Source organism: Rhizobium leguminosarum bv. trifolii WSM2297, from assembly GCF_000271845.1.
In genome coordinates this window covers 559,900-673,816 of the sequence record NZ_JH719393.1, presented here as the reverse complement: position 1 = coordinate 673,816, position 113,917 = coordinate 559,900, and the positions used below count along the sequence as shown (strand labels likewise).

Genomic DNA, 113,917 nt, shown 5'->3' with positions numbered 1-113,917 from the left:
CCATTCTCAAAAGACGAACGCCATGGAACAGCCCCAACAACACGGTTGGTGAGGCGCCCTACAGGCGCGCCTGGAAGTGCGAGGCCGGAGCACCGACGACGAAGAATACAACAGGCGGCGTTGGGGCGTGTCCTTCAAGCTTCCGCCCTGTGCACCTCACCAGGATGATGACTGATCGTTGTCCGCGCCGCCTAAGCTTCAGCCCTCATAGGTGGGGCAAGCCTTGAATTGGAAACCAGGCACAACCTCACCCTCCGTCATTCCTGTGCTCGTCACAGGAATCCAGCAGCCGCGTGTGCACGCGGCGGAAGATTTGGAGCCGTCTCGCCGACTAGTAGGTGCGTTGCTGTAGCCACGTCACTAGACCCACTCTTGTTGCTCAAGAGTTCCTTCGGCCTGCAGACGCAAGCCGGCTGGATTCCTGTGACAAGCACAGGAATGACGGAGGAGAGGTTATGCCGCGCGCTAACGGCCAGCGACGACGTGCAAAGAGTAGGCAGAGAGAACGGAATTGCTAGCAGTTGTCCGCGGACAACAGGCAACCATTCCAGAGCCGCAGCCGAAGTTGTCCGCGGACAACGCCACGCACAATCCGCCAGCGCCCATCAGAAGCAGCGGCTATTTCGATCCTCCTCCGGCGTCACCGTCACGCCGCCCAGCAGCCAAGCTTGAATTCGCCGCATCGCAGCACTACCTCATGGCGGACCGAAGCGCTTAACCCCTCCGAGCCGCTTCGGTCCGACGGACAGCATTCCTCCCCCCAAGGCTGTCGGTCACTATCGAAGCCCGGCGCTCCACTCCCGCGCCGGGCTTTCGTTATTTGGCGACCCCTGCCGTTTCCATACCCGTCGATCCGCTCCTCGAATAAATCCGAGGTCTGCGGAGCCAGCCCAACAAAGTGCCTGCATCGTCTATCGCGACGCGGCCGTCGCGTTGCCGCCGGCAGAGGAACCGATTGTCGCCGTCATCCCATGCGCAGGTTGCGAGCGACGCACCAGAAATGCAGCCGATCGAGTCGCTGGTCACTGATCTTCACTTCGGGTTTGGCCGCCTGTTCCGAGAGAACACCTCAGATGCCGCCGCCAGGTCGCGCCAGGGGGGAGGCATTAGTGAGCCTGCGTCAAGCTTCGATAGACCGACCCTCGCCGAATGAAGGCTTCAGGCCTCGTCGTAGCAGAGCGCCCATTGGTCGCCGATATACCAGCAGCGTCCTATCCGCGGCTCCGTCTTCCAGAGCAGGCTTTTGATGAACTCGATGCCGCCGCGCTTGAAGGCGGTCGTCAGCTTCTCCACCTCTTGCTCGTCGGTCGTCAATCCGCCATTGGCGCAGACGAAATAGGCATTGCCGATCCAACGCGCCGCATATCCGGTCGCGCCGCGATCGATACGAAGCGCGGCGCCATGGGACGCATGACGACCGCCATTCGCCGGCCGGCCCTGGCGCGGCACGCCGAGTGGCAACACCAGGCGCCCTCCAGGTCGCAGCCTTTCGATCCAGGGCGCCGCAGGACGCCCGACGGCGAAATTCACGTAGATCGCATCCACCTCCTGCTGCGGCCATTGATTGCCGTCGGCGGTGATGACGCTGACATTGGCCCGATCGGCAAGTGCCGCCTGCGCGTGGCCGGCCAGATCGGGATCCATCTCGACGGCATGGACGTGGCCGGTGGCGCCCACCAACTCCGCGAGAATGGCGCTATAATAACCGGTGCCGGCACCGATATGAGCGATGTGATCGCCGATCTGGACGTCCAGCTCCGCCAGGAGGCGGGCGTGCAGCGACGGACTGCCATTGTTGACGCCCTTGTCGGGCTGCAAGGCGAACAGCGCATCCTGATAGGCCAGAACCACGTCCGAGGAAAGCAACGGGCGATATCCGCCACCTAGATTGGCGATCTGCCATGGCGGCGGACCGAGGAATTTTTCACGAGGGACAGCGGCAAAGGCAGCCTCGATGCGCGGGTTCGTCGTTGCCGCGGTTGCCACCACCTGATGGGCGTAAGCGCGGCGGATCAAGGCAAGTTCCTCGGCGGTGAACAAGGCATCGGGCATGACTAATCTCCGGTTATGGCTTCGATCCCTCCCGCCTCCTGGGTCTTTTGGGTCTGCGGATCCGCCAATCGGACCGATCACGATCAATGGGCGTGGCGAGACTCTCAAACCGTCGGGACTTGTGGCGGAAGTTAAATACGATTTCGCTTCCCTTGCAAAAAACTACGTTGCTTCGTCATAGGCTTAATATGCCGGGCTAGAAGACTCGAATCCGTCACCGCATATCACTGACCGCGACCAGGCAGCACGCGCCCTGCCGCATCAAAATCCTCGGGTAATGCCATCGGCTCCTCAGGCGTGAGGCGCCGTGTGATCCCCGGCGCCTACGCGGAAACGCTTCTTGATCCTGTCGACCGGCGTCCCATCCTGTAGTGGCACCTGGACCAGCCTGTCATAGGTCTCAAAGCCCATCTTCGCGTAGTAGCCAAGTCCGCTGACATTGTCGGCGCGGATGGTTGCATTGATGAATTCGAGCCCGAGCTCTTTCGCTGCGTCCCTTGTCGCGGGAAAAAGCGCGCTGCCGACGCCTGGGGTCTTCGAGTTCACTCGGGCGAAGGTGGCGATGTCGGCGACCCCTTTTGGCGGATCGCCGTATACGCTCAGCGATTGAAAGCCGACCAGCGATTGATTGTGCTCTGCAACATGGCAGACAAGAGGAAACTCGCCATCGATAAACCAGTCGGCGAACTCGGCGGCCGAAAGTGGGGTCTCCAGTGCTGTGGTTCCGCCGGCTCGGATGATCTCGTTCAGCAAAGCACTCAATTCCTCGGCATCGGAGCGTGCGGCTTTTCGAACGTGCATGTCTTGGCTACCTCATCGTCGGCCGACAACCTATCGGCGAGATTTGGAGATTACAAGTCGCCATGCTCGCAGCGATGCCTGTAGCCAAACTTTGCGGAAGGGCTCAGCATTGCCGTCCTTGTCAGCCAGACCCGGTGTAGATCATTGAGCTAACCATTATGGTGCTGGTGAATGAATTTCGCCATCGCCGGGGTGATGGCAGCCGAGGCGGCGCCGGGCGAGCTTCAGCCCGGCGATGAAATGCCGTCCGAACGGGTGCTGATGGAGCGCTTCGGCGTCGGCCGGCCGACCATCCGCGAGGCCATGCAGTCGCTGGCCAACAAAGGTCTCGTCAGCATTTCGGACGGCGAACGGCGAAGGTCCTGAGGCTGACGGCAAAGTCGATCTTCCGCCAGGTCGACCTCACCGCCAAGATCATGCCGTCGCAATCGGCCGATTCACTCGAGCATCTGAAAAGCGCCCGCATCTTCTTCGAGCGCGGCATGGCCCGCGAGCGACCTCAGGGACATCATCGAGCGCCAGCGCTTGTCGCTCGGTCGGGCCGAAGAGTTCATCGATGCCGATATGGAGTTCCACACCCGCATCGCCCAGATCTCAGGCAACCCGATTTACGTCGCCGTCAGCGAAGCCATGCTGGCTTGGCTGAAGGAATATCATACCGAGATGCTGATCTGGACCGGCAAGGAAAAGTTCACGCTCGCCGAACACGACGAAATCGTCGACCGCCCCGAAGCCAATGACGTCGACGGCTCGGAAATGGCGCTCCTCAAACACCTCGAACGATCGCGCGCGCTTTACGCAAAATAAGCTCAACGCTGTATGTGCGCATTTATAAGCATCCGCGGAACAATGCTGTGCCGGCGAGGTTGTGGATAGGCCAAGCACGCAAAGTTCCCAAGGAGGACATCCAGATGCGTATGAAACTCGTAGCAGCTTCGCTTTTCGCCCTCGGCATGGCCACGTCGGCTTTCGCCCAGTCCAATCCGGCTCCGGCCGGCGCCACGATCGACAAGAACCAGGCCGATCAGGGTGGCGGCGCAACGACCGACACGAAGGCCAAGAAGCCGATGGCGATGGATAGCACCACGACTGGCTCCACGACCGGCGGCGCAATGAAGATGGACAAGACCAAGTGCCCCGACCCGGTCAACAACTCCGCGAAGCTCCAGACGCAGGGCGGCACGAGCAACGCCACGCCAATGGATGAGGCCTGCGCAGCCCACAACAATTGATAGCGTCTCCGCACAAAGAACCCCGCTTCGGCGGGGTTTTTTGTGGGCCGGTCAAGCGACAGCATACGCGCATCCGTCCCTTCGGCAGATTTCAGGCTTGACTCGACGGAACGCGATTGGTATCGGATTGGGTAATCGATAACCCAAGCGAACCCATGACTGCTTCACTCAACGACATAGCCGCCCGCGCGGGCGTTTCCGTCAAGACGGTGTCAGGTGCGCTGCATGGCGGCTCGGCCCGCATGTCGGATGAAACCCGGCTGCGGATCAAGGAGATCGCCGAGGAGCTTGGCTACGTCACCAATTTCGCCGCCCGCAGCATGCGGCAGGGCTGGATGCCACTGGTCGGTCTGGTCGCGGATGACCTGATCACCTCGCCTTTCGCAACGGAGATCATCCGGGGGCTCGACGGCGCCGTGCGCGCTGCCGACATGGCTGTCTTCGCGATGACGCTAGGGGGCCATCGGAGCCTTGCATCGATCCTCGACGAGATGCGCCAGTTTCGCCCTCGCGCGATTGCTTACGCGGCCATGTATCATAAGAAAGTCGACCTGCCGCCCGAATTTGCCGCGGCGGTGGGAGTGATGATCAACTGCCGAGATACCAGCGATCGCGTCACCTCCCTGGTGCCCGACGAAACGGGAGCGGGGGTCGAGATTACCAACTACCTGCTCGATGCCGGCCGACGCAATGTCGCCTTCATCAATCTGCCGGGACTGCTCGCCGGCGAACTGCGCGAACAGGGCTTTCGGCAGGCACTTGATCATGCGGGCGTCGACGGGGCAGGGGCCATCGTATTGCCCGCGGTCAGCAAAGCGATTTACAGCGATCGCGCCCCTAGTCTCGTCCATGCGCATGTGCATGATCTGATGAATGGCCCCCGGCGCCCCGATGCTATCCTGTGCGGCAATGACCGTGTGGCGATGGAGGTCTACGCCGCGTTGCGCCGGACTGGTGCAACCATTCCCGACGACGTCGCTGTTGCGAGTTTCGACAACCAGGTCGAGATCGCCTCGCGTCTCGACCCGCCGCTGACCACCATGGCGTTGCCGCACCGCGCCATGGGCCGTCAGGCCGCGCAAATCCTGCTTGCCGAAGACCGGCTTCCGGTCGGGGTGCAGAAACTACCGTTCCAGCTGGTGGAGCGGGCATCCGTATAAATTGAGAGAGGCCCATTCAATTGAGGAGGAATTCCAATGGGTAATCGTTTACTTTGGTCGCTTATCCTGTCTTCGGCCCTATCTGCCCCATGGGCTGATGCAGCCGAGAAGACCACAATCCAGGTCATGCATCAGGGCGATCCCGGCTTTGTCGCCGCCTATGGCAAGGTCGCCGAACGGTTCGAGGCGGCCAATCCCGATGTCGACGTGCAGTTCATCTACGCGCCGCACGATGCCTATAACGAGAAGTTCAGCGCCGCCGTGATGGCCAAGCAACTACCCGATGTCATGGAACTCGATGCGCCGTTCCTCGCCAATTACGTCTGGTCGGGCTATCTTCAGCCGATCAAGCCGCTGATCGACAAAGACCTCCTCGACGACATGACGGCGTCTAACATCGCCCAGGGCACATACCCGATCGACAAGGACCTTTATGCAATCGGCCTGACCGACTCGTCGGTGGTTCTTTACGGCAACAAGAAATATCTCGAAGCGATCGGCGCCCGCATCCCGAAATCCGTCGACGATGCCTGGACCCGGGAGGAGTTCGAAACCTATCTCGAGAAGCTGTCGAAGCTCGACGGCGTAAAGTGGCCGATCGACACCTTCCGCGGCTACGGCATCAAGACGGAGTGGATCACCTATGCCTATAGTCCGATCCTGCAATCGGCCGGCTGCGATCTGATCGATCGCAAGGCCTGGAAATCCGAGGGCACGCTCGACAGCGACTCCTGCGTCGATGCTCTCACCATGATGCAGAAATGGGTCAAGAACGGCTGGGTCGTCCCGCAGTCGGCCGGAACCAACCAGTTCTTCGCCGAAGGCAATCCCGCAGCGCTGGCCCTCGGCGGCCACTGGGTCTATGCCGAGGCCGCCGCGACCATGAAGGACAACATCGTCGTGCTGCCGCTTCCGAAGTTCGGCGCCAGGGCCGCGAGCCCCAATGGCACCTGGATCTGGGCGATGACCAAGACGTCGAAACATCCCGATATCGCGGCCAAATTCATCAGCTTCCTGCTGAAGGACAAGGAGTATCGGGCTTATGTCGCGAGCCAGTCGGGATATCCCGGCCTGAAGAGTTTCGCGGCCGAATCTCCGCTCTATGCAAATGGCGGCCCGATGGCGATCGCCTTCGAACAGGCGTCGAAGACGGCCGTCTCGCGCCCGCCGCATCCAGCCTATCCGACAATCACCTCGGCCTTCATGCAGGCCGTCGACGAGGCTTTCAACGGTGGCGATCCCAAGGAGGCGCTGACGTCAGCCGCCAAGAAGATCGATGAGGATATCGAGGACAATGACGGATATCCGCCGTTCGGCGACGAGCAATAAGCGCATCGCTGCCGACAGGTCGAACCCCTGCGATGTCTCCGGCAGACATCGCAGGGCGGGACCGGCATCCGCGCTTGGAAAGGAGGAACTGCATGGTCATGCAACAATCGACATCTTCGACATCCGTCCGAAAGGCTCCGGCGCGCCGGCATGACAAGGGGCGGCTGATGCAGGAAGCGGCCATGCTCGCGCCGGCCGTGATCCTGTTGACCCTCTTTCTCATCCTGCCGTTTCTCTTGTCCTTCTGGACGGCGATGACCAACCAGCCTCTGGTGCCGCGGCCGACGCCCGTCCGCTTCGTTTGGTTTAACAATTTCATTCGCATCTTCCAGGACGATCTTTTCTGGACCGCCCTTTGGAACGTCTCGCGCTTCACCTTCTGGATCATTCCGGCGCAGTGCGGCCTGGCTTTCGCAACAGCGCTCCTGCTGCATCAGAAGCTGCCGTTCCGCAATCTGCTGCGCGGCATGTTCTTCCTGCCGGCGATCACCTCGATGGTCGTGGTCTGCGTCATCTGGGGCACCCTGTTCCAGTATCCGACGGGACCGTTCAACCAGATCCTCGGCTTTCTCTCCGGCGGAGCGATCCAGCCGATCGATTGGCTCGGCGATCCGCAATGGGCGATGTTCTCGCTCGTCCTGCTCTCGGCCTGGCAGGCCTACGGTTTTCAGATGATCGTCTACCTCGCCGGCCTTCAGGGCATTCCGGACGAACTATACGATGCCGCCAAGATCGACGGTGCAAACGCTTTCCGCCGCTTCTGGCATGTGACCATGCCCGGCCTGCGGCCGACCCATGTCTTCGTGCTGGTGATCACGACCATCCAGGCGTTCAAGCTCTATACCCAGCTCGCCATCCTCACGCAGGGCGGCCCGAAGAGCAGCACCGAAACGGTGGTGCACTACATGGTCCGTTCCGGCTTCGAAGAGCAGAAGATGGGCTATGCCTCCGCCGTTTCGGTCATCCTGTTCGTGATCGTTCTCGTCATCGCGCTGATCCAGCGCCAGCTCCTGAGGCGTTTCGATGTCTGATATCGCACTCTCGATCCCGCAGGCCCGCACGGCGCGGCCCCGTTCCGCCGCAACGGTTCTCCGCATCATCCAGACGATATGCATTTTCATCATCGCATTGGTGATCGTCTCTCCATTGCTGCTCCTGGTCGTGGCAAGCCTCAAGGATGACCGGTTCCAGATTCTGGCCGATATGGGCAGCTTCCGGGCCTTCTGGGTGTCGAACCCGACGCTTTCCAACTATGCCGAGGTCGGCCACCTCTCAGGCGAACTCGCCTTCGGACGCTACCTCATCAACTCGCTGATCATCCTGGTCACAACGGTTTGTTCCGGCCTGATTGTGAATTCGATGGCCGCGTTTGTCCTGGCCTGGGGATCGTTCAAGGGCCGTGCCGTCATCCTGTCGATCGTAATCGCGCTCTATGTGATCCCGCAGGAAAGCATCATCATGCCGCTGGTGATCATGGTTTCCCGGGCGGGAATAACCGACACCTTCGCGGTGCAGATCGTGCCCTGGGTCGCCAGCCCCCTCTATATCTTCCTGTTCTACCAGTTCTTCGCGCAGCTGCCGAAAGAATTGCTGGAGGCGGCCGAGATCGATGGCGCATCCTTTTTCCGGGTCTATCGCTCCATCTTCCTGCCGCTCAGCCTGCCCGCGCTCGCCACCGTGTCGATCCTCATGGGTATCGAGACCTGGAACCAGTATCTCTGGCCGATCCTCGTCACGCAGACCGATTATGCCCGGCCGATCGCGGTGGCCATCGCCACCTTCTTCGGACAGGACAGCATCTACTGGGATCGTGCGATGGCAGCCTCCGTTTTGATGATGATCCCGATCCTGGGACTCTACCTCGCATTCCAGCGCTGGTTCGTGAGTTCCTTTATCGGCTCTGCCGTGAAAGGTTGAATTGATGACAAGCCAAGCGATTTCTCCGTCCGATGAAGGCGGGCTGGAGACGATCAGCGCCGTCCTGCCCGAGGGGTCGACGATCCATGCCTGGATCAAGGCGTCGCACGGCGCCGCGGGAAGGCTGACGGCACATGTCGACGGCGACCCAGCCGGTGCTGTCGAAACTTCTAATCCGCATGAATTCGAATTTCGGTTGCTGACGCTGGAAAAAGGCGGAGAGGCTGCCTTCTCCTACGATCCCGTTACGACCGAAATATCGGTCCTTTATGCCTTTCTCCCGCCCCGCGTTCTCGAGGAAGGCATCCGGCTGCTTTATGTCCGCCCTTCCAATGCTACCCCCGAAGTTCCGGGCGGTTATCACTTCCGCCCACCTTTCGGCTGGATGAACGATCCCAACGGGTTCGGGCGTTTCGGCGGCAAGCTGCACCTCTTCTACCAGCATTATCCCCATAGCCTTCGCTGGAACAACATGCATTGGGGTCATGCAGTCTCGGACGATTATCTTCGCTGGACGCATCTCCCGATCTTTCTTCCGCCTTCGGATGAACTCGCCGCGCGGGCCGATGGACGCGGCGGGGCATTTTCCGGCTCGGCGATCGCGCTCGATGATACCGGAATTCGCATCTTTTTCACCGAGCATATGAAGGACCGGGAACCGGAGGAGCAGGTTCAGTTCACGGCCACCAGCCGCGATCTTGTCAATGTCGAGCCGGCAAGCCTGATCCTGCCGGCGCGTCCCGAAGGGCTCGGCCTGACGACCGACTTCCGCGACCCTTACGTCTTTTCAGGCCCTGACGGCAAATGGAAGATGTTGCTGGGCACGCGGGACCGCGAGGGTGGAGTCATCCTGCTCTACGAAACGGATGACCCGATTGCAGCGACGGGATGGACGTTCCTCGGCATACTTCACCGCGAAAACCGCTTCGGGATGACGGCGGCGGAGTGCCCCTGCATGGTGCCGCTCGACGGTCCGGCAGCTGACCCGGCGACGCGCTGGGCCCTGATCTTCGGTCTTCTCACAAGCCGCGACCCGGCAACCGGCCGGCGCAACATGACGCTTGCGACAGTCGGACGTTTCGATGGCCAAAAGTTCTCCGTAGAATTTGAACAGGAACTGGATTTCGGCACGGATGCCTACGCGTTCCAGGCCTTCGTCGACGATACCGGCCCGGTCGGCATCGCATGGCTTGCGAACTGGACGGATATTTCCAGAGAGATCGACATGCCGACGGCGATGACCCTGCCGCGCCGGCTGGCATTGCAAAGCGGGGCACTGATCACCCCGCCGGTCGCCGCTGCGGAAAGCCTGCGGCGGCACCGACTGGATGTCGGAGGCCTTCTGGAAGGCCAAGCTGTCTCTCTCGCCAACGGCTCCGTCGAAATCCTGCTGACGCTGAAGGAAGCCGGCAACGCGTTCCGTTTGGAATTCGAACATTCCGAAGCAACTGTTGCGGTTCAGTTGGACGATGATGGGCTGAGCATTCCCTTTTCGGTGGCGAATGCCAAGACATCCCCCCGCTATATCGCCGCCGGCGCACGCCCCTCGACCATCCGGATATTCCTCGATGCGGGCTCGATCGAAGTCTTCGCCGACGATGGCCGCTGGACGGGAACCAAGCGGCTGCCCGGCTTCAAGGGCGTAAGCTCGGTGCGACTGACCGCGCCCGAGGGCAATATGCTCGCCGCCGAAATCTGGCAGCTCGGTCTTTAATTTCTGGAGGATGAAACGACATGGCATCGGTGACGATAGACAAAGCCCGCAAGCATTATGGTGCCGTTCCGGTGATCCACGGCGTCTCCGTCGATATCGAGGACGGCGAATTCGTCACGCTCGTCGGCCCCTCGGGCTGCGGCAAGTCTACGCTGCTCAGAATGCTCGCAGGGCTGGAGGAGATCAGCGACGGCGAAATCCGCATTGGCGGCCGGGTCATGAACGACGTGGCGCCGGAGGAGCGGGATATCGCCATGGTCTTCCAGAGCTACGCGCTCTATCCGCACATGACCGTTGCGGAGAATATGGGCTTCGCTCTGAAGCTCCAGGGGCGGAACAAGTCGACGATCGAAAAGCAGGTGAGGGAGGCGGCCGACATCCTGGCGCTCGGACCTCTCCTCGACAGATTGCCCAAACAGCTGTCGGGCGGCCAGCGCCAGCGCGTCGCCATGGGCCGCGCAATCGTCCGTCACCCGCAGGTCTTTCTCTTCGACGAGCCGCTCTCGAATCTCGACGCCAAGCTGCGTGTAACGATGCGGGCGGAAATCAAGGAGCTTCATCAGCGGCTGAAGACCACCACCGTCTATGTCACCCATGATCAGATCGAAGCCATGACCATGGCCGACAAAATCGTCGTGATGCGCAGCGGCCGCGTCGAGCAGATCGGCAAGCCGCTCGAGCTCTTCGACCGGCCGGCAAACACCTTCGTCGCCTCTTTCATCGGCTCGCCCGCCATGAACCTGTTCGAAGGCAAGGTCAGCGGCGGCAGCTTCGTTTTGGACGGAACCAACCTGCCTCTGCCGCCCGGTCAGCAAAAGGCGGACGCCGTCACCTATGGCATCCGCCCCGAGCATATGGTGATCCGCGAGGACGGCGTGCCGGCTACCATCGTCGTTGTCGAGCCGACCGGATCGGAAACCCACATCAACGCCAGGCTCGGGAACGCTGATATCAGCCTGCTTCTGCGGGAACGGGTCGAATTGGAACCGGGACAACAAATCTCGATCGCCCCTGACCTGTCGAAGGTGCATTTGTTTGGAACAGGCGGCAACCGCCTAAATTAAGATCGATGCCCTATGAATCGATGCCCTATGATCGCCTTGAGTGGCGTGCCGATTGTGAGTGTCGCAGAGGTCCCTCGCAAAATGCCCGACTTTTGCGAGGGACGTCTTCCACACAGATTGTTCTGGACGATTAAAGTGGGTGGTTTCGCGGGGAGTTGTGCAGCAACAGGCTCTCAAATTACGCTGGAGACTTGAGGTCCCTCACGCCATTTATGGATGGACCTTCTGAAAATCCGGGGTTTCCGATGTCTCGATCGACAGATTGGGGCCGAGCGCGTCCAGGAAACTCGCGGCATGGAAGATGGCAGCCGGTGGCTTTGCCCCGGTATCGCGGATGTCACCGGACAGGATACGCTGGACCGCTTCGCAAATGATCGGCGCGGTAACGGCATAGATGTCCTGCCCCTGGGCGAGACTCCGGCGGCGCAGGTTGCCTTGCGTGACGATCACCTCAACGGCGAAGCGCTGCGCCGAACGTCCGGTTTCATCGATGGCTTGGGGCGGGGGCGTCGATGGATCCCGAACATCCCGTAGGGCTATCGCGCTGAGAAAGCTGTGCAGCTCCTTGGTCCTGACATGGCGGGCGATCAGCGGCACTTCTGAAAATGGGAGCTCGACGAATGTCTGCCGGCCGAACGGGGCCGGCAAAACGGAAACTTTCTCGGCCGGCGGCTGGTGCACGGGCCCAAGCTGGCCGCCGCTGACCGCCAGGCGCTTTGCGGTGTTCTTTTCCCCGGTCACGCGCGTGCCTTTCGTGGGCAGCCAACTGTCGAGCGCAATTCGGATTTCGACAGTGTCGGCGTGTTGCCATTCGTCCATCAGGGCAGCCACCAGCAGGTCGGCCAGTCCGCCGTAAAATCCCATGGCCGGGATGACGGCTACGCCGGCTTTCCGAGCCGCAGCCTCGTGCCGCTCGAACGTCGCCTGTACGCTTGGCTGTTCGGCCGTTACGTCGAGATAATGGATGCCGGCCCGCAACGCCGCACGCACGACCGCGTCGGCCGTGTCCATGAACGGGCCGGCGCAGTTGATGACCGCTGCCGCACCAGTGAGTGCCCGGTCCAGCGCCGCGTCATCCTCTATCGCTGCTTCCCGGCATTCGACGCCGCGTTCCGCAAAGCCCGCCTCCGCCAAACGTTCGGCACTCCGTCCGATCGCAATCGGCTTCAGCCCGCGCCGCAACAGTTCAGCGACGACAAAACGGCCGGTATGGCCATTCACGCCAAGCACCGCCACGGACGCGGGTGGTGTTCTGATAGTGTCGGCTTGTTGGGTGGTGGTCATTGCTCTCTCCATCGATACAGACCTGTCTGTACTCAATAAAACATACAGGTCTGTAGCGTGTCAACCAACTTTCTGCTAGGATGACTGAATTGGAGATACACAAATGACGAAAAGCACAGCGAACGCACCCGCGCCGGCCGTGAACGAGGTGCGGGACAGAATTCTCGAGACGGCGTCGGAGCTCTTCTACCGGCGCGGCGTGCGTGCCGTCGGCGTCGATCTGGTGGTTGAAAAATCCGGCGTCGCCAAAACCAGCCTTTACCGGCATTTCGGCACAAAGGACGATTTGATCGCGGCCTTCCTGAAGCGCGAGGACCTGGACTTCTGGAGCACCTGGGACCAGGTAACCGAACAGCACGCGGACGACGCCGGGGCCGAACTCGACGCCCATTTCGAGTGGATCGGCGAGCGGGTCGGGCGGGATAATTACCGTGGCTGCCCGCAGATCAACACGGCTGCCGAGTTTCCCGAAGCCGGTCACCCCGCCCGCAAAGTCGCCGAAGCCCACATGCGCGAAATGCGGCGGCGTCTGCAGATCATCGCCGGGAGACTGGCGGTTGCAGCGCCCGACCGGCTTGCCGGCCAACTCGCGGTGCTGATCAACGGCGCCTTTGTCAGCATGCAGGTCTTCGAACCCGGCGAAGCAACGGGTTTGCTCCGCGATGCCGCTCACGCCCTGATCGCCGCCAGCCGCAATTGATTCACTTGAGGCACAGTTCCCAGAGTTGGGAAATGGATCAATGGAACTGGCCACGCATCGGGATCGAGAGTTTCCGACATTCGTCGATTTGTGCTCAGCCAAAATTTGTACCGCAATATTTCCTGTCGGCGCTTTTGCGAGCACAAGGCTTTCGCAACAACGGGCCGCGGGTTCGGATCCCTTCAAGGCGATCAAGCGAGGTCAACTTTGTCAAAGACGCGACGAACTCTCGCGTGAGCCGGGCTACAAGGTGCGCGTTCGCCCGAATGACCGCAACAACAGATTAAGAGAGACGGCAACCTTGTCGATGTCGCGAATATCCCGCGAATATTGACCGGTGTAGAGTTTGACAATCATGCTGTCGCGAGCAGCGCCGCTGAGTTCGAAATACAGATGCAGGTAATAGGCTTGCTTGTCGCCGCTGCGACTTACGCTCCTTCCTCGCTGAGTGACCTGTCCGAGCTCCGCTTTGAACGGGGCGAAGCCGGGGAGTTTCAGCATGACCGATTTGGATTGAAATCGGGCCATGGTGGGGACTGCAACGACGGCCTTGTCCAGTGCCAGGCTGACGATTTGGCCGGAGACATCGTCGACGACGGCGGGCTCATCGAGCTTGAACGCATGAAACAGGCGCCGGGGTTTCTCAAAGCAGATGAGCGACGCGATGAGCAGGACGACGATATTGATACCTGACCACCAGGCCGCGACCGGCGAAAACTGGCCTTGTACATGCGACGTTTCCGGTACGACGTTGACCAGCAGACCAAGGACGGTGATCGTGACTACGCTTGCGATCCAGGTAAAGCTGTAGCGGTCGAACTGGTTCGACTCATTGCCGCTGCCCTTTGGCGTCACCCTGAACGCCTTGCCGAATGGCCTCACCAGGCTGGAGACCACGGTCGGCAACATGCGGAATGTCGCAAAGGTCCCGACGGCGCTGGAAATCACAGGCAAATAGCGGGTCGGCGTGATCCACAGCATCAGTAGAAAATACGCCGCCAGCAACGGCACCTGATGAGAGACATAATCGGCTATATCAGTGAAATAGAGCGGGAGCAGGCCGAACCAAAGATAGACGATGGGGACGAGCAATATCGTGAAGCGGACCAGGTACTGCACCAGCCATGATGCCGGCAGGAACATGATCCGTTGAAAGAGCGTCAATCCCGGGCCGCGCAGCGGGCCATTATACAGGTAAAGGGTTTGAATACCCCCCTGACACCACCGTTCACGCTGCACAAAATATCCGGTCAGGTTTTCGGCGGCCAGTCCCATCGATAGCCGCTCGTTCAGATAGCGCGTCTTGTAGCCTTTGTTGAGCATCGAAAGAGTTGTCAGCAGGTCTTCTGTGATCGACTCCGTCGGAAACCCGCCGATCGCGTCGACGGCCTTGCGGCGGGCAATCGAGCATGACCCGCAGCAGAAACTGACGTCCCAGGCATCCCGGCTGGGCGCGATCTCGTCGAAGAACAAGCGCTGCTCGTCCGGCCAGATATTCTCCAGGCCAAGGTTTGATTGCACCGGATCGACATTGAAGAAATGTTGAGGCGTCTGGACGATGCCGATGCTGTCATCGCCAAAGAAGGGCAGCGTCCGGCGAAGGAAATGTCGATAGGGAACAAAATCGGCGTCGAAGATCGCAATAAACTCGCCCGAGCTGACTTTCAGCCCATTGTTCATATTGCCTGCTTTGGCATGGCTGTTGTCGCCGCGCGTGACGTGGATGACGTTCTTTTCCTCGCAATAGGCCTTCAGCCAATCTCGGCGTTGATCGTCAAGCACATACACATTCAATTTGTCGGCAGGATAATCCAGCGCGCGGGCGCCGATGATGGTTCGCTCGAGCACGTCGAGCGGCTCATTATAGGTGGGAATGAAAACATCGACAGTCGGCAGCTCACGCTGCTCCCGCGCAAAGAAAACGCGCGCCAGCCTGTCCGCTTCTGCGCTGCGGTCGACGTAGCGGCTCATCAATACCAGAAAAAGGATGACTTCGACGCACGCCAGAATCTCGACGATGAAGAGGATCCAGACCCAGTAGAAACTCGCACCGCCGTCGGGATAGGGAAGCACTGTCTCGGTCAAACGCCAGAACATGTATCGCAGTGCGACTGCTGCGACAAACGCGCAGGTCACCGCCCGTGTCCAGGTGTGAAGGCGCGACCAATTGAACGGCCCCAGGAAGAAGAAGGCCAAAACGACAAAGGTCGGAACCAGCGCTACAAGATACTGAACCACAGGCTTTTGACCCAGTTGGATACGTTGATGCCGTGTTTGGAAAACCGTACCTGCACTGTACGTCCGACCTGGCAGGAGTTCGCAAAGTCGTCGTTCATGAAGGATGGATCGAGGCGAACCCGAATGCGGGCATTGCGTTGTGTCGACGGCGGCAAACTGGCGGCAAAGGAATCGGCCTCGACCGAAGCCGAACTGCCTCTGACGGCCACGACCGTACCTTGGAAGACATCGCTGCGGCCGAACAAGCGCACCTGAGCGACGAGTCCTGGATAAATCTCGTCATAGTTGACCTCAGGGACCAGGATATCCACGAACAGCTCTCGACAGTCGAGAAGGCGCATCAGTTCGTCGTTCAGCACGACGTTGGAACCGTTGACGATACTCCTGGTCCAAACAACGCCGTCGAACGGCGCCATTGCAGTTGCGGATTCAAGGCTGCTGACGCGGCCTGCCTCTTTGACCAGCTGCTTTTGAACTTCGGTCGCTCGTGTCTCGTTTTCCGCGATGCGCGAGTTCAAGTCATTGATGCGAACGACCACCTCGTCTTCACGCTGTCGCGAATAAGGCACGTCATTCTGTCCGTCGCCGAAAACAAAGATACCCTGGCGGACCGCATTGAGCCTTTGTTGCAATTGATCGACAGTCAGATTGCTGATTTCGACCTCGCCGCCGGTCGCAGCGCCGGCAGCACGCGCGGCCTCAACCAGCTTCTGCGTCAGAATGCCTTTTGACTCGAGCTGCATCCGGCGGCTCAGGTCGACCTGGGCGACCAGATCCTGCGCTTGCGACACTTCGACTTTTTTCCGCAGGATTTCGACTTCGCTTTCGAGATTGGCAATGGTGGTCTGCCTGTAGACTTCCAATCTGGCAGACAATTCCTCGCGAAGCGTGGAGAGCTCCTCCCGTTCTTTTTTCAGCGCCGCGACGCGGTCGAGCGCCGTATTGCGATCCGCCTCGAGCGAAGCGAGGATTGCGTGGTTGACGCGGGTATTTCTGATTTGAGCCAGCGATTGTCCCGCTTTGACCGGGCTGCCGACCTTGAGGGGGTCTTCCGCAATCGTGCCGTCAATCGGCGCATTAACGACGGCAAACCGCGCATTGACCGTGCCATCAAGGCTCGTAAAGCCGGTGATCGTCGGCAATGAGATGACAGTCACGAGTGCCAGCAGCAGCAAGCCGACAACGATGCGCGTGATGCGGTGGTTCCAGATCATGTTGGCATCCGACGATATCGCTTCTGCAGCCATCCGTCCCTATCGAGCCGGCACAAACGGATGCAACTCATTCTGGTAATTTAGCGCATCGAAAATTAGTAGACAAGTGATGGTCGTAAAGCTGAGGCAGAAACAAAGTTCGGATGTGGAGGAACCGCCGCGGACGGGAGGCTTGGCATCGTATCGATGCGGCGCAGGGAATATGGTCAAGCCATCTCCGGCGCGGCGCCTGAGGTGATGGGTGATGGGTGATGGGGGTGATGATGGCGTGGGAAATCACTGCGCCGCGCCCGACAGTGCTGCCATCTCATTCAGTCAGAAATGGCATAATTCCACGCGATCTTTTTTCTAGAGCGGTTCAGGTTTTCACGGAAGCGCCGAACCGCTCTAACTTTGTTTTTTCGCAATCCCGGACGGAAAACCGCTTCGCACTTTTCCTGGAATTGCTCTAATGCGGTCGAAGCCTTTTGGTCGCGATCAGCATGACGAGATCTTCGGAGGCATCTGCGAGCTCCAATGCCAGTTCCGCAGCCGTCCATCCACGTTTCTGCAAACTGACGAGCATTTCCACCATCGCGACTTCGACCTCTCGTCTGCAGATCGAAATCGGCTTCAATTCGTTATGTTTCTCATCACATGCGGTGGTCATCGTAGCCTCCGTTCTGCCATAGCAATGGGCAGCGTCAATTCGCCAATGGGTGGATATGGTAAGGGTTGCGTGCAAGCCTCGGCCTTATTACGCATCGACACAGGCGGCCTTAGCCTGCGCGCAACCCCTTCGCGTCCTTATTTGCCGATGTCCGGCCTCAGGAGCGTCTCGCATGAAGTTGAGCAGAGGAAACCCGCCGAATTCCTGTCGTAAGCCGACGCTCGCACAAAGCGCGCACGAATATTGCTCCGATAGTTCACGACCTATCCTCCTCTGCTTGCATATTTTGTTGTGATTATTGTCGTTTCACGTTGAGAGTGCTTTGAAACTGCCTGGCACTGGCAAGTGAGTATTTGGGCTTTCCGAACGTCCTTCGGGGAACTAACCCGTGCTCATTTAGATACAGGAACAGGACGCTATTGTCGTTATCGCCGCATCCCGAAAATTATCGGTCCGTCCATTTCTGCTCGTAATGGAATATGATAAGTAACTTATGCACGTAAGGCTTCAGTCGATTCGGTGTTATCGGATGGCTCGCGGACGTTTCAGCCGCGAAGTCGGTTTTTTGCTGTCAACAGCCCGGATCGGCTTATGCGCTGGGGGAATTGGATGGTTACGGAGTCTGGAGATGACCCCGCTGCTGGACGGGAATGGCCGGCCCACCTGGAGCGGCGGCGCTGGCCGCGCGAACCGTCCACGCAGAAAGAACACCGGGTGGACGTTCCGCCTGCATTGGTGCCCTTGCGATTTTCGACGCGAGACCTGCCGCCGAAAGAACAATTCCAGTCCTGGCGATCACACATGGCGCCGCTTATGGATGTCCATCTGCCGGACGGACAATCAGAGGACGACGGTTTTCTCGCAGAACAGACCGGCTGGCATCTCGGCGATATCCTCATCGTCCAGCAGCGCGCGCAGGCATGCAGCTATATCCGCGATCAGGCCATGCTGCGATCGAGCCCAATCGATCACTGGAACGTTGGCGTATTTCGCAGCGGCCGGGCCTGGACCGAGGCCAATCGCCATGTAACGGAGACCGGCCCGGGGGAGATATTTTTCAGGTCTCTAGGTTCTCCGTACCGTGGGCGGATGACCGATTCAGCCGCGGTGCTCGTCTTCCTGCCCTATGAACTGTTGACCCGTGATGCGGGTCTTCTGCAAAACGCCCACAACATCGCCCTCTCAGGCAGCCTCGCCGAATTGCTCGTCAGCTATATCGACGGCCTGGAAGCGAACCTGGGCAATTTGACGGTGGAGGAGGCGCCGCGGATCATACGGACGATCAGCGATATGGTCGTTGCATGCGCTGCATCGTCGGCAAGTTTGGATCGCGGTCAGGAACAGACCACTATGGGGCTCATGGAGCGGGCGCATCGCTATATTCACCTCAATCTTCATTCAGACAGCCTGACGCCTGATGTCATCTGCCGTGCGCTGGGCATCTCGCGAACCCGGCTCTACCAATTGTTTGAAACGAGCGGGGGCGTCTTCAACTACATTCGCAAACGTCGATTGCTGCAGGCATATGCGGATCTTACCAAGCCGACCGACAACAGGCCGATCTCGGAGATTGCCGAGGCCGCTGGCTTCGACGTTGCAGCCAATTTCACGCGCGCGTTCAGCCATGAATTCGGGCTCAGCCCGCGTGAAGTCAGAAAGACCATAGCAATTGAGCGCCCCGCCATCCCCGCAACACGTTCCATGCGGCGTTTTGGGACAACGATCGGCGATTGGCTAACAACGCTCGCACGTTGATGCGGTGGGCTAAGCTTTCTTCAACTCAGTCTGAGATCCACCCCAGGATACACTTCGGTCAGATGATGCATCGCCTTGCAAGGCAGGCGAGGCGGAACTCAAGGCATTCTTGAAGGTGAGTCCAGCCCCAGGAACCAGGCCCGAGGACATGCTGGAGTCATCTGCGCGAGACCCCGCCCGGTATTGGAACGATCGGGCAGCTTGATCATTTCAGCCGGTTCCCATGAACTCCGAGGCGGTCTCTCGGTAGCCGACCGGCGAGGGCGACTCGAGGTGTCGCGAGTCTCGGATTTAGTGGTCCGGCGTAAGGCGGTGAACCAGGGATCGTAGACGCGGCGCTCTTCGACGGAAGGGACGAGATGGAGAACGAGCCGCGATGATAGCAGTTTCTCCGTGGCGCATATCGATTAGTAAGACAGCTAGCCTTTTGAGGAATGCTTGGTGTCGCAATCGCAAACACTCAATGCCGGTTACGTATGCCGCACGAGGGAAAGGGCTCCATCTCCATCGATCTTGCCGGTGTTGAGTTACGCCTTCTGTTGGAGCGCGTCACCGATCACACCTTGCCGCGCGACCTCTCAGGCAAGATACCGATTGACGAACTCGGATTGCAGGATGGGCACGAACATCCGCTTTTCCTGACGGCAAGGCAGCGCGATCATTCCCGTGTCTGGACGTCGCCGATGTTCGTGACAGTCCGGTAGCTGAGACACACTGGTCAACTTGGGTGCGCCCCGCAAATACCAAGGCGATATAGCTAGCATCTTGTGACCTACCTTCTCGGCCGTTATACTGTTTTTGAAAAACAGTATAACACCGAGTCGGGTTTTGAAGTCCATCGACCTCATGTATCAGACGATGCTCGCCGAGCTAGGTCAGCGCTCGCTCGACGCCGCTTGGACGGCCGATTTCTCTCCGGAAGGTCGGTTCACCCCGGCGAAGATTAAAGGGCGCAAATATTGGTACTTCGACATCCCGGATGGACATGGTGGTACGAAGCGTCGTTATGTCGGTTCTGCTGATGATCCGGATATCACGCAGCGCGTAGCTAATCATAAGCGGGACAAGGACGATCTACGCGCTCGCAGACGCTTGGTAAATACCCTGACCCGCGAAGGCGGGATGATCGCCCCTGACGCCATGTCTGGCGACGTCGTCGAGGCACTTGCCGATGGCGGTCTTTTTCGGCTACGGGGTGTTCTGATCGGCACGGTTGCCTTTCAGTGCTATTCAGGACTTCTGGGCGTCCGCCTTCCCATGGCTGCTATCCTGACGGGGGATGCGGACATCGCCCAGGACTATGCCATCAGTCGAGAGGTTGAAGACAGTCTGCCTCCGATCATTGAGCTGCTGCAGGGCGTCGACGCCAGCTTCCGGCCAGTTCCACATCGATCGGGATCCGCGGCCTCGTCGGCGTTTCAGAATGCCGACGGCTACAGGGTTGAATTCCTGACGTCGAACCGTGGTTCGGATGACTACATTGACCAGCCGGCGAAGATGCCCGCCCTTGGTGGTGCCAGCGCCGATCCACTACGCTTTCTCGACTTCCTCATAAGGGAACCCGTCAGGACAATGCTGCTTCACCGAAGCGGTGTCCCAGTCGTCGTCCCTGATCCATCGCGGTATGCGGTCCACAAGCTCATAGTCGCCAGCCGCCGACACACCGACGGGCAGGAGTCCGCGAAGCGAGAGAAGGATGTTCGTCAAGCTGCGCTGCTCTTTGAAGCCTTGCAGCAGACAAGGCGATCTGCCGACTTGGCGCTCGTCTACAAGGAAGCATGGGAGCGCGGACCTGCGTGGCAAGAAGGTATTCGAACCGGGGCGGGAATGCTGCCGGCTCAAGATGCCGAGCGGTTCAACACGGTCCTGATCGAGGGGGCAAAGAAAAACCGTGAAGACATCGAGCTCCCGTTTGAGGAATAGGTATTCTGCTATTCGAAGAGTTGATTTAATTTATAAATGTGAAGACAAATATGGTGCCTGGAGTTCGAGTCCGCGCAAGACCACGCATCCGCTCCCGCGTCCCGCGCTGAAACTTGCTGCGATCTCAACGACAGGTTTGCGCCAATGCGGGACATTGCGGCCGGCGCGAAGCGCCCTAGTCTGCGATGTGCAAAAGTCCGGAAAACAAGTGCGACTTTAATCGTGAGTTTTGCTGCTGCCCCATAGCTAGATTAGGTTAGCCTTGGTGGGATCCATTGGGTATTTTTCTGGAGATGAAGCATGTTCACTCACGTCATGATTGGAAGCAACGATTTGGAGCGAGCCAGAAGCTTCTACGACGCCACATTCGCTGCATTGGGGGGGCAATCTCGGCGAGATGGATGCGCGAGGCAGGCTGATCTATGCCCACGACGGCGGTCGGCTGATGATTACCCAACCGATCGACGGCAAACCTGCAACCGCGGCTAACGGCGGGACTATCGGTATAGCCGTCGCGAGCCGCGACCATGTTCTCGCGTGGCATGCCGCCGGTACAGCGCATGGCGGCACGGCAATCGAGAGCCCGCCCGCAGAGCGTCCGAACGGGTCATTTGTCGCATACCTTCGCGATCCTGACGGAAATAAATTGACCGCGCGGTCTCAGCCGACGAGATGAAACAGCGTCATTCAGTGCTTGGTGGCCATAGTGATCGATGCTCAAGCGGCAAATAGGCTTGGGAATGTCTGCTTCGGGCGGACCTCGTCATGGCGGCATCGGGCTCCTAGCGGTCATCGAGCCACCGGTCGCCGTTGCTGCAAAAGCGGACACGACGCGGTGAAAACATGTCGCGCGTTTCTCGAATCGACCTCGAACGGCCGCGAAGGGCCCGAATGCGGCTTTAGGCCGAGGTCTCTTTCGCGCCCCCAAGCTTGACCTTTGCAGGCTCTCCAGCGAGTTCCGAACGCAAACGTTGCCGCAGACTGGCGCAGTTGAGCAGTATCCCGACGTCCTCGGGTGGTCGACTTGAGCTTCAGGGCTTCACAAACCGATATGCGAAGCGATCGGTCTCGCCCTTGATTAAGGGATCAAAGACCTTGATCGCGTGTGGATCGTTCCTGTTCGCGAGCAGGGTGCTTTCCCCATCCAGTACGAAGCCGGCATCCTCTACCTCCTCGCGCACGGAGGCAGGGTCGATGCGATGCAGTGACTGGGCATCACCTGTGCCGGCTCCGGCGGCGGCGGCGTGATCGACGATGACGTAGAATCCACCGGGCTTCAGCCGCTCGTAGACAGCTCGATTGAAGTCGGCCGCCGTCGCGCCCTTGGCCCGCATCAGCGCGGTGTGGAGATCGTGGTAGAACAGGTGCAGCCACAGGACATCAGCTGGCTGAGTGACGTCCGGCATTGCCACGAGGTCCGCTGAGACGGCTTCGACGTTTTCCAGGCCTGGCTCTTGCGCGAGCGTTCGCATGAGGCCGACCGGATCGTTCTTGAAGTGCGCGACTTCGGCCGGCACGAAGCTGGTGACTTGACCTTCGGGTCCGACGATGTCGGAGAACAGGCGCGTCCAGTCGCCGTCGCCTGGGTAAACGTCGATGACGGTGGCACCCGCATCAATGCGTGCGAACCGGATTAACTCGGATAGTTTGGATTGGTCGTACATCGGATCTCCTTTACGGTTGGGTATTTGACGAGCGCGCGGCACGCGAGACGGCGATCCGCGGCTCATTCACCTTCGGCGAAAGCTGATGGTTGCAGAAGACTTGCGCTACGTGGGCCCGGAAGCGTCCATCTGCGAGGCCCGGGCCAGCGCTTGCGTGTCGACATATTCCCGGATGCTGGCCAGTCTGCCGTCCCGGACCGTGATGGAAAAGATCCAGTCGTCCTCGAACGGCTTGTTCGTGATTTTGACCTTCCCGCTGGCGAAGCCGACGACGAGAACCCGGTCTCCTTGTGCGACAAACTCCCGGGGCTCCGTGGAGGTTTCCATCGACCTGGATGCCGTCTCCAGCAAATCTGCCAGCCCCGCGTGCCCCCGGTAGGTGCCGGCCAGCGGCCAGTCCTTGCCCGGAATGATCCACTCGAAATCTTCCGCGACCAGCGCCAGCAGAGCCTCCTTGTCGCCCCGGCCGATCGCAGTGAAGAAGTCCTTCACGGTCTGGATGTTTTTTTCAATACTCATGGGAACGTCTCCATCCGTACATCGTGGTCCTGTCGGCGGGGCTGTCGTTTTATCCGTCGAACTTGACCAGATTCTTGAAGATCAGATGACCCCAGCTCTTTCCGCGCGCCTGGACCAGCAGGCCGCCCTCCGACAGCCCGCCAAGCTTGATCGGCGCGAAGCCGAGATTTTCCGCGAGCGCGCCAATCTCGTCTGCGGCAGCGTCGTCGTCGCTCGCCAGGAACACAACTCGCCTGCCGCCATGCGCGGCTGGATCTTGGGCAAGGGAGGCGGCGATCAAATGGTTGAAGCCCTTGACCAGCCTTGCGCCAGAAAAGGCTTGCGCGACGGCCTTGGAAGAAGGCTGTTCTCCCAGCTCCTCAGGGGGCACGCCGTAGGCATTGGTCACATCGATGATGATCTTGCCATCCCAGTTGGAGAGCGCCCTTGCGACATCCGGGTGCGCCTCGAAGCGGACAGCCAAAAAGATGACGTCCGCCTTGACGGCCTCCGCCAGGGTTTTGGCTATGACCTTGGGCCCGATCGCGGCCGCATCAGCTGCAAAGCTTTCCGGGTCCCGCCTGGTTGCGACAGATACTTCGATGCCCTTGCGGGAAAACGCTTTGGCCAAAGCTCGGCCGATATTGCCTAAGCCAATAATTGCATAGCTCATAATGCTTCTCCGATCCTGTGTTGGCGCCGGTTCAGACCTGCGCCCAACCACCATCGACGGCGAGATCTATACCGGTGACGTAGGAGCTTTCATCGGAGGCAAGGAACGTGAGTGCAGCTGCGATTTCCTCTGGCTTGCCCCTGCGGCCCATTGGGATCTGTGACGCAAACTGGGCGACCGCCTCCTCGGCTTGCTCAGCGGTGAGGCCGGTCGTTGTCGCCAAGGCGGGAGTCTCGATCGCGCCGGGGCTCATCGTGTTGACGCGGATATTGCGATCCTTCAGCTCCTGGGTCCAGGACCGCGAGAAGCTGCGAACAGCCGCCTTGCTTGCTGCGTAGGCGCTGAACGCTGGCAGCCCCATCACATTCGAGACCGACGAGTTCAGAATGATCGAACCGCCGTCCTTGAAGAGAGGAAGGGCCTTCTGCACCGTAAAGAACAGACCCTTCACGTTCACATCGAAGGTCTGGTCAAAATGGGCCTCAGTCGCTGCCGCGAGCGGCGCGACCGTGCCTGCACCCGCGTTTGCGAAGAGAATGTCGATGTGACCATGTTTCTCCTTCACGGTGGCATAGAGCCGGTCCAGGTCTTCCAGGCGCGAGACGTCGCCCACTACTGTTGTCACGTTTTTCCCGATAAGGGCCGCGGCCTCTTGTAAGACTTTCTCGCGTCGCCCAATGATCACGACCTGCGCACTTTCTTCCACGAAACGCTTGGCTGTGGCCAAGCCAATCCCGCTGCTTCCGCCCGTGATGACGGCGATTTTACCTTCGAGTGGTTTCATAATATTTTGTCCTTCGTTGTGTGTGAGCTAGGCACGGAGCCGTGCCGGGGTCAGAGTTGGGCCAGGCCGCCATCGACGGCGACTTCGCTGGCGGTCATGAAGCTGCTGTCGTCCGACGCGAGGAAGGCGGCAGCCGCCGCGATCTCCGCCGGATCTGCCATGCGCTGGAGCGGAGTCATCGCGCCGTAGGCCTTCTGGCCGTCCTCTCCGAGCGCTTCCTTTGCAAGTTCTGTCGCCGTCGCGCCGGGCGACAGCACGTTGACCCGGATGCCTGTGCCCTTCAGGTCCTCCGCCCAGGTGCGCGCGAGATTGCGCACTGCCGCCTTGCTGGCGCTGTAGGCGGTGAAACCGGCGGCACCCGTGGTGCCGGCGCTCGATCCGGTGAGGATGATCGAACCGCCTGGACCCATCAGCGGCAACGCCTTCTGGACTGTGAAGATCGTGCCCTTCACATTGGTGTCGAAAGTATCTTGGATATGCTTAGCGGTGATCTGGCCGAGAGGAAGCGGGCTCCCGGCCCCGGCATTGGCGAAGATGACGTCAAGCGTTCCGCGCTCGGCATTCACCGCCGCGTAGAGCCGATCAAGGTCGTCCTCATCTGAGACCGAGCCCTTCACCGCGCGGGCGTTGGGGCCGAGCTCGGCCACAGCCGCATCGAGTGCTTGCTGCCGACGGCCGTAGATGAAGACGAAGGCACCCTCCTCGATGAAGCGCCTTGCAGCGGCGAGGCCGATACCGGTGGCGCCGCCCGTGATCACGGCGGTCTTTCCATTCAGTCTGGTCATGTCATGCATTCCTTGTGTCGCGTCTCGGGTCATCGCTTTGCGGAGACACCCTCCGATAGCCTCGATATGGGTTCGCCGGCGCCAGGCGGTGAGTGCGCAATCGCGCGTATCCGTGGTGCGAAAACGATCCACCTACGTGATTGAACGCAGCGACGATCGCGCGCGATCCATGGTAGCCTGGTCTTCGGAAGCCGCCCCATGCGGCGCGGGAATGGACCATGATCGACTGGGATGACGTTCGCTACTTTCTTGCCGCCGCGCGTGGCGGCTCAGTGCGGGCTGCCGCTAAACGTCTGGCCGTGAACCACGCGACCGTGCTGCGGCGCATTGCCCAGCTCGAGGATCGCCTCGGGGCGCAGATGTTCGAAAAGCTACCTTCGGGCTACCGCCTGACGGCCGCGGGCGAGGAGGTTCTGGAGTTCGCGAACCAGATGGAAGCCTCGTCGCACCAACTGGAGACGCGCGTCCTCGGGCGCGATCAGAGCGTACGCGGGCTTCTGCGGGTGACGCTGCCCCCGTTCCTTGCGACACACCTGCTCATGCCGGATATCGCCGATTTTGCCCGTCTGCATCCGGACATCGAGATGGAGATCGTATCGACCGGCGAGGTCGTGAATCTGACCAACCGGGAGGCGGATGTGGCGATCCGGATGGTCTCCAATCGCAAGACCCTGCCGCTCAATCTTCATGGCCTGAAAGGTCCGGATCTGCTTGCGGGTGTTTATATGTCCCGCGATAGACTGGCGGCGTGGCGTGCGGGTGCGCCGGATCCAATCCGGCCCATCGTCATCGGCGGTCAGGCTCTTCCGGACTGGGTCGACCAAGGGGAGGTTCGCGCTACAGGGGTTCCGTTCAGGACGCCGGACGCCGATGCGCAGATCGATGCGGCAAGGCAAGGGATAGGCATGACCAAACTGCCCTGTTTCGTCGGAGATGCCGATCACCTGCTGGCGAAAGTCCCGGGCATCGATTTGAAATCACCTGCGACGATCTGGCTTCTCACGCAGGGGGAGACACGCAAGACGAAGCGCGTGCGGCTTTTCACAGAGTTCATTTCCTACCGGCTCGCCGCGTATGCTCCGCTCCTCGCCGGGCGGTCCATAGACGCGGCTGAACGTCCCGTGCCAACGCCACAAATGGGCTAGAGAAATTGCTGTTGGATTGGCTTCTCAAGGGGACAGGCTGCGGAGCGGCCGCTCTGCGTGAAATCGAAGCGCATTGCGGAGGGAGGATCGAAATAGCAACAACAGGATCATTGGTTCGATTCCCTCCAACAGCACGAAACGGCGGGGCCACGTCGGACTCGTACCGAGTGCTGCGAGTCTTTCTCGCAACACCTGAGCGGGAACTTTGATCTTGCACGGATTTGGTTGGATTAGAGCGTTTCAGTTGCGGTATCCGTAGGACTGCAAAGCGATTTGCATGAGCGGGACAGCGAGAGAAGCACGTCCACATCTCCTAAAGCAGGACCTTGATGAACGCGGATATGATAGCCGCCTGGGCGGTGGAAAACGGATTCCTTGCGATCGATTCCAGGAATTATCGTCGCCATGACAATGAAGGCGTGATCACGATCGAGATAAAGAGGATGTCATTTCTCCTCATCGATGAGAGGCAAGGATTGCGACCGCGCCTCATATCGCGGTTGTTCAAAGACATACCCCTTACGAGCGGAAGCGGCCGCTTTCAGGTTCCTCTTCTTGACCGCTAATACGATCACTGAATCCTGACGCGGTGATCCCGCCGAGCCAATTCATCAAGGCGGGGGATCGTGGCCCGCGCCGATGAGGCCCTGCTCAAACGCTCAAAACTTTCAATATTTCTTCTTGCGAACGATCTTGTTGCCACGGGGCCCGCTTAAGACCGGTGTTCGGTCGCGATTTTCTCGAAGGAGAGCCCGCCAACGTTCCAAGCGATCGGGGACCAGGGCACCGCTTGAGACAGCGGCCTGAACCGCGCACCCGGGTTCGTGGGCATGTGTACAATCGCGAAACCGGCAAAGCGGCGCCAGTTCGGCTATTTCCGCAAAGAGAGTGTCTATACCGTTGGTGACATCACTTAGGTAGAGCGTTCTTATTCCCGGGGTATCTATGACCCAGCCGCCGCCTGAAATAGCATGCAGCGATCGCGCCGTAGTAGTGTGTCGACCCTGCGCGTCGTATTCGCGGATAGTCCCGGTTTTCTGCTTTGTGTCAGATTCAGGCCCAGTCATGGTGTTTACCAGTGTCGATTTTCCGACACCGGAGGATCCCACCAGCGCAACCGTCTGGCCAACACCGCACCAGGGCCTCAACAGGGCAACGGCGTCCGCGGAGCGCCCGTTCACGGCGATGACAGGCAAGTCACGCTGCAGAGTCTCGGCTTGCGCCTGGAACACGCCAGCATCGTCGGCGGTGTCAGCCTTCGTCAGTACGATCACCGGGTTGCTACCGGCTTGGTTGGCCATGATCAGGTAGCGTTCCAGCCGAGCAAGATTGAAATCTGCGTTGCACGAGGTCACAATGAGTAGGGAATCGACGTTGGCGGCAAGAAGTTGATGGCCACGTCCGCCTTCCGAGCGTCGTTGAAAGACGCTTTTTCGCTCGAGACGGCCGACAAGCATGTCGGTAAGCGGATCCACAAGAACCCAGTCGCCCACCGCGTAGTCAGCACTGTTGGAGTTGGCTGGAAGCGTCAGTCCGACGGGCCCCGTGACATCGATCGCCTCGATGCGCGCCCGGTGAACTGATGCGATCCGTCTGGGGACGAGGTGTGCTTCGCCGGTTTGGACCTGATCCGCGAAGAATTCAGACCACCCTAGCAGTTTCAGCGATGAAGAAAGGTTGGAACTGGTCAATTTTCGTTCCGCATTCGGTTAGGCTGCCATAAAGGATTTTAGATCATTTTCCAGGGCTTCTCGCCTACCTGCGTGGATGATCGCGTTTTGGCAACGAGGTTGCGTAAGCCGCAGCCTCGCCGGAATAGGGGAAATCATCTCCGAGCTGACAATCGCCGTTGTAGACCTTGAAGACCGGCCCATCAACTTCAACAATCTTATAACCGTTCACGTATTCAATCTTCGGTGTTTTCCAACCCATCAAGCTCTCCAGTCTGGTCCGAGATTTCTGTACTCTGAAAATGATGCCCGACAGTTCATGCTCAGCGGCCAGTGATCTATCGGGTGTTTAGCCATGGGACTAGCATGCCGGCTGCGGGCAGAGCTAGAGCCCTTTGGGGTTACGGCTATTCCAGCCGTCCTCGGCAAGACCAATCTTTTCCGCTGTGGAGGCGATCCGAAAAGGTGCCCGAGGCGGACTTGTCGTGTCCATCATTGTGCTCCAAGTGCGTTGAACCGAGCACGTAATTCTGCATTCTCTTCTTCCAGTTGCGTCAACCGGTCACGCAAGAGTGTTACCGCCGTCTCGATTTCCGGTTCGGTGTAGCAAGGCGTGATATGCTGCGGGCAATTCCAATCGAAGGCCTCCAGTCTGAGCCGCAAAATCCGCTCCGCCTTTGCTCGATAGCTGGCGTCGAAAACTATGTCCCGATTGAGCGTCTCGCTTCTCGTCGCGCTCGCCGCAGAACTCAAGCTCTCACCAAATCGCACTGCGCGACGCCTTAGCGTCCGGTACTTTTGTGGAAAAGGTCCGGGAGGATTTCATCGGCGGCGTTCGAAGCGGCGTCAATGGTACGCCGACGTTCTTCATCAACGGGGCGCGGCACGACGGCCCCTACGGCGGCGGCGCACTTTTATCGGCGATTAATGAGGCAATCCTCGCCGCCGCTTGAGCGATGCTCGTCGGCTGAGGACGGCGGTCGTCGATGCCTTATCGCTCTAATTGGCATCGCAATCAGATGCCCATCGCAAGGAACCATTCACATGATGTTAGCTGCCAGATTGTCCCAGCAGACTGTCACCTGACCACCGGTGCCGGGCGCCGAATTCATTCTGCTTCCTCTCCCAGTATGGTCACAGGCCGATCCCATTGGATGAGGACGACACAACCGGTGTCGCTCCAGACCGAGTGTTCGGTGCCAGATGCGTTGACCACATAACTGCCGCGGCCGTAGTCGCCCGTTTCGTCGGATTGAACGCCATCAAGGACGAGAATGGTCTCCAGCCCCTCATGCCGATGGCGGGGGACGCCGGCGCCGGCTTCGTATTTCAAGAGCGCGACGCCCGGCTGATCGCCCTCAAACGGTCGGATCCAGTGGATCGTCACCTGATCGCGGAAGGGGCCGAACTCCAGATCCCTCCAGCCACCCGAGGTCAGCAGTTCACGGGTGGTTTCAGGCATGGGCGATGCTTTCCAGGATGTCGTCGACATGGGCCGTCCAGCCGACGATCGCCCCCTGGGCGCGGATCATGGCGATTGCTGCGGCCTTGAACTCCGGAAAATAGCTTTCCGTCGCCTCCTCGGCGAGCAGGCATTCGTAACCGCGGTCGTTGGCCTCACGCATGGTTGTCTGCACGCAGACCTCGGTCGTGACGCCGGCAAAGACGAGCTGCGTGATGCCTTTCTGCTGCAGGATCGCATCGAGCTCGGTCGCGTAGAAGCCGCCCTTGCCGGGTTTTTCTATGACCGTTTCGCCTTTGATCGGAGCAAGCTCCGGCAAAATCCCGGTGCCGGGCTCGCCGGAGATGAGGATACGGCCCATGGGGCCTTTGTCGCCGATGCGAAGCGCGGGATTGCCACGGTTGCGTTTCGCCGACGGCAGATCCGAAAGATCGGGCCTGTGGCATTCCATCGTGTGGATGACCGGCAGCCCGGCATAACGGAAGCCCTGGATGAGCCGTTTGACGTCAGGCACAATCCGGGTGATTCGGCTGACGTCGTTGCCGAGACTGGCGCCAAAGCCGCCGGGCTCGGCAAAATCACGCTGCATGTCGATGACGATAAGCGCGAGCTGATCGTGCTTCACCGCAAAGGCGAAGGGTTCGGCTTTGATCTTCACCATCAGTGATGCCCTGCCATATGCGCGCCGATCACGCCGATATCGGCCGACCGTGCCGGTGTCTCGTAAACCAGCTTGCCTTCGGAAATGACGATGATCCGGTCGGACATTTCGAGCAACTCGTCCAGGTCCTCCGACAGCAGCAGCACGGCGGTGCCGGCATTGCGGGCGCGCATGATGCGGGCGCGAATTTCGGCGACGGCGGAGAAATCAAGGCCGAAGCAGGGATTGGAGACGATCAGCAGATCGACTTCTCCCGTCAGTTCACGGGCGAGCACGGCGCGCTGGACGTTGCCGCCTGATAGCGCCGCTATCGGCGAGGACGAAGACGCGGTCTTCACCTTGAAATCGGAGATCAGCGAGGTGGCGCTCTTCTTCATCCGGCCTTTGTTGAGCCAGATCGCATCCTTGCCATCCTCCTTCAGGTCGAAGGTGCGGAAGGCGAGATTCTCGCTGACGGTCATGCGCGGGGCGCAGGCATTCTGCAGCGGTTCCTCCGGAATGAAGCGGACATTGTTCCGGCGCGTTTCCGGCCGCGTGGCGCCATAGGCTTCGCCGTTCACGCTCACCATGCCCGTGACGGCGGGGCGCTGGCCGGCGAGGATTTCGGTCAGTTCCTTCTGGCCGTTTCCCGAAATGCCGGCAATGCCGACGATCTCGCCGGAGCGGACCGTCAGATTGTCGATCTCGATGGTCTTGAGGCCGGATCGATCCGGCGCCTTGACGCGCTCGACCTTCAGCACCGGTTTGGCCGTATCGCCGACCGCTACGCGGGTGTCGAGTTCGGCAAGCTTGACGTCGCCGATCATCATGGCTGCCATATCCGATGTCGAGAGGTCGCCGACCCTGCCGGACCCGACAAGCTTGCCGCGGCGCAGGATCGACACTGCGTCGGCGAATTTCGTCACCTCGTGAAATTTATGGCTGATCATTAGCACCGTCAGTTCGCCGCGTTCGGTCATGGCGCGAACCAGGCCGAGCATTTCATCGGCCTCGGCAGGCGTGAGCACCGACGTCGGCTCGTCGAGCACGAGGAAGCTGCGGCCGAGGTAGAGCTGTTTGACGATCTCCAGCTTCTGCTTTTCGCCGGCGGCAAGCTCGCTCACCGGCCGGTCGAGCGGAATCTGAAAGGGCATACGCTCCATGAAGGCCGCGAGGTCCTTGCGCTCCTTTGCCCAGTTGATGATGGCGGGCACTTCGGTGCGGCTGATGACAAGGTTTTCGGCGCCGGTCAGCGAAGGCACAAGGGTGAAATGCTGATAGACCATGCCGAGGCCATAGGTCGCCGCATCCTTCGGCGAGGCGACGGCGACTTCGCGGCCGTCGACCGAGAGCGAGCCAAAGGTCTGGTGATAGAAGCCCATGATGCATTTGACGAGGGTCGACTTGCCGGCGCCATTTTCGCCGAGAAGCGCATGGAAGGTGCCGGCCGGAATGTTGATCGAGACGTGGTCGAGCGCGGTGAAGCTGCCGAAACGCATGGTCATATCGAGCGTCTCGATGCCGACGGCCTTGCCAGCTTGCGGGAGAGGCGTATCGCGGACGGTGCTCACTTCATTGCTCCTTTTCGACGATGATGGCGACAGGACCGCCGCCGGGCGGCCCCTGGTGTTCGGCGCCGCCGGACACATAGAGATCGGTAATGCCGAAGATGCCCGCGAGAACGCCGCCGACGAAGGCACGGGCATGGCGGGTGCCGGCGATATCGGAGTCGTCGAGCATCGTGTGACGCCGGCCGCCGACCCTGCCGGACGGGTCCGGCTCGGCCTTGGCGAGAACCGCCGCCAGCCGGCTGTTTTCCGGCAGGCGTTCGCGGGCTTTCGTGACGGAGAGCGCGTCGATCGCATCCCGCATGACGGCGTGGTCGATCGACAACGGACCGGACCATTTTGCGCTCATGCCGAGGACGATGATCTCGTGATCGGTGAGTTCGACGCCGGCTGATGTCGAGGCGCAGCGGGAAAAGAGATCGAAACGTGTGCAGATGTCGGCATCGCCGATCGATGCCGCATCGACCTCGCCGAGTGCTACGGCGACGCCGAGAGCCGAAGCACCGCGCGAGAGGCCCATGGATTTCAGCGTGTCGCGGGTTGCGACCGTCCTGCCTGCGCCCTCGGCCTCGGCAATCCGGCGCGAGGTGAGCAGCGGGCACTTGATCTGCACGAAATGGACATCGGCGGGATCATCGATGCCGGCATCCTTCATCGCGGACCTCACGCCTTCGGCAACGAGCAGGATCTGTTCCCGCCGCCCGAGATGTTCAAAGGGCAGCGCGGGGGTACGCGACACACCAATGGCCAGCGCCCGTTCGCCCGGGACCTCTACGGTTTCACGCGCAAAAACCGTCCAATGCGGCGAGAGCGCACCTTCGGTGCCGCCGGACATGACGATCGAGACACCGTCGACGCCATGCCTGCCGAACAATGTCTCGAAGCTGCGCGTGGCATATCCGCGAGTAAAATCATTGACGCAGCCGTTGCCTTCCGTCTTGCCGAGAACGGCGACGACATTGTTGGCCGGAAGGCCGCCGGCAAAGAGCGCCTCGACGCCGGCGACGTCATCGGGGCCGTCGGCCGGCACGCGAAAGACATGGGCACGCAATGACGGCATCAGGGCAGCGCCTCGACCAGGGCCGCGGAATTGGAGACCGAGCCGAATACCCCGCCCTGCATCTTGACCATCTTGATGGCGGCGAGGTGATTGCCATAGTCGGTGGCGCCGCAGCAATCCTCGAGCAGCAGGCATTCGAAGCCGCGGTCGTTCGCCTCGCGCATGGTGGTGGAGACGCAGACATCGGTGGTGATACCGGTCAGGATGATGTTTTCGATGCGCTTCTGGCTGAGGATCAATTCCAGATCGGTGGCGCAGAAGGAGCCCTTGCCCGGTTTGTCGATGATCACCTCGCCCTCGATCGGGTAGAGCTCCGGGATGATGTCCCAGCCGGGCTCGCCACGGGTCAGGATGCGGCCGCAGGGACCGGGATCGCCGATGCCGGCGCCGATGCGCTGCGAGCGCCAGCGCTTGTTGGCCGGCAGGTCGGCGAGATCGGGGCGATGGCCTTCGCGCGTGTGGATGATGTGATAGCCCTTGGCGCGCATCATGGTCAGTACCTTCTTGATCGGCTCGATCGGCGCCTGGACCAGCGACAGGTCGTAGCCCATGTGATCGACATAGCCGCCCTTGCCGCAGAAATCCGTCTGCATGTCGATGATGATCAGCGCTGTATTCTCCGGCCTCAGATCGCCGTTATAGGGCCAGGGATAGGGGTCGGCGTTGATATAGTGCCCTTTGGTCTCGACCATCGCGTCCATCCTGTCTCTCCTATTCGCCAGCAAGTTTGAATGTCTCGCCATAGCGGCGCACCGGCCTGTCGAAGCCGCAGGACGTGCCGTCCGTCACCTTGACCTCGTCTTCCCAGGGCAGGCGATATCGCCCGGCGACGAGGTCGTGCATGTAGGTGTAGGGCGCGTCGCCGGCGCCGCCGGAAACGGCGACGTAGCCGCGATGGCCAAACTGATAGATGTTGTTCTCGACGCCCCATCCGCGGCGCGCCTCGCGCGCGAGGTCGGGTCGAACCTCGGCGGTAATGATCTCGTTGATGCGGCCCGATGTGCCATGGGCGATGATCGTGCCGTCGAAGTTGCAGATCATGCCTTCGCCCATGCTGTCGAAAGTGCCGTCCGTGCCGCACATGCAGACGCTGGCGGTGACCATAAGATTGCAGAAGGCGTTCGACTGGTTGGTGAACTTCCAGCTCTCGCGGATCGGCGCGGTATAACCGGCGGTGCGGATCATGATTTCGGCACCCTTATAGGCGCACTCGCGCGCCATCTCGGGGAACATGCCGTCATGGCAGATGATCAGCGCCAGCTTGGCGCCCTTCGGACCATCGATAACAGGGATGCCGAGATTACCGGGCTCCCAGGGCTCGACCGGCACCCAGGGGTGCATCTTGCGGTAATAGAGCTTCAACTCGCCGGTATCGTCGATGACGATGCCGGAATTATAGGGCATGCCGCCGGGATTGAGCTCCATGATCGAGAAGCAGCCCCAGATGCGGTTGTCGCGGCAGGCCTTCTTGAAGGCCGCGACCTCCGGGCCGTCGAGCGTGCACATGATTTCGGGATTGATGTCCATCGACAGGCCGTGCAGGGCATATTCCGGGAAGACAACCAGATCCATGCCCGGCTGGTTGCGCCGCGCTTTGCCGACCAGATCGACGATCACCTGGGTCTGCCTGTTGAGATCAGCTTTGGTGACGGTATTCGGCAATTGCAGCTGGACGAGGCCGATGCCGACACCATGCTCCGATTTGTTCAATCCGCCGAGGCCGTTCATGGCGTCTTTCCTTATTTATTTCGTCAGCGACAGCGCGCCCGGCGCGCCTGACAGCGAGCGGGTGGGCGAGGAGGTGGCGATCATGATCACGAGGGTGAGCACGTAAGGTGCGGCGTAGAAGAGGTAATAACCTTGGGTGACGCCGACCGATTGCAGTGCAGGACCAAGCGCACCGGCGCCGCCGAAAAGCAGGGCGGCGAGGAAGCAGCCGATCGGGTTCCAGCGAGCGAAGATGACGAGCGCCACGGCCATCAAGCCCTGGCCGGAGGAGATGCCCTCATTCCAGGAGCCGGGATAGTAGAGCGACAGATAAGCGCCGCCGATCGCCGCCAGCGAACCACCGACGGCGGTTGCGAGAAGGCGGACGAGATCCGGATCGATGCCCATGGCGCGCGCCGCATCGGTGCTGTCGCCGACAACGCGCAGGATCAGGCCGATGCGGGTGTTCTTGAAGGCCCAGCGAAGCACGAAGGCAAGCACCGCGCCGATCACGAAGAGCACGTTGATGTTCAGGGCCGCCTGGATCTGCGGCATATCAGACCAGAAGCCGAGCGGGATCGCCGGCAGATGCGGTGCGGCCGGCTGGATGAAGGACTTCCCGAGAAAGAAGGCAAGGCCGAGGCCGAACTGCATCATGGCGATGCCGATGGCGATGTCGTTGACCTTCGGCCATTTGCAGATCCAGCCGTGGACAAGGCCGAAGACCGCGCCCGTCGCCATGGCGGCAAGGACCCCAAGCCAGGGCGAATTGCTCATCACGGCGACCGCATAGGCTGTCATGGCGCCGAAGACCAATGTGCCTTCGAGGCCGAGATTGATGCGCCCGGAGCGCTCGGTGATCGTCTCGCCGAGGCTGACGAAGATAAAGGGTGTCGAAACGCGGATGGCGCCTGCAAGGATGGCGAGGGGCACGCCCCAGAGGCCGATACCTGTCTCTTCCATCAGAGGCTCCTTTTCCAGAGGTCGGGATTGAAGATCTTGAAGCGCCCGTAGAAGGTCTCGCAGAAGAGGATGACGATGAAGAGCGCGCCCTGAAGCACCAGCACCGTTGCATCCGGCAGACCCATGCGGCGCTGGATGAGGCCACCCGAGGCATCGATACCGCCGAGCAGGATCGCGACCGGGATGATCGCCAGCGGATTGTGCCTGGCGAGGAAGGCGACGAGGATGCCGGTATAACCATAACCTGCCGCGAGCGAGGCATTGGCGCTGCCCTGGACGGCTGCGACCTCGACCATGCCGGCAAGCCCGGCGAAGCTGCCGGCAATCGCCGTAAAGCCAGCGATCAAGCGACCGACGGGCAGGCCCTGGATTTGGGCGGCGCGGACATTGCCGCCGGCGATGCGGGCGGCGAAGCCAAAACTCGTCACCTCGATCAGGATCCAGGAGAGGATGCAGGCAACGATGCCGATGACGAGGCCCCAATGCACGTCCATGCCGGGAATGTTGCCGAGCATGTATTCCGGCGGCAGTGGTTTGGTCGACGGTTTGTTGAGGCTTGCGGGATCGCGCAGCAGCCCCTCGACGAACTGGTTCATTAGCGCAATGGCGATATAGGCAAGCAGCAACGAGGAGATGGTTTCGTTGACGCCGCGGTAATGGCGCAGGAAACCGGCAAGGCCGATCCAGATGCCGCCGATCACCATGGCGGCGATGCCCATCAGCATGAGCGCCACGAGCGGCGGAAGCGTGCCGACGATCGGCAAGGCGATCGCCGCCGCCGCAACGCCGCCCAGCACGACCGCTCCTTCCCCGCCGATGATGACGAGGCCGAGACGGGCGGGCAGGGCGACGCAGAGCGCCGTCAGGAGAAGGGGTGCGGCGCGGCTTAAACTGTTCTGGACGGAAAACCAGCTGCCGAAGCCGCCGGTATACATCAGCTGGAAGAGGGTGGCCGGCGACTTGCCAACCGCCAGGATGAAAAGGGAGAAGAGCGCCAGACCAATCAGGATGGCCGCAAGGCCGATGACAACAGGTTCGGCTCGCCGCGCGATCCATTCGAGAACCGGGCGCAACGAAAAAGCCTTTTCTGAAGCAATTGATATTGCGGGATCATTGGCCTCGACGGTCATGGCGCTTCTCCCTTTCCGGTTCAGGCCGTGGATCCGACGACGCCCTCGACCAGATAATCCATGCTTTCGAGCTCGATCGCACCTTCAGGATAGCTCTTGTCGGCGGTGACGACGGTGTTGCCCTTGTTGTCCTTCAGCGGTCCCTTGAACACCGAGAAGCCGCCCTTCATCATGTCCGCGTGGGTGGCTTCGAAGACCTTGCGCCCCTCCTCGGAAACGCCGGGGCCGAGCGCGCTCATTTTCACGAAGCCGTCCTTTAGGCCGCCGCGGACGAAGTTTCCGAGCTTTTCGCCGGCCTGCGCCTTCTTGACGAAGTCGCTGTAGACATTGCCCCAGGCCCATTCCGCGCCGGTCAGGTATTTCTCGGGCGCAAGCGGGCTCTGGTTGGCGTGGTAGCCGCAGACGAAGGCGCCACGGCCGGCGGCCGTCTCGACCACGACCTTGGGGCTATCGACGTGGCAGGTAATGACGTCGGCCCCCTGATCGGCCAAGGCGTTGGTGGCTTCGGCTTCCTTGACGGCGAGCGACCACTCGCCGGTGAAAATCACCTGGCAGGTGATGGCAGGATCGACCGAGCGGGCACCGAGCAGGAAGGCGTTGATATTCTGCAGCACCTGGGGAATCGGCTTGGCGGCAACGAAGCCGATCTTCTTGGTCTTCGTCGCATGGCCGGCGGCAATGCCGTTCAGATACTGGCCCTGATTGATGTAGCCAAAGTAGGATCCCGTATTGGCGGGATGCTTGCCTTCCTGCCAGAGGCCGCCGCAATGGCGGAACTGGATGTCAGGATATTTGGCGGCCATGGCGAGCATGTGGGGGTCGAAATAACCGAAGGAGGTCGGAAAGACCAACGTCGCCCCGTCGAGATTGATCATCGATTCCATCGTCTTCTGAACGTCCACCGTCTCTGGAACGTTCTCTTCTTCGACGACGGTAATGCCGGGCAACGCCTTGACGGCGGCAGCGCCCTCGGCATGCGCCTGGTTATAGCCATAGTCATCCTTGGGGCCGACATAGATGAAGCCAACGGTGAGAGCGGTCTGCGCAAATGCGGGCGAGGAAAGGAGACCGGGCGCCGTGCCGACGAGAGTGGCGGCGGCGGAAGCCTGGAGGAATTGGCGTCGATTCATAGAAAGGAGTCTGGTCATCGGAATGCTCCCCTGACGGCATTCTTGCCGTTTTCAATTGGTTACGGAAAAGTGTATGCAATGGTCATGCCAAATTTTATTCTATTGAATTTATGAAAGAAATCTTCGGGCACGCCAGCCGGGACGGAGAAGTGCATGCAATTTAATCTTCGGATTAGATCAAAAAATATGCAGCGCCTATAATTTTACCGAATATTTGCTTTGTGAGCTAAAGGGGCCGCGTGATTGAATAGTGAAAAATGCGAGTCTTTCAGCAAAATCAAAGATATATACTGAGGTTTGACTTTGTCTGCTCGAGCAGGCATGTGTATGCAATCGCAACAATGCAGAACCATTCCTTGAAGCAAGTCAGACGCAGAGAAATCATCAGGGCAGGGACGACCGTCGAGCAGATGGTGCGGGCGATCGCCGATATGATCGTCACCGGGCAGATGTTGCCTGGCGAGAAGCTTGATGAAGTCTCGCTGGCTGCCCGTTTCGAAGTATCGCGCACACCGGTGCGCGAGGCGCTCCGTGAACTCGGAGCGATGGGACTCGTCGACCGGGAGCCGAACCGCAGTGCTGTTGTCACCAATGTGAGCGAGACCTATCTGCATTCGATGTTCGAAGCGATGGCGGAACTCGAAGCGATCTGCGCCAGGCTCTCGGCTGAGCGAATGACTGTGGATGAGCGGCGCACGATGGAGCTGGAGCACAAGGCATCGATGAAGCTCGTCCATGCCGGCGCGCAAGAGGAGTATTCGGCGCACAACACGGAATTTCACACCCGCCTTTATCGCGGCGCGCATAATGATCATATCTTCGAGATGGTGACGCAGACGCGGGCACGGCTTGCCCCATTTCGACGGGCGCAATTTCGGCTGCCCGGCCGCTTGGCAAAGTCCTACGAGGAGCACGGCCAGATCGTGATCGCGATCATGCGAGCGAACGGTAGCGCTGCCGCGCGGGCAGCCTATTCCCATGTGGGGATGGTCAGCGATGCGAGCGCGGTGTTTGCAACAACCGGCGAGGCTAGCGCGCGAAGTACCTAGTCATGCGCGCGCGCTCCGTGACAACGAAAGCCACGGCGGCCACAACCACCCCGGCTGCCCTTTGCATCTACTCCGCAGCCTCAATGAAACGGTGGCGTTCGTAAAGGAACTTCAACACGGCTTCGCGGCATTTCAGATATGTCCAGTCGGAGGCGAGTTCGATGCGATGGCGAGGACGGGACATGGTCACATCGAGGACTTCGCCGATGCGGGCGGCCGGGCCGTTGGTCATCATCACGATCCGATCGGACAGCAGCACCGCCTCATCGACATCATGGGTGATCATCACCATCGTGTTGCCAAGCCGGGCATGGATCTCCATCACCGCGTCCTGAAGATGGGCGCGGGTCAGCGCATCGAGCGCGCCGAAGGGCTCGTCGAGCAGCAAGATCTTCGGCTCCATCGAAAGCGCGCGGGCAATGCCGACGCGCTGTTTCATACCCCCGGAAATTTCCGAAGGCCGCTTATCGCTCGCATGCGCCATCTGTACGAGATCGAGATTGGCCATGACCCACTCATGCCGCTCGGCCTTGGTCTTTGTTCTACCGAAGACCTTGGAGACGGCGAGATTGACGTTCTCGTAGACCGTCAGCCAGGGCAGCAGCGAGTGGTTCTGGAAGACGACCGCGCGTTCCGGACCCGGTTCGTTGACCTCGCGGTCCTCAAGCAGCACGGCGCCTGCGGAAACCGGGGTCAGGCCGGCAATCAGATTAAGCAGGGTGGATTTGCCACAGCCCGAATGGCCGATGATCGAGACGAATTCGCCCGCGGAAATCGTCAGGTTGATGTCCTTCAGGACTTCGGCGCGCACGCCGCTGCTATCGAAATGTTTGTCGATATGATCGAGCTTGAGATAGGCATTCATCGGGACGTTCCTTAATTGGCGGTGGCGCCGCGAGTGATAAGTTTGCCGAGTGCTGCCACCAACTTATCGAGGGCAAAGCCGACGATGCCGATATAGGCGAGCGCTACGATGATGTCCGGCAGGCGCGACGAGTTCCACGCGTCCCAGATGAAGAAGCCAATGCCGACGCCGCCGGTCAGCATTTCGGCTGCGACGATGGCGAGCCAGGATAGGCCGACGCCGATCCTGAGCCCCGTGAAGATGTAAGGCGCTGCAGAAGGCAGCATGATCTTCCAGAAAAACTCGAACTGATTGAGCCGCAGTACCTCGGCAACGTTGCGATAGTCCTGTGGGATATTGCGTACGCCGACGGCAGTGTTGATAATCACCGGCCAGATCGAGGTGATGAAGATGACAAAGATCGCCGAGGGGTTGGAATCCTGGAAGGCTGCGAGCGATAGCGGCAACCAGGCGAGCGGCGGAACCGTACGCAGCACCTGGAAGATCGGATCGAGACCGCGCATTGCCCAAACCGATTGGCCGATAATCGCCCCGATGATAACCCCGGTGACGGCGGCAAGGCCAAAGCCATAGAGCACGCGTTGCAGCGAAACGAGCACGCGCCAGCCAAGCCCGATATCCTGGGAGCCGTTGTTGAAGAACGGATAGGCGATCAGGTCGTAGCTATCCTGCCAGACCCGATGCGGCGAGGGCAAAGACGCATCCGGCGATGAACAGAGCACCTGCCAGACGAGCAGGATGAGTGCCATTACGACGGCTGGCGGAACGACGTTGCGAAACGCGGCGATTGCCGCACGACGAAAATCGATCCGTGATCCGTGCTTGGCGGAAAACGGCAGAACCTTTGCCGCCGGCTTGGCAGCGGCGGCAGTGGAGAGATTTTCTTTGTTTGCCAGGGCGGGCATCGACGTGCTCCTCACGGGAATGAAAGGCCGGCCCGCCGCTGGCGCGCCGGAGGCGAGATCACGAGACGGCCTTGATCGAAAGGCTGTCGAGATAGGCGGAGGGATTTTCGGGATCGAAAACCTTGCCGTCGAAGAAGGTCTCCTTGCCACGGGAGGACGATGCGGGGATGTCGGCTGCAGCAACACCGAGATCCTTGGCGGCCTCGCGCCAGATGTCCTCGCGGTTCACCTGGTTGACCAGCGCCTTGGTGTCGGTCGTCGCCGGCAGATTTCCCCAGCGGATATTTTCCGTCATGAACCAGGTGTCGTGGCTCTTGAACGGGTAGGAGGCACCGTCTTTCCAGAACTTCATGTAGAGGTCGGTGGCCTTGGCTTCGCGTCCGTTGCCATAATTGATGTCGCCCTTGAGGCGGCCGAGCACGTCCTTGGTCGGAACGTTGAACCATTGGCGCTTGCCGAGGATATCGGCCATCTCCGCTTTGTTATCCATGCTGTCGCACCACTGCTGAGCCTCCATGACAGCCATCAGCAGGGCCTTGGCAGCAATGGGATTCTTTTCGATCCACTCGGCGCGGAGCCCGAGCGCCTTTTCGGGATGACCCTTCCAGAGCTCGCCGGTGGTCGCCGCGGTGAAGCCGATGCCTTGGTTGACGAGCTGCTCGTTCCACGGCTCGCCCACACAGAAGACGTCCATGTTGCCAACCTTCATATTGGCAACCATCTGCGGCGGCGGCACGACGATGGTCGAAACGTCCTTGTTCGGGTCGATGCCACCGGCAGCGAGCCAGTAACGGATCCAGAGATCGTGGGTGCCGCCCGGGAAGGTCATGGCGGCCTTGATCTCCTTGCCTTCCGCCTTCTTTTTCTCGAAGGCGGCTTTCAGCTTGGAGGCATCGAGCTGCACGCCGGTCTCGGCATATTCCTTGGAGACGGAAATGCCCTGGCTGTCGAGGTTAAGCCGGGCGAGGATCGCCATCGGCACCGGCTTGTTGTTCTGTGTCACCTTGCCGGTATGCATGAGATAGGGGAGTGGCGAAAGAATATGGGCACCGTCGATACCATTGGCGGCACCGCCCAGCACCAGATTGTCGCGGGTCGCGCCCCAGGATGCCTGTTTGGCGACGTCCGTTTCCGGAAGGCCATGTTTGTCGAAAAAACCCTTTTCCTTAGCGATGATCAGCGGCGCGGAATCCGTCAGAGCGATAAAGCCGAGCTTGAGGCCTTTCACTTCAGGGCCCGCACCGGCTGCAAAAGCGCCGGACGGAAAGGCAGTCTTGACGGCGCCGATGAGGGCAGCCGTTGCGGTCGTCTTGAGCATGCTGCGGCGGGTTATGCCGATGGTGGAATTCTTCGTCATGTGCAGGTTCCCTCTGCTGGCCGAATTTGGACACAAAAAAACGCCGCCGGAATGCGTCCTCGGGAATGGAAGTATCCCGGATGGCAATCCTTGCGACGTCGGTGTCTTGTGTAAGCGCTTATGCCGCGCCTATCTGCAGCGGTCGTCGTTGACCGATGCAGACAGGAGGCTTGCAATCCGCGTGCCAAATTTCCAAAAGTCGAATAACCTCATGAACAGAAAGGAGAAATACTGGAAATTTTGAACTGCCCGTTTATTGGGCAGCGACAAAATATGCTAACCATTTATGCGTCTGTGGTTGCGCCTGGGTTTTAAACAGCGTTATATTTATGCACCGCACAAAGTTGCAACGTCGGAGAAGCTTGATTGGTTGGGAGTCGAAAAACCGCTATCAACCCATCCCCGCTCTCGTTTTCCCGCGTCGTGTTCGGCTTGAAGCAGGAGATCCGATGAAGAAGGTTTTCAATCCGCCCTCGGTCCGCCGTCCGTTCGGACATTATAATCATGGGTTACTTGTGCCGCCGGGCGCTTCGCTGCTCGTCACCTCAGGTCAACTCGGCATTGGTCTCGACGACGAGGTTCCGGAGGATATCGGCAAGCAGGCTGAGCTATGTTTCGAAGCGATCAATGCCATTCTTTCCGATGCGGAGATGAGTTTTGCGGACGTCATCCGCATTTCCGGGTTCGTGACGAATAGGGAGGACTTCCCGGCCTATATGGCGGTGCGCGATCGCTATACGCTCGACCCGAAACCCGTCTCGACCTTGATCATCGTCGGCGGGTTCACCCGACCGAATTTCCTCGTCGAAGTCGAGGTCACGGCCGCCAAACTGTTCTGATTTCCGCTGGCGCGATGCGCTTCAGAACCGTTCCATCGACCTCTCCACCTGCGCCAGAAACCTTGCCCGCGTTTCAGGCGTACAGTTGTTCATATCGTAATGAGCAAGAAAGGTGACGGGCCGCAGCGGGTTGATCTGTGCTCTCAGCACACGTTTGACGATCTTCTTCGGCGGGTTGCCGGCGGCAAAGGCGCGGAACGGCGTTGCGCCGTAGGTCAGCACGGCGGCAAGCTTGCTGATGTGGCGCAGCCGCGATTCCACCTTGCCGTCGACAAGTTCGAAGGAGACGCCGGGAAGCCAGACGCGGTCGAAATAACCTTTCAGTATCGCCGGGAAACCGAAATTCCAGATCGGGGTGACCAACACCAGCCCTTCGGCCTGCTTCAGCCGCTCGACATAGGGCTTCACCAGTTCGGTATTGCCGGGATAGTCGTGATAGGCGAGCCGGTCATGGCGGGACAACACGGGATCAAAGTTCTCGGCATAGAGGTCACAGCCATCCACTTCGTGCCCGGCCTGTTGAAGGCTTTCCAGCGTTTGTTTGTAAAGCGCCTTGCCGTAGCTCTCCTCGACCGGATGCGAATGCAGCACCAGAACCCTCATGAGGCTTCCATGACGCTCGCAAGGCCGGGGAAGAGATAGTTCTTGCCGGCATTGAAATCGAAGTCTGGGTTTTCCCAGGCGATCATCTTGCCGGGGTTGAGCAGCCCCTTCGGGTCGGTCTCGTGCTTGAAGGCGAGCTGCACCTTGTCGGTGCGCTTCATCCCGCCTTCCTCCAGTGTGTAACGGTGCGGGTTGAAGATCGGGCAGCCGTGGTCCTGATGGATCTTGATGATCTCCTCGAGACGCTCCTCGGTGGTATAGCGCACCAGCGGCAGGCCGGAGCATTGGATCTGCCCGTCGAACTTGATGAATTCGAGATGGCCCGGCACCTCGTCGCCGAATATCTCCACCATCTTGGCGACTTTTGCGACGTGATCCGGCCCCGGATACTGTACCTGCAGATAGGTGAAGCCAGGATCGACTTTCAGCGCGCGCAGCGTCGTATGATTCCAGGCAAGCTCATAGGCATGCGGAATGCCCTTCATGCTCTCGACCGTGTCTGAGCGGAAGATCACCTCGCCCTTATGGGCGGAGGTGAAGGCGAGGAAGGCATCCATCGAATGCGGGGCGATCATCAGCACCGCCACCGACTGTCCCTTGCGGATATAGGGCTTGTGACGGGTGAAATAGTCGTGCGGGATGGGGGCGGCGATCGGTGCGATCTCCTTGACGAGAATGCCGTTGCACTTGGCGAGCGCATCGCAAAAGCGCACGCAGGTCATGAAGTCGTCATAACCAACGAGCACGTCGACCCAGTCATAGGCGGGCGCCAGCGGCATTTCGATCTCGGTGATGATGCCGTTGGTGCCGTAGGCGTGGCTGACCTTCTGCAGGTCCCAGCCTGTGAGATCGAGCACGCGCGGCTCGGCCTCCATGGTGACGACGCGCAGGCGCAGGATATTGCCGAGATCGCGCAGTCCGCCCCAGGTGATCGAACCGACGCCGCCGGAGCCGCCGGCGATGAAGCCGCCGACGGTCGCCATTTGCGCCGTCGAGGGGTGAAACCGCAACTCCTGGCCGGAATGCGCCTTGGTTTGCTTGTCGAGCTGGGCAATGACGATGCCCGGCTCGCAGATCACCCGGCCAGGATGGATTTCCTTGATCTTGTCCATGGCGGCAAGGTTCAGCACTATGCCGCCGGAAAGCGGCATGGCCTGGCCGTAATTGCCGGTGCCGCCGCCGCGCGGGGTGACCGGCACGCCGTGCGCGAAGGCAACCTTCAGCGTCCGGATCACCTCTTCCTCGTTTTTCGGCGTGACGACGAGATCGGCCGTCACATTGTCGAGCTGCGCTTTCAGGATCGGCGAATACCAGTAGAAATCGCGGCTCTTTTGGCGCACGAGCGCCGGATTGTCTTCGATGGCGATGCCTTCGAGTTCTTGTCTGATCGTCTGATAATCCGGCATGTCAGGCTCCAACGGTGCTGTCGAGTTCACGATAGTCCGGCAGGCTGCGGTCGATCACCTTGCCGCGGCGAAGCACGACGCGGTCGGACTGCGGACGGGAAAGAAATTCGCTCCAGCGCCTGGCGCTGAAGAGCACGAGATCGGCCGCAGCGCCAACGGCAATGCGCCCCATATCCGGCCGGCCGAGAATATCGGCGGGCGAGGTGGTGACGACGCGCGCGGCCCTATCGAGGGGATGATCGAGATGCAGGATGCGCACCGCCTCGCGGAACACCTCGACCGGGTCGAGATCGCCATAGGCATAGAAGGGATCGCGCGTGTTATCAGAGGCAACAGCGGTGGCAACGCCGGCCGCGGCCAGTTCCTTGAACAGGGTGACACCGCGCCAGCGCGGTGTTCGGCCAGGATAGCGGTCCTGCAGATACATGTTGCACATCGGCAGCGAGACGATCGAGAGCCCGGCTTCTGCGACGAGCTCGACGGTGCGTTTTGCCGTCGCCTCGTCCTGGCGGGCGAGCGAGCAGCAATGGCCTGATGTGACCCTGCCGTCGAAGCGGTTGCGCAGCACGGCCCGCGCGATCGCCTTCAGTGTCTCGGCGGCAGGATCGTCGGTTTCGTCAACATGCAGGTCGACGTCGAGCCCGTTGTCGGCCGCCGCTCTGAACAGCGTGTCGAGCTGGCTATCGAGATCGGGGCTCATCCGGGTGACGCCGCCGATCAGCCCGCCCTTGTCTCGGACCACGCTGACGAGATCGGCGAAATAGGCCGTGTCCACCATGTCTTCCGTCGGGAAGAGCGCCACTGCCTGCAGCGCGATCCTGTCCTTCCAGACCTCGCGCAGGTCGGCGAAGACCTCGAAGGAAATGCGGTGTTGCGGCGCCAGCGAATCGAGATGGGTGCGGATCAGGCTGGTGCCGTGCGCATAGGCCGAGCGCAACGAGAATTCCATGCGCTTCCTGACATCGGCGGCCGACCAATGCGCTTCGCGGTCGGTGCGCACCGCCTCCAGCGCGCCCATGAAGGTGCCGTCCATATTGGCGTTGCGCGGCCAGATATGGCCCTTGTCGAGATGGGTATGCATATCGGCGAAGCAGGGCCAGACCATGCCGTCCTTCAGATCGGATCTGGCAAATTCCACCGGCGCTTCGCCCGGCGGCAGCACGGCGGAAACGATGCCGTCGGTGATGACGATATCGGCTTTGACCAGCCCTTCGACAGCGGGCGCGTCATAGCCTGCGACGGCAACGGCCGGCAGCGTTGCGTTGCTCAGCACGAAGCGGCCGGCGTTCGGCGGCGAGATGAAGGAATAAGTCATCAGTTTTCCCGTTTCAGGCTGCTCTCGTGCCAACGGTGCAGGGCGAGCCAGGAAATAAAGGAGGTGACGGCAAAGATTGCGACGCCGAGCAGGGAGAGCATCAAGAGCGCCGCAAAGAGCCGCGGAATGTTCAGCCGGTACTGCGCTTCGAGGAGCCGGAAAGCCAGACCGGAGCCGGCGCCGGCCGAACCCGCTGCAAATTCCGCGACGACGGCGGCAATCAGCGCAAGGCCGCCGCCGATCCGCAGCCCGGTCATGAAATAGGGCTGGGCCGCGGGCAGCTTGAGAAAAAGCAGCGTCTGCCAGCGGGAGGCGCCGTAGAGTTCGAAAAGGTTGATGAGGTTGTGGTCGACGCTCTTCAGCCCCTGGACCATATTCGAAAGGATCGGAAAAAAAGCGACGAGGAAGGCGCAAATCAGCAGCGCCACCTGCGTCGACGGCGCATAGATCAGGATCAGCGGCGAGATCGCCACGATCGGCGTCACCTGCAGGATGACGGCAAGCGGATAGAAGGCGAGTTCGATCCAGCGCGACTGCACGAGGAAGATCGCAAAACCGACGCCGCCGACAAGCGCCAGCATCAGCGACAGGAAGGTGATCTTGGTGGTGACCCAGAGGGCAGGGGCAAGCGTGCCCCAATCGGTCACGAAGGCGCTGGCGACGGCCGCCGGCCCGGGCAGGATATAGGGCGGCACGCCGGATAGTTTCACATAGGCGTACCAGACCAGGATCAGCAGGGCGATGACCAAGAAAGGGATGGAAATGCGCAGGGCCAGATCGCGGCGCGCTGCGCTGGCAGTGCCTTGAAGGGGTGGCGGCTGTGCATTGGTTTCGTCGCTCATTAATGGTCTCCCGCCGAGTTGATCGCCCCGATCAGCGAATACGAGACGGTCTCGCAGGCCTTCCGGTATTCTTCCGAGCTGCGGTAATGCGCGTCGCGTTCGAGGCTGGTGGTCAGCGGAACGTCGGCATGCACGCGGCCCGGCCTTGCCTTCATCACGACGATGCGGCTCGAGAGATAGGCGGACTCGAAGACTGAATGGGTGACGAAGATCACCGTGATGCCGGTTGTCTTCCAGAGCCGCAGCACGTCGTCGTTCAATTTCTGCCGGCTGATCTCGTCGAGTGCCGCGAAGGGCTCGTCCATCAGCAGCAGCTTCGGTTTCGTCACCAGCGCGCGGGCAATCGAGACGCGCATCTTCATGCCGCCGGACAGTTCGCGCGGATAGGCCCTGGCGAAATCCTGAAGGCCGACGGTCGTCAGGACTTCCATGATTTGGTCACGCGCCGCTGCTTTGGAAACGCGCCTGAGCCTCAGCGGCAGGTGGACATTGTCGAAGACGTTTTTCCACGGCATCAGCGTCGGCTCCTGGAAGACGAAGCCGATATCGCCTTCCGGCAGGCCGCTGGAATTGATGCGTGAACTCGGCCAGTCGATCGCGCCGGACGTGACGTCACCGAGACCGGCAATGATGCGTAGCGCCGTCGACTTGCCGCAGCCGGAAGGGCCGAGCAGGCTGACGAACTCGCCGCTTTCGACGGTGAGCGACATATTCGAAAGCGCCACCGTTCCGCTGGAAAAGACCTTCGAGACCTCGCGCATGACGACCAGCGGTCGCTTGCGTGTCTCTTGCGGGGATAGGGCCTGGGCTTCTGCTAAGGGCATTGCCTGTCTCGTTCACCAGGGGAGGATGCGATCCGCCGCATCTGCGGCGGACCTCGGAGGCGTCTGGCCTACTTCTTCAGCGCAACGCCGGTGTTCTTGCAGACGAATTTCGTCGTGAACGCCTTGGTGTAATCCGTCTCCGGCTTGAACACCTTGATACCAACCATTTCGGTGAAGAACGCCTTGTAATGCGCATCGGTGATGCAGCCGATGCCCTTGTCGAGGCTGTCGCCCGATTCGATGATGCCGTATTCCTTCATCTTGGCGATGGAGTAGGCGATCTGGCCATCGGTCATCTCGGGATTGTCCTTCTTGATCAGCGCGTTCGCCTTGCTGTTGTCACCGTAGAGATAGTTGTACCAACCCTCGATCGAGGCATCGACGAAGCGCTGGACGACGTCGGGCTTGCTGTCGATCATCGCCTGCGTGGTGGTGATCATCGTCGAATAGGGGGAATAGCCGTTATCGGCGAGCAGGAAGACTTTCGGCTCGAAGCCGGCCTGCTTCTGGATCTCGTAGGGCTCGGAGGTGAGGTAGCCTTGCTGCGCCGACCCCTTGTCGGCGAGGAACGGCGCCGGGCTGAAATTATAGGGCTTGTACTGCTCGTCCTTGAAGCCCTTGAAGTTTGCCTTCATCCACTCGAAATAGGTGAGATAGCCGTCCTTGCCGAGAAACAGCGTCTTGAGCTTGGCGAGATCTTCGAATTCGTCGATGCCGGCATCGGGGTGGGCGATCAGCACCTGCGGGTCCTTCTGGAAGATCGCCGCGACGTCGACCAGCGGAATGCCCTGTTCGACGGCTGCGATTTCGCCCTGCGGCCCACCCATGTAGAAATCGATTTTTCCGGAGATCAGCAGCGCGCTGTTGGCGGCGTTGGGGCCGCCCTGGACGATGGTAACGTCGAGGCCGTGTTTGGCATAGGTGCCGTCGGCGACCGCCTGGTAGAAGCCGCCATGCTCGGCCTGCGCCAGCCAGTTCGTGCCATAGCTTACCTTGTCTGCCGCCTGCGCCGAGACGGCAGCGCCAAGGCCGATACCAAGGCTGACGACTGCGGAAAAGACCGTATTCTTTTGTGCAATGCGCATGATCAGCGTTCCCCTTCTGAGTTCGCGACGCCTGTGGCAACGTCGGATTTTCTTCATAGGACCGATTGCTTTGCTCTTTGAAAAGCATCAAATTTCGTGCGCAATGATGCCTTTTCGGCATCTCAAGCGAAGCCTGTGCCTAATTTGTGCTTTGTGCTGTATTTTTATGCAAAGAGGTCGCGATGCTGCATTCCAGAAAGCTTCTCTACATCAATGAGATCGCCCGCGCCGGCTCGATCCGCAAGGCGGCGGCGCGGCTGAATGTGGCGTCTTCGGCGATCAACCGCCAGATTTTGGCGCTGGAGGAGGAAATCGGCGCGCCGCTCTTCGAGCGCCTGCCGCGCGGCCTGCGCCTGACGGCGGCGGGTGAACTCTGCATCGAGCATATTCGCGAGGTGCTGAAGAATTACGAGCGGCTGGAGGGCCGCATTCGCAGCCTCAAGACGCAACAGGCCGGCAAGATCCGCCTGGTGACGACGGTGGGCCTGGCCGCCGGTCCGCTACCTGAGATCATCGCCCGGTTCCAGTCGGAGCATCCGCGCGTCTTCATGCAGCTGCGCAATGATGCGGGGACGATGACGGTCAATCCGGTGCTGTCGGGCGAGGTGGATATCGGCTTGGGTTTCAATATTCCGGCAACGCCTGGCATCCGCACGCTCGGCAATTTCGACATCCCGATCGGCGTTGTGCTGCCTCCCGGCCACCCGCTGATTGCTTCGGGTCCGATCAACCTGGCCGATATCGTCCAGGAGCGCCTGGTATTGGCGCAGCAAGGCACCAGCCTGCGCGACGTGATCAATCTGGCGATGGCGCGCCTCGACGTGCACATCGAGCCTGTGCTGGAAACCAATGCAGCGGAGATGCTAAAGAAGCTGGTTAAAGCGGGGGCCGGGGTGACGATGCTGAACCCGCTCGACGTGATCACCGAATGCCGGCAGGGCGAGCTGGTCTTCCGGCCGATCGCCGAGCCGCATGCGCGCCACCAGACGATGAAGCTTTTCGCCCGCGCGCGCACCCCGCTCGATTCCGCCACCAGCCTGTTCGTCGAGTATCTCCTGGCGGAGTTGGCCGGCCTGGTGCAGGAACTGCAGGCAAAGGGGCATATCGCGATGGAAAAGTCCGTCGCGGTCTGAGCCCTTTTGCGGACTGGCCTATTTCGAATAAAGATTGGAAAGCGGATAGCGTTTCAGGTCGTGGAGCAGCTCGACGAAACCCTTGACCTGGTGGCGGCAGATCGCTTCACCCTTTTCGACAGTCCCGAGCGAAGCGTTGCCGACGACGCCGTTCGCATTGAGGTCATGGGCGATCCAGGCGAGCGAATGAGGGGGCAGCGGCTGAATGTATTTTGATTGTTCACGCATCCATTCCGCCTTGGACGTGAAGTTCTCCGCCTTGTCCATCCGCACCAGGTCTGGGCGAAAATAGAGCATCAGCGACGTTTCCACCTCGCCGCCATGGATGCCGTATTTCATCTCATGCTCGCCGATCATGCCTTCGGGATGGCCGAAGCGGCCCCATTGCGTCGACACGACCGCCATCTGGTAACGCACACGCAGCTCACGCGCCACGATGCTCATGATATCGACATTGCCGCCATGCGAATTGACGATCACCATCTTGCGGATGCCGGCTTCGGCAACCTTGGCGCCGATCGCGGTCCAGACCGGAATGAGCAGCTCCGCGGAGAGGGACAGCGTGCCGGGCCCGTAGATATGTTCGTTGGCCTTGCCAATCTCCTGTGTCGGCAGGACCAGAAAATCGAGGTCGACCGGCTTCTGCTTTCGCAACTCGGCCAGCATGCCGTTGGCGATCGCCACGTCGGTGGCGATCGGTAGGTGCGGGCCGTGCTGTTCCGTCGAGGCGATCGGCAGGATGGCGATGGTGGTGTCGGGCGAGAGTCCGGCGAAGTCGGAGCTATTCAGTTCGTTCCAGTAGAATGGCATTGCCATCGCTGCGCCTCGCGTTGCTCATCACGCAGGAGTAGGGAAAATTATTGCGCGCGAAAAGCATCAATTTGCGCCCATACCGATGCCTTTTAGCGTCTGGTAAAGCAGCTGTCGTCCGCTCAAGGCGCGGCTCATCGAAAGCGCAGCAGACACGCCGGTTATCGCGAGTGCTTCCCCGCCCATATCGCGCCGGACCTGGCAATCAGCCCCCTGAGAATGAGCTGCATTGTCATTGGCAAAAGTTTCTGCATCCCATCTCCCTTCAGGCTATCGGACTGCTGGCGCTGATATAGTTGCGCCAGCCACCGAACTCGGTGATCTCTCGCCCACCGGCGACGGCATGACCCTCGCAAAGAAATCCCGTAAGGCAACTCCCATCGTTCAGGGTGATCTTACCCACGCCAAGCGGCGCCGGAATGTTCTGAACGAAACTTGCGAATGCCGTCGGTGGGAGCGCCCAGACTTCGATTTCCACGCCATTGCCCGTAAAGCCCGGATCGCGAACCAACCCCGGTTTGGGCGGGACGGTGCCATGGAGGGCAAAAAGCCGATAGCTGCCATCCGTCCGAGCTGTTTTCAACCTATATCCGCCCGCGCGCGTCAGCTCGTGGTTCAGCGGCATATCCGTCAGATGCGCGCCGACAACCACGATCGGCATGAAGTCATCGGCGGGAGGTTTAACGCGGCTTGCCTCCGGCAAGGCGACCTTGCGGTCCTTACCCATGCCGGCATTCGCCGCCCGGTGCATGGCATCGGCGAAGGGGGCAAGCGCGTCATCGGTGAAGGCGGGACCGATCAGGGTCACGCCGGCCGGGAGATGACCGTTGGCGTCGAAGCCGATCGGAACGGCGATCGCCGCGCAATCGAGCAGATTGACGAAATTGGTGTAGCGGCCGAAATGACCGTTTTTCACAATCGGATCCGCCATCATTTCTTCGACCGTGTAGGTGGTCGGCGAGGTGGGCAGCATCAGGATATCGACCTTTTCCCATTCCTTCCCGGTCTTTTGACGCAGCGCTTCGAGCTTGTACCGGCCTTCGAAAGCGGCGACCGCGTCATAGGCTTTCGCGCCCTCGATGATGATGCGAACCGTCGGGTCGAAGTCGGCGGCATTGGTGGCAAGGAAATCCTTCACCGCCGCCAGCCGTTCGGCGACCCAGGGGCCGTTGTAGAGCAGCTCTGCCGCCTGCCGGAACGGCGCGTAGTCGAAGGGAACGATCGTGGCGCCGAGTGCGCGCGCTCTTTCGATCGCGGCGTCATAGAGAGCCTCGACGTGGCTGTTGCCGAAGAATTCCCGTTCTGCTCCGTCGAGCACACCGATCCGCAAACCTGAGACGGGCAGGCAGGAGGCAACCGCCTTGCGCGAAAACGGATCGGCGGCATCGTAGCCCTCCATCACCTTGCGGATCGCGACGCCGTCACCCACCGTTGCAGCAAAGACGGTGACGACATCAACGCTGCGGCATGCAGGCACGACGCCGACATTCGGCACCAGTCCCGGTGTCGGCTTGATGCCGACGAGATTGTTGAAGGCAGCCGGTACGCGTCCGGAGCCCGCCGTGTCTGTGCCGAGCGCGAAGCTTGCCAGGCCCGAGGCGACGGCAACCGCCGAGCCGGAACTCGAGCCGCCCGACACATAGTTCCTGTCGAAGACCGAGCGCGGCGCGCCATGAGGCGAGCGCGTGCCGTTGAGGCCGGTCGCAAACTGATCGAGGTTGGTCTTCCCGATCACGATCGCGCCTGCAGCCCGCAGTCTTGCAACGACGGTTGCGTCACTCTCGGGATCATAGGCGAAAGCGGGGCACGCGGCCGTGCTCGGCAGCCCCTCCACATCGATATTGTCCTTGACGGCGAAAGGAATGCCCCAGAGCGGCAGGCTGTTCGGCTCAGGTGCCCGCTCCATCAGCGCGCGTGCTTCGGCCCGCAGTGCTTCATCAGGCGTCGGCGTGATGAAGATTGCAGGATCCTCCGAGGCTGCGCGACGGACAATGATGGTCTCGACAAGGTCGAGCGGGGTTTGGCCGGTAGAATAGGCTGCGCGAAGGCTGGTGAGATCAAGAATGGTCGGCAGCATGGTTCAGCATTCCTCCAGAACAACAATGATATCGCCCGCTTTGACATTGCGTCCGGGGCCGGCGCGCAGGTCGCGGACGCGGCCAGCCGCATGTGCGGTGACGTTGATTTCCATCTTCATGGATTCGATAATGGCAAGCGTGTCGCCGGCTGCAACCGGTGCCCCCGGCTCCACCAGCAGTTTCCAGATATTGCCGGGCACGGCGCTGGCAACACCGAAGCAGCCTTCCGGGATATCTCCATCCGGACTTTCGCCCGTGCCCTCGTCGGTAATGAAACTATCGAGACCAGCCTCCTTCCAGCGCTGGCGTTCGGCCTCGAAGGCCGCCTGTTGTCTTGCCTTGAAGGCCCGGATCGAGGCCGAATTAGCCTGTAACTCTCTCTCATAGGCGGCATAAGAGAATTCCGCCTCCTCGATCCGGACGGGATAGCCGCCATGGGGGAAGGCACTGCGGGCTTCCGCCAGTTCCTGGTGGCTGACCGGGAAGAAGCGGATCTGATCGAAGAAATCGAGCAGCCACGGTTTGTCCTTGGCGAAGACCGGCGTCTGCCGCCATGTATTCCATACCTGAATAGTGCGGCCGAAGAGCTGGTAGCCCCCAGGGCCTTCCATGCCGTAGATACACATATAGGCCCCACCGATGCCGACGGCATTTTCAGGCGTCCACGTGCGGGCCGGATTGTACTTCGTCGTTACCAACCGATGGCGCGGATCGACCGGCGTCGCGACCGGTGCGCCGAGATAGACGTCGCCGAGGCCGAGCACGAGGTAGCTCGCATCGAAGACGACGTCCCGCACGGCCTGCTCGTCTGCCAGCCCGTTGATGCGGCGGATGAACTCGATGTTGTCAGGGCACCAGGGCGCGTTCGGCCGCACGAGTTCCTGATATTTGCGCATGGCAAGTTCCGCATCGGGATCGTTCCAGGAAAGCGGCAGGTGCACGATGCGGCTCGGTACCTTGACTTCCTGGGCTGCCGGCAGGTTCGCCTCGATTTCGGCCAGCAGGCCGAGCAGGCGGTTGCGGGTCAAGGCCGTGCCATCGTAGTGAATCTGCAGCGAGCGGATGCCAGGGGTGAGATCGATCACGCCGGGCAGACGCGCCTGCGAGACGGCCTGCATCAAAAGATGCACCCGCAGCCGCAGAGCGATATCGAGCGTCATCGGCCCGTATTCGACCAGCAGATTGTCATCGCCCTGCCGGCGGTAGACGACCGAGACAGGGCCGTCATCGCGCTTGCCGACAATCGGCGACCCCGCTTCTTCCTTCCCCCGATGCACGACCGGGCCGGCCACCGGATCTTCGGGCCGCGCGACGGGACGGAAGCGAATGCGATCACCCGGCTTGAACTGGCCCATCTTCCACTGCTCGTCGCGGGCAATCACCGCTGGGCAGACAAAGCCCCCGAGGCTCGGCCCGTCCGGTCCGAGGATGATCGGCATGTCGCCGGTAAAGTCGATCGCGCCGATCGCATAAGCGTTGTCATGCAGGTTGGAGGGATGAAGACCGGCCTCGCCCCCATCACTTCGCGCCCATTTCGGTGCCGGACCGATGAGACGAACGCCGGTGCGCGCGCTGTTGAAATGCACCTCGTAGTCCGTCGAAAACAGGGCCTCGATATCGCCGTCCTGGAAAAAATCTGGCGCGCCATGCGGACCGTAGACGACGCCGACCTCCCATTCACGCGTCAGTTTCGGCGGCTCTGTCGCCGGCTTCGCCGGTTCTGCGGCGGCATGACGGGCAAGATGCAGCACATGGCCGGTCTTCAGCGTGCCGGTGGCATTGCCGCCGAATTGGCCGAGCCCGAAGGTGGCGCGCGAGCCGAGCACGACGGGGGCGGCAAAACCGCCCGCCACGGCGAGGTAAGCCCGCTGCCCTGGCCCGTCGATGCTACCGATCGACAGGGTCTGGCCGGCGCGGATGGTGACGGGCTCACCGTGAGGCAGCTTCACGCCGTCGGCGCTCATCGCCATGCTGGCGCCGGCAAGCGCAACCACTGTGTCGGTATGGAATTTAAGCAGCGGTCCGGAGACCGTCAGCTCCAGTGCCGCGACCATGTCGCCGTTGCCGACGAGACGGTTGGCATGACGGAACGAGCGCTCGTCCATCGGACCGCTCGGCGGCACGCCGACATGCCAGAGGCCAAGCCTGCCCGGCAATTCCTGAATGCTCGACTGCGCGCCCGGGGCGATCACCTCGATAACGTCCGGCACGAAGGAAAAGTCCCGCAGCGCGGTCGTCGCCACCTTACCGCTGGCAAGAAGTTCGGAGCTGGCGATGGCGCGCAAATAATCGAGATTGGTCTCGATGCCCGATATCAATGTGCCGGAGAGTGCTGCCTTCAGCTTCTCGATTGCCGCCGGACGATCCTCCGCGGAAACGATCAGCTTGGCGAGCATCGGATCGTAGAAAGGCGTTACCTCCGTGCCGGTCTCGATCCAGCCGTCGAGACGGACATCTTCAGGGAAGACAACCTCCGTCAGCAGGCCGGCGCTCGGACGGAAGTCGGCATGCGGCATCTCGGCATAGACGCGCACTTCGATCGCCGCCCCTTTCGGCTGCAGCGCCTCAGTGCCCGAAAGCACGTCCTCGCCGGCGGCCTGGCGGATCATCCACTCGACCAGATCGATCCCGAACACCGCTTCGGTGACGGGATGTTCGACCTGCAGGCGTGTGTTCACCTCGAGGAAGTAGAATTCCTCACGTACGGGATCATAGATGAATTCGACGGTGCCGGCGGATTCGTAGGAGACCGCCGAGCCGAGGTCGACGGCCGCCTTGTGCAGGCGGGCGCGGATTGCGGCTGAAAGACCGGGGGCGGGGGTCTCCTCGACCACCTTCTGGTTCCGCCGCTGCAGTGAGCAGTCGCGCTCGCCGAGCGCGATGACCTTGCCTTTGCCATTGCCAAAGATCTGCACCTCGACATGCCTTGCATCGGCGACAAAACGCTCGATATAAACACGCGCATCGCCGAAGCTTGCCCGCGCGGTGCGCTGCACGCTTTCGAAGCACGCCTTCAGGCCTTCGGCATCGACGCATAGCTGCATGCCGATGCCGCCGCCGCCGGCCGTGCTTTTCAGCATCACGGGATAGCCGATCGTTTCGGCCGCAGCGAGTGCTTCCTCGGCGCTCGACAGCAGGCTCGTGCCGGGCAGCAAAGGCACGCCGCTCGCGTTGGCAAGCTCGCGCGCCGTATGCTTCAGGCCGAAGGCAGATAGGTGCTCAGGCCGCGGCCCGATGAAGGCGATGCCTTCGGCGGCAAGCCGCTCGGCAAAGCCGATATTTTCAGACAGGAAGCCGTAGCCCGGATGTACTGCCTCGGCCCCTGTTGCCCTGCAGGCGGCAATGACCGCATCAACATTGAGATAGCTTTCATTGGCGGGCGCCGGGCCGAGCCGCACCGCTTCATCCGCCATCATCGCAGGTCTCGCGAAACGGTCGGCATCGGAATAGACGGCGATCGAGGAAATGCCCATGCTCTTCAGGGTCTTGATGACCCGGATGGCGATTTCGCCCCGGTTGGCGATCAGGACTTTCTTGAACATGCTCAGTCCTCGCCATCCCAAATCAACACCCGGATCGGCGTCGGATCAAAACCGTTGCACGGGTTGTTGATCTGCGGGCAATTAGAGATGACGCAGAGCACGTCCATCTCGGCGACGAGCTCGACATAGTCGCCCGGCGCGGAGATGCCGTCGACGATGGTCATTTCGCCATTCGGCTTGATCGGAACATTCATGAAGAAGTTGATGTTCGGCACGATGTCGCGTTTGCCCATGCCGTGCTTGCTGATCTCGAGGACGAAGTTGTCGCGGCAGGCATGCAGGTATTTCGTGCCATGGCCGAAACGCACCGTGTTGCTCTCGCAGGAGCAGGCGCCGGCGGAGGTGTCATGGCGGCCGCAGCTGTTGGCCGTCATGGTCAGCATGACATTGCCTTCGTTCGACATGATCTTCGTGCCAATGCCGATATAGGCGGCACCCTGCATGCGCATCGTATCCTGATTGGAATAGCGCTCGGAAAAACCGTCGGCACGGTAGAAGAGCGTGTCGATCGCCTGCTGGCCAAGACTGTCTTCGATGCGGATCGTCTGGCCCTTGCGCACGATACCGGACCACGGGGCTTCGGCCGCGATGAAATGGTCCTGCACGGCATTTTGCAGGTTACGGGCAGGGGAGGTCTGGATGAAATCGGACATCGTCTTTTCCTCAGGCCTGCATCAGGGCGTTGTTCTCGAAACCGCGCACGGCTTCGGCCGTTGCCGTACGGCAAAGATCATCGGCAGCCGCACTTGCCGCCTTGTAACGGGTGATGGCGACAGGCTTCGGCTGATATGTGGGATCCGGGTCGAGCGGATGCGGGCAAGTGGAAAAGCCGACCAGCATGTCCATCTCGGCGCGCAATTCGACATAGTCGCCGCTGTTGGAGCGCTTGCTCTGCCAGCCGAAACCTCCGCTCTCGGCCAGGCGGACGGGCGCGAAAAAATTGAGGATGCCGGGAATATCGCGCCTGTCGAGGCCGAGCTTGACGGCGACGAGGATCAGGTTATCGCGCGTATTGCGGGTTTTCTCGCCGGGATATTTCGCGGCATTCGAGGCGGCCGTCGAGCCGCCCATCAGGCAGTCATGGGCGCCAGAACTGTCCTCAATCATCGAGAACATGACGCGGCCCATATCGGAAAAGATAACCCGCCCCTTGCCGAGTGCCGTCGTCCACTGGACCTTGGCAGTATCGACGAGATTGATCCGCTCGCTGGTATCGCCGGCATTCCAGGCAACGAGGGCCACGGTGGAATTTCCCTCGCCCTGGTCGATGCGGATCGCTTCGCCACGCAGAAGCTTCATTGCCCAGTACCAGCCGCCGGCAATGGTCTCCTGATGAATGACGGCAGCGGCATCGATGGCCGGTGCCGGCAGCGGGCTTGGGCCGGGAAGCGCCTTGGGCGCAAATTCCAGACCCTTCTTCTGGTGCTCCTCATAGCGCGCGCGATTGGCGGCGATCTCTTCTGGCGAGCGTCTCACATGCATCATAGCTTCTCTCCTGACGGTGCCAGGTCGTCCCGGCTGTGCCCCAGGGAAGCGACCGGGCCGTCCCGGTCGGGGCTGAAAATCGATGGCTGGCCGGCAAGGCGTGGCGGCCAGATGGCAATATCCTTGGTGATGGTGGCGCCGTAGCGCTCCTTTTCTTCAGGCCGGTCGCGCCGGCGTTCGAAGGCGACGACGCGATTGGCCAGCGTGAACGCCTCGCGCATGTCATGCGTGACCATGACGACGGTCATCTGCGTTTCATGCCAGAGCCGCTTCATCAGCGTGTGGATCTCGGCGCGGATACCTGGATCGAGCGCACCGAAGGGTTCATCGAGCAACAGCACCTTCGGCTTCATGATGAGCGCCTGGGCGAGCGCCAGGCGTTGCTGCATGCCGCCGGAAAGCTGGGCCGGATATTTGTCCTCCGAACCATCGAGCCCGACCTCGGCAATCAGCTGCCGCGCTTCCTCGATGGCGGTCCGGCGTGCGGCGCCGAAAAGCTTGGCCTTGTAGCGCGCAGCGGTAAATTCCTTGCCGAGCAGCACATTGCCAAGCACCGTCAGGTGCTGAAAGACGGAATAACGCTGGAAGACGACGCCGCGATCCGATCCCGGCTCCGGCGGCAGCGGCTCGCCGTCGAGCAGGATCTTGCCCTTCGTCGGCTGCTCCTGGCCGAGCAGCATGCGCAAGAAGGTGCTCTTGCCGCAACCGGAGGGGCCGACAAGGGCGATGAAAGCACGCGAGGCGACAGTCAGGGACACGTTCTCGAGCACGATCTGGTCGCCATATTCCTTCCAGACCATTTCTATCTTCAACTCGCTCATGCCTGCTTCTCCAGCTCCGACCAGGGGAAGACGGCGATGCGCAGGCGATCGAGGAGGGTGTTCATGACGACGGCAAGCAGGGTGATCCAGATGACATAAGGAAAGATGATATCCATCGAAAGATAACGGCGGACGAGGAAGATGCGGTAGCCGAGGCCGGAATCCGACGAGATCGCTTCGGCCGCGATCAGGAACAGCCAAGCCGGGCCGAGTTGCAGTCTGAGGCAGGTGATCAGCCGTGGCAGGATCTGCGGCAGCACGACACGCAGGCCGATCTGCCAGGAGGAGCCGCCAAGCGTCTCAGCCTTGACGATCTGTTCGCGCGGCAATTCCAGCGCCTTCAGCGCGAGATCACGGATCATCGCCGGCGCAACACCGATGACGATGAGAGCGATCTTCGATGTTTCTCCGAGCCCCATGACGATGAAGAGGATCGGCAGCAGCGCCAAGGGTGGCACCATGGAAATGACGGCGACGAAAGGAGCAAGCAGCGCCCTGAGATATGGCAGCATGCCGATCAGCATGCCGATGATGAGTGCCATCGCTGTCGAGATGCCGAGGCCGGAGAGCAGGCGGATAAGGCTTGCGCCCGTGTCCGACCAGAGCAGAAACTCACCGGTACGCGGGTCGGCGACGAAGGCCAGTCGGTTGATCGCATCGGCAAAGCCGGCAAGGCTCGGCAGAAGCTTATCATTGGCGTTTTCCGCCAGCCGCGCGGCCGAGCCGAAGGCATAGGCAAGGGCGAGCAGCACGAAGGGCAGCATCATCAAGGCGAGCTGGGCGCCTCGGCTCGGCCTCGTGTTGATCCAGCGCATGGGAATTGCTCCGCTGATGAAGGGGAGGGAGCGCGGGCAGACCGCGCCTCCGTTGCGATCAGAGCGAACCGTCGGCGGCTGCCTTCATATAGGCCTCGGTGAAGCGTAGCTTCACATTGCCGGAGTCGCCCAGCACCTTGCCATCCGGCATTTCGATGCCGATGACATCAGCTGACGGCGCGCCATTGCCGAGCAGTCCCTTTTCGAAAAGGAAGTTGCGCACCAGATCCATGGTCTTCGGCAGGCTGGGCGAAGCGGTAAAGGCAACGGCATCACCCGGCTTGTCGAAGAGCTTGGTGGCGGCAAGCTGGGCTTCGAAGCCGGCGAGATCCGTGCCTGAAGCCGAGCCCATAGCCTCACGGGCCGCCTTGCCCTCTGCGGTGTCTGCCCGCAGCAGTGCGGCCGTCTCATACCAGATGCCGGCAAGCGCCTTGCCGAAGTTAGGGTTGTCCTTCAGTACGCCGCTATTGGCGACCATCAGGTCAATGATTTCGCCCGGCACCTGCGAACTATCGAAAACCTTCTTGGCCGAGGGATCTTCGAGAATGGTGGAAACCAGCGGGTTCCAGGTGACGACAGCGGTGACGTCGGGCGTCTTGTAGGCTGCGACCATGTCGGCGTCGGACGTGTTTACCACCTTCACGTCGCGTTCTGTCAGCTTGGCGCTTTCGAGCGCACGGGCGAGCAGATAATGCGAGACGGAGAATTCGACGAGATTGACGTTCTGACCCTTGATATCGGCAAGGCTCGCCTTGTCCTTCAGGATCACGGCGTCGTTGCCGTTCGAGAAGTCGCCGACGATCACGGCAGTCGTATCGACGCCGCCGGCGGCCGGGATCGACAACCCGTCCATATTGGTCAGCGTGACGGCATCGAAGGCGCCGGCCGTGTACTGGTTCATCGATTCCACGTAGTCGTTGAACTGCGTGACATCGATCTTGATACCGTATTTGTCAGCCCACTTCTTGACGATGCCGTGATCGGCAGCATAGCCCCAGGGCATCCAGCCGACATAGATAGACCAAGCCACCTTGAATTCGGTCTTCGTCTCCGCCTTCGCGACGGAAGCGAGCCCGAGCATCAGCGATACCGCCAGCGCTGTGGTGGAAGCAATTTTCGAAAAAGTCTGCATTGAAATTCCCCTTCTGCTTTTCTTCAAAAGGGATCGGCAAAGACCATCGTGCCACCAATCCCTTGGCTTACGAGGTCTCCCGGGCTTTTTTCCCGCCGTGCACCCGACGGGATTTCTCCCCCGCCGGTGGTGGCTCTCGGACCAGCCGCACTTCTTAAAAGCGCCGGAACCCTAGCCACCAACTCGGCACATTACCTGCAAGAGGTGTGCCAGCTGATTAAGGTGTTGATTTTTCTCGTCTCAATTCCTTGGGTGGTTTGGTATTGTGTACACTTGCAGCATTTTGCTCAATATTTGAGCGATGACCCGGGAGCGCGCCCGCTGGGAAGCAGTTCGGTGTGCGAGAAACAATAGGCGCTATCCAAGTAGCAACTGCACAGCACGAGGAGGCCTGTCGTTGGATGCGGTCGTGGGTTCCCAGGAGCCCGGATTCGTCAGTTTGCTGATCGTCGTTACGTCGATGCATAACTTCGGTTTCGCTTAACTTCCAATCAGGTAGCCCCCGTTGCGGATCAGCTCAGTCAGTTCCGATGAACAATCAGGGAAAGTTTAAGCAGCGCCTGCGAGGCCTCTCGCCTATCTCATGCCACAATCTGGCAAGCCGCCTACTTTAAATCAGCGGCCATGCTGATTCAAACGGTCACGCATTAACTTTCAATTGGTCATCACCATAGTTTCAAACAGTTATAAGGAATGAAGCTGTGGCGCTGTATCCAAGGCTGGTTGAGCAACGCGTTGCCGATGCCATGTCAGACACGCGAGTCGTTTTGATTTTTTGCCGGATGCTCCGCGACTCTGTCACAGCTCGCCTCGAGTTCTAGTTCTCCGCCTTTAGAGCATGCTTGACGCGGAGGATTGTGATCGCAACCGTGCCCACGACCACTGGAACCGCAACAAGCATGATCATGGGATCGAAATGGAACCCTGCGTGGTCCGCTGTCTCGTATATAAACTTCAACAAGCTCAGCAGATAGTAGCTGATCGCGATGATCGAAAACCCTTCGACCGCGCGCTGGATCTTGACCTGCGTCGCAGCTCGATCAGCCATTGCCTGGATTTGTGTAGCGTTCTGGAACTCAATCTCGACCTGAATTCGGGTTTGTAGCAGGTCGAGCAGATGCATCGTAGCTCTCGATAGGTGTTCGAGCCTCAACGCAGTTGCCTCGCAGGTACGAACCGCAGGTTTGAATCGCCGCTCTACGAAGGTACCGAAACGTTGGAAGCCGGGGACGTGGCTTTCCCGTAAAAGGACGATCCTCTCCTCAACGATTTTCGCGTAGGCAGCGGTTGCTCCGAACCTGTTTCTGGTCTCAGCAGTGGCCGAGATGATATGCGATGAAAGTACCGTGATCTCGTCAAGCAGCTGCTTATGCTGATGTGCAGGAGTACTCAAGTTGCGATTGGTCAGCTGAACAAGTTCCGCATCATATCCACCGAGAAGCGGCGCAAGGCGTCGCGCCTCGGGCAATCCGAGCAGCGCCATTGATCTGTAGGTTTCAATCTCAAAGATACGACGTACCATGCGCCCCAGGCGGTGTGCGTTCAGGTCATTGTTGAAGAGGATGATCCTGCTTGAATTATCTCCTCGAACGCGAAAGTCGGAGCAAACCTGCGCCGCGCCCCCGCCAATCGAGGAAGCGGCGGTATCACCGAAATCCAGGGTTTTCAAAACCGACCCCAGCTCGTCAGGAGGGTTCCCGAGGACAAGGATACTGACGTGGCAAACAAGGCGAGGGGCGTTCAATCCTGCAAGCTGTGCAAAATCACTTTCTGCGAGATCAGGTTCGGGCCAACGATCTGGCTCTGAGTGCAGTTTCCGCAGGCGTGTGATCGTCACGAATTCAGTATGCCGTTCGACCCTGACCGAAATCTCGCCATCGACTTCCAGGCTATCGTGGAAGTCCTTGATTGCCCGATCTAATGGCATGAAAGCCACGTGCTCGACGATCGCCGGACCGGTGAAATAAATGGACGGCCGAGCGTGCAGCTCGGAGTTGAAGTCTGCTGTTTGCGATCCGCCCGTCGCTGGATTGGAGACGTATTGTGTGGAAGCAGATGCCGTCACCGAAACTGCTTCTTCTCCCGGATTAGAACTCAAATCTATCCTCCCCATCCCACTGACACAACAACTGATGAAGCTATATGAACCGAACGTGATTAACTTGAAAGCCCAGCTGATCGCTCGCCGAACGATGTGGAACTGTACCCAGCGAATCGGTTCCCTTCTCATCGTTGCCGCTATGGCCGGAATCACGAGGAATAGCGGACGTGAGAGGGCCCTCCTAGCTTCATTAACCTCACTATTGCACATCGTCTGCCGGAGAAGCCTAACCGCGTTCGTGAAACGTTAACCCGCGTCTTAAGGAACCATTCAAGCGACGTAAATTGTCAACCTCGCGTCTTTCCGGGCATCTTCCGCAGGCAGCTCGGATGGCCGCAACGTTATGACGCGAGGTGAAATTATGCTGACCGAACGCGAGAACCAGTTCTACATTGGTGGGAAATGGCAGGAAGCGGTGGATGGAACCCGCATGCCGGTCGTGAATCCCGCCTCGGAGGAGGTGGTTGGGCATATTTCTGCGGGCGATGCGAATGATGCCGATCTCGCGGTTTCAGCAGCCCGCCAAGCCTTCCCCACCTTCTCTCAGGCTTCAGTGTCCGAGAGGCTCGCTCTGCTCGGCAGGATGCATTCTCTCCTGAAGGAAAGAGCGGAGGCATTCGCAGAAGCTCTCGTTTTGGAAATGGGGGCAGCGATTAGCTTCGCGCGGGCTTCTCAGGTTCCGTTTGCCGCCGAGCACATTCGTGTTCAGATGGAGATCCTCGAGAAATACCGGTTCGTGACGGTTGAGGGAAGCACTGCAACCGCCAAGGAGGCGCTCGGGGTTTGCGCGCTGATCACACCCTGGAACTGGCCACTTTACCAGATCACCGCCAAGGTCGCTCCCGCAATCGCTGCAGGCTGCACCGTCGTCCTCAAGCCCAGTGAACTGTCACCTTATAGCGCTCTGCTTTTTGCCCAGCTGATGCACGATGCCGGCACTCCGCCGGGCGTATTCAATTTGGTCAACGGCACTGGCGAGCAGGTTGGCGCAGCGCTCGCCAGCCATCCGGACGTTGACATGATCTCGATCACCGGTTCCACCCGCGCAGGGGTACTCGTCGCGCAGGCAGCTGCGCCGACGGTGAAGCGGGTGGTTCAGGAACTCGGCGGCAAGTCGCCGAACATTTTGCTCGACGATGCCGATTTCAGCGAGGCAGTAGCGAAGGGCGTGCTTGCCGGCATGCGCAATGTCGGCCAGTCGTGCAGCGCCCCGACGCGCATGCTTGTGCCCGCACATCGGCTCGGCGAAGTCGAGGAATTGGCTAGCGCCACTGCGCGTGCCATCCGCGTTGGCGCGCCGCTTGATCCGGCGACGGATATGGGGCCGATCGCCAATCGTGGTCAGTTCGAGCGGGTGCAGATCATGATCCAGGCCGGTATCGACGACGGCGCCAAGCTGTTGTGCGGCGGGCTGGGCCGGCCGGCTGGCCTTGATAGCGGCTTTTTCACACGGCCGACGATCTTTTCCGAGGTGACGTCCGACATGCGCATTGCTCGTGAGGAAATCTTCGGGCCCGTCCTCTCGATCATGCCGTACAAGGACGAGGAAGACGCAATCGCGATTGCTAACGACACCGTCTATGGATTGGGCGCTCATGTCCAGTCTTCAGATCCGGAGCGGGCGCGGCGGGTCGCCAAGTGCATTCGTGCCGGCCAGGTTCATATCAACTATCCGGCTTGGGACGGAGCGGCCGCCTTCGGTGGCTACAAGCGCTCGGGCAACGGCCGCGAATATGGCGTTTGCGGCCTCGAAGAGTATCTCGAGACGAAGTCCATTCTCGGTTATTGACCAAGCGACTCGGCGCGATCGCCTCGCCAGGGCAGTGGCTTCAGCGACTGACGAAGCATTGTGAGGAAAGCGGCAGTCCGCGCGCTTCGACCGTGCCGCGATCCGAGGATGGCGACGATATCGGCCGACGGGAGCTTCCAGTTGGGAAGTACCTGCCTCAGACGTCCCTCGGCGAGGTCTTCAGCAACGGCCCATTCGGAACGCATCATGATGCCCTGACCAGCCAGCGCCCAATCCCGAATGACAGCACCATCATTGCTCGACATGATCGGATTAACGCGCACTGTCGCGCTTTCCTGCCGTGATCCCTTGAACCGCCAGAGCGTTACATCCTCCTCGTTCTCTCGAACGACAAGACACCGATGTCGAGGAAGATCGGCGGGCGCAGAGATGGGCGGAGCCGAGGCGAGGTATTTTGGACTCGCGCAGAGAATTCGATGGTTCGGCGCAAGTGTCGTCACCACTTGGTCGAGATGCGCGGATGCCCCGATGTGAACAACGACCTCGTAGCTATCGACGATTAAAGCCGAGGGATGATCGGACAGCTGCAGGGTGGCGGTCGCGCCGCCATGTTCTCGAGCAAACGCTTCCACGACCGGGGCCACGTAGATCCTTCCAAAACCGTGAGGTGCTGCGACCCTGAGGTGCCCGCGAACTGCACCCTTGCGATCAGCCAAGGCTTCGGCAAGCGAGTCTATGGCATCGCTGACGATGACGCTGTGAGAAGCGACCAATGAGCCCTCTTCGGTAAGACGCAGGTGGCGTCCGGAGCGGTCGATCAGCCGCACCCCGACCTTCTCTTCAAGCGCGCGCAGGCGCTGGGTCACCGCGGGAGGGGTGACGTTCAGCTTTCTCGCGCTTTCCGCGAGAGATTTCGAGCCTGTGAGGACCGAAAAGAAGGCAAGATCGTCAGACGTGAGCATTAACCGTCACCTGAAGTCATCATTCACGACACATTAATTGCCATCTTTAGGGTTCGGCGACAAGGTGGGCTTCAAGTCGGAGGTCGCGTTATGACGTGGCCACATCGACAGACCCAGTTTCCGGTCGCCATGACCAAGGGCAGGAAGCTGGCTCGCCTAGTATCGACTAACGCGCCCGCCATCGGAGACGGCGCGGAAATCGGCATGTATGTCCGACCGCGGCGCTGTCGCCTATCAGCTGGTTCGCGGTGGCGCGGACACGTAGAGTCGTCGATAATGGAGAACCTGCGATGGATGTTAAGGACATATTGGAGCAGCTGGTCGGCTTTCCGTCCGTCGTCGGGACTCCAAACGGCGACATCGTCACATGGGTGAAGGGCTATCTCGAAAGTCATGCTGCCACCGTGGCTGTCCTGCCGGGGCCGGAAGGGGATAGGGCAAACCTGTTCGCCACTATCGGCCCGAAGGATGAGCCCGGCTACATTCTTTCCGGGCATATGGACGTCGTTTCGGCCTCCGAAAGGACCTGGACGTCGGATCCCTTCCGCCTGCGGGCTGAGGGAGATCGGCTTTTCGGCAGGGGCGCCTCCGATATGAAGGGGTTTCTTGCCGCCGCGCTTGCCGGACTTCCCGCTATAGCAAAAATGCCGTTGAGGCGCCCGATCCACTTCGCCTTCTCGTATGACGAGGAAGCTGGTTGCCGCGGCGTACCGCATATGTTGCAGCAGATCGGGAACCTGTGCGCTCCTCCTTTGGGAGCGATCATCGGTGAACCAAGCAATATGGTGGCGATCCGCGGTCACAAGGGAAAGGCCGCCGCCCGCATCGAGATCCATGGCATGACCGGTCATTCGTCGCGCCCTGATAAGGGCCTGAACGCCATTCACGCCATGACTGCAGTGATGAGTGCAACGCTGAAGACCGTTGCTGCTCTGCCAGACAGCGCCTTAGATCAGAACTTCGAGCCGCCGTATTCTACGCTGCAGATCGGAACGATCGCGGGCGGACGCAGCGTCAACATCATCCCGGATCTCTGCATTATGGAATTGGAAGCCCGCGCGGTACCCGGCGTATCGCCAACGGTGCTTCTGGAACCTATAAAGGCTACCGCCGAGGCCTTGGAGAAAGACGGTTTCCGCGTTACGTGGGAAACCAGCAGCACCTATCCGGCGCTTTCGCTTGATGCGGATGCGCCGCTCGCTCGGCTGATGGAGGAACTAACCGCAGCGCAGACCTTGGCTGCCGTCAGCTATGGCACTGAGGCCGGACTCTACCAGGCGGCCGGCATCGACGCGATCATCTGCGGTCCCGGGGACATCTCGCGCGCCCACCGCGCCGACGAGTTCATCCGCCTCGACGAACTCGCTGCATGCGAAGCAATGATCGTGCGGCTTGCCAAAACGCTACAACACTGAGGGGGCTTCATGGTTTTCTGGTTTAACTCGGATCGAGAAAGAGGCCGTGTCTTCGCCGAGGCTTTTGCACGCGAACTGCCCGATCTGCCCTTCGTGATGGATATTTCAGAGCGCGACCCGGACGAAATCCGATACATCCTCACTTGGACTGCGCCGTCCGATCTTCATCGCTTCAGGAACTTGGAGGTTGTCTTCTCGATCGGCGCCGGTGTCGACCAATTCAAGCCAGAAACGCTTCCGCCAAACGTCATGCTCGTCCGCATGGTCGAGGATGGTATCGTGCGGATGATGCAAGAATATGTGACGCTCGCCGTCCTCGCCCTTCACCGCAAGTTGAAGGCCTATATTGGACAGCAGGAAGACTCCACCTGGCTCCCGCTTCCTGTGCGGCAAGCTGCCCAGCAGCGGATCGGTATCCTCGGGCTTGGCATGCTCGCCCAGGCCGTCATTGAGCGGCTGAAGCCCTTCGGCTTTCCGCTTGCGGCCTGGAGCCGCTCGGAACGACAAGTGGATGGTGTTGATTGCTATAATGGCCCGGACGGGCTCACGCCGTTCCTGGCGAGCACCGACATCCTGATCTGTCTCCTGCCGCTGACCCAAGAGACGCAAGGACTGCTCGACGCCGCGGTCTTCGCGACACTTCCAGCAGGCGCAGCGCTCATCCACGTGGGGCGCGGCGCGCAACTCGATCATGACGCGCTCATTGCGGCTCTCGACCAGGGACATCTGTCGGGTGCGGTTATCGACGTCACCGAACCTGAGCCCTTGCCCCCCGAGCATCGTTTCTGGCGGCATCCAAAGATCATCCTGACGCCGCACATCGCAAGCGTCACCCAACCAGAGACGGCGGCTTGCGCCGTCATCGACAACATCAAACGCCATCGCGGCGGTCTCGACCCAATCGGGCTCGTCGATCGCGATCGCGGTTATTGAAGCTGCAACCAGGAGAGCAAGGAGAAAACATGTCCCTCCTCAAGACCATCGTACCCGACAGCAAGGCAACACCGCGTGAGTCCAAGCCCGGACCGGAACGCCTGATATCCGGCGATCCCTCGTTCAAGACTTGGGCCCAGGACGTTGCGCGTGATGAAATGATTCACACCGGGGTCTGGGAAGCGACACCGGGCCTGACGCGTTCCGTCAAGGGAGAGACATTCGAATTCTGCCACATCCTTGAAGGTCTCGTGGAAATCACCCCCGACGGCGGTGAAACGGTTACCTACAAAGCAGGCGATAGTTTCGTGATGAAACCCGGATTCATCGGCACCTGGCGCACCGTGGAAACGGTCCGGAAGATCTACGTCACCGTCAACTAACCAGCTCCGCCGCCTTCGGTACGTGAGTGCAGCGACCGATCGGCCTGGACAACAATGATCCACAAAGCGGCGGAGAAGCGGTACTTCTCCGCCGTGGTGAGGGCGATGACGCGAACCCCGGAGCCAAAGACTTAGCCTTTGCCATTTGATCCGCAAGGAGAAGTCCGCTTGGCGGTGTTAAGCCGGAGCCCACTTAGGAACGTCTTCATTCGAAGCGCGACCTGTGGATAATAGCTCGGATGAGCTGCCCGCTGGAATGATCATAATCCATTCTCATAGAGCGGGGTGATGGCGCGATATCACGGATACTCGTCAAGGAGCAGCTTGCTCCGTCGATCAAGTTCGGACCCCCGGGCTACTGTTGGGCGGACACTTGATTGCATTTAACCGGTGACACCCGATTATTTTCGAATTACCGAAGAGAGGGCGAACGCAGTCAGTGTATCGCGCACGCCGGGCATCTCGGCAATCGACTGCCAAATCTGTCGGATGCGGTCAGCCTCGGTGGACTCGACCCTCACGAGGAGATCGAAATCACCGGTCATAACGTCGCAAGCAACGACTTCTGGGATCTTCCGCAGCGCCTGAAGGACTTCTCCGCCCCGCATGCGATCGTGACGATAGACGAAAATCAATGCGGTCGTGACGTTTTGGCTATTCCCTCCATTCCCGGTGAGGATTGTATATCCCTTGATGAAGCCTTCTCGTTCGAGGCGTTCGATTCGCACCCGCACGGCGTTACGAGAAAGGTTCACCTTCGCCGACAAATCCGCGTGCGAGATACGGGCATTAGCCTTCAATTCGATAAGTATTTGTTCGTCAGTTCGATCGAGAAGATATTTCATGGATATTCGCCGGGACGCTTAACCTAGAATGTCGGGGGTTACCGACCGGTAAGCTAACACGGCGATTTCCGGTAGTAATGTTCTTTCCTTCTTGCTCGCAAATCGCTTTGATGTCGAAGCCATTATGAATCCTGGCAGTGCCTTCTTTTCCGCATCAGTCAGGCCGCGGACTCCCTGATAACCCTGCAGTAGCGCTCGCGCACGCTCTTTGTTCAGCTCTCCGCTGATATCGCCCGCCAAACCGACGAGCGCATCAGCAAGCTCCGACACGAGCGCGGCCTCGTGCCGAAGCCTGAAGTTGATGACTCCGCTGACTTCCTCTCCGAGGAAAAAGACGTTCTCCTGGACCAATGCGCCGTGAATTGCGCCAGCGGGAAGATCCGTCGATTTGCACTTCGCTTTTCGTTCCAGGACGGTGTGTATTTCAGCTATCACGCGGCCCAGGCTGAGGCATTTTGCTGGGCTTGCAAATGTGGATGAGGCGCCGGGTACGAAGCCCACGATGGCAACCAATCGACCTGCGGCCCGAGACGTGGCGTGGCCGTCGACAGTGCGCAACGGCTTGGGGCAGGGGACGCCACGTCGATAAAGCGCCTCCATGGTTTCGAAGGCCCTTTCCAGATCTGAAGGTTGGGCTCCGTTCTCGAAAAGTGTAACGATGAATTCACCCTCCCCGGTGCGAAACAGGTAGGTCGTCTCGGTGTCGCCGTCCGCGATCCCAATCACTGAAAGAAGCGAGGTAAAGCCGTAAGCTGCGGTTATGAGTTGGCGATCGTCGTCAGAAAGCTCGGTAAAAACAGCCATTTCCTACCCTTATGCGGCCGATGAACCCAATCAGAAATTTGCGAAGGCAGCGCTACCTTCAAAGAGCTCTTCAACTTGACTGGAGGCCAAGATCCCTTCCTCTTCCACGACCTGTCGCAGCCCCCGCTTTTCGGCAAGCGCCTTCTTGGAAAGATGCGCTGCCTTGCTGTATCCGATAAGCATTGCCAACGGCGTCGCGAGGACGAGAGACCGATCGAGGAGGTCCCTGCACCGGTCGACATCAACTTCAATGCCATCGACGCATCGCTGCTGAAAAATTTCCATCCCACGCGTCAACATCCGCATCGACTGAAGGATGTTGAGGATGATCACCGGCTCCATCGCATTGAGTTGCAACTGCCCCGCGCTTGCCGCCAGCGTGACAGTGAGATCATTTCCGATAACCTGGAATCCGATCTGGTTCATCATTTCTGGAATGACGGCATTCACTTTACCGGGCATGATTGAGGATCCGGCTTGCACAGGCGGGAGTCGGATCTCACCAAGGCCACCCCTCGGACCACTGCTCAAGAGCCGCAAATCATTGCAGACTTTGGTCAGCTTCACAGCAATTCGCTTGAGAATACTGGAGAATGATACGAAGCCGCCAGTGTCGGATGTAGCTTCAATCAAGTTTCGAGCGGGAATTACCTGAATACCGGAAATCTGCGTGAGGTGGGCGCAAGCCGCGTCCCGAAAGCCGCGGGGGACGTTAATTGAGGTTCCGATTGCAGATCCGCCGAGGTTAACTTCCTTCAACAACCTGGCAGCGGACTGCACTTGATTAATGTCTTCGTCGATCAGTTCGGCGAAAGCATCAAACTCTTGCCCGGCTGTCATTGGGACGGCATCTTGCAATTGAGTGCGGCCGACTTTCAGCGCAGTCGCATACTCACGCGCTTTCGCACGGAAGGCATCGCGCAGCCCGACCTGGGACGCTATCAACCCCTCGCAAGCGCGAAGAATGGTCAGACGGAGTGCGGTCGGGTAGACATCGTTTGTCGATTGGCAAAGGTTCACGTCATCATTGGGATGAAGCTTGTCGTAGTCGCCCACCGGCGCCCCGAGCTTTAGCAGAGCCAGGTTAGCGATAACCTCGTTGACGTTCATGTTGGTGGACGTCCCCGCCCCACCCTGCATCATATCGACCGGGAAGTTCTCATCAACGCACTTCAACTCGATCAGATCATCGCAAGCCTGAGAGATCGCCGACGCTTTTTCCGCAGACAGAAGCCCAAGGTCAGCGTTCGCGCACGCGGCCGCTTTCTTGACCATAGCCATGGATTGAACGAGTTCGGGGAAGTCTTTGAGGCGAAAGCCTGAAACGTTGAAATTGAGCTCAGCTCGACGCGTATGGACGCCGTATAGAACATCACCAGGGATGGGAAGGGGGCCGATCAAATCGGCCTCTATGCGTTCAGTTCTCATTTTCCGCCCCCTAATCCAGGATTCCAGCGTGGCGCATCGCCTGAGCGATGGCTTCCTTAACAGCTGGGCTCACCTCGACGAGCGGAAGGCGCAGGTCGCCGCGGATCTTCGAAAGTTGCGCCAACGCGAACTTCACGCCAGCCGGGCTGGTCTCGAGGAACAGCGCACGGTGTAGGGGCATCAGTCGATCTTGAAGAGCCAGTGCCGCCGCGAAATCACCCCCCAGACATGCCCGTTGGAAATCTGCACAGAGCCGGGGGGCGACATTCGCGGTCACCGAGATGCAGCCGTGGCCGCCGTGGGCCATGTAGCCCAGCGCCGTGCCATCTTCGCCAGTGAGAAGATTGAACTCCTTGCCGCAGGCCATCCGCTCCAGTGACGGGCGCAAGAGATTGCCTGTCGCGTCCTTGACGCCCTTGACGTTCGGACAATCTTTAAAAATGCGGGCAAGCGTTTCGACTTGAACATCGATCACACTCCGACCCGGAATGTTGTAGACGATTATCGGAATCGAAGCTTCAGCGTCGATGGCCTTAAAGTGCCGATAGATCCCCTCTTGCGTGGGCTTATTGTAGTACGGTGAGACGATTAGCAAACCGTCCGCGCCGGCCTCCTGGGCGGGCCGCACGAAGCTGATTGCTTCCTCGGTGCTGTTGGAGCCGGCGCCGGCAATGACCGGAACGCGACCATTCGCAGCTTCGATCGCGATCTCCACGACTTGTTTGTGTTCGGCATGACTGAGCGTCGGGCTTTCCCCCGTTGTCCCGCAGGGGACAAGCCCTGACGTGCCCTCGGCGATCTGCCATTCGATAAGGCTGCAAAGCGCAGCCTCGTCGACCTTCCCATCGGCAAATGGCGTCACAAGCGCGGTGATAGATCCTTTGAACATCATAACCTCCGAAAGTAGCATTGGGCGGCGGCGCCGATTAACGCTGCAGGCGCGTGATGCAGACGACCTTCGGCTGAGTCATGTCCTCATAGGCAAAACGAACGCCTTCGCGTCCCATGCTGCCGTACTTGAACCCGCCAAACGGCATCGCGTCGAACCGATAGTCCGAGGATTGATTGATCATGACACCCCCGGCATCGATCCGTTTGGCAGCATCCAAGGCCTCAGTGAGATCGTTGGTAAAGATCCCCGCATGAAGGCTATATTCCGGGTTGTTCGCCAGCTCTATGGCCTCATCTAGGCTGCCAAAGGGCTGCAATATGACTACCGGTGCGAAGACCTCGTCGTTCAACACGTCGCAGGCCGCCGGCACGTTTTCCAAGACGGTCGGGGGATAGAGGGTGCCCGAGGGCTTGTGACCGCAAAGCAGCGTCGCACCAGCAGCGATCGCGCGCTCCACCATGGCGGCGGCGCGGGTCACCGCGTGTTCGGAGATCATCGGGCCCATGTCAGTATCAGGGTCCATCGGGTCGCCGGTTTTCAACTTGGCGGACTGCGCCAAGAATTCGGTCTTGAACCGTTCGTAGATCGGACGCTGGACCAGAATCCGCTGCGTTCCGATGCAGTTCTGGCCAGCCGCCCAGAACGAACCTGAAACGCAATCTTCCACGGCGGCGTCGACATCGCTGTTTTCCGTCACGATGACCGGTGCATTGCCGCCGAGATCCATCGCGAGCTTCTTGATGCCCGCAGATTTTGCGATGGCCTCGCCGGTGGCAAAGCCGCCTGTGAAGGAGATCATACGGACGTCTTTTGCCGAAACGAGCGCTTTGCCCAGGTCGGCGCCGCCGACAGCGACCGTGACGACCTCGTCCGGCAAACCGCTTTCGATCAACACCTCTACCAGCTTGATGGCCGATAGTGGCGTAAGCTCCGACGGCTTCAGAAGTACCGCATTGGCGCCGGCAATGGCGGGGCCAAGCTTGTGCGCCACGAGATTGAGCGGGTCATTATGAGGCGTGATGGCCGTGATGATGCCCAGTGGCTCCCGGGTGTACCAGCCTTGACGAGACTCGGATCCGGCATAGGCATCAAAGGGGATGACTTCGCCAGCATTCCGCTTGGCCTCTTCCGCAGAGAGTTTCAGCGTGTTGACGCAACGTGTCGCTTCCTTGCGGGCCTGGGTGATTGTCTTCCCCGCTTCCCGCACGATCAGGAGCGCGAATTCCTCCTTGCGTTCCTCGACCGCAGCTGCGGCCTTTTCAAGAATTGCAGAGCGCTGGTGGCGGGGGAGCGACCGCGCGATCTGCGCGCCGCGTCTGGCGCGTTTCAGCAACAGGTCCACAGCATTGGCATCGGTCTCGCGGACGGCTCCGATAAGGCTGCCGTCGAAAGGGTTACAGACAATGATCTCGTCGGAAGAGCTGGTTTTCAAGGCTAAACCGGGCATCACGCGGCCTCCTTCGCGAGTTTGGGCGAGTGGGCATTGTGGATAGCCACGATGTCGGACAGCAGAGCGTAGGCGGTTTCGATCCGGCCGGCGCCCGGGCCGGTGACGGTGACCGAGCCGAGCAGTTCCGTGTTCAGGGAAACGGCATTGGTAGCGCCGTTGACGCCGGCGAGCGGATGCCCGAGGGGAAGCTGTTTGGGCGCGACGCTGCCGGTTATCGTCCCGTCGGCATTGCGAACTGCAGATCCGATCAATTTCCAACGGCTTTCAGCCTTGACCGCTGCCTGAATGTCTGAAGGAGACAGCTTGGAGATGCCATTGCAGGAGATGTCCTCCGGCTTAAGGTTTGCCCCCAGTAGCTCGTTTGCCAAGATCACTACCTTCAGACGAACGTCGAAACCTTCGACGTCGGCGGTCGGATCTGCTTCGGCATAGCCGAGCGACTGTGCTTCCGCGACGGCGCTGGCGAAGTCCAGACCGTTTTCCATGCGGCCGAGCACGAAGTTCGATGTACCATTGAGGATTCCTTCGAACCCTTTCACCTCTGCGCCGGCAAGGGTCTTCTCGGCCATGCGTATGACCGGCGTACCGCTCATGACGGAGCCCTCATACTCGAAATGGACGCCGTTCGCCTTTGCAACAGCCTTCAGTTCCTGAGCGGCGATTGCGACGGGCCCCTTGTTCGTGGTGACGACGTGCTTGCCGGACGTGAGGGCCCAGCGGCAGTGAGAAACGGCGGGCTCGCCATCCCCCGGGTTCGTAAATGTCGCTTCCACGATGATGTCGGCAGGCGCGGTCTTGATGATAGCCTCGTTGTCAGCTTCCGCGCTGCCGCCAGATAGCCCGCCGAAGCCGCCCTTGGCGAATTTTGCTTCCACGAGGGTCTTGGCATCCAGGCCGTTCGGCGAAACAACGGAACCCAGATAGAGATCGCTAACGGCCACGATGTTCAGGCGGAAATCGAGATCCCGTTCCCACAGCGGGTTCCTCGACGCGATGAGCTCGGCCAAAGCGCGGTTGACGCCACCAAATCCGATTAGAGCAATATTATAGATTTTCATGTGGGTTCCTCCGGTGAAGCGATTTGTGCGCATATCATTGGATACGGATCGCTCAGTCGGAACGGTACAAACAGACCAATCTACCGTGCATTTTGCTCATGACACTGACTGTTTGCCGCGTGCCCGTCCGTCCGGCTTGAGCATCGGACATAATGAACCGGATGAGGAAAAGCTCACCTGCTCAGTGCAGTCCGTCGAAGTGCCAATCGACTTTCAGCGAGGACGACGCGTCTGAGCCGACGCTGTGGCAATCTCAGGAAAAGTGATCAAAGTCGATCGGAACTGAAAAGCCCGTTTTGACACGGTCCATGACCACCATCGTCTTGAAGCCTTTTATATCGGGAGTTTCGTAGAAGAACTTGCGGGTAAAGACTTCGTAATCCTCCATGCTTTGAGCAGTGACAATCAGGACGAAGTCCGCGTCTCCCGTTACATAGTAGCCGTTCATAACTTCCGGTGTCTGGCGGATCGATTGCTTGAACCGGTCGACGATGTCGGCCCTTTCCCGCTCGAGCGTGACCAACACAAGCATTGCGATCGGCCGGCCGACGGATTTAGGCTTCACAACCGCAACCTCCGCCTCAATCACACCCGCCTGACGCAGTCGCTTGAGACGGCGCTGCACCGCGGTGGCCGAAAGACCAACCAGCGCGCCGAGTTCCTCGCTGCTGTGACGCCGCTCGGATCAGTGCTGGTCGGGGATGTAAAGTTGATCGGGCGGGCACGCCGTTGGCGCAAGATGCTCAGCGGGGGCATGCGGCAGGCGGGAATAGTTGCGGCGGCCGGGCTGCATGCCCTCGACCACCATGTCCAACGTCTGGCCGAGGATCATGCCAATGCCAAGGCTCTTGCCGACGGATTCGCGGAAATCACAGGACTGACAGCTAAGCCGCCGCAGTCCAACATGGTGTTCGTTGAGCTCGCGCCCGAGCTGGCGACCCGGTTATCCGAGGCGCTGCGTCAGCGCGGGATTGCGGCGAGTTTCTGGCCAGGTGGGCGAATGCGCTGGGTCACCCATCTCGACGTCGATCGTGTCGCCGTTGACGAGGCAATCGCAGCGGTGCGCGAGGTCACCGAAAGACGGGGATGAAGACCCCCGGCGGGTGGAGCAGGGCAATATGCGCGCGCTCGTTCCAGGCTGCTTCGTCCTACGAAAGAAGCAGGCCTCTTCTGAAATCAAAAACGATCCGGGACGGGGACGGGTCCTGCGCAGTGGACCTCCGCTTGCCCCCCGGATCTGCGTCATGGCGTTTGAAACAATTATCAAACTGAAGCCGAGAAGTGGCTCATCATGTGGCGTACGAGCGCGTCCAAAAGGCCGCGTGACGATCGTTTGCGTCGACCGAGAGGCTGCTTTAGCAGGCGTTCTCCCTTTAGCCAGATTCGAGACATCAGGCGTTTCGCTGTTTTTGTTGATCGCAACGCCGCGATTTCAGCAGATCGAAAATTATCCGCGACCAATTTGATCTATATTGACACCAATCGTCAAACCAATTCTATATTGATCGCACAACGATCCTAATTGGTAGCGAATGGTGCTGAACGTGAAAACAACTCCGACACTTGAAACCACCCGTGTTACCGCTTCGCAGACGGCTGCTGTGGTATGCGAAGCTCCAACCCAACTTTTCATCGGCGGTGAATGGGTCTCGGCAAAAGGCGGCCGGACCTTTGACGTCAGCGATCCCTCGACTGCAGATGCAATCGCTACGGTTTGTGACGGCGACATACAGGATGCCCTGGCGGCCGTCGATGCGGCAGAAAAGGCAGCTGCTGCCTGGAAAGCAACGTCGCCGCGCCGCCGCTCGGATGTTCTGATGAAGTGTTTTCACCTTCTTCTCGAACAAGCAGAGTGGCTGGCACAGCTGATCACGACGGAAAATGGCAAGGCGCTTCCCGACGCGAGATCGGAAGTCGCCTACGCGGCCGAGTTCTTCCGTTGGTATGCAGAGGAAGCTGTAAGGGCTTCCGGGGAATTTGGATCAGCACCTTCCGGCGCAAACCGGATCATCGTGAGCCATGAGCCTATTGGTATCGCTGTATTGGTAACGCCTTGGAACTTCCCGGCGGCAATGGCGACGCGAAAAATTGCTCCCGCGTTGGCTGCGGGTTGCACCTGCATACTGAAACCCGCAGCCGAGACGCCTCTGACGGCGCTGGCGATCGGTGAACTTATGCGGCAGGCAGGTGTTCCCGCTGGAGTGGTCAACATCGTTACCACCAAGAAAGCAGGACCTGTGGTCAGCGCAATGCTGCATGACAAGCGGGTACGGAAGCTGTCGTTCACCGGCTCGACAGGGGTTGGCAGGATCCTGCTGCGCGAGGCCGCGGACCAGGTCGTCAGCTGTTCAATGGAACTGGGTGGCAATGCGCCGTTCATTGTATTCGATGATGCCGATCTGGAGATGGCTGTCGCCGGCGCAATGGTCGCCAAGATGCGTAATGGCGGTGAGGCCTGCACGGCTGCGAACCGCTTCTACGTCCAAAAAAGTATTTCGGCCGACTTCACGCGGCGCTTCGCGGAGGAGATGGCGGCGCTCAATGTCGGACCAGGTCTGGCGCCGGATACGCAGCTTGGCCCGCTGATCACTGGGGCCGCGGTGGCCAAGGTGGAGCGGTTGGTAGACGACGCGATCGCCAAGGGAGCCCGTCTGGTTACCGGTGGTAGCAGACTGAGCGGCGAGGGTTTCTATTATCTGCCAACCGTTTTGGCCGATATCTCTCCCGACGCCGAGATACTTCGCGAAGAAATCTTCGGTCCGGTCGCGCCAATCATCGTGTTTGATACTGAAGACGAGGTCGTCGAGTTGGCCAATGATAGCGAATACGGACTGGTATCCTATGTCTTTAGCCGGGATCTCAAGCGCGCGCTCGCAGTCGCGGGCAGGCTGGAAAGCGGCATGGTCGGAATTAACCGCGGTGTCGTCTCCGACGCGGCCGCACCGTTCGGCGGCATGAAACAGAGCGGCCTCGGACGCGAAGGCAGCCATCACGGCATGCTCGAATACCTCGAAACGAAATACATCGCCGCCACTTGGTAGCTGCGCTGCGATCGTAGCGTTGTTCCGCGATAGCATCTCGTGGCGACGGCGGATCGATTTGAATCATCCGGAGATGACGCGGATGGCTCCAGCCAGAATAGGAGAGATAAATGTCCCTGCTGAAAACCATCGACCCGAATCCATCGTTCGAGCCGAAGCATAAAACTGCCGAGCCGGACCGCCTTATTGCGGGCAGCCCCGCTTTCAAGACGTGGCTGCAGGACACCGCCAAGGACGGCAAAGTCAATACCGGCGTATTCGAGGCGACGCCTGGCGAAACGCACTCCATCAAGGGCGAAACGTTTGAATTTTGCCATCTCGTGCATGGTGTGATCGAATTGACCGAGAAGGGTAAGGAGCCGGTCGTTTATCGCGCGGGCGACAGCTTCGTGATGAAGCCCGGCTATGTCGGGGTCTGGAAGACAATCGAGACGGTGCGGAAAATCTTCGTCACCGTCACCTGATCATTCGTGCAATGCCGTTAGGTGCATTGCTCTTGAATTTCAGACCGGGAACCGGACCGATCGGGCAGGCAAGCCCTTCGATAACCTCCATCCCGAAATTGGATAGGCGGTTTATCCGCAAATGATGCCGTCTGCCAAACCTGATGCGCTTGCTGCTGATGCCCCTACATAGGCTGGCGGGTCGCTGCTTCAATACGTCACCTGAGGATCGGAAAAAACCACCGTTGATTTTTCCAAGGTGAACTTAAAGACCAGAGAAATGGATCAGCCGATGCAAACGGAAACGTCCACTCTCGCGCCTTTCGAGGCTCACCATCTGGATGGTGCTCTGGCGCTGTCGCGTGCAGCGGGCTGGGCGCACAGGAGAGAAGACTGGGAAATGATATGGTCTCTGAGCGAGGGATACGTTGCCCTTGCGGGCGACCGGGTTGTGGGTACCGCGCTGATGACTCCCTTCGGCGACACCTGCTCAGCCATCAACATGATTATTGTCGACGAAAGCCAGCGGGGCCGGGGACTGGGAAGAAAATTGACCACCGCCGTATTGGAACTCGCCGGTGATCGGGAATGCCGTCTGACGGCGACGAATGACGGCCTGCCGCTTTACGAAAAGCTGGGGTTCGTCGCAACGCATCAAAACCTCCGCTATCAGGGTATTGCCGGGCGGGTCGATGCTCCTGAAAATGTTGAGTGGATCGGGCCCGATGCGCTGCCGGCAATCAAAGCGCTCGACCGTGTGGCGTTCGGCGCCGACCGCGACGCGCTACACCACGTCCTGGCGAAGGAGGGGAGGTTCGCTGCCATCCGCAACGGTGACCGTATCGTCGCATTCGCAGCGATACGGCTGTTCGGCAAGGGCGAAGTCGTCGGGCCGGTCGTTGCGGAGAGCCTCGAACAGGCGAGGGATTTGCTGACCTTCATTCTCTCCGGCAAGGAAGGTTGTTTCGTACGGATTGACATTCCTGAAAAGAGCGACCTCCCGTCCCTTCTCGAAGAGTGGGGGCTCCCTCGTGATGGTGGGGTCGTTGCGATGGTTCGGGGTGCTGCAGGCCAATCTAAAACGCCGGCCGTTCAAACTTTCTGCCTGGCGAGCCAAGCTATTGGCTGACGTGAAGGTCTGAAGTGCGAGGCAATTTCGCGCTGAACACATCTGAGTGTCTCTGGGCGAGATAGTCGGGTTATCAACGAACCCTCCAGAAGAGGCTTTCATGGAGATGATTTCATTGGCTTTGTCGTAGCCGCCTTTAAGTCGATTTCCCTACGAGGCGACGGGGACCTAACCCAGATTTCGGGTTGTTCCCGATCACGGAGGCCCTGTAAGCCTCTTCCACGGCGCAGATGGCTTCGTACCGATCAGCCGCCTTGCCTCATCCTTCTTAGGCAGCAGTGTTTTCCTGAATGACTTCTCTCATGGCTCCACAGAAGCATCGGCCCAGCGTGCACAGCAATCACCATAGTGGCGAACGGGAGAATAGTGGTTGCATTCGCTCCGGCCTGCAGGAGGTTGTTCTGTTCGCATTGAAGCTTTGGCCGAAAGGTTCGGCCGGCGAGTTCAGGCATCCGCGTATAGGCTCCGTCACGTTCGGCACAAGATGCGGCACAGGCGGCAAAGCTTGGGGGGAACGCATGGTGCATGTCCGTAGGTCGGGAGGAACTGCCGTCTTGTGCGGGTTACCTTGATCCTCGAAGACATAGGCCGGAACTGTTCATGACCAATCAAGCGATCCTTTTCGAGAAGATGACACCAAAGCATCTGGACAGTGCATTGGAACTGTCCCGCCAGGTCCAATGGCCGCATCGGCGCGAGGATTGGGAAATGGTTCAATCAATCAGCCTGGGAATCGCCGCACGCCAAGAGGATCGCCTCGTCGCGACCATCATGATGACGCCCTATGGCGAGGACGCGGCCACCATCAATATGGTCATCGTCGATGCCGCAATGCGCGGCCGCGGCCTCGGCCGGAAGATGTTGGAAAAGGCGCTTGCCGAAGCGGGAGCCCGGACCTGCTATCTTGTGGCGACGCAGGAAGGGCTTCCGCTCTACGAGAAGGTGGGTTTCGCTGCGACCGGCGAGACGGTGCAGCACCAGGGCGAGCCGTTGCAGGTTGATGCGCCGGCCCATGTGAAATGGATCGAGAGCGGTGATTATGCCCGCGTGGTGGCGCTGGATCGCGCGGCAAGCGGCCATAACCGTTCGGCACTGATGGAGATTCTGCTCGAGCGGGCGAGGTTTGCTGTCATTCCCGACAATGGCGAGATCCAGGCCTTCGCGGCAATCCGGTCGTTCGGCCATGGGCTTGTCATCGGACCGGTGGTAGCGAGGAACGATTCCGAAGCCAAGACCCTGATCGACTTCCTGCTCGCCCATCACCAGGGCAGGTTTGTTCGTATCGACTCGGATGTCTCCACGAATCTTTCAGGATGGCTCACCGAGCGCGGCCTCAACAACGTCGGCCGTGGGATTAGGATGCGACGCCCCGGACCAGACCGCAAACAAAGCGAGCCCACGCATCACTGCACCTACGCGTTGGTCAGTCAGGCACTCGGTTGATCCTGTGGGGAAAAGGGAATCGCGTGTCAAACCCGAGGGTGCAATCTGATACCTCCGCCCGCCCCGCCACTGGGGGTCCCCAGCCTCAGGCAGCACCAAATTGCCAAAAGCGGGACGGCCAGAGGAGGAGGAAAGATGCCGCTGTCCCCCACAGTATAGGCGAGCGCTACGAGCGCTGGCCGGATCTCGGTCGCGACTTTGGCGTTCCCCACTCTGCTATGTTGTCATTGGCTACAGTATCCCTTCTCCAGCACGGCACTCCTTGTCGCAACATCCCCGCTTCCGCCGCTTTGAAACGGCGTGTGCATCTATTCTGGAGCCCGCCGGTTCGTCGCGTCTGATCAATCTACCAGCACGAGATGCCGGCTGCTCATCAAAGCCCGACGGGCGCCACACCGCCCGCACCGCCTTCTTCAATGCAGTTACTGCTGGAACAGGCTTGCCAGCGGCAAATGCCCTTTGATCAGGGGCGATTTCAGCACAACGAAGCTAAAGTACTTGTCAATGCCGATTTCCGAATCGATGAGCTGCTCCATGAGCGTCTGGTACTCTCCGATTCCAGCGGTGACGAATTTTACGAGATAATCGTAGCCTCCCGAAACCAGATGACACTCGATGACCTGATCGACCTTCTCGATAGCAGTAAGAAATCTCGCGAAGTCGAATTGACGGTGGCTCTTGAGCGTGATTTCGGTGAACACCGTCAACGTCTGGCCCAGTTTTCCTATATTGACCCGGGCGGAATAGCCCTCGATATAGCATTCCGCCTGCAGCTTTTGCACTCGCCGCAGGCAAGGACCTGGCGAGAGATTGACCATTTCCGAAAGCTCGACATTCGTCATTCGGCCATTCGTCTGCAATGCGTTCAGTATCCTGACGTCAATCCGATCAAGTTTCATTGGCTAACTCCCGCTGATGAGAATGGCGCGGATGTTGGTGACGTTGGTGAGAGTCGAGCGGTGACCACGAGATCCCCGTTGACCTGAAGCCCGAGCTGTCGAATTCCGCAGGGAGCACCGGTCAGCGTTGATCGAGCAATTTGATCTGGAGATCTTCCCAGTGCTCCTGGAACGCGTCCCGCGCCGTATCGTAGTGGCGGCTTCTCAAGCTGTTGATGAGCCGCTCGTGTTCTTCCGCCATTTCTTCGGCAGTGGCGTAGAAATCCTGCCGCTGTGCGAGGAGGAGTTCGATCTCGCCCTCGAGGTCCGAATAGGTCCGCTTCAGCCGAGCGCTACCGCTGGCGGCGATGATCGCGCGGTGGAAGTCGCGGTCCGCAGCAACCAGCAGGGATCTGTCGGAGGATAGAGTCGACCTGTGCATAACGTCGACCGCTTCTAGCGCCTGAGATGGGATGACGCCGGTCAGCACGATCAAACGAATGGCCTCGCCCTCAATGGCGCCGCGGACGCGCGTGATATCGACAATATCGTCCGGCCCGAATTCGGGCACCACAAAGCCTCGGTTCGGTATCTGACGCAGCAGGCCCTGGGTGACGAGTACCTGGGCTGCTGTACGGAATGTGTGCCGCGAGGTCGAATGCTCTTCACACATCTTCACGTCGCGGAGGAACTCGCCCGGTCGGAAATCTCCCGACAAGATGCGCCGTCGCAAGGCGTGGGTCAGGATTTCCACCGCGCTAGCGGGCAAGGGCTCGACCTGCATCTCTAGATCTTCGGCGTGATTCTTGGCGGGCAGCGGCGGCATGGCTTCGGCTTTTTCGTGATTATGCTCGTATACCTACGCCACATGCGGCGGCGTAGGGCAAGAGAGATGATATTGCGCTTCCTGGCCGCATGGTGGCGGGTCCTAGATCTGCACTGACCGAAGCGCCTCATCGACGCCCTCGAGCAGACGCGCCGCGTTGGCCGATGTGAAGATGAGCGGGGGCCTGATCTTCAGGATATGCGCGTCCGCTCCCGTCGCGGAAATGAGGATGCGCCGGTCGCGCAAGGCATTGACGGCTGCAAGCGCACGGTCCATGTCCGGCGTTTTGCGGTCTCTGTCCTTGACGAGTTCGACCGCGAAATAGAGGCCGGCCCCACGAACATCGCCGACAAATTCATATTTCTTCTGTAGGTCCCGGAGGCCGTCGAGGATTTCGCCGCCGACCTTGACGGCGTTGTCTAACAGGCCGTCTTCGAGGATCGTGTCGAGCACGGCCCTTGCCGCGGCGATAGCAACGGAGTTGCCGCCAAACGTGTTGAAGTAGCGCATGCTGGATCCGAATTCGGCGACGAGTTCGGGCCGCAGCACTACGCCGGCAACGGGATAGCCGTTGCCCATGGGTTTGCCCATGGTTACGATATCCGGATCGACCTTGTGACGGCGGTGACCCCAAAGGTGGGTGCCGGTCCGCCCGAATCCGGATTGCACCTCATCGGCAATGAACAGGCCGCCCGCCTTGCGCACCACTTCCGCCACCGGCGCCAATACGTCCGTGGGATCAACGTAAAGACCATCGGAAGAGAAGACGGAATCGGCGATGAAGGCCGCTAGGCCGCCGCCATGCCGCTCCATGTCGGCAATCTGCCGCGCGACATCCTCCGCCATCTGCCGGCCGATTTCCTCGACGGGCAGGCGATAGGAATCCGGCGCCGCGACCGTGCGAAGATAGGGATCCAGAGCCGACTTCTTGCCGAGCGACGGCGAGATTGCCGCCACCGCGCCGCTGTTGCCGTGATAGGCTTCGGCCGTGACGATGACGCCGGTCTTGCGTGTGTGGTAACGCGCGATACGCAAGGCGAGATCGTTGGCTTCCGAGCCCGTGCATGTGAACATCGCGCATCCGGTCCGGCCGAGTTCGCCACCGAACGTACTGATCAGGGCTTCGGCATAGTCCAGCAGCGGCTCCTGCATGTAACGCGTGTGGGTACAGAGTACCTCGAGCTGCTTCTGGATCGCCTCGACGACGCGCGGATGAGAGTGACCCAGCGATACCACGTTGTTGTAGGCATCGAGATATTCGTTGCCGTGCTTGTCATAGAGGAAGACGCCCTTGGCACGGGCGATCTCAACCGGCGACTTGTAGAAGAGCCGATAAGCGGGCCCGAGCAGCCTTTGCCGCCTGGCGACATGCGCCAGATCTTCACTTGTGAGATGAGACGTGTCCTGAGGGTTGAAGCCATTTGGCATGTCGCCACGGAAGCCCTTGGGCAGGGTAGTCGTATGTTTGGACATTGCGGTTCCTATCGTGTCAGAAGATCGGAAATCTGTGCGATCGAAATCGAGTGGAACCACTCGAGGTGGGCCCAGCCGGCTTCGGTGTTGCGCAGGATATAGCGGCTATTCTCGGGGAAGATCTCGGCGCGCCAGCACGTCAGCAACGCACGAACCGCAAGACGGCCCATCGACAGGAAGGGGATGAGCCGAAGCTCCTCGTCCGTCAGTTCGGCATGGCGGAGATAACCGCGCAGAACGTCACGCGGTTCGTCGAACAGGTCACGCCGGTTCCCATGGTCGAAGGTTTTTGGCATTTGGTTCATCAACGCCGTGGAGACGTCGACGGCGATAGCGGTTCGGACCGCATCGCCGAAGTCGATGACGCCGGTCAGGAACTGCGGGCTAGCGTGATCGACGACCAGGTTCGACGTATTGAAGTCGTTGTGGAGTACTTGCCGCCGGCACAGATCAAGCTTCGGCTTGACTTCGGCAAACCGCTCGAGCGCGCGGACGGTCCAAGCCCGCTTGCCGCCCCCAGGGATGAAGCTCAACAGATCGGTGAGGTCGAGCAGATTGGTGACGTCCCACGCCACCGCCCGGCCGTCTGCGGGATGCGAGAAATCGGCCATGGAATGACGCAGCTTTGCCAGGATTTCGCCGATCCGTTCGCGCTGTGGAGCTGTGCAAGATGTCCGATCGAGCGGGGTGCCGGCAAGGAAGGTAATGAGCCGCACCACTCGCCGCTCGCCGGCACTCGTAGTGACGATGGGCAAATCCGCCCCGTCGACGTCGCGAAGTGTGCGGGGGATGGGCAGATCAGGGGCCCGCTGCTCGAGATGACGCATCAGCGCAACTTGGAAATCGAGCTCCTCGATCCGCTCAGAAGGATGAGCGATCTTCAGCACAAATTTCCCCTGGGCCGCGCAGTCGAGGAGGAACGTGTCGTCCTTTTCTGTTTCAAAGCGCGTTGCCGAGCCGCGCGTGCCGTATAGCCGCTCGGCGATTTCTTCGGCTTCCGCAGTGCCCACGGGATGGCACGCCTCGGAAAGCTCAGGGACGCGGGCTGGCCCGCACTGATGCTTGTGACCCATCTTCAAACTCATTCAAATCCTGCCTCGGAATGGGCAGTTCGATGACCTCAGTATCTCATACTTCCATTTTTGTACAACAATTTATTTCGTTTACGGAGATGACCGAGCTTTTCCGCCGGATGACGAAAAGGCAAGATCCTCTGGTCGTTCTAGACAAAATCAAAAATAAATAGAATATTTTCAATGGCATGTCAGACGCGTAGTTGCCGATTGAGTGGCGACGCATATAAGTCACCAGAGAATTGCATGACGATAGATCCAGCAAATTGTTGGACAATATGTTGCCATCGTCACAAAGTTATGTCAGTGTGCTCTCACTGGTCAAAATGCAGCAAAGAAGTTGGAGTGATCCGCTTGGGTGGATTGGGCCGGCATCAAAAAAGCAGAGGAAATGACCAGTCGGATTCGCAAAGATACCTGCGCCGCTGCCGCATTATCGGAACCGCGACCTCTTTAGACAGGCGGCATGCCGCTACGATGATCCTGGATAGGCACACCGTGCCATGAAAAATTGGAAGGAATATACGCGATGACTCAATTTCGACCGAAGTACGTGACCTTCGACTGCTACGGCACGCTCACGAATTTCGATATGGCCGGCGCTGCGCGACGCGTCTACGGCGAGCGGCTCTCCCCCGAAGCGATGGCCGCCTTCGTCGAGGCTTTCAGGGGCTATCGCCTTGACGAGGTGGTAGGGCCATGGAAACCTTTCCTCGAAGTGGTGCACAATTCGATCGAACGCAGTTGCAAACGCATCGGCATCCCGTTCAAACCCGAAGACGCGCAGCGCATCTATGACGAGGTGCCAACCTGGGGTCCGCACCCGGACGTCCCGGCTGGCCTGTCCAGGGTGGCCAAGGAAATTCCGCTGGTCATCCTGTCGAACTCCATGAACAGCCTGATCATGTCGAACGTGGAAAAACTGGGCGCGCCCATCCACATGGTAATCACGGCAGAAGAAGTCGGGGCATATAAACCTCTGATGAAGGGTTTCGAATACATGCTCGACAAGCTCGGCTGCGGACCGGAAGACATTACTCATGTGTCCTCATCCTTCCGCTACGACCTGATGACTGCCTATGACCTGGGCATCAAGAGCAAGGTCTGGGTCAACCGCGGCCATGAGCCGGCCAACCCGTTTTACGAATATACCGAGATCAAGGACATCGGCGGGCTAGCCGCCGCCGTTGGCCTGGAGCCAGTGCTCAAGCGCGCCTGAAAAGCCAGGGCTCAGGGGCTGTCACGACGTGGAGACCGGGGCGCTCCGTTCGCCCCTTCTCTTTTCGTTCCAAGGAAGCAAGCATGGCTTTGCGGGGTTCCTTTGGCACGCGTGACCTGCTGGGGTCAAAAGACGGTGTGATCCGAGCTTGACGAACGGCACGTCGGACTTGCGACAGCCTTCCACGTTTGATCGGTGAGTTCGAAATTGCACGGTCGGCTGGTCTTTCTTCTGAACACACAATTCGACCCCGCCCGGCCTGTGCTGACGCGGGGATGTCGTCTCACGCGCGATGGCATCTTCAGACCGGTCGATCGCACGCGATCACCCGTGATCGCGTGTACGCTGGATCTCCCATTGCTGTAATCACAGATTCTTGCGCAGGCATCCGAAGCGGCTGCACCACACTTTGACCATTCACTCGCTCGCGAAGCCGGCTATGCCCTTGATCTCGGTAAACTCGTGCAGTCCGAACTTCCCGTATTCCCGACCGTTGCCGGATTGCTTGTAGCCGCCGAAAGGGGCGGCACTGTCCCAGGCGGAGCTGTTGAGGCGAACGCTGCCGGCGCGCAGCCTGCCTGCGAGAGCTCGTGCTTCCTTTGGATCGCCCTGAATGTAGGCAGCCAGGCCGTAGGGCGTATCGTTGGCGATCGCGATCGCTTCATCCTCGCTGTCATAACCGATAATCGACAGCACCGGGCCGAAGATTTCCGCCCGCGCGATCGTCATCTGGTTGGTGACGCGGGCAAACACCGTCGGGCGCACGTAATAGCCCGAATTGAGATGCGAAGGGCGACCAGGGCCGCCGGCGACGAGCTCCGCTCCTTCCGCGATGCCGCGTCCGATCAACGCCTGGATCTTGTCGAACTGGGCGGCGCTTGCGACTGGTCCGAGGTCGGTGCGCGGATCCGAGGGGGAGCCGACGACGAGCGCAGCCGCTTCCCGCGCGGCGATTGAGCTTGCTTCGTCCATTCGCTCCGCAGGCACCAGCATTCGTGTTGGCGCAGTACAGGTTTGGCCGGAATTTCCGAAGCACCGGCGTACGCCGGCAGCGACCGCGGATGAGAAGTCGGCGCTGCGCAGAACGATGTTCGGCGACTTGCCGCCGAGCTCCTGATGCACTCGCTTGACGGTTGGTGCCGCCGCCTGCGCCACGGCAATGCCGGCGCGGGTCGACCCCGGGTGGCTGGCCAGCGCCGTTCCGACCGTAGGTCCGTCGCCGTGAACGAGGTTGAAGACGCCTTTCGGCACGCCGGCTTCATCCATGATCTCGGCGAAGATCACCGCGTTGAACGGAGCGATCTCCGATGGCTTCAATACCATGGTGCATCCCGTGGCGAGCGCCGGAGCGACCTTGCAGGCGATCTGGTTGATCGGCCAGTTCCATGGCGTGATCATTGCGACGACCCCGATCGGCTCGTGGATGATGCAGGTGGTCCCCTGCATGTATTCGAAGGCAAAGGTCTCGAAGGCTTTGATCGTCTGTTCGAAATGGGTAGCGCCGATGCCGGCCTGCTCGGCCCGGGCCATGGCGAGCGGCGCGCCCATTTCCCGCGAGATGATGTCGCCGAGCTCGTGATTGCGGCGCTTCAGGATCGTTACAATGCGCCTCAGCAGTTCGACGCGCTCTTCCTTGGATGTCTGAGAGAAGCCGCGACCGCCCTTTCAGCGTCGGGGGCACTGCCGAGTGCGATCGTACCCATCGGCTCTTCGGTGGAGGGATCGATGACCTCAAGTGTTTTCGACGCGGACGGCTCAACCCATTCACCGCTGATATAGAAGCTGTGGGCGTGTTTCATCGGTGGCTCCCTGAATGGCTATGATCTCTCCTCCCTGCCGAATGAAATCCCGATCCGCCTGCGGTCGGAACTGTTTGCATTTGTGAGAGAGGATATGAGAATCGCAGACGTCGAACGGCGTCAGGGTGGTGTACTGACCGAAGCTGAGACCGAATCACGGCGCCAAATTGTAAATCTCGGCAAGGTCGCTCAGATCCCAGTTCCCGCCGGACAAGACCGCACACACTTTCTCATCTGGCTTGACGTCTATGCTGCCTGCCAACAGGGCCCCTATTCCGATGGAGGCGGCTGGTTCCGCGATCAGTTTCGCATCCTTGGCGAGGGCACGCATTCCGGCAATGATGTGTTCGTCTTCAACAAGAACAATCTCGTCGACATATTTTTCGATAATCGGGTACGGATTTTGACCCGGAACGCTTAACCTCAAACCATCCGCGATGGTGTTCTTTAACGGAAGCGATGTGCGCTCCTTGTTTCTCCGGCTGTGAAAATACTTCGGTGTCAAGGCAGGCTCCGCCCCGATAACGCGAACCGATGGCTTCGTTTCCTTTATGGCGGTAGCGATTCCGGAGATTAGTCCTCCGCCGCCCACGGGAACGATGACCGTGTTTACGTCGTGCAGGTCTTCGAGGATCTCACACCCGATCGTTCCCTGACCAGCCATTACGACGGGGTCCTCGAAGCCGTGGATGACCGCATAATTTTTTCCTTCAGCGATCTCGTAGACTTTTCTCCATCTAGCAGCATTGTCACCATCAAAAAGAATGACTTCAGCGCCAAGGGCTTCTGTATTGGCGATCTTGATTTTTGGTGTGGTGACCGGCAGCACCAATATCACCCTTACGCCGAGCATCTTGGCTGCGTAAGCAAGCGCCTGGGCGTGGTTCCCCGACGAGGTCGCGATGAACCCGTTTGCGATCTCTTCTCGGGAGAGCGACAGAGCCTTGTTCAGGGCGCCGCGGATCTTGAATGCGCCGGTAATCTGGAGGGTTTCCGGCTTGAGGTAGAGCTGACAACCAGCCGCTTTCTCGATTTTGTCTGCACGCAATAGCGGCGTATGTCTGACGTGCGGCTTTAGCCGTTGCTGAGCTTCACGGATGTCCTGAATGGTGGGATAGTTGCGCATGGTCATCACTCAAAAAATTGAAAGAAAGTGCCGACATTGTTCGCAATGGCGTTGCGATAAATTTTGCTGGCGGTCGTATTGTCTTGTATGGCCATCCCCGTGGAGTCGAAAATCGTGATTTCGTCATCACTTTCCCGTCCCGGCTTCCTCCCCAACAATACCTCGCCGATCTCGCCGTGGATGTCGTCCATGGCAATGATGTTTTTATCCAGCGGGTGCCAGGTCTCGCCCTTTTCCGTGCATTGTGAAAGCGCGTCGACGACGATCTTGGCGTTTCGGAAAAGCTCCGGATCCAGCTCCTGTTTGCCGCGCTGATCCGTGCCGATTGCAACGATGTGCGTACCGGGTTTTACCCACTTCGCTTCCACAAGCGACCCTTTCCCTCGGGTCGTAGTGATCAAGATGTCGGCCCGCGCGACCGCCTCCTTCTTCGAGCTTGCGACGGTGACGGGAATGCCGAATTCGCGCTCGATGTCCTCCTTATATTTGGAGCTTGTTTCGGAGGTGCTGTCCCAGGCGTGGATCTCTTCGATCTTCATGATCTTGTTGATCGCCCGAATTTGCATTCTCGCCTGATTGCCTGTGCCGATCGACGCGATCGTGCGCGCGTTCTTTCTCGCCAGTGCCTTGACGGAGACGGCTCCCGCCGCCCCGGTTCTGAGGCCAGTGATCAAGCTTCCATCCATGATACAAATCAACGCACAGCTCCTGGCATCAAACAGGAGGATGGTTCCCATGCTATTCGGCACGCCATGTTCTGCCGGATTGTTGGTGAACCCTCCGGAATGTGCTTTCATAGAGATGATTTCAGCGGCTTTATGATAGCCAAGCTTGAAGTCGATCTCTCCACGCAACGAGGGGAGATGAATCCCGATATAATCGGGCTGTTCCACTTGGTCGCTGCTGAAGGCCTTATAAGCCTCTTCGACCGCGCCGATGACTTCCGTCATGCCGATAAGCCGTCCGACGTCATTCTTGTTGAGCAGCAGCGTTTTCATGCGTGACCTCTCTATTTCAATTCAGTCGGATGCATCGGCGCATCACGAGCTGGCTTGCACTGATCATATTAGGCCCGCTGTGAGTCTATGGGCCGTATTCGTCGGGCTCCAAGCAGATTGTTTCGTGTTGCATCGCGATTTTGGCAGGGAGTACCGGCAGCGCCTTTCGGAGCTTGGGCGGCATGTTGGAACTATCCAATGCTGACATCGGCGAAGGATTGGGAGTTGATCCAGTCGATCTTACTCGCTGTCGCGTACGATGCCGAATAACGAGTTTTCCATCCTTTCTGCGACGTGAAATCGACGCAAGCCCCCATAGTCCGCAAGTTGCGCTTCCGTTTTCGGCATGGCGCGCTGACCGGCAGTATCTGTCTAGGCGCGCCCGGCCTGCCGACCGCGGATCGCTGTGATCCAGCACTCACAAGAGTAAATCATGTTTCCCTCCAGCATTTTGTGCTGATCTTCCGCAATCTCCGGGCAATTCAGATGCGGGCTGCGGCCTATGATTGGTCATGACTTAAACAACTCCCCGCAAAGCAAGGACGAAGCGCATGACCACTTTCCGCCCGAAATACATCACCTTCGACTGCCATGGCACGCTGATCAACTTTCAGATGGCGGACGCGGCACGCGATCTTTACGGCGAGCGCATGAGTGAGCAGAAAATGCTGCAGTTCATCGCCGACTTCTCTGCGTACCGACTCGATGAAGTCATGGCCGACTGGAAGCCCTATGCGGAGGTGGTCCATAACGCATTGGTGAGGACCTGCAAACGCAACGGCATCCAGTTCAAGGACGAAGACGCGCAGATGGTTTACGAACGCGTCCCCACCTGGGGGCCGCATCCCGACGTTCCGGCCGGTCTTGCCAAGGTGGCCAAGGAAATTCCGCTGGTCATCCTGTCAAACGCGATGAACTCGCAGATCATGTCCAACGTCGAGAGGCTCGGCGCGCCTTTCTACGCTGTCTACACCGCCGAACAGGCTCAGGCTTACAAGCCGCACTTCCGGGCCTTCGAATACATGCTCGATATGCTTGGCTGCGGCCCGGAGGACATACTTCATTGCTCCTCATCGTTCCGTTACGATCTGATGTCCGCACATGACCTCGGGATCAAAAACAAGGTCTGGGTCAATCGCGGTCACGAGCCGGCCAATCCCTATTACGGCTACACCGAGATCGCCGGCATCTCGGAACTGCCCGGCGTTGTCGGGCTTTAAGGAAGCCCGACACATCTGAAAATCTCTCTTCACCGGCCCGACAGCGAACTTGGGTTGACCGGAGGGTAGGGGGCCGAGGGCATTGCAGTGCCGCCGTATTCGGCGGCGCGATCATGGATCCAGGCACGGGCGAGGTAACTTCAAAAGCCGGGGCCCGGACATTCGTGCTGAAGGCGGGGGACAGTGGTTCCAGCGCCTCCAGTAGCAATCGCCAGCCTCAAGGGAGGTTGGCCGCAGCGGACTGGATGCCATCCCGACGATCATTTTCGGATGAGCATGCAGTCCGGCTCTAAACAGTGCGAGGGTCTCAATCGTGAGTGCTTGTAACGATGCGGTTCCAGACGACGGTGCGGGGCATCTCGGCGGCAACCAGTCGGTGGGCGAGCCTTTCACCGAAGCATATTTCAGGGCGGCGGCCGCTGTTATGGCGACTAAGCCGAGCCCCGCCGAGGCGCGGGCGTCCAGTGAGCTGCTATTGCGCCACTACGGTCTGACGGGAACGGTCAAGGTTCTGTCCTCGGAAGTGGAGTGTACCGCGGAGGTCACGCTGTCGAGCGGCGATCGGTTGATCCTCAAAACGTCAGCGCGGCCGGAAGGACGAGACAGTTTCCGCTTCCAGGTTGCGGCCCTTGCAGGGCTGGAAGGCGCCTCCGGTTTCGCAGCCCCTCATCTGGTGCGTACCGGCGGCGGTACGCCGATGTTCGAAGAGGAGGAGATTTGCGGCTATCTGCAGACTCGACTTTCGGGGGTGCCTCTGCACCAGGCGAACGCAACTCCTGATGTCCTTTACCGGGTCGGCCAGGCGCTTGGCAGGCTCAGTTTGGCGCTCGGGGCGCTGAAGCTGCCCGCCATCCACCGCCCGGTACTTTGGCATGTCGGATGCTGGCCGAGGCTAATGGAACTGGAGGAGCATCTGCCTTCACGACCTATGGCAGAATCCGTACGTCTTGCCATGAGCAACTATGTCGAGCTTATCGCGCCGCAACTGCGCGAGGTAGCATGGCAGGTCACGCACAATGACCCCAGTCCTTTCAACACGCTCCTGACCGGTCGGGATATCGCGTTCATCGATTTCGGCGACGGCTGCTGGGGTCCTCGGATTCAGGATCTCGTGGTTGCTGCAAGCCACTTGGTAACCGACCCATCTTCGGCTCTCGGCGGCTCAGAAAATCTCATCGCCGGGTATGCTTCGGTGACTCCGCTTACTACGCTTGAGATAAAACTGCTGGTCGGATTGATAAAGGCGCGCCAAAGCGCCCTCGTCCTCATCAACTACTGGCGAGCCCAGCTGTTTCCGGCCGAGGCAGCATATATCAAGAAAAACGTGGCCAGGGCAGAACGCGGGCTTTCTATCCTATCGGCGTTAAGCCTGGGGGAGGCCGAGACTGTTGTGCGTCGCGCAGGACTTTAGGCCGGCGTTTTGGACGCACTCAAACGTCGCATCACTCGCTCGGCAATCACTCCGGTAAATCGCGACCTTCGTCGCGGATGAAAACCTAAGCAGGATCAAAGCTATGTCCACCGATCTCATGCCCAACCGCTTTACCCCCGGGGGAGCCGCAATTCCCGCCCGAGAATCTGAGCTGATCGCCCGGCGCGACAGCGTGCTGGGAGCCTCCTACAGGCTTCAATACCGCCGGCCGGTTCATTTCGTCCGGGGCGAGGGCATGTGGCTCTTCGATCCGGATGGCCGTCCCTATCTGGATTTTTATAACAACGTGCCCTCTCTCGGCCATTGTCACCCCGAGATCAACGCTGCCATGGCAGAACAAGCCGGCCGAATTAGCGCAAACACGCGCTATCTGGAACCGAGGCTGGTCGACTATGCCGAACGGCTCGTGGCCACTTTTCCCGAGGAACTGAACCGAGTTGTCTTTACTTGCACGGGTAGCGAATCGAACGATCTGGCGCTCAGGATTGCCCGGCTTACCAGCGGCAGCGAGGGCGTGATTGTTTCTTCCCATGCCTATCACGGCACCAGTTCGGCCACGGCAATGGTTTCGCCCAATCTGGGCGATGCCGTCAAGCTTAGCCCTGCCGTGCGCATGGTGTCGCTGCACGGGCCCTCAGGCATAGCTGAGCGGCAGGCTGCGGCATTCTTTGAAGAGCAGGTTCGTGCCGCAATCGTCGATTTGAACCGGCGTGGGATTGGCGTCGCGGCCCTCCTCGTCGACACGATTTTCTCCAGCGACGGCGTCTGGGTTGACCCTCCCGGCTTCATAGCCGGTGGAGTCAAAGCCGTGCGGGAGGCGGGTGGCCTCGTGATTGCTGATGAAGTTCAGCCAGGATTTGGACGGACGGGCACACATATGTGGGGATTTGAGCGTCACGAAGTTGTGCCTGACCTCGTCACTCTCGGTAAGCCTATGGGCAATGGATTTCCGATCGGCGCCGTCGTTGGCCGCAAGGCACCGATGGATCGCTTTGGCGCAACTGCCCGATACTCGAACACCTTCGGCGGCAATACCGTCGGAATCGCGGCCGCCGACGCCGTCCTGACCATTTTGCACAGAGATCGCATCCCCGAGCATGCGCATGCCATGGGTGAACGCCTGAAAATGGGCTTGGAGCATCTAGCCAAGCTGCATGACGGTATCCGCGGCATTCGAAATGCAGGTCTGTTCTTCGGCATCGACATCGGGCTGGATGGAACGGGGGAGGCCAGCCGGCGTGCCATGGCATTGGAGATTGTAAACCTGATGCGTGACGATGGTGTTCTTATCAGCACGACTGGCGCCAACGAGGATACGCTGAAAGTTCGGCCCCCACTGATTTGCCAGGCGGAGCATGTGGATCGGTTCCTCGAAGCCATGGAATGCGCGCTCAGGAAAGCCGTCCCGTAGGTGTAGTCGGCTGCCTCGGCAGCCGAAGAGACTCGCGCCTTTTTCATCAGCGAAAGCTAAGTCCATGAAACTCGATCGGATCGACATCAAGATCCTGCACGTCTTGCAGCAGAATGGCCGAATGACAAATGTGGAGCTGGCGGAGGTGGTCAACCTATCGCCGAGCCCCTGCCTCATGCGCCTCAAGAAGCTGCAGTCGGAGGGCTACATCGAGGGCTATACGGCGCAGATCAATGTCGCCAAGTTGGGGCAGGCACTAACCGTCTTCACCGAGGTGACACTGAAGAACCACCGGCAGACCGATTTTGCACGCTTCCTCGCTGCCATAGAAAAAATCGAGCAACTCATCGAGTGCCATGTGATCTCGGGCGGCTACGACTATCTCTTGAAATTCGTAACCACCGGGATCGGCGAATATCAGGAGATCCTGGAGCGGCTGATCGAGTTGGACGTCGGTATCGACAAGTATTTCAGCTTCGTCGTGCTGAAATCGCCGATCCGCAAGATGCATATGCCGCTAACGAAGCTATTTCAGCCATAGGCTCTGATTCAATCCTCGCCCCTTCTCCGACGGGCGATCCGATCTCTAGAGAGAAGGCGCACCGCCATGAAATTCTTGTCCTACTGGCACGACGCTGCCCCGTCTTTTGCCGGGGCCGCGGAGGGGCTAGTCGATGGCCACCACGACATCGCAGTCGTCGGTGGCGGGTTCACCGGTCTCGCTGCCGCCCGCCAGCTCGCAAAGGCGGGCGCCAAAGTCGTCGTGCTGGAGGCGGAGACGGTGGGCTCGGGCGCCTCCGGCCGCAATGGTGGTCACTTGAACAATGGGCTTGCGCATAGCTATCTGGCGGCAAAGGCTGAGCTCGGCAAGGAGCGGGCGATCTCGCTTTACCAGGCGCTCGATGACTCGATCGACACGATCGAGCGTTTGATCGGAGAGGAGGGGATCGAGTGCAGCTTCCGTCGCTCCGGTAAGCTGAAGCTCGCCTCGAAACCACAGCACTTCCAGGCGATCGCCCGCAACTTCGAAGCCGTGCACGCCGAGGTCGATCCCGACACGGCATTGCTGAGCGCAGACGAACTGAAGCAGGAAATCGGCTCGCCGTTTTTCGGCGCGATGCTCTCGAAGAAGAGCGCGATGATGGATATGGGCCGCTATGTCGTCGGCCTCGCCGAGGCAGCCAGGCGTCACGGCGCGACAATCTTCGAGAATGCGGCCGTCACCGAACATCGCCTGGTGGGCTCCCGCCATCATCTGAAGACGGGCCGCGGCAGCGTCACCGCCGATGCGGTGCTTGTTGCCACAGGCGCCTATACGCCTGCGACCTTCGGTTATTTCCGGCGCCGGATCATTGCGGTAGGCAGCTTCATCATTGCCACGCGGCCGCTGACAGAAGCGGAGATCGCGGCGACGATGCCCGGCAACCGCACCTGCGTCACGTCTAAGAATATCGGCAACTATTTCCGGCTCTCGCCCGACAACAGGCTGATCTTCGGCGGCCGTGCCCGCTTCTCGGCAACCTCCGACCATCGCTCGGACGCTAAAGTCGGAGCGATCCTGAAGGCAAGCCTCGCAGAGATCTTCCCGCAGCTCGCCAATGTCGAGATCGATTATTGCTGGGGGGGCCTCGTCGACATAACCAAGGACCGGTTCCCGCGCGCAGGCTGTCATGACGGCGTCTGGTACGCGATGGGCTATTCTGGCCATGGCGCCCAGCTTTCGACCCATCTGGGAATGGTGATCGCCGACACGATCCTCGGCCGGCCGGACCGAAACCCGATGAAGGGGCTCGAATGGCCGGCCGTCCCGGGGCACTTCGGAACGCCTTGGTTCCTGCCGCTGGTCGGCATGTATTACAAGATGCTGGACAGCGTCGGTTAGGAACTTCTTGTCGGAAATACCGGGCCTTCCAGCACGATCAGAGCGCGCCTACCTCGACTCTGGAGCCGTCAAAGAAGCGCGACAGGCGGAAGGGCGTGGGATCAACGCAAGGCTTATCGTTAGCAACCAGGTCAGCGGCTAGGCGACCGATGCCAGGGCCGATGCCGAAGCCATGGCCGGAGCCGCCAGCGGCCAAATAGAGGCCTTTCACATGATCGCACGCCGAAATGACCGGTACCGCGTCCGGTGTGCAATCTACATAAGCGCCCCAACTATCGGCGATCTCGATGCCCTTAAGCGCCGGGAACTGCTCGGTGACGCCCTTTAGAATAGCCGCGATCGTCCGGCGGCTCGGTCTTGGGTCGAGAACACGGATCCGCTCGAAAGGCGAAAGCGCATCCTTGTTCCACCTGGCCAGCGCTTCCGGTCCATGGAACATGGATCTGCCCATGCCGATCTGGACCGCTTTCAGTCGCTTCAGAAACATCGGCATGAACCAGCGCGCGTAGCGGACGCCTTGTGGCGTTATATCCAGCGTCGCTCTGCCGCTGACGGCAAGCGTGTAACTGCCATCCAACCTTCGGGTCAGCGAGCACTCCGGCGTATAGATCGCTTCGCCGAGATTGGTCGTGGGTCGCGTACGAATTGCGGTCTGGCGCACGCTTGCCTGCGGGAATTGAACGCCGTACTGGCGGCAGAACAAGGATGTCCACGCACCGCCGGCGTTCAGAACGGCCTGCGACCTGATAATCCCTTTTTCCGTGATCACCCCGGCAACCGCACCGTTGACGATATCAAGGCCTCGTGCGGCACATTCCTGGTGGATCGTTGCTCCGAATTTGCGGGCGCCGTTCGCGATTGTTGGCGCGGCAATGGCCGGCTCGCCTTTGCCATCATCGATCGAATGGACCCCGCCCAGCCACCGGCGGCCGTGCGCCGGGATTTTGTCATGCGCTTCCCGGGCGCTTAACATCTTCGTATTGACGTTGAATTGCCGGGCAACATCAAGCCATTGCTCCCATTCCGCCAGCTGCTGGGGATTATCTGTCGCATAGAACAGACCGCATCGGCGGAAGCCGACGTCGTCGTCGATTTTGGCGGCGATCTGGTCCCACAGCTGCATGGAGATTCCCGAGAGCGGCAGCTCGCGCGCATCCCGGTTCTGTCGGCGGCACCAACCCCAGTTTCGGCTGGACTGCTCACCGCCGACATAGCCCTTTTCCACCAAAGCAACGGAGAGCCCCCGCTCTGCGAGTGAAAACGCCGCCGACGCGCCGACAATGCCGCCGCCGATGACGACGACGTCCGCCTTAGCGGGAAGCTCTTGATCGCTCTGTATGGGCTTGAGGAGTGGTGACATCGAGCCTGACCTGAATTGATTAGTCGGAATTGTTTTCCGCCCGTTGGGCCGAAGGATTTTTTTCGAGTACGGCGATCGCGTCGACTTCAACGAGATAACCGTAGTGGAGTTCGGGCACCGGAACGACGGTTCGCGCCGGACGCGCATCCCCTAGCCGTCCTGCATAGACTTGGTTGAAGCGGGGCCAATTGCTCACGCCGACGATATAGGCCGTTACCCTGACGAGATCGGCTGGGGTTCCGCCTGCGGCTTTCAGAACCGCCAGCATGTTGTCGATGGCCTGGCCCGCCTGCGACTCGAAACTGTCGTCAGCAAGCGGCTCACCAGCCGGCCGGATAGGGAGCTGCCCGGAAATATAGAGATGCTGACCCGCCAGCTTTGCCTGCACATAGTGACCTGCAGGGCTGGGCGCGCGACTGGTATTTACGGTTATGAAGTTGGACATCACCAGCCTCCGAAGCGTTGCCAGCGAGCCTCGACGGCATGCGAGCGACCGCGGACCACATGATAGGCTTCGTGCTGAGCAGCGGTCGCACATGCATGGTTTGGCAGGATCCGCACCCGGTCTCCGACCGCCAGATCAGGCAGGCGCGCGTCCGACCCGGGCCTCACGGCGATAATTCCATGCTCCTGGTTCGCATCGGCAACGATGATGTCACGATAGGCATTGCCGTCGATGTCACAGACGAGCCCATAGCCCTGATCGACGGTTTGCTTGCTGGTGCCACGGTCCCGCGACAGCGACATCCACCCGCCATCGGTTATGATCCAGCCCTTCTCGCGCTGGTGTCCGATAACTGTCGCGAGCACGCTGAGGGCGATGTCGTCGACCTGGCAAATTCCGATCCCTGCCATCACCAGATCGAAGAACACGAACACGCCGGCGCGGACTTCGGTCACCCCCGTTAGATCCTTCGCATGATGGGCCGTTGGCGTCGAACCGACGCTGACGACTGGGCACGCCAGGCTCGCACTGCGAAGAAGCTGCGCAGCTTCCACAACGGCCAATCGCTCCGCTTCCGCATAGCGCTGCTGCGCCTCGACGCCCCCACCCTTGTAGCTGTCGCCGGCATGGGTCAAAACACCACGCAGCTCGGCACCGGCCGCCAAGATCTGGCCGATCTCCAGCAACTCCGTGTGATTAGCAGGCACAACACCCGAACGGTGGCCATCGCAATCGATCTCGATCAAGGCTGGGATCCGCATTGCGGCGTTTCGGGATGCCTCGGCAACCGCCTGCGCCTGCTCGACGGTATCCAGTACCACCACGAGATCGATGCCCATGGCGCGCAGTTCGACGACACGTGCGAGCTTTGCCGGGGCGATGCCGACCGCATAGATCATGTCGCGAACACCATTGGCCGCAAACTGCTCGGCTTCCTTCAGCGTAGAGACCGTCGCCGGCCCCTCGGGGGCACTCATGACCCGCCGCGCCGCGTCAATCGACTTCGCGGTCTTCAGATGCGGTCGTAGCGACACGCCCAGGCCATCCAGCCGTTTCCTGAGCCGCGTGATATTCCGGTCCATCCGGTCGGCGTCCAAAACGAGACAGGGCGTTTCCAGCGTCGCAAGAGTGGTCGTTGCTGCCAAGCGAGTGGAGGGGTTGAACGTCGTTAGATCCATCTGTCTGGTCTCCAATTCGAAATTCACCTTGTCTCTAAATCGTAAAGTTAGCAATTAATGTCCGGTGAAGGTTAGATTCAGTTTGAGCTTAATGCTGACAGCGCAATATCACCCACATCAGCCTGAATCCGCTCGAGCACGTCGATCTCCTTCTCGATCTCCAATCGCAAATCGGAACTGCCGGAAAACGCGCCGTTGAAAGCTGCTGTTCCGATGGTAAACCCTGCCGCGCCGGATCGCACGACGGCCGCCATCCTTTGAACGCTGTCGATCGATCCGGCAACCACCACAGGCTTGTCAACGGACCCGCACACGCGCGTCATCAACTCTTCAACATCGCCATCGAAGCGATAAGCAAGCAGATCAAGACCGCTCACGCCGTCGATCGCCGTCAATTGACGGGCACTCTCCACGATCGTCTCGATCGTTCCTTCGAGCTTGCTTGGATGACCGACGATCTTGCCGGGGAAGGGGTAGTAGCCGATGTTCCTGTTTTCTATAAGCGGCAAAACGACGTGCGGTCGGGTTCCACCCATCAAGATGTCAACGCCAAGGTCGACCGCGGCCTGCGCGGATCGTCGCTCGCTCTCCTCATCGAGGCTGACTACTTCGAGGTAAAGCGTGGCACCCGCCGTCTTGATTGCTGAAGCAAGGCTCAATAGTTTATCGAAGGGCAGGCCAATATCCTTGAACCCCACATGACAGATGCCGGCGGCAAGCACGTCCTTGAGGCGCTCAGCCGCATCGGCCACGGTGCGGTCCTGGTTAGTCAGCATGAATATGAAGTCCGGAGAAGTCTGGGGCATCGAAAGCGCTCCTAGATTGCGTTGAGACGCAGTGCCTGATCGAATGCGTAGCGAAGAGAGGAATGGTCGGCCGTACCGTGGCCCGCGATGTCGAATGCGGTTCCGTGATCGACGCTGGTACGGATGAAGGGCAAGCCGATGGTGACGTTGACGCCGTTGTCGATGCCGAGATACTTGACCGGAATGAGGCCCTGGTCGTGATACTGCGCGACGACAATATCGAACTCACCCTTGCGGGCCCGCATGAAAATCGTATCTCCGGGCCAGGGGCCCGAAGCGTTTATTCCATGCTCCTGAGCTCGGCCGATCGCCGGCGCGATAATGTCGAGATCTTCGCGTCCGAACATGCCGTTTTCACCGGCATGGGGATTGAGGCCGGCGACGGCAATGCGGGGCGAAGCAATGCCATAAGCTTTGCCCGCCCGGTGCGCCAATTCGATCGTTCTGAGCACGGAATCCTGCGTCACGAGGTCGATCGCGTCGCGCAACGAGACGTGGATCGTGACCAGGATCACACGCAGCTCGTCGTTTGCCAGCATCATCGCGAACTTGTCGGTTCCCGACCGTTCTGCAAGAATTTCAGTGTGGCCGGGATAATTGAGCCCGCCCTTTTTCATCGCTTCCTTGTTGATCGGGGCGGTAACGATTGCTCCGATGTTGCCTGCCAGCGCTTCGTCGATCGCTCTCACGACATAATTGTAGCTGGCGCGCCCGGCGCGAGCGTCCACCCGACCGATCGGCAAATCGTCCGGCAGATCCGAGACGTTGAGAACGGCTATGAGTTTCGCGTCTGGGACCGCGTCATCGACCGACGCGATGGGCTGCACCTGGAGAGGAAGACCGAGGGCACGGACGGTGCGTTCCATCACCTTGGCGTCACCGATCACCACCGCTTGCTCCGGCAGTCCGTCCGCGAAAACGCGTGCGATGATTTCCGGACCGATCCCACAGGGATCGCCCATCGTTATTCCAACAGGCTTCTTCATTTCTTATCTCCTAGCCAGAGGCCCCGAAGCAGATCGGCTGATCTCAGAAGGATATTGGACGAGCCAAAGCCGCCCGCCTTTGTGATGATGTGAAGGGGGTACGATCCCGTCGTGCGGCCGACCGGAATCCCGGGCTCGATCTCGCCGAGAAGATCCACAGAACCGATCCCAAGTTCGGTCAAGACGGATTCGGCGGTGTCCCCACCAGTCAGGAAAAGTCCGGTTACCGGGCAACGCTCCATAACCGCGCGGACAGCCTGGCCAAGTGCGATTGCGATGCACCGAGGATCGGCAGACGTGCCTCCGTCAGACGTGGTCAGAATAACATCTCCGCTGGATCCGGATTGGTTATATTGCGCAACGGCGCTTTCTGCCGCGAGAACGGGAGAGCGAGACGCCTCCTCGGCGTCGACGATGATCTGCCGGACGTTGCCGGGGCTCATCAGCCTCAGGCATTGCTCACGGCTCAGAGGGTTGACGCTACCGATGACAAAGAGATTGAGAGACCCCGCGGCAGTCGGTGATGCGGTCACATCGGCGTGGCCGACATGATCCGCCAGCGCGATCGCTAGACCCGGAGATCCGCACCAAAGGATGGATTTCGGATCCGCCGCCGATTTCACCAGTCGGGCCAGGTCGTCCTGCATTGTTGCATCGGCGATCAACACTTTCCTGTCATCGGCGCCAACTTCGCCAGACTTCAATGCTCGAACTTCGGCAAGCCCAAGATGACGGATTTCCGCCTCCGAGATATCCCGAAACAGAGCGCGAAGACGCGAGTCCGTTATGGGGTGGAGCGGGTCCTTTGCAAACTCGGTTTCCTCCAACGGCACACCACGAAGAAGCTGGCGCCCTCCTTCAGTGGTTCGTCCACCTGCGGGGAAAGCAGGAGCGAGGATGGCAATATCCCGACCGGAAGCCCCGAGTGCGGCAATTACTTCGGCCGCAACGTGGCCGCGAATGGTGGAATCCACCGTATTGTAAAGAATATCTGCGGAGGCCAGGCTTTTTGCCGCCTGCGTCGCCCGATCGACAGCGTCCTCAACGGATGCGGCGCGACTTGCCTTGTTGACAGAGATGATCGCGACGTTTTCAGGCGTCGATCGCCGGTAGTCGGTAAAGACAAGGCATCTGTGCCCCATGCTCACGAATGGCCCGGCGCCATCCGTGGCACTCGTCAAATCATCGGCTAGGATTCCTACCTTCAAAATCGCCGTCCTGTCGGTTTGAAATGTTACGACGAGGATATTAGCGCTATTGCTTTTGCCGAAAAAACGATCAATTCTGACAGAAACCTGTCACTTTACCTCACAGATATGGCCGCACGATTTCCTTCTTTATCCGCACTGAGAGCATTTGAATCGGCAGCACGCCATTTGAATTTCGGACGTGCGGGCGATGAATTGTATGTCACGCACAGTGCCGTCAGCAAACAAATCCGCTTGCTTGAGGAAGATCTGGGCGTGACCCTCTTTGAACGAAGAAACCGGGCCGTTTTCCTGACCGACGCGGGGCGGCGCCTGCTTGTTACGATGAGCGAGGTGTTCCGCCAGATCAGCGATTGTTGCGACCAAATAAAAGGGGGTGGCTCGGCGCCTCTGGTGCTTTCATGTGAACCGACATTCACGCAGCGCTGGCTGATCCCGCGTCTTCCGCAATTTAACGCGCTTCATCCGGACATTGAGGTTCATGTGTTGGCCGCTGGTGGCCCTGTGAGCTTCGAGAGGAGCCATATTGATCTGGCGCTCAGGAGAAGCGACTTTAGCTGGTCGCCGGAATTGTTTATGGAAACGGTGGTAGAAGAACGTGTCGGCCCCGTATGCGCGCCACGCCTGTTGGCTTCAGGCAGCGATATTCTCTCCTTGCCTCGCATCCATTCGGCCACACGTCGAGATGCGTGGACGCGGTTCGTCTCGGACAACGAGATCGCAGATCCAAATCCGCCCGGCAGCCAGGTATTCGAACATTTCTATCTGAGCATCGAGGCTGCAATCGCTGGGTTAGGTGCTGCGATCGGTCCAGAGCCATTGGTAGCCGATGCTGTGGGAAGCGGGCAACTTGTGGCGCCGCGGGGATTCTCCGGCAATGGCTACAGCTACATCCTGTTGAGCCGTCTTCCCTTCGAAGGCGATGCCAGAAAACGAAATTTCCTCTCCTGGCTTCGACGGCAGTTTGGTCCCTGAAGCGCCTAGCCTTGGTCAGCACCTTGGGGCTGGTGCTCCGCTAGTGAGACAATGGGCTAGTGGAGGACATGACGGACATCGCAGCCGAAACCGCGGCATTAGGTAGCAAAAACCACGAGACCTGAAACGGCACCCCGACTACCCGGTTCCGGTGAAAACGCAGCCTCGAATGAGTGTAGCGTACGAGTTGAAGCAGAAGCGAGCGGCCTTGATTGACAGGCTGCAGCAGCTTGAAAGGGAGCGGGTCGACATTCAGGAATTGGTGAGAGCGCTGGAGCGCGTGATCCTGAGCTATGAGCCAGACTTCCAGGCATCGTCACAGCCTGGGTCAGGTCGGGGTGATCGGCCTCGTAAGGCAAAGCCGTCGTCGTCCCAGGTAAAGGCGGCCATGAATGGCATAAACAAGCGCCAAGCCGTCTTGGAGGTCCTGCGCGAAGCAGGAGAACCGATCTCGGTGGCCGCGCTCCAGCTCTCGCGCGAGATCGGCGTCCAACAGCCAACACCGAAGCGTGGGGGCGGAGGGCAATGGCGGCAATAGCGATGGCGTTGAAGGTCATGTTCAGGCTCCAAGTCGACGGCAGGCACAGCGGATCGGCGGACAAAAACGACCGCGGAAAGATCAGAGCTGTATTCGTATCATCCTGAACCTGACCCAGGTCTTACACGGTCTTTCCGCAAGAGGCGATCAGAGGAGGTCTAAATGGTTAATTGCCGAAGGTCGACAGCCGGGTCTCAAAGGGAATAGGCTTGCCCTGCTGCCTGAGGAAAAATCGACAATCTGGAGAAGGTTTGGAGAGCCCGTAGCGCCCAGAACTTGACAAAGGGATCGCCACTAAGGTAATCACAGTTAAGGTAATCACGATTAAGGTAATTATATTTACAAGAAGGCAGCATATGCAGTTTCTCGGGCGCGAACGTGAACTCAAGCTGGTGCGGACCGAATTGGATTCCCAACGACCTTCCCTCATCATCGTATTTGGCCGACGGCGGATCGGCAAATCGCGGTTCCTTCGGGAGGCTGCCAAGAATCGCCCGGAAATCTACTTTCAGGCGACCCGCGTCTCATCACTTTTGAACCTGGAGCAGTTCAAATCGGATGTCGGAAAGGCAATCGGATCAAAGCCACAGCTCGAAGCGCTGTCAAGCTGGGAGGGGGTACTGCACTATGTTGCCGAGCGTGCCGGCGAGCATCCTGGATTGATCGTCACGATCGACGAATTTCCCTATCTGCTTGATAACGAGCCAGCACTGCCATCGATCGTGCAGAAATTCTGGGATTCCGGCGCGCTTGCAGATGGGGCGATGAAACTGATCCTTTGCGGCTCTGCCATTTCTCAAATGGAAGACCTGTTGGCGGAGCGGAACCCGCTTTACGGGCGAAAAACCCTGTCGCTCAACATGAAGGCCTTGCCCCTTGTCGATGTCGCCAAGTTTTTCCCGGAGTACACGGCCGACGACATTATCAGAACCTATGCTATTTTCGGCGGCATTCCCTACTATCTTCAGCTTTGCGACGCTCAGGAACCGCTCCGCAACAACGTCATCAAACTCTTGCTCGAAGAGACAGGCACGCTGATCGATGAACCGAACACGCTGCTGCAGACCGAACTCAGAGAGCCGTCCTTTTACTCAAGCGTGGTTGCGGCTGTATCTGACGGTTGCAACACTAAGTCAGAGATCGCAAACCGACTGGGTGTCAAAGCAGACGGTATTGGACCGTACCTGGCAAAACTGCTCGCGCTTGATTTGATCGATAATTCGAAATCGCTGGATGCCGACGAAAAGGGCCGAAACCGCCGCTATCGCGTTGCAGACAGCCTGATGTCGTTCTGGCATCGTTTCGTGCGACCAAACCTGAGCGCGATCAGCAGCGGGTTTGGCGAGGAGGTTTACGACCGCGTCGTGGAGCCTCGGTTCTCCGAATATATGGGGATTGCGTTCGAACCGATCGCCCTTCAATTTGCAAGGCTTCATCTGCAGGAGGTCCTTGCGGTTCCGACGCAGGAGGTTGGCCAGATTTGGGGTCACGCCGATTTCGACATAGATGTCGCGGGGCGATTGTTGGATGGTGCATTTTTCTATGGCGAATGCAAATGGCGATCGCGCGTGATCGACCTTGGCCACGTCCGATTGTTGCGTGAGCGATCCGAGAAAACGACTTACGGGGAAGGAGCGACGGGCAAGCACTACCTGTTTTTCAGTAGAAGTGGTTTTTCAAGCGATGTCGAGAGTTTGACGAAAGAAGACGAGCGGCTGCATCTGATAACCCCAGAAACACTGGTAAAACCGCGTCGGTAGAGGCGACAAAGTGGGCGCATTGCCACTCCTAACGCGCCGCCTGACGCATGTGGCACTTGCTCCATAACGCCGGTAATTTCTGTAGTAATTCAGATGCCTAAGCTGCTTTTGGTGGTCTTTGCTACCTAATGCCGCGAAACCGTCGCAGTGGACAATGCGACAAACGATTCGATACCAATTGGTCGGGCGAAATTCAGATGCTGGGGCCTAGTATGTTGGCTCTGGCTTCAATGATGTGGTCGTACATATTTCGCTCAGCCTCTCTGCTATCACGATCTTTGATTGCGTCGAGAATTGCCTGATGGCTCACGATATACGCCGTCATGCGCTCAGAGGTTAGCGACTGTTCTTTCATCTTCCCCCAAAGGTTTCCCGCCCGTACTGCATGAATACCTTCATAGAGAGAGGCAAGAAGACCGTTACGCGCTGCCTGGACGACGATGCGATGAAAGACGGCGTCCCATTTCTCGAACTCGCCCATAGATTCCGACGCGCTGCCTCGAGCGATTGATTTCTGCATTTCTTCGACTTCCTGCCTGGTCGCGCGCAACGCCGCCAACGCAGCGATCTTGGGTTCTATGATCAGCCGAGCCTCAAAGACTTCCGCCGGATAGGTGCGCAATGTATCTCCTTCGTAGGTTGCCGGCCGGCGAAGGGCACTCGAGCTCACGCCGCTACCGGCGATAAAAGTGCCTCTGCCGACGTGCCTGATAAGGCGGCCTTCCTTCTCCAACGAACTGAGCATCCTTCTGAGAGCGGTACGCGGCAGCCCGAGTTTCAGCGCCAGGTCACGCTCGGGGGGCAGGCGATCGCCTGGTTCCAGACCTTCCGCCTCAATGAAGTCTTTCAACACCACGCTCATATGACCTCCAATAAATATTTTGCGAAACCAATTTGATCTATATTGACACCAATGGCAAGACCAATCTTATATTAATCGCAGAACCAACGCCGATTGGTTGCGAATGGTGCTTAGAGCTTGTGACAGGCTGTGCACTGCTCGAAGAGACTATGCGGCAGCGTGCATAGATCGGCGACAAAATTTCAAACGAGAAGCTGCGTAGACAAGGGAGATGGAGCGATGGCCGTTACGACTGAGGCTGTTACAGCAGGCGACGCACCGCTTTCGGTGCGTGCCCTGACAGTCGACCTGCCGAAAGGCATGGAGCGGGCTCATGCCGTCGAAAACGTCTCTTTCGACCTCAAGCGTGGTCAGATTCTTTGCATTATCGGCGAGTCCGGCTCGGGCAAGTCGGTTACGGCAAACACCATCATGGGTCTCTTGCCCAAGATTATTCCGGTCTCGTCGGGTGCGATCAATCTCGATGGAACGAGCATCGTCGGCGCGCCGGCAAAAAAGCTGCGCCAGCTGCGCGGCCGCGTCGTGTCCATGATCTTTCAGGATCCGCTTTCGGCGCTCAACCCGCTGATGACGGTCGGCGAACAGGTTACTGAAGTCATGGTGGCCCATGGAGTGGGCACCAAGGCCTTGCGGCGTGACCGCGCCCTTGAATTGCTAACCGAAGTGGGCCTTCCCGATCCGGAACTGATGTACCATCAATATCCGTTCCGGCTTTCCGGTGGTCAGCGCCAGCGCGTCATGATCGCGATGGCGCTGGCCCTTGAGCCGACCGTTCTGATCGCGGACGAACCAACGACAGCCCTCGACGTAACCACGCAGGCCCAGATCCTGAAGCTTATCCGTGACATTCAGCAGCGCAAGGACATGAGCGTCATGTTCATCACCCACGACTTCGGTGTCGTGGCGGAAATTGCCGACAGCGTCGTGGTTATGGAGAAAGGGCGGATTGTCGAGCAGGGCACCGCCGATCAGGTTCTCAACTCCCCCAGCCACCCCTACACCAAGCGCCTGATCGCGGCCGTTCCCCGCCTCACGGGAGAAGACAGAAAGCTCAAGGCGCAGACGAACGACGAGACGATCCTCACTGTCAATGGATTGTGCAAGACCTACCGTAGCGGCAGCGCCCTGTTCGGCAGCCAGCGTGTCGTGCCTGCGGTGCAGGATGCCTCATTCACCCTGGCTGCGGGCCGCACTCTTGGCATTGTCGGCGAAAGTGGCTCCGGAAAATCGTCGTTGGGGCGGCTCCTGATCAAACTTCAGGACAGCGACAGCGGTCAGATCCTGTTTGAGGGCAGGGACATCGTCCAGCTCTCGGAATCCGAGTTCCGGCCGCTCCGCCCTCGAATTCAGATGATCTTTCAGGATCCCTTTGCCTCGCTCAATCCGCGCGCCACTATCGGTCAAATACTGACCGTCGGGCCCGTCGCACATGGTATGCCCTACACCCAGGCGCGCGAAGAGGCCCGGGCGTTGCTTTCCCATGTCGGTCTCGATGCCGGCGCCTTCGGCCGCTATCCGCACGAATTCTCGGGTGGTCAGCGACAGCGCATCGGCATCGCCCGGGCTCTGATGTTCAAGCCCAAGTTGCTGATTGCCGACGAAGCAGTCTCCGCGCTTGACGTGTCGATCCAGGCCCAGATCCTCAAGCTGCTTGATCAAATCCAGCGCGAGACGGGCGTATCAATGGTCTTCATCACCCATGACCTTCGTGTCGCCAGTCAGATCTGCGACGAAATTGCAGTGATGCAGAAGGGCCGGGTCGTCGAGCGCGGCCCGCCGTCTCAGATCTTCCTGAAACCGCAATCGGCCTACACGCGTGAACTTGTGGCTGCAATTCCGGGAGAACGACGGAGAGACAGATGAAAAGGTCAATGAGCTCCTGGCAGTAGCTTCCTAATGAGCAAAAGAGAGGGAATAAAATGACAAAAGAACCTACGACCAAAACGAACTATTCTCGGCGCGACGCACTGCGCCTGATGGCAGCAGGCGGTATTGCATGCTTCGCTGCCCCCAACCTGATCGGCAAGCCTGACATTGCCTGGGCAGCGGACAAGAAACCTGCCGGTCGCGTCGTGGTAGGGCTTTCGCAGGAGCCGACCGTCTTCAATCCGCTCATGGCACATATCGAAACGGACGATGCGGTCCACTTCTCGCTCTTCGACGCCCTCTTTCGCATAGATCCGGGCGGCGTGCTCCAGCCCAATCTTGCGCTAGAAGTGCCCACGCAGAAGAACGGTGGCATCTCGGGAGATGGCCTGAACTGGCGTGTTCGCCTGCGTGATGATGTTCGCTGGCATGACGGCAAGCCGTTTACGGCTGAGGACGTGAAGTTCACGCTTGAACTGATCACCAATCCGAAATTCCGAGCCTGGCGCACAGGCGGCCATTCGCTGGTGCGCGACCTCACGGTGGTTTCGCCAACTGAAATCACCTGGCGGATGGAGCAGGTCTTCGCTCCTTATCTCTCGTTTCTCACCGAGACCTTCATAGTACCAAAGCACCTTTTCGAGAATGAGGCCGATCCGAATGCAGCAGCCTTCAATCAGGCACCCGTTGGCACCGGTGCCTTCAAGTGGACCCAGCGTGTTGCCGGCGACCATCTCGAACTGGCAGCGAACCCCGATTATTTTGGGGACGGCCCTTATGTCGAACAAGTCATCTTCAAATACATTCCGGACCAGACGGTGCTCTACACCCAATTCAAGAGCGGCGACATCGACCTTACAGACCAGGCGTACATCACACCAGACCACTACGATGAAGCCAGCAAGTTGCCTGCCCGTGTGGTGAGCCTGGTGCCCGGTGCCTCCGTCGAATCGCTCTATCTCAATCTTGAGCGGCCGCAGTTCAAGGAACTTGCGGTGCGCCAGGCACTCTATGCCGCAATGGACAGAAAGGCGATCATCGACGCCCTTTATTTCGGCGTGGTGACAACGACGGAAACTTTCATGCCGAAGGAGTCGTATTATTTCAATCCGAACCTTCCGGCGCAGGAATTCAATCTCGACGCCGCACGCAAGCTCCTCGACGACGCCGGCTGGGTACCGGGATCGGATGGGATCCGTGAGAAGAATGGAGTGAAGCTGGCGTTCAACAATTCGACGACATCGGGCAATAATCTCCGCGAGCAGGTGCAGCAGTTCCTGCAGCAGACATTCGCGGAAATCGGCGTCCAGATGACCATCTCGAATTTGCCGGCCGCAGTCATGTTCGGCGAATTCTGGTTGAAGTCACAGTTCGATACGGCAATCTCGGGCGTTACGCATCTCATCGCCGCGGACCCCGACGCCACCAACCGTCTTGCGAGCAGCGCGATCGCCGCGAAGGGTGGAAAGGGATCGAACGTCGGCCAGTATTCCAATCCGGAAGTGGATGCGCTGCTCAAGAAGGGTGCCCAGACCTTCGATCCGGAAGCACGTCGTGAAATCTATTTCCGTATTCAGGAAATCGTGCGTCAGGACCTTCCCTTCCTTCCGCTGTTTGCCGCCACCTATGTGGTTGGCACGAAGGAAGGTCTTGAAGGTTGGCAACCGAACACAAACACGCGCACGGCATCATGGCATGCTGCCGGTTGGCACTGGAAGAGCTGAGTTAACCTAACGTCGCCGCCGCGCGTCGTGGCGGCGGCCTCTCTATTGACGCTATCACAGGGAGAGCTGAATGCGTAGCTTCCTACTAAACCGGTTCGCTCAGAGCCTAGTACTGCTCCTGATCGTTTCCGTCATTGGCTTCGTGGTGCTCAACCTGATTCCCGGCGGCCCTCTGGCACAATTTGGGCTCGATGCGAGCATGACGCAGGATGACTTGAACCGATTGGCGGAACAGTTGGGCCTGAACCGTCCATTGTGGATGCAGTATCTGGATTGGGCCTGGCGCCTTTTGAAAGGAGACTGGGGCCACTCCTTCCGCGACGGGGCGCCAGTTCTCGAGGTGATTGGACGGCACCTTATCGCAACTCTGTTGCTGATGGGATCGTCCACGGTTATCGCGATCGCCATCGGAACGTGGATCGGTGTTCGCGGCGCCATAAAGCGTTATTCGATCTTCGACTATATGGCGACGGTTGGTGCGATGGTGGCCCTTTCGATCCCGACTTTCTGGTTCGGCCTGATCGGCATCTACGTCTTCTCGCTCAGACTTGGCTGGCTCCCAGCCGGCAACATGTACACGATCGGCGACGAGTCCTTTCTGAACTATCTCCACCATCTTATTCTGCCCAGCGTCGTGCTCGCCCTGGTGCATGTGGCCATCTGGAGCCGCTACATGCGAACGGCTACTCTCGACGTTATCAATCAAGAGTTCGTCAAGACAGCGCGCGCCAAAGGACTGAGTGAACGCCGGATCCTGTTCAAACATGTCATCGGCAATGCGCTTCTGCCGATGATCACACTCCTTGGGATGCAGCTTCCCAGCGTCCTGACGGGTGCTTTGGTCACCGAGACGGTGTTCACCTGGCCGGGGATGGGGCGCCTGTTCCTCGACAGCCTGGGCTACAGCGACTACCCGGTGGTGATGGGATTGCTCATGTTCTCAGCGATCCTTGTCGTGGTGAGCAACCTGGCCGCCGACATCGTTGTCGCCATCATCGATCCACGTATTCGTCTGAGTTAAGCGCCATGAACGCTCATCAGGAGTCAGCCATCATGACTGCCATTACCGCAAATTCACCCCGGGAACGCTGGTGGAACAGCCGAACCGCGCGCCGTTTCGTAAAGCACCATCTGGCCCTCATCGGCATGGTGATGATCGTCATCCTGACGCTGGCATGTGTGTTGGGACCCCACCTGTTGCGGTACGATTCGCTTTATATCGATCTGCGCGCCCGCTTCGCTCCGCCGTTTACCGGCCAGCACTATCTGGGCACCGACCCGCTGGGGCGAGACCTGGCTGCCCGGTTGTTCATGGCGGGCCGCATTTCGCTCCTGGTCGGCTTCTCGGCGATGCTGTTGTCGACGTTGATCGGAACCGTTGTCGGTGTGGTGGCGGGATATAGGGGTGGCCTGATCGGCACGGTGCTGATGCGTGCCGTGGATGGTTTCCTTTCCTTCCCGTCCATCTTCCTCGTGCTTGCTCTTGCCGCTGCGCTGAAGCCAAGCCCGATCATGATTACGGTCGTCATCGCTGCTACCAGTTGGATGGAAGTTGCCCGCATCGTCGAGGCCGAGGTCCGCTCCCTGCGCGAGCGTGAATTCGTACTGGCAGGCCGCATGCTGGGACTGAGCGCAACGCATATCATGTTCCGCGAGATCCTTCCCAATGCCATAGGTCCGATCATCGTCGCTGCCACCCTGACTGTCGCCCGGGCGATCCTGATGGAAGCTTATATCAGCTTCCTCGGCTATGGAATTCAGCCGCCGTTGCCCAGTTGGGGCAATATGCTGAACGGCGCACAGCAATATCTTGGGACGGCACCGTGGCTCGCGATCATTCCCGGCGCCGCCATAACGATCGCCGTAACCAGCTTCAACTTCATCGGCGACGGACTACGCGATGCGTTCGATGTTCGCGGCGACCACAGCTAAGAGAACCATCATCTCGGGCGGCGCCAAAAGGCGATGACGTTCGCGGAAGGCTGGCGGAACAGAGTCGACCTCATCGCCGCGCCAAGGGTCGGAAGCGTTGCGCTCGCGCCCACCAATAATTGAGCTTTATCGTTCCTGTCGGAGATGACTGGAGCACGATGCCAGAGGAATAGCGACTATGCCGGTCCAGATTCAGAAAGTAAGTGATAGTTCCGCGTTTCCAACCGAGGTCGACGTCGTCGTCATCGGGGCGGGGATCGTTGGTACCTGCACGGCCTATGAGCTCGCCCGTAAAGGGGTATCCGTTGCTCTGCTCGAAAAAGGTATCGTCGGTGGCGAGCAATCGAGCCGCAACTGGGGATGGGTCCGCCAGCAGAACCGCGATCTCTATGAACTTGCGCTCGCCATGTACAGTCTTCGGCGCTGGGAGGAATTGGGCGCGGAAATAGGCCGGGATCTTGGTTTTCGTCGAAGTGGGATCCTTTATTGCACCAAGAACGAAGCGGATGTTGCCCGTTGGGAAACGTGGGGCCAGGCTGCACGCGCTCAAGGCTTTCACAGCCAGATCCTCAGTGCTTCCGAGGCCAATGAACGAGCTTCTGGCGGCACGTCCTCCTGGGTCGGCGGAGTTTGGTCTCCGACCGATGGGCGAGCAGAGCCCAGCCTTGCCGTACCTGCCATCGCTGAGGCCGCGAAGGAAAACGGCGTATCACTCCATCAAAACTGCGCCGTTCGGGGTCTTGATATTGCCAACGGCCGGGTCACGGGCGTGTGGACCGAGCGAGGGCTCGTGAAAGCCAGCACCGTTGTTTGCGCCGGCGGAGCATGGGCTTCCCGCTTTTCTCATCGATATGGGGTAGAGCTGCCCGTCGCGAACATCGCCGGAACCGCAATTAAGACAACTCCCGCGCCCGAAATCATTCAAGCAGGATGCCTCTCGGCGTCAAACTTCGTGTTGCGGCGTCGGACAGACGGCGCCTACACGATTGCCGTGCCGGGACGTGGTACGCTCGACATCACTCCGCGGGGAATGCGATACGCGTTCAAATTCTACCAGATGTACCGCAGCAAGATCGGCAAGAAGCTGAAGTACCGCCTGAACGGCAGCTTCTGGAATGGGCCCGATGCTTCCAGTAGCTGGGAGAACGATGAAATCTCGCCGTTTGAAAAGAACCGCATTCTGGATCCTGCGCCCGACGGGGAACTCGTGAAGCTCGCATTGAAGAACCTTGAAAGCGAATACCCAGCGCTCAAGGGAATTGGCGTCGAGCGCGCATGGGGAGGGCTCATCGATACTTCGCCAGATCTCGTCCCCGTTATTTCAAAAGTAGAACAACTGCCTGGTTACGTGATAGCGGCGGGGTTCAGCGGACACGGCTTTGCCATCGGACCGGGGGCAGGCCGGTTGGTCAGCGAGATCGTGATGAACGAGACCCCGATCACGGACATCTCACCCTACAGGCTGAGCCGGTTCAGCGACGGGTCTGCAATCAGACGACCGGAAATGATGTAGCGATCGACGTTGGTTGCAGTCCAAGGTGCTGCTGTCGGTGTGCACAAACGGGCATCAGATCGGCAATGGGTCGGGATATCAATCAGACAGAACCGGCTTCAAGATTCTCGTCGAGCGGGATCAGTTTCAGGAGCTAATCATAGGGAGCTTAACAGTGGTCCTCGAGCGCTACACCGTGCCACGCCTCATCCGGGAACGAGCATTTATAGACCCGGAAAAGTACCTGAAATGGTACGAGGAAAGCGTCGAGAACCCGGACAAGTTCTGGGGCAAACACGGCAAGCGGATCGACTGGTTCAAGCCCTATAGCAAGGTCAAGAATACGTCCTTTACCGGCAAGGTTTCGATCAAGTGGTTCGAAGACGGCCAGACCAACGTCTCCTACAATTGCATCGACCGCCATCTGAAGACGAATGGCGACCAGGTGGCGATCATCTGGGAAGGCGACAATCCCTATATCGACAAGAAGGTCACCTATAACGAGCTCTATGAGCATGTCTGCCGGACGGCGAATGTGCTGAAGAAACACGGCG

100 protein-coding genes, 6 pseudogenes and 1 riboswitch (2 of these 107 running past the window's edge) are annotated in these 113,917 nt (G+C 59.7%); of the genes and pseudogenes, 43 read left to right on the top strand and 63 right to left on the bottom strand.

Annotation, left to right across the window (positions count from 1 at the left end; translation table 11 throughout):
- Positions 1–52 (top strand): annotated as a pseudogene (locus RLEG4DRAFT_RS54135) (transposase); its annotated part reaches 579 nt to the left of the window's first position; the annotation flags it as partial.
- A gap of 1,106 nt (positions 53–1,158) precedes the next feature.
- Here the strand turns inward: RLEG4DRAFT_RS54135 and RLEG4DRAFT_RS06935 are convergent.
- A complete protein-coding gene (locus tag RLEG4DRAFT_RS06935) occupies positions 1,159–2,052 on the bottom strand; it encodes a protein-L-isoaspartate O-methyltransferase family protein (RefSeq protein WP_003576386.1) in 894 nt (297 codons plus the stop codon).
- Between the two features lie 291 nt (positions 2,053–2,343).
- A complete protein-coding gene (locus RLEG4DRAFT_RS06930) occupies positions 2,344–2,853 on the bottom strand; it encodes a GNAT family N-acetyltransferase (RefSeq protein WP_003576384.1) in 510 nt (169 codons plus the stop codon).
- Between the two features lie 171 nt (positions 2,854–3,024).
- Here RLEG4DRAFT_RS06930 and RLEG4DRAFT_RS06925 point away from each other — a divergent pair.
- From RLEG4DRAFT_RS06925 to RLEG4DRAFT_RS06890, 8 genes and pseudogenes are all read left to right on the top strand, one after another.
- A pseudogene (locus tag RLEG4DRAFT_RS06925) lies at positions 3,025–3,660 on the top strand (transcriptional regulator NanR).
- Between the two features lie 104 nt (positions 3,661–3,764).
- A complete protein-coding gene (locus tag RLEG4DRAFT_RS06920) occupies positions 3,765–4,085 on the top strand; it encodes a hypothetical protein (protein ID WP_003576382.1) in 321 nt (106 codons plus the stop codon).
- 155 nt (positions 4,086–4,240) lie between these two features.
- A complete protein-coding gene (locus RLEG4DRAFT_RS06915; protein WP_003576380.1) occupies positions 4,241–5,245 on the top strand; it encodes a LacI family DNA-binding transcriptional regulator in 1,005 nt (334 codons plus the stop codon).
- 36 nt (positions 5,246–5,281) lie between these two features.
- Positions 5,282–6,574, top strand: a complete 1,293-nt coding sequence (locus RLEG4DRAFT_RS06910; RefSeq protein ID WP_003576378.1) for an ABC transporter substrate-binding protein — start codon at positions 5,282–5,284, stop codon at positions 6,572–6,574.
- Positions 6,575–6,666: 92 nt separating this feature from the next.
- Entirely contained in the window at positions 6,667–7,605 is a 939-nt protein-coding gene (locus RLEG4DRAFT_RS06905; RefSeq protein ID WP_003576373.1) for a carbohydrate ABC transporter permease, read from the top strand.
- The gene (locus RLEG4DRAFT_RS06900) at positions 7,598–8,491 is read left to right on the top strand and encodes a carbohydrate ABC transporter permease (RefSeq protein WP_003576371.1); all 894 of its coding nucleotides are present in this window, start codon (positions 7,598–7,600) and stop codon (positions 8,489–8,491) included. Before RLEG4DRAFT_RS06905 ends, RLEG4DRAFT_RS06900 begins: the two co-directional genes overlap by 8 nt.
- 4 nt (positions 8,492–8,495) lie before the next feature.
- Positions 8,496–10,205: a GH32 C-terminal domain-containing protein gene (locus RLEG4DRAFT_RS06895; protein ID WP_003576370.1), complete on the top strand. Its 1,710-nt coding sequence runs from the start codon at positions 8,496–8,498 to the stop codon at positions 10,203–10,205.
- Between the two features lie 20 nt (positions 10,206–10,225).
- Entirely contained in the window at positions 10,226–11,269 is a 1,044-nt protein-coding gene (locus RLEG4DRAFT_RS06890) for an ABC transporter ATP-binding protein (RefSeq protein ID WP_003576367.1), read from the top strand.
- 210 nt (positions 11,270–11,479) lie between these two features.
- Here RLEG4DRAFT_RS06890 and RLEG4DRAFT_RS06885 read toward each other — a convergent pair whose 3' ends face one another.
- A complete protein-coding gene (locus RLEG4DRAFT_RS06885; RefSeq protein ID WP_003576364.1) occupies positions 11,480–12,553 on the bottom strand; it encodes a saccharopine dehydrogenase family protein in 1,074 nt (357 codons plus the stop codon).
- A 103-nt stretch (positions 12,554–12,656) separates the two neighbouring features.
- Between RLEG4DRAFT_RS06885 and RLEG4DRAFT_RS06880 the strand changes: the two genes are divergently transcribed.
- On the top strand, positions 12,657–13,253 hold the full coding sequence (locus tag RLEG4DRAFT_RS06880) for a TetR/AcrR family transcriptional regulator (protein WP_003576362.1): 597 nt from the start codon (positions 12,657–12,659) through the stop codon (positions 13,251–13,253).
- Positions 13,254–13,496: 243 nt separating this feature from the next.
- Here the strand turns inward: RLEG4DRAFT_RS06880 and RLEG4DRAFT_RS06875 are convergent, their stop codons facing one another.
- From RLEG4DRAFT_RS06875 to RLEG4DRAFT_RS06865, 3 genes are all read right to left on the bottom strand, one after another.
- Positions 13,497–15,491, bottom strand: coding sequence for a glycosyltransferase (locus RLEG4DRAFT_RS06875; RefSeq protein WP_003576361.1), 1,995 nt, complete (start codon positions 15,489–15,491; stop codon positions 13,497–13,499).
- On the bottom strand, positions 15,473–16,705 hold the full coding sequence (locus RLEG4DRAFT_RS06870) for an HlyD family secretion protein (RefSeq protein WP_003576360.1): 1,233 nt from the start codon (positions 16,703–16,705) through the stop codon (positions 15,473–15,475). The genes RLEG4DRAFT_RS06875 and RLEG4DRAFT_RS06870 overlap by 19 nt, the downstream gene beginning before the upstream one ends.
- A 448-nt stretch (positions 16,706–17,153) precedes the next feature.
- A complete protein-coding gene (locus RLEG4DRAFT_RS06865; RefSeq protein WP_003576359.1) occupies positions 17,154–17,354 on the bottom strand; it encodes a hypothetical protein in 201 nt (66 codons plus the stop codon).
- 609 nt (positions 17,355–17,963) lie between these two features.
- Between RLEG4DRAFT_RS06865 and RLEG4DRAFT_RS06860 the strand changes: the two genes are divergently transcribed.
- From RLEG4DRAFT_RS06860 to RLEG4DRAFT_RS06845, 4 genes and pseudogenes are all read left to right on the top strand, one after another.
- The gene (locus RLEG4DRAFT_RS06860; protein ID WP_037093321.1) at positions 17,964–19,109 is read left to right on the top strand and encodes a helix-turn-helix transcriptional regulator; all 1,146 of its coding nucleotides are present in this window, start codon (positions 17,964–17,966) and stop codon (positions 19,107–19,109) included.
- A gap of 476 nt (positions 19,110–19,585) precedes the next feature.
- On the top strand, positions 19,586–19,813 hold the full coding sequence (locus RLEG4DRAFT_RS06855) for a hypothetical protein (RefSeq protein ID WP_037093319.1): 228 nt from the start codon (positions 19,586–19,588) through the stop codon (positions 19,811–19,813).
- A 124-nt stretch (positions 19,814–19,937) separates the two neighbouring features.
- Positions 19,938–21,032, top strand: a complete 1,095-nt coding sequence (locus RLEG4DRAFT_RS06850) for a nucleotidyltransferase family protein (protein ID WP_003576357.1) — start codon at positions 19,938–19,940, stop codon at positions 21,030–21,032.
- 300 nt (positions 21,033–21,332) lie between these two features.
- A pseudogene (locus tag RLEG4DRAFT_RS06845) lies at positions 21,333–21,708 on the top strand (VOC family protein).
- A gap of 355 nt (positions 21,709–22,063) precedes the next feature.
- On the opposite strand, the gene RLEG4DRAFT_RS06840 reads toward RLEG4DRAFT_RS06845, so the two are convergent.
- From RLEG4DRAFT_RS06840 to RLEG4DRAFT_RS06820, 5 genes are all read right to left on the bottom strand, one after another.
- On the bottom strand, positions 22,064–22,696 hold the full coding sequence (locus RLEG4DRAFT_RS06840) for a class I SAM-dependent methyltransferase (protein WP_003576355.1): 633 nt from the start codon (positions 22,694–22,696) through the stop codon (positions 22,064–22,066).
- 105 nt (positions 22,697–22,801) lie between these two features.
- Positions 22,802–23,215 (bottom strand): nuclear transport factor 2 family protein, encoded by a 414-nt coding sequence (locus RLEG4DRAFT_RS06835; protein WP_003576354.1) that lies wholly within the window; start codon positions 23,213–23,215, stop codon positions 22,802–22,804.
- Positions 23,216–23,264: 49 nt separating this feature from the next.
- Positions 23,265–23,867 (bottom strand): NADPH-dependent F420 reductase, encoded by a 603-nt coding sequence (locus RLEG4DRAFT_RS06830; protein WP_003576353.1) that lies wholly within the window; start codon positions 23,865–23,867, stop codon positions 23,265–23,267.
- A 31-nt stretch (positions 23,868–23,898) separates the two neighbouring features.
- On the bottom strand, positions 23,899–24,651 hold the full coding sequence (locus RLEG4DRAFT_RS06825) for an SDR family NAD(P)-dependent oxidoreductase (protein WP_003576352.1): 753 nt from the start codon (positions 24,649–24,651) through the stop codon (positions 23,899–23,901).
- A gap of 50 nt (positions 24,652–24,701) precedes the next feature.
- Positions 24,702–25,436 carry an SDR family NAD(P)-dependent oxidoreductase gene (locus RLEG4DRAFT_RS06820; RefSeq protein ID WP_003576351.1) on the bottom strand — a complete coding sequence of 245 codons (735 nt, stop codon included), beginning with the start codon at positions 25,434–25,436 and terminating at the stop codon, positions 24,702–24,704.
- 218 nt (positions 25,437–25,654) lie between these two features.
- Here RLEG4DRAFT_RS06820 and RLEG4DRAFT_RS06815 point away from each other — a divergent pair, with 218 nt between their 5' ends.
- Positions 25,655–26,581 carry a LysR family transcriptional regulator gene (locus RLEG4DRAFT_RS06815; RefSeq protein ID WP_003576350.1) on the top strand — a complete coding sequence of 309 codons (927 nt, stop codon included), beginning with the start codon at positions 25,655–25,657 and terminating at the stop codon, positions 26,579–26,581.
- A gap of 329 nt (positions 26,582–26,910) precedes the next feature.
- Positions 26,911–27,147: a hypothetical protein gene (locus RLEG4DRAFT_RS54130; protein WP_003576349.1), complete on the top strand. Its 237-nt coding sequence runs from the start codon at positions 26,911–26,913 to the stop codon at positions 27,145–27,147.
- 102 nt (positions 27,148–27,249) lie between these two features.
- Here the strand turns inward: RLEG4DRAFT_RS54130 and rsgA are convergent, their stop codons facing one another.
- From rsgA to RLEG4DRAFT_RS38515, 3 genes and pseudogenes are all read right to left on the bottom strand, one after another.
- Positions 27,250–28,272 carry a ribosome small subunit-dependent GTPase A gene (gene rsgA / locus RLEG4DRAFT_RS06805; protein WP_003576348.1) on the bottom strand — a complete coding sequence of 341 codons (1,023 nt, stop codon included), beginning with the start codon at positions 28,270–28,272 and terminating at the stop codon, positions 27,250–27,252.
- 64 nt (positions 28,273–28,336) lie between these two features.
- The gene (locus RLEG4DRAFT_RS40730; protein WP_003576347.1) at positions 28,337–28,513 is read right to left on the bottom strand and encodes a hypothetical protein; all 177 of its coding nucleotides are present in this window, start codon (positions 28,511–28,513) and stop codon (positions 28,337–28,339) included.
- 230 nt (positions 28,514–28,743) lie between these two features.
- Positions 28,744–28,959 (bottom strand): annotated as a pseudogene (locus RLEG4DRAFT_RS38515) (pyridoxamine 5'-phosphate oxidase family protein); the annotation flags it as partial.
- A 92-nt stretch (positions 28,960–29,051) separates the two neighbouring features.
- Here RLEG4DRAFT_RS38515 and RLEG4DRAFT_RS40725 point away from each other — a divergent pair.
- Positions 29,052–29,204 (top strand): DsbA family protein, encoded by a 153-nt coding sequence (locus RLEG4DRAFT_RS40725; protein ID WP_171898185.1) that lies wholly within the window; start codon positions 29,052–29,054, stop codon positions 29,202–29,204.
- A gap of 155 nt (positions 29,205–29,359) precedes the next feature.
- Here the strand turns inward: RLEG4DRAFT_RS40725 and RLEG4DRAFT_RS06800 are convergent, their stop codons facing one another.
- Genes RLEG4DRAFT_RS06800 through RLEG4DRAFT_RS06760 form a run of 9 tightly spaced genes read right to left on the bottom strand, consistent with a single transcriptional unit; the run spans position 29,360 to position 37,929 of the window.
- Positions 29,360–29,713 (bottom strand): cupin domain-containing protein, encoded by a 354-nt coding sequence (locus tag RLEG4DRAFT_RS06800; RefSeq protein ID WP_003576346.1) that lies wholly within the window; start codon positions 29,711–29,713, stop codon positions 29,360–29,362.
- The gene (locus RLEG4DRAFT_RS06795) at positions 29,706–30,374 is read right to left on the bottom strand and encodes a cysteine hydrolase family protein (RefSeq protein WP_003576345.1); all 669 of its coding nucleotides are present in this window, start codon (positions 30,372–30,374) and stop codon (positions 29,706–29,708) included. Before RLEG4DRAFT_RS06795 ends, RLEG4DRAFT_RS06800 begins: the two co-directional genes overlap by 8 nt.
- Positions 30,374–31,924, bottom strand: a complete 1,551-nt coding sequence (locus RLEG4DRAFT_RS06790) for an ABC transporter ATP-binding protein (protein ID WP_003576343.1) — start codon at positions 31,922–31,924, stop codon at positions 30,374–30,376. The genes RLEG4DRAFT_RS06795 and RLEG4DRAFT_RS06790 overlap by 1 nt, the downstream gene beginning before the upstream one ends.
- A gap of 1 nt (position 31,925) precedes the next feature.
- A complete protein-coding gene (locus RLEG4DRAFT_RS06785) occupies positions 31,926–32,981 on the bottom strand; it encodes a ring-opening amidohydrolase (protein ID WP_003576341.1) in 1,056 nt (351 codons plus the stop codon).
- Entirely contained in the window at positions 32,981–33,682 is a 702-nt protein-coding gene (biuH, locus tag RLEG4DRAFT_RS06780) for a biuret amidohydrolase (RefSeq protein ID WP_003576339.1), read from the bottom strand. Before biuH ends, RLEG4DRAFT_RS06785 begins: the two co-directional genes overlap by 1 nt.
- Positions 33,683–33,692: 10 nt before the next feature.
- A complete protein-coding gene (locus RLEG4DRAFT_RS06775) occupies positions 33,693–34,709 on the bottom strand; it encodes a formamidase (protein ID WP_003576337.1) in 1,017 nt (338 codons plus the stop codon).
- A 15-nt stretch (positions 34,710–34,724) separates the two neighbouring features.
- On the bottom strand, positions 34,725–35,651 hold the full coding sequence (locus tag RLEG4DRAFT_RS06770; RefSeq protein WP_003576336.1) for an ABC transporter permease: 927 nt from the start codon (positions 35,649–35,651) through the stop codon (positions 34,725–34,727).
- A complete protein-coding gene (locus RLEG4DRAFT_RS06765; RefSeq protein ID WP_003576334.1) occupies positions 35,651–36,781 on the bottom strand; it encodes an ABC transporter permease in 1,131 nt (376 codons plus the stop codon). Before RLEG4DRAFT_RS06765 ends, RLEG4DRAFT_RS06770 begins: the two co-directional genes overlap by 1 nt.
- Before the next feature lie 20 nt (positions 36,782–36,801).
- Positions 36,802–37,929, bottom strand: a complete 1,128-nt coding sequence (locus tag RLEG4DRAFT_RS06760) for a BMP family ABC transporter substrate-binding protein (RefSeq protein WP_003576332.1) — start codon at positions 37,927–37,929, stop codon at positions 36,802–36,804.
- A 338-nt stretch (positions 37,930–38,267) separates the two neighbouring features.
- Here RLEG4DRAFT_RS06760 and RLEG4DRAFT_RS06755 point away from each other — a divergent pair, with 338 nt between their 5' ends.
- Positions 38,268–38,960 (top strand): GntR family transcriptional regulator, encoded by a 693-nt coding sequence (locus tag RLEG4DRAFT_RS06755; protein ID WP_037093457.1) that lies wholly within the window; start codon positions 38,268–38,270, stop codon positions 38,958–38,960.
- Positions 38,961–39,027: 67 nt separating this feature from the next.
- Here the strand turns inward: RLEG4DRAFT_RS06755 and RLEG4DRAFT_RS06750 are convergent, their stop codons facing one another.
- Genes RLEG4DRAFT_RS06750 through RLEG4DRAFT_RS06740 form a run of 3 tightly spaced genes read right to left on the bottom strand, consistent with a single transcriptional unit; the run spans position 39,028 to position 42,087 of the window.
- A complete protein-coding gene (locus RLEG4DRAFT_RS06750) occupies positions 39,028–39,825 on the bottom strand; it encodes an ABC transporter ATP-binding protein (protein WP_003576329.1) in 798 nt (265 codons plus the stop codon).
- 11 nt (positions 39,826–39,836) lie between these two features.
- The gene (ntrB, locus tag RLEG4DRAFT_RS06745) at positions 39,837–40,730 is read right to left on the bottom strand and encodes a nitrate ABC transporter permease (RefSeq protein WP_003576327.1); all 894 of its coding nucleotides are present in this window, start codon (positions 40,728–40,730) and stop codon (positions 39,837–39,839) included.
- A gap of 58 nt (positions 40,731–40,788) precedes the next feature.
- Entirely contained in the window at positions 40,789–42,087 is a 1,299-nt protein-coding gene (locus RLEG4DRAFT_RS06740) for a CmpA/NrtA family ABC transporter substrate-binding protein (protein WP_003576325.1), read from the bottom strand.
- A gap of 449 nt (positions 42,088–42,536) precedes the next feature.
- On the opposite strand from RLEG4DRAFT_RS06740, the gene RLEG4DRAFT_RS06735 reads away from it, so the two are divergent.
- Positions 42,537–42,926 (top strand): RidA family protein, encoded by a 390-nt coding sequence (locus RLEG4DRAFT_RS06735; RefSeq protein ID WP_003576323.1) that lies wholly within the window; start codon positions 42,537–42,539, stop codon positions 42,924–42,926.
- A gap of 21 nt (positions 42,927–42,947) precedes the next feature.
- Here the strand turns inward: RLEG4DRAFT_RS06735 and RLEG4DRAFT_RS06730 are convergent, their stop codons facing one another.
- The 6 genes from RLEG4DRAFT_RS06730 to RLEG4DRAFT_RS06705 form a co-directional block, all read right to left on the bottom strand.
- Positions 42,948–43,529 (bottom strand): NAD(P)H-dependent oxidoreductase, encoded by a 582-nt coding sequence (locus RLEG4DRAFT_RS06730; RefSeq protein ID WP_003576321.1) that lies wholly within the window; start codon positions 43,527–43,529, stop codon positions 42,948–42,950.
- On the bottom strand, positions 43,526–44,935 hold the full coding sequence (locus RLEG4DRAFT_RS06725) for an FAD-binding oxidoreductase (protein WP_003576319.1): 1,410 nt from the start codon (positions 44,933–44,935) through the stop codon (positions 43,526–43,528). The genes RLEG4DRAFT_RS06730 and RLEG4DRAFT_RS06725 overlap by 4 nt, the downstream gene beginning before the upstream one ends.
- 1 nt (position 44,936) lies before the next feature.
- Entirely contained in the window at positions 44,937–46,250 is a 1,314-nt protein-coding gene (locus RLEG4DRAFT_RS06720; protein ID WP_003576317.1) for a cytosine deaminase, read from the bottom strand.
- On the bottom strand, positions 46,250–47,092 hold the full coding sequence (locus RLEG4DRAFT_RS06715) for an ABC transporter permease (protein ID WP_003576315.1): 843 nt from the start codon (positions 47,090–47,092) through the stop codon (positions 46,250–46,252). The genes RLEG4DRAFT_RS06720 and RLEG4DRAFT_RS06715 overlap by 1 nt, the downstream gene beginning before the upstream one ends.
- Positions 47,092–47,916 (bottom strand): ABC transporter ATP-binding protein, encoded by an 825-nt coding sequence (locus RLEG4DRAFT_RS06710; RefSeq protein ID WP_003576313.1) that lies wholly within the window; start codon positions 47,914–47,916, stop codon positions 47,092–47,094. Before RLEG4DRAFT_RS06710 ends, RLEG4DRAFT_RS06715 begins: the two co-directional genes overlap by 1 nt.
- Positions 47,917–47,984: 68 nt before the next feature.
- Positions 47,985–49,001, bottom strand: a complete 1,017-nt coding sequence (locus RLEG4DRAFT_RS06705) for an ABC transporter substrate-binding protein (RefSeq protein WP_003576311.1) — start codon at positions 48,999–49,001, stop codon at positions 47,985–47,987.
- 182 nt (positions 49,002–49,183) lie between these two features.
- Between RLEG4DRAFT_RS06705 and RLEG4DRAFT_RS06700 the strand changes: the two genes are divergently transcribed.
- The gene (locus tag RLEG4DRAFT_RS06700) at positions 49,184–50,134 is read left to right on the top strand and encodes a LysR family transcriptional regulator (RefSeq protein WP_003576310.1); all 951 of its coding nucleotides are present in this window, start codon (positions 49,184–49,186) and stop codon (positions 50,132–50,134) included.
- An 18-nt stretch (positions 50,135–50,152) separates the two neighbouring features.
- Here the strand turns inward: RLEG4DRAFT_RS06700 and RLEG4DRAFT_RS06695 are convergent, their stop codons facing one another.
- The 9 genes from RLEG4DRAFT_RS06695 to RLEG4DRAFT_RS06655 all read right to left on the bottom strand — a co-directional run bounded on the left by RLEG4DRAFT_RS06695 (position 50,153) and on the right by RLEG4DRAFT_RS06655 (position 62,930).
- A complete protein-coding gene (locus RLEG4DRAFT_RS06695; RefSeq protein ID WP_003576309.1) occupies positions 50,153–50,950 on the bottom strand; it encodes a creatininase family protein in 798 nt (265 codons plus the stop codon).
- A gap of 259 nt (positions 50,951–51,209) precedes the next feature.
- Positions 51,210–53,021, bottom strand: a complete 1,812-nt coding sequence (gene atzF, locus RLEG4DRAFT_RS06690; RefSeq protein WP_003576305.1) for an allophanate hydrolase — start codon at positions 53,019–53,021, stop codon at positions 51,210–51,212.
- 3 nt (positions 53,022–53,024) lie between these two features.
- Positions 53,025–56,564 (bottom strand): urea carboxylase, encoded by a 3,540-nt coding sequence (gene uca, locus RLEG4DRAFT_RS06685; RefSeq protein ID WP_003576303.1) that lies wholly within the window; start codon positions 56,562–56,564, stop codon positions 53,025–53,027.
- A gap of 2 nt (positions 56,565–56,566) precedes the next feature.
- Complete coding sequence (locus RLEG4DRAFT_RS06680) at positions 56,567–57,217, bottom strand: urea amidolyase associated protein UAAP2 (protein WP_003576300.1); 651 nt, start codon at positions 57,215–57,217, stop codon at positions 56,567–56,569.
- A gap of 10 nt (positions 57,218–57,227) precedes the next feature.
- On the bottom strand, positions 57,228–58,049 hold the full coding sequence (locus tag RLEG4DRAFT_RS06675) for an urea amidolyase associated protein UAAP1 (protein WP_003576298.1): 822 nt from the start codon (positions 58,047–58,049) through the stop codon (positions 57,228–57,230).
- Complete coding sequence (locus RLEG4DRAFT_RS06670) at positions 58,046–58,870, bottom strand: ABC transporter ATP-binding protein (RefSeq protein WP_003576296.1); 825 nt, start codon at positions 58,868–58,870, stop codon at positions 58,046–58,048. Before RLEG4DRAFT_RS06670 ends, RLEG4DRAFT_RS06675 begins: the two co-directional genes overlap by 4 nt.
- On the bottom strand, positions 58,867–59,685 hold the full coding sequence (locus RLEG4DRAFT_RS06665; protein WP_003576295.1) for an ABC transporter permease: 819 nt from the start codon (positions 59,683–59,685) through the stop codon (positions 58,867–58,869). The genes RLEG4DRAFT_RS06670 and RLEG4DRAFT_RS06665 overlap by 4 nt, the downstream gene beginning before the upstream one ends.
- A gap of 58 nt (positions 59,686–59,743) precedes the next feature.
- Complete coding sequence (locus RLEG4DRAFT_RS06660; RefSeq protein ID WP_003576294.1) at positions 59,744–60,817, bottom strand: putative urea ABC transporter substrate-binding protein; 1,074 nt, start codon at positions 60,815–60,817, stop codon at positions 59,744–59,746.
- Positions 60,818–60,891: 74 nt separating this feature from the next.
- Positions 60,892–61,003, bottom strand: a riboswitch (guanidine-I (ykkC/yxkD leader).
- Positions 61,004–61,634: 631 nt separating this feature from the next.
- Positions 61,635–62,930 (bottom strand): DUF3422 domain-containing protein, encoded by a 1,296-nt coding sequence (locus RLEG4DRAFT_RS06655; RefSeq protein ID WP_432416796.1) that lies wholly within the window; start codon positions 62,928–62,930, stop codon positions 61,635–61,637.
- A gap of 349 nt (positions 62,931–63,279) precedes the next feature.
- Between RLEG4DRAFT_RS06655 and RLEG4DRAFT_RS06650 the strand changes: the two genes are divergently transcribed.
- Positions 63,280–64,707 carry an aldehyde dehydrogenase family protein gene (locus tag RLEG4DRAFT_RS06650; RefSeq protein ID WP_003576290.1) on the top strand — a complete coding sequence of 476 codons (1,428 nt, stop codon included), beginning with the start codon at positions 63,280–63,282 and terminating at the stop codon, positions 64,705–64,707.
- Here RLEG4DRAFT_RS06650 and RLEG4DRAFT_RS06645 read toward each other — a convergent pair.
- A complete protein-coding gene (locus tag RLEG4DRAFT_RS06645) occupies positions 64,701–65,630 on the bottom strand; it encodes a LysR family transcriptional regulator (RefSeq protein WP_003576287.1) in 930 nt (309 codons plus the stop codon). The genes RLEG4DRAFT_RS06650 and RLEG4DRAFT_RS06645 overlap by 7 nt on opposite strands.
- A 290-nt stretch (positions 65,631–65,920) precedes the next feature.
- Between RLEG4DRAFT_RS06645 and argE the strand changes: the two genes are divergently transcribed.
- From argE to RLEG4DRAFT_RS06630, 3 genes are read left to right on the top strand one after another with little or no spacing between them, the layout of a single operon-like run.
- Positions 65,921–67,045, top strand: a complete 1,125-nt coding sequence (argE, locus tag RLEG4DRAFT_RS06640; protein ID WP_003576286.1) for an acetylornithine deacetylase — start codon at positions 65,921–65,923, stop codon at positions 67,043–67,045.
- A 9-nt stretch (positions 67,046–67,054) separates the two neighbouring features.
- Entirely contained in the window at positions 67,055–67,978 is a 924-nt protein-coding gene (locus RLEG4DRAFT_RS06635) for a 2-hydroxyacid dehydrogenase (RefSeq protein WP_003576284.1), read from the top strand.
- Between the two features lie 29 nt (positions 67,979–68,007).
- On the top strand, positions 68,008–68,361 hold the full coding sequence (locus RLEG4DRAFT_RS06630) for a cupin domain-containing protein (protein ID WP_003576282.1): 354 nt from the start codon (positions 68,008–68,010) through the stop codon (positions 68,359–68,361).
- Between the two features lie 401 nt (positions 68,362–68,762).
- Here the strand turns inward: RLEG4DRAFT_RS06630 and RLEG4DRAFT_RS06625 are convergent, their stop codons facing one another.
- The 7 genes and pseudogenes from RLEG4DRAFT_RS06625 to RLEG4DRAFT_RS06595 form a co-directional block, all read right to left on the bottom strand.
- Positions 68,763–69,206: an Lrp/AsnC family transcriptional regulator gene (locus tag RLEG4DRAFT_RS06625; protein ID WP_003576281.1), complete on the bottom strand. Its 444-nt coding sequence runs from the start codon at positions 69,204–69,206 to the stop codon at positions 68,763–68,765.
- A gap of 18 nt (positions 69,207–69,224) precedes the next feature.
- Positions 69,225–70,010, bottom strand: a complete 786-nt coding sequence (locus tag RLEG4DRAFT_RS06620) for a phosphotransferase (protein ID WP_003576279.1) — start codon at positions 70,008–70,010, stop codon at positions 69,225–69,227.
- A 30-nt stretch (positions 70,011–70,040) separates the two neighbouring features.
- Entirely contained in the window at positions 70,041–71,438 is a 1,398-nt protein-coding gene (locus tag RLEG4DRAFT_RS06615) for an aspartate ammonia-lyase (RefSeq protein ID WP_003576278.1), read from the bottom strand.
- Between the two features lie 10 nt (positions 71,439–71,448).
- On the bottom strand, positions 71,449–72,327 hold the full coding sequence (gene dapA, locus RLEG4DRAFT_RS06610) for a 4-hydroxy-tetrahydrodipicolinate synthase (protein WP_003576276.1): 879 nt from the start codon (positions 72,325–72,327) through the stop codon (positions 71,449–71,451).
- 37 nt (positions 72,328–72,364) lie between these two features.
- On the bottom strand, positions 72,365–73,777 hold the full coding sequence (locus RLEG4DRAFT_RS06605) for an aldehyde dehydrogenase family protein (protein WP_003576274.1): 1,413 nt from the start codon (positions 73,775–73,777) through the stop codon (positions 72,365–72,367).
- The gene (locus RLEG4DRAFT_RS06600) at positions 73,777–74,838 is read right to left on the bottom strand and encodes a homoserine dehydrogenase (RefSeq protein ID WP_003576272.1); all 1,062 of its coding nucleotides are present in this window, start codon (positions 74,836–74,838) and stop codon (positions 73,777–73,779) included. Before RLEG4DRAFT_RS06600 ends, RLEG4DRAFT_RS06605 begins: the two co-directional genes overlap by 1 nt.
- Before the next feature lie 253 nt (positions 74,839–75,091).
- Positions 75,092–75,514: pseudogene (locus tag RLEG4DRAFT_RS06595) on the bottom strand (Lrp/AsnC family transcriptional regulator); the annotation flags it as partial.
- Between the two features lie 33 nt (positions 75,515–75,547).
- On the opposite strand from RLEG4DRAFT_RS06595, the gene RLEG4DRAFT_RS06590 reads away from it, so the two are divergent.
- The 5 genes from RLEG4DRAFT_RS06590 (at position 75,548) to RLEG4DRAFT_RS06570 (ending at position 80,894) form a co-directional block, all read left to right on the top strand.
- Positions 75,548–75,928 (top strand): beta-eliminating lyase-related protein, encoded by a 381-nt coding sequence (locus RLEG4DRAFT_RS06590; RefSeq protein ID WP_051040882.1) that lies wholly within the window; start codon positions 75,548–75,550, stop codon positions 75,926–75,928.
- Between the two features lie 442 nt (positions 75,929–76,370).
- Positions 76,371–77,879 (top strand): NAD-dependent succinate-semialdehyde dehydrogenase, encoded by a 1,509-nt coding sequence (locus RLEG4DRAFT_RS06585; protein ID WP_003576271.1) that lies wholly within the window; start codon positions 76,371–76,373, stop codon positions 77,877–77,879.
- A gap of 110 nt (positions 77,880–77,989) precedes the next feature.
- On the top strand, positions 77,990–78,343 hold the full coding sequence (locus tag RLEG4DRAFT_RS06580) for a cupin domain-containing protein (protein WP_003576269.1): 354 nt from the start codon (positions 77,990–77,992) through the stop codon (positions 78,341–78,343).
- 271 nt (positions 78,344–78,614) lie between these two features.
- Positions 78,615–79,451, top strand: a complete 837-nt coding sequence (locus tag RLEG4DRAFT_RS06575; protein WP_003576267.1) for a GNAT family N-acetyltransferase — start codon at positions 78,615–78,617, stop codon at positions 79,449–79,451.
- 600 nt (positions 79,452–80,051) lie between these two features.
- Positions 80,052–80,894 (top strand): GNAT family N-acetyltransferase, encoded by an 843-nt coding sequence (locus RLEG4DRAFT_RS06570; RefSeq protein ID WP_003576265.1) that lies wholly within the window; start codon positions 80,052–80,054, stop codon positions 80,892–80,894.
- A 422-nt stretch (positions 80,895–81,316) separates the two neighbouring features.
- Here the strand turns inward: RLEG4DRAFT_RS06570 and RLEG4DRAFT_RS06565 are convergent, their stop codons facing one another.
- The 4 genes from RLEG4DRAFT_RS06565 to RLEG4DRAFT_RS06550 all read right to left on the bottom strand — a co-directional run bounded on the left by RLEG4DRAFT_RS06565 (position 81,317) and on the right by RLEG4DRAFT_RS06550 (position 85,156).
- Positions 81,317–81,793 carry an Lrp/AsnC family transcriptional regulator gene (locus RLEG4DRAFT_RS06565; RefSeq protein WP_003576263.1) on the bottom strand — a complete coding sequence of 159 codons (477 nt, stop codon included), beginning with the start codon at positions 81,791–81,793 and terminating at the stop codon, positions 81,317–81,319.
- Between the two features lie 121 nt (positions 81,794–81,914).
- The gene (locus tag RLEG4DRAFT_RS06560; RefSeq protein ID WP_003576261.1) at positions 81,915–82,598 is read right to left on the bottom strand and encodes a GntR family transcriptional regulator; all 684 of its coding nucleotides are present in this window, start codon (positions 82,596–82,598) and stop codon (positions 81,915–81,917) included.
- A 102-nt stretch (positions 82,599–82,700) separates the two neighbouring features.
- Positions 82,701–84,071, bottom strand: a complete 1,371-nt coding sequence (locus tag RLEG4DRAFT_RS06555) for an aspartate aminotransferase family protein (RefSeq protein WP_003576259.1) — start codon at positions 84,069–84,071, stop codon at positions 82,701–82,703.
- Between the two features lie 8 nt (positions 84,072–84,079).
- Positions 84,080–85,156, bottom strand: coding sequence for a phosphotransferase (locus tag RLEG4DRAFT_RS06550; protein ID WP_003576257.1), 1,077 nt, complete (start codon positions 85,154–85,156; stop codon positions 84,080–84,082).
- 517 nt (positions 85,157–85,673) lie between these two features.
- Here RLEG4DRAFT_RS06550 and RLEG4DRAFT_RS06545 point away from each other — a divergent pair.
- Positions 85,674–86,363: a haloacid dehalogenase type II gene (locus tag RLEG4DRAFT_RS06545; RefSeq protein WP_003576255.1), complete on the top strand. Its 690-nt coding sequence runs from the start codon at positions 85,674–85,676 to the stop codon at positions 86,361–86,363.
- Between the two features lie 417 nt (positions 86,364–86,780).
- Here RLEG4DRAFT_RS06545 and RLEG4DRAFT_RS06540 read toward each other — a convergent pair.
- The 3 genes and pseudogenes from RLEG4DRAFT_RS06540 to RLEG4DRAFT_RS06530 all read right to left on the bottom strand — a co-directional run bounded on the left by RLEG4DRAFT_RS06540 (position 86,781) and on the right by RLEG4DRAFT_RS06530 (position 90,286).
- A pseudogene (locus RLEG4DRAFT_RS06540) lies at positions 86,781–88,162 on the bottom strand (aldehyde dehydrogenase family protein).
- 154 nt (positions 88,163–88,316) lie between these two features.
- Complete coding sequence (locus tag RLEG4DRAFT_RS06535; protein ID WP_171898184.1) at positions 88,317–89,294, bottom strand: threonine/serine dehydratase; 978 nt, start codon at positions 89,292–89,294, stop codon at positions 88,317–88,319.
- Positions 89,294–90,286 carry an ornithine cyclodeaminase family protein gene (locus tag RLEG4DRAFT_RS06530; RefSeq protein WP_003576250.1) on the bottom strand — a complete coding sequence of 331 codons (993 nt, stop codon included), beginning with the start codon at positions 90,284–90,286 and terminating at the stop codon, positions 89,294–89,296. The genes RLEG4DRAFT_RS06535 and RLEG4DRAFT_RS06530 overlap by 1 nt, the downstream gene beginning before the upstream one ends.
- A 551-nt stretch (positions 90,287–90,837) precedes the next feature.
- On the opposite strand from RLEG4DRAFT_RS06530, the gene RLEG4DRAFT_RS06525 reads away from it, so the two are divergent.
- From RLEG4DRAFT_RS06525 to RLEG4DRAFT_RS06505, 5 genes are all read left to right on the top strand, one after another.
- The gene (locus tag RLEG4DRAFT_RS06525; RefSeq protein ID WP_003576248.1) at positions 90,838–91,506 is read left to right on the top strand and encodes a haloacid dehalogenase type II; all 669 of its coding nucleotides are present in this window, start codon (positions 90,838–90,840) and stop codon (positions 91,504–91,506) included.
- A 313-nt stretch (positions 91,507–91,819) separates the two neighbouring features.
- Positions 91,820–92,917: a phosphotransferase enzyme family protein gene (locus RLEG4DRAFT_RS06520; protein WP_003576246.1), complete on the top strand. Its 1,098-nt coding sequence runs from the start codon at positions 91,820–91,822 to the stop codon at positions 92,915–92,917.
- A 103-nt stretch (positions 92,918–93,020) separates the two neighbouring features.
- The gene (locus RLEG4DRAFT_RS06515) at positions 93,021–94,349 is read left to right on the top strand and encodes an aspartate aminotransferase family protein (RefSeq protein WP_003576245.1); all 1,329 of its coding nucleotides are present in this window, start codon (positions 93,021–93,023) and stop codon (positions 94,347–94,349) included.
- Positions 94,350–94,413: 64 nt separating this feature from the next.
- A complete protein-coding gene (locus tag RLEG4DRAFT_RS06510; protein WP_003576243.1) occupies positions 94,414–94,890 on the top strand; it encodes an Lrp/AsnC family transcriptional regulator in 477 nt (158 codons plus the stop codon).
- Between the two features lie 66 nt (positions 94,891–94,956).
- Positions 94,957–96,231, top strand: a complete 1,275-nt coding sequence (locus RLEG4DRAFT_RS06505; protein ID WP_003576241.1) for an NAD(P)/FAD-dependent oxidoreductase — start codon at positions 94,957–94,959, stop codon at positions 96,229–96,231.
- A 37-nt stretch (positions 96,232–96,268) separates the two neighbouring features.
- On the opposite strand, the gene RLEG4DRAFT_RS06500 is transcribed toward RLEG4DRAFT_RS06505, so the two are convergent.
- The 6 genes from RLEG4DRAFT_RS06500 to RLEG4DRAFT_RS06475 all read right to left on the bottom strand — a co-directional run bounded on the left by RLEG4DRAFT_RS06500 (position 96,269) and on the right by RLEG4DRAFT_RS06475 (position 102,214).
- Positions 96,269–97,591 carry an NAD(P)/FAD-dependent oxidoreductase gene (locus tag RLEG4DRAFT_RS06500; protein ID WP_003576239.1) on the bottom strand — a complete coding sequence of 441 codons (1,323 nt, stop codon included), beginning with the start codon at positions 97,589–97,591 and terminating at the stop codon, positions 96,269–96,271.
- 19 nt (positions 97,592–97,610) lie between these two features.
- Complete coding sequence (locus tag RLEG4DRAFT_RS06495) at positions 97,611–98,036, bottom strand: RidA family protein (RefSeq protein ID WP_003576238.1); 426 nt, start codon at positions 98,034–98,036, stop codon at positions 97,611–97,613.
- Complete coding sequence (locus RLEG4DRAFT_RS06490) at positions 98,036–99,214, bottom strand: DSD1 family PLP-dependent enzyme (protein ID WP_003576236.1); 1,179 nt, start codon at positions 99,212–99,214, stop codon at positions 98,036–98,038. The genes RLEG4DRAFT_RS06495 and RLEG4DRAFT_RS06490 overlap by 1 nt, the downstream gene beginning before the upstream one ends.
- Positions 99,215–99,291: 77 nt before the next feature.
- Positions 99,292–100,020: a hypothetical protein gene (locus tag RLEG4DRAFT_RS06485; RefSeq protein WP_003576234.1), complete on the bottom strand. Its 729-nt coding sequence runs from the start codon at positions 100,018–100,020 to the stop codon at positions 99,292–99,294.
- Between the two features lie 11 nt (positions 100,021–100,031).
- Positions 100,032–101,006: a 4-hydroxythreonine-4-phosphate dehydrogenase PdxA gene (pdxA, locus tag RLEG4DRAFT_RS06480; RefSeq protein WP_003576232.1), complete on the bottom strand. Its 975-nt coding sequence runs from the start codon at positions 101,004–101,006 to the stop codon at positions 100,032–100,034.
- Positions 101,003–102,214: a four-carbon acid sugar kinase family protein gene (locus tag RLEG4DRAFT_RS06475; protein WP_003576230.1), complete on the bottom strand. Its 1,212-nt coding sequence runs from the start codon at positions 102,212–102,214 to the stop codon at positions 101,003–101,005. The genes pdxA and RLEG4DRAFT_RS06475 overlap by 4 nt, the downstream gene beginning before the upstream one ends.
- Positions 102,215–102,232: 18 nt before the next feature.
- Between RLEG4DRAFT_RS06475 and RLEG4DRAFT_RS06470 the strand changes: the two genes are divergently transcribed.
- Entirely contained in the window at positions 102,233–103,189 is a 957-nt protein-coding gene (locus RLEG4DRAFT_RS06470; protein ID WP_245277934.1) for a LysR substrate-binding domain-containing protein, read from the top strand.
- Between the two features lie 894 nt (positions 103,190–104,083).
- Positions 104,084–105,487 (top strand): ATP-binding protein, encoded by a 1,404-nt coding sequence (locus tag RLEG4DRAFT_RS06460; RefSeq protein ID WP_003576226.1) that lies wholly within the window; start codon positions 104,084–104,086, stop codon positions 105,485–105,487.
- 193 nt (positions 105,488–105,680) lie between these two features.
- On the opposite strand, the gene RLEG4DRAFT_RS06455 is transcribed toward RLEG4DRAFT_RS06460, so the two are convergent.
- Entirely contained in the window at positions 105,681–106,349 is a 669-nt protein-coding gene (locus RLEG4DRAFT_RS06455) for a FadR/GntR family transcriptional regulator (RefSeq protein ID WP_003576223.1), read from the bottom strand.
- 219 nt (positions 106,350–106,568) lie between these two features.
- On the opposite strand from RLEG4DRAFT_RS06455, the gene RLEG4DRAFT_RS06450 reads away from it, so the two are divergent.
- The 6 genes from RLEG4DRAFT_RS06450 to acs all read left to right on the top strand — a co-directional run.
- Positions 106,569–108,212: an ABC transporter ATP-binding protein gene (locus RLEG4DRAFT_RS06450; RefSeq protein WP_003576221.1), complete on the top strand. Its 1,644-nt coding sequence runs from the start codon at positions 106,569–106,571 to the stop codon at positions 108,210–108,212.
- Between the two features lie 56 nt (positions 108,213–108,268).
- Positions 108,269–109,939: a peptide ABC transporter substrate-binding protein gene (locus RLEG4DRAFT_RS06445; protein WP_003576220.1), complete on the top strand. Its 1,671-nt coding sequence runs from the start codon at positions 108,269–108,271 to the stop codon at positions 109,937–109,939.
- Between the two features lie 70 nt (positions 109,940–110,009).
- Positions 110,010–110,960 (top strand): ABC transporter permease, encoded by a 951-nt coding sequence (locus RLEG4DRAFT_RS06440; protein WP_003576218.1) that lies wholly within the window; start codon positions 110,010–110,012, stop codon positions 110,958–110,960.
- A 32-nt stretch (positions 110,961–110,992) separates the two neighbouring features.
- Entirely contained in the window at positions 110,993–111,871 is an 879-nt protein-coding gene (locus RLEG4DRAFT_RS06435; protein WP_003576216.1) for an ABC transporter permease, read from the top strand.
- A gap of 178 nt (positions 111,872–112,049) precedes the next feature.
- Positions 112,050–113,384 carry an NAD(P)/FAD-dependent oxidoreductase gene (locus RLEG4DRAFT_RS06430; RefSeq protein ID WP_003576214.1) on the top strand — a complete coding sequence of 445 codons (1,335 nt, stop codon included), beginning with the start codon at positions 112,050–112,052 and terminating at the stop codon, positions 113,382–113,384.
- Between the two features lie 154 nt (positions 113,385–113,538).
- On the top strand, positions 113,539–113,917 hold the beginning of the coding sequence (acs, locus tag RLEG4DRAFT_RS06425) for an acetate--CoA ligase (protein ID WP_003576212.1). It continues 1,583 nt past the right edge of the window; the window shows 379 of its 1,962 coding nt (coding positions 1–379); it begins with the start codon at positions 113,539–113,541; the stop codon falls past the right edge of the window.

Bases quoted from the DNA above. Each gene is read 5' to 3' on its own strand.
- RLEG4DRAFT_RS06935 (WP_003576386.1), bottom strand. From the start codon at position 2,052: ATGCCCGATGCCTTGTTCACCGCCGAGGAACTTGCCTTGATCCGCCGC.
- RLEG4DRAFT_RS06930 (WP_003576384.1), bottom strand. From the start codon at position 2,853: ATGCACGTTCGAAAAGCCGCACGCTCCGATGCCGAGGAATTGAGTGCT.
- RLEG4DRAFT_RS06920 (WP_003576382.1), top strand. From the start codon at position 3,765: ATGCGTATGAAACTCGTAGCAGCTTCGCTTTTCGCCCTCGGCATGGCC.
- RLEG4DRAFT_RS06915 (WP_003576380.1), top strand. From the start codon at position 4,241: ATGACTGCTTCACTCAACGACATAGCCGCCCGCGCGGGCGTTTCCGTC.
- RLEG4DRAFT_RS06910 (WP_003576378.1), top strand. From the start codon at position 5,282: ATGGGTAATCGTTTACTTTGGTCGCTTATCCTGTCTTCGGCCCTATCT.
- RLEG4DRAFT_RS06905 (WP_003576373.1), top strand. From the start codon at position 6,667: ATGGTCATGCAACAATCGACATCTTCGACATCCGTCCGAAAGGCTCCG.
- RLEG4DRAFT_RS06900 (WP_003576371.1), top strand. From the start codon at position 7,598: ATGTCTGATATCGCACTCTCGATCCCGCAGGCCCGCACGGCGCGGCCC.
- RLEG4DRAFT_RS06895 (WP_003576370.1), top strand. From the start codon at position 8,496: ATGACAAGCCAAGCGATTTCTCCGTCCGATGAAGGCGGGCTGGAGACG.
- RLEG4DRAFT_RS06890 (WP_003576367.1), top strand. From the start codon at position 10,226: ATGGCATCGGTGACGATAGACAAAGCCCGCAAGCATTATGGTGCCGTT.
- RLEG4DRAFT_RS06885 (WP_003576364.1), bottom strand. From the start codon at position 12,553: ATGACCACCACCCAACAAGCCGACACTATCAGAACACCACCCGCGTCC.
- RLEG4DRAFT_RS06880 (WP_003576362.1), top strand. From the start codon at position 12,657: ATGACGAAAAGCACAGCGAACGCACCCGCGCCGGCCGTGAACGAGGTG.
- RLEG4DRAFT_RS06870 (WP_003576360.1), bottom strand. From the start codon at position 16,705: ATGATCTGGAACCACCGCATCACGCGCATCGTTGTCGGCTTGCTGCTG.
- RLEG4DRAFT_RS06865 (WP_003576359.1), bottom strand. From the start codon at position 17,354: ATGACCACCGCATGTGATGAGAAACATAACGAATTGAAGCCGATTTCG.
- RLEG4DRAFT_RS06860 (WP_037093321.1), top strand. From the start codon at position 17,964: ATGGTTACGGAGTCTGGAGATGACCCCGCTGCTGGACGGGAATGGCCG.
- RLEG4DRAFT_RS06855 (WP_037093319.1), top strand. From the start codon at position 19,586: ATGCCGCACGAGGGAAAGGGCTCCATCTCCATCGATCTTGCCGGTGTT.
- RLEG4DRAFT_RS06840 (WP_003576355.1), bottom strand. From the start codon at position 22,696: ATGTACGACCAATCCAAACTATCCGAGTTAATCCGGTTCGCACGCATT.
- RLEG4DRAFT_RS06835 (WP_003576354.1), bottom strand. From the start codon at position 23,215: ATGAGTATTGAAAAAAACATCCAGACCGTGAAGGACTTCTTCACTGCG.
- RLEG4DRAFT_RS06830 (WP_003576353.1), bottom strand. From the start codon at position 23,867: ATGAGCTATGCAATTATTGGCTTAGGCAATATCGGCCGAGCTTTGGCC.
- RLEG4DRAFT_RS06825 (WP_003576352.1), bottom strand. From the start codon at position 24,651: ATGAAACCACTCGAAGGTAAAATCGCCGTCATCACGGGCGGAAGCAGC.
- RLEG4DRAFT_RS06820 (WP_003576351.1), bottom strand. From the start codon at position 25,436: ATGACCAGACTGAATGGAAAGACCGCCGTGATCACGGGCGGCGCCACC.
- RLEG4DRAFT_RS06815 (WP_003576350.1), top strand. From the start codon at position 25,655: ATGATCGACTGGGATGACGTTCGCTACTTTCTTGCCGCCGCGCGTGGC.
- RLEG4DRAFT_RS54130 (WP_003576349.1), top strand. From the start codon at position 26,911: ATGAACGCGGATATGATAGCCGCCTGGGCGGTGGAAAACGGATTCCTT.
- RLEG4DRAFT_RS40730 (WP_003576347.1), bottom strand. From the start codon at position 28,513: ATGGGTTGGAAAACACCGAAGATTGAATACGTGAACGGTTATAAGATT.
- RLEG4DRAFT_RS06800 (WP_003576346.1), bottom strand. From the start codon at position 29,713: ATGCCTGAAACCACCCGTGAACTGCTGACCTCGGGTGGCTGGAGGGAT.
- RLEG4DRAFT_RS06795 (WP_003576345.1), bottom strand. From the start codon at position 30,374: ATGGTGAAGATCAAAGCCGAACCCTTCGCCTTTGCGGTGAAGCACGAT.
- RLEG4DRAFT_RS06785 (WP_003576341.1), bottom strand. From the start codon at position 32,981: ATGCCGTCATTGCGTGCCCATGTCTTTCGCGTGCCGGCCGACGGCCCC.
- biuH (WP_003576339.1), bottom strand. From the start codon at position 33,682: ATGGACGCGATGGTCGAGACCAAAGGGCACTATATCAACGCCGACCCC.
- RLEG4DRAFT_RS06775 (WP_003576337.1), bottom strand. From the start codon at position 34,709: ATGAACGGCCTCGGCGGATTGAACAAATCGGAGCATGGTGTCGGCATC.
- RLEG4DRAFT_RS06770 (WP_003576336.1), bottom strand. From the start codon at position 35,651: ATGGAAGAGACAGGTATCGGCCTCTGGGGCGTGCCCCTCGCCATCCTT.
- RLEG4DRAFT_RS06765 (WP_003576334.1), bottom strand. From the start codon at position 36,781: ATGACCGTCGAGGCCAATGATCCCGCAATATCAATTGCTTCAGAAAAG.
- RLEG4DRAFT_RS06760 (WP_003576332.1), bottom strand. From the start codon at position 37,929: ATGACCAGACTCCTTTCTATGAATCGACGCCAATTCCTCCAGGCTTCC.
- RLEG4DRAFT_RS06750 (WP_003576329.1), bottom strand. From the start codon at position 39,825: ATGAATGCCTATCTCAAGCTCGATCATATCGACAAACATTTCGATAGC.
- ntrB (WP_003576327.1), bottom strand. From the start codon at position 40,730: ATGCCCGCCCTGGCAAACAAAGAAAATCTCTCCACTGCCGCCGCTGCC.
- RLEG4DRAFT_RS06740 (WP_003576325.1), bottom strand. From the start codon at position 42,087: ATGACGAAGAATTCCACCATCGGCATAACCCGCCGCAGCATGCTCAAG.
- RLEG4DRAFT_RS06735 (WP_003576323.1), top strand. From the start codon at position 42,537: ATGAAGAAGGTTTTCAATCCGCCCTCGGTCCGCCGTCCGTTCGGACAT.
- RLEG4DRAFT_RS06730 (WP_003576321.1), bottom strand. From the start codon at position 43,529: ATGAGGGTTCTGGTGCTGCATTCGCATCCGGTCGAGGAGAGCTACGGC.
- RLEG4DRAFT_RS06725 (WP_003576319.1), bottom strand. From the start codon at position 44,935: ATGCCGGATTATCAGACGATCAGACAAGAACTCGAAGGCATCGCCATC.
- RLEG4DRAFT_RS06720 (WP_003576317.1), bottom strand. From the start codon at position 46,250: ATGACTTATTCCTTCATCTCGCCGCCGAACGCCGGCCGCTTCGTGCTG.
- RLEG4DRAFT_RS06715 (WP_003576315.1), bottom strand. From the start codon at position 47,092: ATGAGCGACGAAACCAATGCACAGCCGCCACCCCTTCAAGGCACTGCC.
- RLEG4DRAFT_RS06710 (WP_003576313.1), bottom strand. From the start codon at position 47,916: ATGCCCTTAGCAGAAGCCCAGGCCCTATCCCCGCAAGAGACACGCAAG.
- RLEG4DRAFT_RS06705 (WP_003576311.1), bottom strand. From the start codon at position 49,001: ATGCGCATTGCACAAAAGAATACGGTCTTTTCCGCAGTCGTCAGCCTT.
- RLEG4DRAFT_RS06700 (WP_003576310.1), top strand. From the start codon at position 49,184: ATGCTGCATTCCAGAAAGCTTCTCTACATCAATGAGATCGCCCGCGCC.
- RLEG4DRAFT_RS06695 (WP_003576309.1), bottom strand. From the start codon at position 50,950: ATGGCAATGCCATTCTACTGGAACGAACTGAATAGCTCCGACTTCGCC.
- atzF (WP_003576305.1), bottom strand. From the start codon at position 53,021: ATGCTGCCGACCATTCTTGATCTCACCAGCCTTCGCGCAGCCTATTCT.
- uca (WP_003576303.1), bottom strand. From the start codon at position 56,564: ATGTTCAAGAAAGTCCTGATCGCCAACCGGGGCGAAATCGCCATCCGG.
- RLEG4DRAFT_RS06680 (WP_003576300.1), bottom strand. From the start codon at position 57,217: ATGTCCGATTTCATCCAGACCTCCCCTGCCCGTAACCTGCAAAATGCC.
- RLEG4DRAFT_RS06675 (WP_003576298.1), bottom strand. From the start codon at position 58,049: ATGATGCATGTGAGACGCTCGCCAGAAGAGATCGCCGCCAATCGCGCG.
- RLEG4DRAFT_RS06670 (WP_003576296.1), bottom strand. From the start codon at position 58,870: ATGAGCGAGTTGAAGATAGAAATGGTCTGGAAGGAATATGGCGACCAG.
- RLEG4DRAFT_RS06665 (WP_003576295.1), bottom strand. From the start codon at position 59,685: ATGCGCTGGATCAACACGAGGCCGAGCCGAGGCGCCCAGCTCGCCTTG.
- RLEG4DRAFT_RS06660 (WP_003576294.1), bottom strand. From the start codon at position 60,817: ATGCAGACTTTTTCGAAAATTGCTTCCACCACAGCGCTGGCGGTATCG.
- RLEG4DRAFT_RS06655 (WP_432416796.1), bottom strand. From the start codon at position 62,930: ATGGGGAGGATAGATTTGAGTTCTAATCCGGGAGAAGAAGCAGTTTCG.
- RLEG4DRAFT_RS06650 (WP_003576290.1), top strand. From the start codon at position 63,280: ATGCTGACCGAACGCGAGAACCAGTTCTACATTGGTGGGAAATGGCAG.
- RLEG4DRAFT_RS06645 (WP_003576287.1), bottom strand. From the start codon at position 65,630: ATGCTCACGTCTGACGATCTTGCCTTCTTTTCGGTCCTCACAGGCTCG.
- argE (WP_003576286.1), top strand. From the start codon at position 65,921: ATGGATGTTAAGGACATATTGGAGCAGCTGGTCGGCTTTCCGTCCGTC.
- RLEG4DRAFT_RS06635 (WP_003576284.1), top strand. From the start codon at position 67,055: ATGGTTTTCTGGTTTAACTCGGATCGAGAAAGAGGCCGTGTCTTCGCC.
- RLEG4DRAFT_RS06630 (WP_003576282.1), top strand. From the start codon at position 68,008: ATGTCCCTCCTCAAGACCATCGTACCCGACAGCAAGGCAACACCGCGT.
- RLEG4DRAFT_RS06625 (WP_003576281.1), bottom strand. From the start codon at position 69,206: ATGAAATATCTTCTCGATCGAACTGACGAACAAATACTTATCGAATTG.
- RLEG4DRAFT_RS06620 (WP_003576279.1), bottom strand. From the start codon at position 70,010: ATGGCTGTTTTTACCGAGCTTTCTGACGACGATCGCCAACTCATAACC.
- RLEG4DRAFT_RS06615 (WP_003576278.1), bottom strand. From the start codon at position 71,438: ATGAGAACTGAACGCATAGAGGCCGATTTGATCGGCCCCCTTCCCATC.
- dapA (WP_003576276.1), bottom strand. From the start codon at position 72,327: ATGTTCAAAGGATCTATCACCGCGCTTGTGACGCCATTTGCCGATGGG.
- RLEG4DRAFT_RS06605 (WP_003576274.1), bottom strand. From the start codon at position 73,777: ATGCCCGGTTTAGCCTTGAAAACCAGCTCTTCCGACGAGATCATTGTC.
- RLEG4DRAFT_RS06600 (WP_003576272.1), bottom strand. From the start codon at position 74,838: ATGAAAATCTATAATATTGCTCTAATCGGATTTGGTGGCGTCAACCGC.
- RLEG4DRAFT_RS06585 (WP_003576271.1), top strand. From the start codon at position 76,371: ATGGTGCTGAACGTGAAAACAACTCCGACACTTGAAACCACCCGTGTT.
- RLEG4DRAFT_RS06580 (WP_003576269.1), top strand. From the start codon at position 77,990: ATGTCCCTGCTGAAAACCATCGACCCGAATCCATCGTTCGAGCCGAAG.
- RLEG4DRAFT_RS06575 (WP_003576267.1), top strand. From the start codon at position 78,615: ATGCAAACGGAAACGTCCACTCTCGCGCCTTTCGAGGCTCACCATCTG.
- RLEG4DRAFT_RS06570 (WP_003576265.1), top strand. From the start codon at position 80,052: ATGACCAATCAAGCGATCCTTTTCGAGAAGATGACACCAAAGCATCTG.
- RLEG4DRAFT_RS06565 (WP_003576263.1), bottom strand. From the start codon at position 81,793: ATGAAACTTGATCGGATTGACGTCAGGATACTGAACGCATTGCAGACG.
- RLEG4DRAFT_RS06560 (WP_003576261.1), bottom strand. From the start codon at position 82,598: ATGCCGCCGCTGCCCGCCAAGAATCACGCCGAAGATCTAGAGATGCAG.
- RLEG4DRAFT_RS06555 (WP_003576259.1), bottom strand. From the start codon at position 84,071: ATGTCCAAACATACGACTACCCTGCCCAAGGGCTTCCGTGGCGACATG.
- RLEG4DRAFT_RS06550 (WP_003576257.1), bottom strand. From the start codon at position 85,156: ATGAGTTTGAAGATGGGTCACAAGCATCAGTGCGGGCCAGCCCGCGTC.
- RLEG4DRAFT_RS06545 (WP_003576255.1), top strand. From the start codon at position 85,674: ATGACTCAATTTCGACCGAAGTACGTGACCTTCGACTGCTACGGCACG.
- RLEG4DRAFT_RS06535 (WP_171898184.1), bottom strand. From the start codon at position 89,294: ATGACCATGCGCAACTATCCCACCATTCAGGACATCCGTGAAGCTCAG.
- RLEG4DRAFT_RS06530 (WP_003576250.1), bottom strand. From the start codon at position 90,286: ATGAAAACGCTGCTGCTCAACAAGAATGACGTCGGACGGCTTATCGGC.
- RLEG4DRAFT_RS06525 (WP_003576248.1), top strand. From the start codon at position 90,838: ATGACCACTTTCCGCCCGAAATACATCACCTTCGACTGCCATGGCACG.
- RLEG4DRAFT_RS06515 (WP_003576245.1), top strand. From the start codon at position 93,021: ATGTCCACCGATCTCATGCCCAACCGCTTTACCCCCGGGGGAGCCGCA.
- RLEG4DRAFT_RS06510 (WP_003576243.1), top strand. From the start codon at position 94,414: ATGAAACTCGATCGGATCGACATCAAGATCCTGCACGTCTTGCAGCAG.
- RLEG4DRAFT_RS06505 (WP_003576241.1), top strand. From the start codon at position 94,957: ATGAAATTCTTGTCCTACTGGCACGACGCTGCCCCGTCTTTTGCCGGG.
- RLEG4DRAFT_RS06500 (WP_003576239.1), bottom strand. From the start codon at position 97,591: ATGTCACCACTCCTCAAGCCCATACAGAGCGATCAAGAGCTTCCCGCT.
- RLEG4DRAFT_RS06495 (WP_003576238.1), bottom strand. From the start codon at position 98,036: ATGTCCAACTTCATAACCGTAAATACCAGTCGCGCGCCCAGCCCTGCA.
- RLEG4DRAFT_RS06490 (WP_003576236.1), bottom strand. From the start codon at position 99,214: ATGGATCTAACGACGTTCAACCCCTCCACTCGCTTGGCAGCAACGACC.
- RLEG4DRAFT_RS06485 (WP_003576234.1), bottom strand. From the start codon at position 100,020: ATGCCCCAGACTTCTCCGGACTTCATATTCATGCTGACTAACCAGGAC.
- pdxA (WP_003576232.1), bottom strand. From the start codon at position 101,006: ATGAAGAAGCCTGTTGGAATAACGATGGGCGATCCCTGTGGGATCGGT.
- RLEG4DRAFT_RS06460 (WP_003576226.1), top strand. From the start codon at position 104,084: ATGCAGTTTCTCGGGCGCGAACGTGAACTCAAGCTGGTGCGGACCGAA.
- RLEG4DRAFT_RS06455 (WP_003576223.1), bottom strand. From the start codon at position 106,349: ATGAGCGTGGTGTTGAAAGACTTCATTGAGGCGGAAGGTCTGGAACCA.
- RLEG4DRAFT_RS06450 (WP_003576221.1), top strand. From the start codon at position 106,569: ATGGCCGTTACGACTGAGGCTGTTACAGCAGGCGACGCACCGCTTTCG.
- RLEG4DRAFT_RS06445 (WP_003576220.1), top strand. From the start codon at position 108,269: ATGACAAAAGAACCTACGACCAAAACGAACTATTCTCGGCGCGACGCA.
- RLEG4DRAFT_RS06440 (WP_003576218.1), top strand. From the start codon at position 110,010: ATGCGTAGCTTCCTACTAAACCGGTTCGCTCAGAGCCTAGTACTGCTC.
- RLEG4DRAFT_RS06435 (WP_003576216.1), top strand. From the start codon at position 110,993: ATGACTGCCATTACCGCAAATTCACCCCGGGAACGCTGGTGGAACAGC.
- RLEG4DRAFT_RS06430 (WP_003576214.1), top strand. From the start codon at position 112,050: ATGCCGGTCCAGATTCAGAAAGTAAGTGATAGTTCCGCGTTTCCAACC.